The 94,010-nt window shown below is 70.6% G+C and carries 85 protein-coding genes, 1 tRNA gene and 4 pseudogenes (1 of these 90 cut by a window edge); 61 read left to right on the forward strand and 29 right to left on the reverse strand.

Annotation, left to right across the window (positions count from 1 at the left end; translation table 11 throughout):
• Positions 1-226 carry the end of a phage major capsid protein gene (locus tag ACWDVB_RS17000; protein WP_451513139.1) on the forward strand. The gene continues 950 nt to the left of window position 1, outside the view, so only the last 226 of its 1,176 coding nucleotides appear in the window; the start codon falls outside the window, past its left edge; it ends in the stop codon at positions 224-226.
• A 15-nt stretch (positions 227-241) separates the two neighbouring features.
• Positions 242-418 (forward strand): hypothetical protein, encoded by a 177-nt coding sequence (locus ACWDVB_RS17005; protein WP_451513138.1) that lies wholly within the window; start codon positions 242-244, stop codon positions 416-418.
• Between the two features lie 308 nt (positions 419-726).
• Here ACWDVB_RS17005 and ACWDVB_RS17010 read toward each other — a convergent pair whose 3' ends face one another.
• Positions 727-876, reverse strand: coding sequence for a hypothetical protein (locus ACWDVB_RS17010; protein ID WP_451513137.1), 150 nt, complete (start codon positions 874-876; stop codon positions 727-729).
• 278 nt (positions 877-1,154) lie between these two features.
• On the opposite strand from ACWDVB_RS17010, the gene ACWDVB_RS17015 reads away from it, so the two are divergent.
• Entirely contained in the window at positions 1,155-1,406 is a 252-nt protein-coding gene (locus ACWDVB_RS17015; protein WP_451513136.1) for a hypothetical protein, read from the forward strand.
• Positions 1,407-1,656: 250 nt separating this feature from the next.
• Here ACWDVB_RS17015 and ACWDVB_RS17020 read toward each other — a convergent pair whose 3' ends face one another.
• Complete coding sequence (locus ACWDVB_RS17020) at positions 1,657-2,922, reverse strand: helix-turn-helix transcriptional regulator (RefSeq protein WP_451611967.1); 1,266 nt, start codon at positions 2,920-2,922, stop codon at positions 1,657-1,659.
• A gap of 154 nt (positions 2,923-3,076) precedes the next feature.
• Between ACWDVB_RS17020 and ACWDVB_RS17025 the strand changes: the two genes are divergently transcribed.
• From ACWDVB_RS17025 to ACWDVB_RS17035, 3 genes are all read left to right on the forward strand, one after another.
• Positions 3,077-3,271, forward strand: coding sequence for a hypothetical protein (locus tag ACWDVB_RS17025; RefSeq protein ID WP_451513134.1), 195 nt, complete (start codon positions 3,077-3,079; stop codon positions 3,269-3,271).
• Between the two features lie 97 nt (positions 3,272-3,368).
• Complete coding sequence (locus ACWDVB_RS17030) at positions 3,369-3,494, forward strand: hypothetical protein (RefSeq protein WP_451513133.1); 126 nt, start codon at positions 3,369-3,371, stop codon at positions 3,492-3,494.
• Positions 3,491-4,669: a methyltransferase domain-containing protein gene (locus ACWDVB_RS17035; protein ID WP_451513132.1), complete on the forward strand. Its 1,179-nt coding sequence runs from the start codon at positions 3,491-3,493 to the stop codon at positions 4,667-4,669. The genes ACWDVB_RS17030 and ACWDVB_RS17035 overlap by 4 nt, the downstream gene beginning before the upstream one ends.
• A 92-nt stretch (positions 4,670-4,761) precedes the next feature.
• Here the strand turns inward: ACWDVB_RS17035 and ACWDVB_RS17040 are convergent.
• Positions 4,762-5,064 (reverse strand): annotated as a pseudogene (locus tag ACWDVB_RS17040) (hypothetical protein); the annotation flags it as partial.
• A 94-nt stretch (positions 5,065-5,158) separates the two neighbouring features.
• Between ACWDVB_RS17040 and ACWDVB_RS17045 the strand changes: the two are divergent.
• The 3 genes from ACWDVB_RS17045 to ACWDVB_RS17055 all read left to right on the forward strand — a co-directional run bounded on the left by ACWDVB_RS17045 (position 5,159) and on the right by ACWDVB_RS17055 (position 7,115).
• A complete protein-coding gene (locus tag ACWDVB_RS17045; protein ID WP_451513131.1) occupies positions 5,159-6,625 on the forward strand; it encodes an MFS transporter in 1,467 nt (488 codons plus the stop codon).
• A gap of 70 nt (positions 6,626-6,695) precedes the next feature.
• Positions 6,696-6,878 (forward strand): hypothetical protein, encoded by a 183-nt coding sequence (locus ACWDVB_RS17050; RefSeq protein ID WP_451513130.1) that lies wholly within the window; start codon positions 6,696-6,698, stop codon positions 6,876-6,878.
• Positions 6,879-6,881: 3 nt separating this feature from the next.
• Positions 6,882-7,115, forward strand: coding sequence for a hypothetical protein (locus ACWDVB_RS17055; RefSeq protein ID WP_030783413.1), 234 nt, complete (start codon positions 6,882-6,884; stop codon positions 7,113-7,115).
• On the opposite strand, the gene ACWDVB_RS17060 is transcribed toward ACWDVB_RS17055, so the two are convergent.
• Positions 7,084-8,319, reverse strand: coding sequence for a glycosyltransferase 87 family protein (locus ACWDVB_RS17060; protein WP_451513129.1), 1,236 nt, complete (start codon positions 8,317-8,319; stop codon positions 7,084-7,086). The genes ACWDVB_RS17055 and ACWDVB_RS17060 overlap by 32 nt on opposite strands.
• A gap of 122 nt (positions 8,320-8,441) precedes the next feature.
• Between ACWDVB_RS17060 and ACWDVB_RS17065 the strand changes: the two genes are divergently transcribed.
• Positions 8,442-8,514: transfer RNA gene (locus ACWDVB_RS17065), tRNA-Ala, on the forward strand.
• A 74-nt stretch (positions 8,515-8,588) separates the two neighbouring features.
• Here the strand turns inward: ACWDVB_RS17065 and ACWDVB_RS17070 are convergent.
• Together ACWDVB_RS17070 and ACWDVB_RS17075 are read right to left on the reverse strand one after the other, a co-directional pair.
• Complete coding sequence (locus tag ACWDVB_RS17070; RefSeq protein ID WP_451513128.1) at positions 8,589-10,181, reverse strand: NADH-ubiquinone oxidoreductase-F iron-sulfur binding region domain-containing protein; 1,593 nt, start codon at positions 10,179-10,181, stop codon at positions 8,589-8,591.
• Positions 10,178-11,215: a hypothetical protein gene (locus tag ACWDVB_RS17075; protein ID WP_451513127.1), complete on the reverse strand. Its 1,038-nt coding sequence runs from the start codon at positions 11,213-11,215 to the stop codon at positions 10,178-10,180. Before ACWDVB_RS17075 ends, ACWDVB_RS17070 begins: the two co-directional genes overlap by 4 nt.
• A 396-nt stretch (positions 11,216-11,611) precedes the next feature.
• On the opposite strand from ACWDVB_RS17075, the gene leuS reads away from it, so the two are divergent.
• The 6 genes from leuS to ACWDVB_RS17105 all read left to right on the forward strand — a co-directional run bounded on the left by leuS (position 11,612) and on the right by ACWDVB_RS17105 (position 21,487).
• Positions 11,612-14,512 (forward strand): leucine--tRNA ligase, encoded by a 2,901-nt coding sequence (gene leuS / locus ACWDVB_RS17080; protein ID WP_451513126.1) that lies wholly within the window; start codon positions 11,612-11,614, stop codon positions 14,510-14,512.
• A gap of 143 nt (positions 14,513-14,655) precedes the next feature.
• On the forward strand, positions 14,656-15,396 hold the full coding sequence (locus ACWDVB_RS17085) for a hypothetical protein (protein WP_451513125.1): 741 nt from the start codon (positions 14,656-14,658) through the stop codon (positions 15,394-15,396).
• Positions 15,397-15,454: 58 nt separating this feature from the next.
• On the forward strand, positions 15,455-16,300 hold the full coding sequence (locus ACWDVB_RS17090) for a DegV family protein (protein WP_451513124.1): 846 nt from the start codon (positions 15,455-15,457) through the stop codon (positions 16,298-16,300).
• A 106-nt stretch (positions 16,301-16,406) separates the two neighbouring features.
• A complete protein-coding gene (locus tag ACWDVB_RS17095) occupies positions 16,407-17,531 on the forward strand; it encodes a helix-hairpin-helix domain-containing protein (protein ID WP_451513123.1) in 1,125 nt (374 codons plus the stop codon).
• Positions 17,528-20,392, forward strand: a complete 2,865-nt coding sequence (locus ACWDVB_RS17100; RefSeq protein WP_451513122.1) for a ComEC/Rec2 family competence protein — start codon at positions 17,528-17,530, stop codon at positions 20,390-20,392. The genes ACWDVB_RS17095 and ACWDVB_RS17100 overlap by 4 nt, the downstream gene beginning before the upstream one ends.
• Positions 20,393-20,602: 210 nt before the next feature.
• A complete protein-coding gene (locus ACWDVB_RS17105) occupies positions 20,603-21,487 on the forward strand; it encodes a YceI family protein (protein WP_451513121.1) in 885 nt (294 codons plus the stop codon).
• Between the two features lie 39 nt (positions 21,488-21,526).
• Here the strand turns inward: ACWDVB_RS17105 and ACWDVB_RS17110 are convergent, their stop codons facing one another.
• Positions 21,527-21,772 (reverse strand): hypothetical protein, encoded by a 246-nt coding sequence (locus tag ACWDVB_RS17110; protein ID WP_451513120.1) that lies wholly within the window; start codon positions 21,770-21,772, stop codon positions 21,527-21,529.
• A gap of 57 nt (positions 21,773-21,829) precedes the next feature.
• On the opposite strand from ACWDVB_RS17110, the gene holA reads away from it, so the two are divergent.
• Positions 21,830-22,816, forward strand: a complete 987-nt coding sequence (holA, locus tag ACWDVB_RS17115) for a DNA polymerase III subunit delta (protein WP_451513119.1) — start codon at positions 21,830-21,832, stop codon at positions 22,814-22,816.
• A 478-nt stretch (positions 22,817-23,294) separates the two neighbouring features.
• Here holA and rpsT read toward each other — a convergent pair whose 3' ends face one another.
• Positions 23,295-23,561, reverse strand: coding sequence for a 30S ribosomal protein S20 (gene rpsT / locus ACWDVB_RS17120; protein WP_451513118.1), 267 nt, complete (start codon positions 23,559-23,561; stop codon positions 23,295-23,297).
• A gap of 218 nt (positions 23,562-23,779) precedes the next feature.
• Between rpsT and lepA the strand changes: the two genes are divergently transcribed.
• Both lepA and ACWDVB_RS17130 read left to right on the forward strand, forming a co-directional pair.
• A complete protein-coding gene (gene lepA, locus ACWDVB_RS17125; RefSeq protein WP_451513117.1) occupies positions 23,780-25,651 on the forward strand; it encodes a translation elongation factor 4 in 1,872 nt (623 codons plus the stop codon).
• Positions 25,652-25,915: 264 nt separating this feature from the next.
• Positions 25,916-27,805 (forward strand): AMP-dependent synthetase/ligase, encoded by a 1,890-nt coding sequence (locus tag ACWDVB_RS17130; RefSeq protein WP_451513116.1) that lies wholly within the window; start codon positions 25,916-25,918, stop codon positions 27,803-27,805.
• A 37-nt stretch (positions 27,806-27,842) separates the two neighbouring features.
• Here the strand turns inward: ACWDVB_RS17130 and ACWDVB_RS17135 are convergent, their stop codons facing one another.
• Complete coding sequence (locus tag ACWDVB_RS17135; RefSeq protein WP_451513115.1) at positions 27,843-28,427, reverse strand: response regulator; 585 nt, start codon at positions 28,425-28,427, stop codon at positions 27,843-27,845.
• Positions 28,428-28,459: 32 nt separating this feature from the next.
• Positions 28,460-32,503: a HAMP domain-containing protein gene (locus ACWDVB_RS17140; RefSeq protein ID WP_451513114.1), complete on the reverse strand. Its 4,044-nt coding sequence runs from the start codon at positions 32,501-32,503 to the stop codon at positions 28,460-28,462.
• Between the two features lie 1,047 nt (positions 32,504-33,550).
• Here ACWDVB_RS17140 and ACWDVB_RS17145 point away from each other — a divergent pair.
• Together ACWDVB_RS17145 and hemW are read left to right on the forward strand one after the other, a co-directional pair.
• The gene (locus ACWDVB_RS17145; RefSeq protein WP_451513113.1) at positions 33,551-35,485 is read left to right on the forward strand and encodes a SpoIIE family protein phosphatase; all 1,935 of its coding nucleotides are present in this window, start codon (positions 33,551-33,553) and stop codon (positions 35,483-35,485) included.
• A 119-nt stretch (positions 35,486-35,604) separates the two neighbouring features.
• On the forward strand, positions 35,605-36,837 hold the full coding sequence (hemW, locus tag ACWDVB_RS17150; RefSeq protein ID WP_451513112.1) for a radical SAM family heme chaperone HemW: 1,233 nt from the start codon (positions 35,605-35,607) through the stop codon (positions 36,835-36,837).
• A 198-nt stretch (positions 36,838-37,035) separates the two neighbouring features.
• On the opposite strand, the gene ACWDVB_RS17155 is transcribed toward hemW, so the two are convergent.
• Both ACWDVB_RS17155 and ACWDVB_RS17160 read right to left on the reverse strand, forming a co-directional pair.
• A complete protein-coding gene (locus ACWDVB_RS17155) occupies positions 37,036-37,872 on the reverse strand; it encodes a DUF3097 domain-containing protein (RefSeq protein ID WP_451513111.1) in 837 nt (278 codons plus the stop codon).
• A gap of 35 nt (positions 37,873-37,907) precedes the next feature.
• Positions 37,908-38,648, reverse strand: coding sequence for an MBL fold metallo-hydrolase (locus ACWDVB_RS17160; RefSeq protein ID WP_451513225.1), 741 nt, complete (start codon positions 38,646-38,648; stop codon positions 37,908-37,910).
• A gap of 207 nt (positions 38,649-38,855) precedes the next feature.
• On the opposite strand from ACWDVB_RS17160, the gene hrcA reads away from it, so the two are divergent.
• From hrcA to ACWDVB_RS17255, 19 genes and pseudogenes are all read left to right on the forward strand, one after another.
• The gene (hrcA, locus tag ACWDVB_RS17165; RefSeq protein ID WP_451513110.1) at positions 38,856-39,872 is read left to right on the forward strand and encodes a heat-inducible transcriptional repressor HrcA; all 1,017 of its coding nucleotides are present in this window, start codon (positions 38,856-38,858) and stop codon (positions 39,870-39,872) included.
• On the forward strand, positions 39,873-41,012 hold the full coding sequence (gene dnaJ, locus ACWDVB_RS17170) for a molecular chaperone DnaJ (protein WP_451513109.1): 1,140 nt from the start codon (positions 39,873-39,875) through the stop codon (positions 41,010-41,012). It begins immediately after the preceding gene.
• A gap of 182 nt (positions 41,013-41,194) precedes the next feature.
• The gene (locus ACWDVB_RS17175; protein WP_451513108.1) at positions 41,195-42,268 is read left to right on the forward strand and encodes a nitronate monooxygenase; all 1,074 of its coding nucleotides are present in this window, start codon (positions 41,195-41,197) and stop codon (positions 42,266-42,268) included.
• Entirely contained in the window at positions 42,265-43,005 is a 741-nt protein-coding gene (locus tag ACWDVB_RS17180) for a 16S rRNA (uracil(1498)-N(3))-methyltransferase (protein ID WP_451513107.1), read from the forward strand. The genes ACWDVB_RS17175 and ACWDVB_RS17180 overlap by 4 nt, the downstream gene beginning before the upstream one ends.
• Before the next feature lie 111 nt (positions 43,006-43,116).
• Positions 43,117-43,695, forward strand: a complete 579-nt coding sequence (locus ACWDVB_RS17185) for a hypothetical protein (protein WP_451513106.1) — start codon at positions 43,117-43,119, stop codon at positions 43,693-43,695.
• Between the two features lie 82 nt (positions 43,696-43,777).
• Positions 43,778-46,993, forward strand: a complete 3,216-nt coding sequence (locus ACWDVB_RS17190) for a S41 family peptidase (protein WP_451513105.1) — start codon at positions 43,778-43,780, stop codon at positions 46,991-46,993.
• A 77-nt stretch (positions 46,994-47,070) separates the two neighbouring features.
• Entirely contained in the window at positions 47,071-47,424 is a 354-nt protein-coding gene (locus tag ACWDVB_RS17195) for a histidine triad nucleotide-binding protein (protein ID WP_451513104.1), read from the forward strand.
• Positions 47,425-47,439: 15 nt separating this feature from the next.
• The gene (locus tag ACWDVB_RS17200; protein WP_451513103.1) at positions 47,440-48,345 is read left to right on the forward strand and encodes a ribonuclease Z; all 906 of its coding nucleotides are present in this window, start codon (positions 47,440-47,442) and stop codon (positions 48,343-48,345) included.
• 39 nt (positions 48,346-48,384) lie between these two features.
• Entirely contained in the window at positions 48,385-49,386 is a 1,002-nt protein-coding gene (locus tag ACWDVB_RS17205; RefSeq protein ID WP_451513102.1) for an adenosine deaminase, read from the forward strand.
• A 198-nt stretch (positions 49,387-49,584) separates the two neighbouring features.
• Positions 49,585-50,820 (forward strand): macrolide family glycosyltransferase, encoded by a 1,236-nt coding sequence (locus ACWDVB_RS17210; RefSeq protein ID WP_451513101.1) that lies wholly within the window; start codon positions 49,585-49,587, stop codon positions 50,818-50,820.
• Between the two features lie 4 nt (positions 50,821-50,824).
• A pseudogene (locus ACWDVB_RS17215) lies at positions 50,825-51,728 on the forward strand (enolase C-terminal domain-like protein); the annotation flags it as partial.
• Positions 51,729-51,821: 93 nt separating this feature from the next.
• Entirely contained in the window at positions 51,822-52,925 is a 1,104-nt protein-coding gene (locus ACWDVB_RS17220; protein ID WP_451513100.1) for a carbohydrate kinase family protein, read from the forward strand.
• A 139-nt stretch (positions 52,926-53,064) separates the two neighbouring features.
• Entirely contained in the window at positions 53,065-55,083 is a 2,019-nt protein-coding gene (locus ACWDVB_RS17225) for a PhoH family protein (protein ID WP_451513099.1), read from the forward strand.
• A gap of 12 nt (positions 55,084-55,095) precedes the next feature.
• Entirely contained in the window at positions 55,096-55,593 is a 498-nt protein-coding gene (gene ybeY, locus ACWDVB_RS17230) for an rRNA maturation RNase YbeY (RefSeq protein ID WP_451513098.1), read from the forward strand.
• A gap of 4 nt (positions 55,594-55,597) precedes the next feature.
• Entirely contained in the window at positions 55,598-56,902 is a 1,305-nt protein-coding gene (locus ACWDVB_RS17235) for a hemolysin family protein (protein ID WP_451513097.1), read from the forward strand.
• The gene (locus ACWDVB_RS17240) at positions 56,899-57,174 is read left to right on the forward strand and encodes an MmcQ/YjbR family DNA-binding protein (RefSeq protein ID WP_451513096.1); all 276 of its coding nucleotides are present in this window, start codon (positions 56,899-56,901) and stop codon (positions 57,172-57,174) included. The genes ACWDVB_RS17235 and ACWDVB_RS17240 overlap by 4 nt, the downstream gene beginning before the upstream one ends.
• Positions 57,175-57,211: 37 nt before the next feature.
• Positions 57,212-57,583, forward strand: coding sequence for a cytidine deaminase (locus tag ACWDVB_RS17245; RefSeq protein ID WP_451513095.1), 372 nt, complete (start codon positions 57,212-57,214; stop codon positions 57,581-57,583).
• A 73-nt stretch (positions 57,584-57,656) separates the two neighbouring features.
• Entirely contained in the window at positions 57,657-58,619 is a 963-nt protein-coding gene (gene era, locus ACWDVB_RS17250; protein ID WP_451513094.1) for a GTPase Era, read from the forward strand.
• A gap of 245 nt (positions 58,620-58,864) precedes the next feature.
• Positions 58,865-59,512: a TetR/AcrR family transcriptional regulator gene (locus ACWDVB_RS17255; protein ID WP_451513093.1), complete on the forward strand. Its 648-nt coding sequence runs from the start codon at positions 58,865-58,867 to the stop codon at positions 59,510-59,512.
• Here the strand turns inward: ACWDVB_RS17255 and ACWDVB_RS17260 are convergent.
• From ACWDVB_RS17260 to ACWDVB_RS17275, 4 genes are all read right to left on the reverse strand, one after another.
• Positions 59,496-60,734, reverse strand: coding sequence for an MFS transporter (locus ACWDVB_RS17260; RefSeq protein WP_451513092.1), 1,239 nt, complete (start codon positions 60,732-60,734; stop codon positions 59,496-59,498). The two genes, ACWDVB_RS17255 and ACWDVB_RS17260, sit on opposite strands and share 17 nt — an antisense overlap.
• Positions 60,731-62,083 (reverse strand): GH1 family beta-glucosidase, encoded by a 1,353-nt coding sequence (locus ACWDVB_RS17265; RefSeq protein WP_451513091.1) that lies wholly within the window; start codon positions 62,081-62,083, stop codon positions 60,731-60,733. Before ACWDVB_RS17265 ends, ACWDVB_RS17260 begins: the two co-directional genes overlap by 4 nt.
• A gap of 101 nt (positions 62,084-62,184) precedes the next feature.
• Entirely contained in the window at positions 62,185-62,451 is a 267-nt protein-coding gene (locus ACWDVB_RS17270) for a protealysin inhibitor emfourin (RefSeq protein ID WP_451513090.1), read from the reverse strand.
• 43 nt (positions 62,452-62,494) lie between these two features.
• The gene (locus ACWDVB_RS17275; protein WP_451513089.1) at positions 62,495-63,571 is read right to left on the reverse strand and encodes a M4 family metallopeptidase; all 1,077 of its coding nucleotides are present in this window, start codon (positions 63,569-63,571) and stop codon (positions 62,495-62,497) included.
• A gap of 290 nt (positions 63,572-63,861) precedes the next feature.
• Here ACWDVB_RS17275 and leuA point away from each other — a divergent pair, with 290 nt between their 5' ends.
• From leuA to ACWDVB_RS17300, 5 genes are all read left to right on the forward strand, one after another.
• Positions 63,862-65,592, forward strand: a complete 1,731-nt coding sequence (leuA, locus tag ACWDVB_RS17280) for a 2-isopropylmalate synthase (RefSeq protein WP_451513088.1) — start codon at positions 63,862-63,864, stop codon at positions 65,590-65,592.
• 171 nt (positions 65,593-65,763) lie between these two features.
• Positions 65,764-66,495 carry a TerB family tellurite resistance protein gene (locus tag ACWDVB_RS17285; protein WP_451513087.1) on the forward strand — a complete coding sequence of 244 codons (732 nt, stop codon included), beginning with the start codon at positions 65,764-65,766 and terminating at the stop codon, positions 66,493-66,495.
• Between the two features lie 158 nt (positions 66,496-66,653).
• Positions 66,654-68,747 carry an MMPL family transporter gene (locus tag ACWDVB_RS17290; protein WP_451513086.1) on the forward strand — a complete coding sequence of 698 codons (2,094 nt, stop codon included), beginning with the start codon at positions 66,654-66,656 and terminating at the stop codon, positions 68,745-68,747.
• A 62-nt stretch (positions 68,748-68,809) separates the two neighbouring features.
• Positions 68,810-70,012 (forward strand): sensor histidine kinase, encoded by a 1,203-nt coding sequence (locus tag ACWDVB_RS17295; protein WP_451513085.1) that lies wholly within the window; start codon positions 68,810-68,812, stop codon positions 70,010-70,012.
• Positions 70,009-70,677 (forward strand): response regulator transcription factor, encoded by a 669-nt coding sequence (locus ACWDVB_RS17300; RefSeq protein ID WP_451513084.1) that lies wholly within the window; start codon positions 70,009-70,011, stop codon positions 70,675-70,677. The genes ACWDVB_RS17295 and ACWDVB_RS17300 overlap by 4 nt, the downstream gene beginning before the upstream one ends.
• 270 nt (positions 70,678-70,947) lie before the next feature.
• Here ACWDVB_RS17300 and ACWDVB_RS17305 read toward each other — a convergent pair whose 3' ends face one another.
• Positions 70,948-71,667, reverse strand: a complete 720-nt coding sequence (locus ACWDVB_RS17305; RefSeq protein WP_451513083.1) for a hypothetical protein — start codon at positions 71,665-71,667, stop codon at positions 70,948-70,950.
• A gap of 284 nt (positions 71,668-71,951) precedes the next feature.
• Here ACWDVB_RS17305 and ACWDVB_RS17310 point away from each other — a divergent pair, with 284 nt between their 5' ends.
• The 7 genes and pseudogenes from ACWDVB_RS17310 to ACWDVB_RS17340 form a co-directional block, all read left to right on the forward strand.
• On the forward strand, positions 71,952-72,401 hold the full coding sequence (locus ACWDVB_RS17310; RefSeq protein ID WP_451513082.1) for an SRPBCC family protein: 450 nt from the start codon (positions 71,952-71,954) through the stop codon (positions 72,399-72,401).
• Positions 72,402-72,952: 551 nt separating this feature from the next.
• Complete coding sequence (locus tag ACWDVB_RS17315) at positions 72,953-73,342, forward strand: hypothetical protein (protein ID WP_451513081.1); 390 nt, start codon at positions 72,953-72,955, stop codon at positions 73,340-73,342.
• 93 nt (positions 73,343-73,435) lie between these two features.
• Positions 73,436-74,023, forward strand: coding sequence for a TlpA family protein disulfide reductase (locus ACWDVB_RS17320; RefSeq protein ID WP_451513080.1), 588 nt, complete (start codon positions 73,436-73,438; stop codon positions 74,021-74,023).
• A 104-nt stretch (positions 74,024-74,127) separates the two neighbouring features.
• The gene (locus ACWDVB_RS17325; protein WP_451513079.1) at positions 74,128-75,309 is read left to right on the forward strand and encodes a hypothetical protein; all 1,182 of its coding nucleotides are present in this window, start codon (positions 74,128-74,130) and stop codon (positions 75,307-75,309) included.
• Between the two features lie 98 nt (positions 75,310-75,407).
• A complete protein-coding gene (locus ACWDVB_RS17330; protein ID WP_451513078.1) occupies positions 75,408-75,827 on the forward strand; it encodes a hypothetical protein in 420 nt (139 codons plus the stop codon).
• A 45-nt stretch (positions 75,828-75,872) separates the two neighbouring features.
• Positions 75,873-75,971: pseudogene (locus ACWDVB_RS17335) on the forward strand (helix-turn-helix domain-containing protein); the annotation flags it as partial.
• A pseudogene (locus ACWDVB_RS17340) lies at positions 75,952-76,458 on the forward strand (transposase); the annotation flags it as partial. The pseudogenes ACWDVB_RS17335 and ACWDVB_RS17340, both read left to right, overlap by 20 nt.
• A gap of 56 nt (positions 76,459-76,514) precedes the next feature.
• Here ACWDVB_RS17340 and ACWDVB_RS17345 read toward each other — a convergent pair.
• On the reverse strand, positions 76,515-77,330 hold the full coding sequence (locus ACWDVB_RS17345; protein ID WP_451611968.1) for a helix-turn-helix domain-containing protein: 816 nt from the start codon (positions 77,328-77,330) through the stop codon (positions 76,515-76,517).
• 266 nt (positions 77,331-77,596) lie between these two features.
• On the opposite strand from ACWDVB_RS17345, the gene ACWDVB_RS17350 reads away from it, so the two are divergent.
• Together ACWDVB_RS17350 and ACWDVB_RS17355 are read left to right on the forward strand one after the other, a co-directional pair.
• The gene (locus ACWDVB_RS17350) at positions 77,597-78,739 is read left to right on the forward strand and encodes an NAD(P)/FAD-dependent oxidoreductase (RefSeq protein WP_451513077.1); all 1,143 of its coding nucleotides are present in this window, start codon (positions 77,597-77,599) and stop codon (positions 78,737-78,739) included.
• A gap of 184 nt (positions 78,740-78,923) precedes the next feature.
• On the forward strand, positions 78,924-79,175 hold the full coding sequence (locus tag ACWDVB_RS17355; RefSeq protein ID WP_451611969.1) for a helix-turn-helix domain-containing protein: 252 nt from the start codon (positions 78,924-78,926) through the stop codon (positions 79,173-79,175).
• Between the two features lie 37 nt (positions 79,176-79,212).
• Here the strand turns inward: ACWDVB_RS17355 and ACWDVB_RS17360 are convergent, their stop codons facing one another.
• Positions 79,213-79,725: a DUF3515 family protein gene (locus ACWDVB_RS17360; protein WP_451513075.1), complete on the reverse strand. Its 513-nt coding sequence runs from the start codon at positions 79,723-79,725 to the stop codon at positions 79,213-79,215.
• A gap of 124 nt (positions 79,726-79,849) precedes the next feature.
• On the opposite strand from ACWDVB_RS17360, the gene ACWDVB_RS17365 reads away from it, so the two are divergent.
• Both ACWDVB_RS17365 and ACWDVB_RS17370 read left to right on the forward strand, forming a co-directional pair.
• Positions 79,850-80,398 (forward strand): RICIN domain-containing protein, encoded by a 549-nt coding sequence (locus ACWDVB_RS17365; protein ID WP_451513074.1) that lies wholly within the window; start codon positions 79,850-79,852, stop codon positions 80,396-80,398.
• 20 nt (positions 80,399-80,418) lie between these two features.
• The gene (locus ACWDVB_RS17370) at positions 80,419-80,982 is read left to right on the forward strand and encodes a ricin-type beta-trefoil lectin domain protein (protein WP_451513073.1); all 564 of its coding nucleotides are present in this window, start codon (positions 80,419-80,421) and stop codon (positions 80,980-80,982) included.
• 149 nt (positions 80,983-81,131) lie between these two features.
• Here ACWDVB_RS17370 and ACWDVB_RS17375 read toward each other — a convergent pair whose 3' ends face one another.
• The 5 genes from ACWDVB_RS17375 to ACWDVB_RS17395 are packed head-to-tail and all read right to left on the reverse strand — an operon-like array spanning position 81,132 to position 87,720.
• Positions 81,132-82,064, reverse strand: a complete 933-nt coding sequence (locus tag ACWDVB_RS17375) for a dihydrodipicolinate synthase family protein (protein WP_451513072.1) — start codon at positions 82,062-82,064, stop codon at positions 81,132-81,134.
• On the reverse strand, positions 82,061-83,101 hold the full coding sequence (locus ACWDVB_RS17380) for an ABC transporter ATP-binding protein (protein WP_451513071.1): 1,041 nt from the start codon (positions 83,099-83,101) through the stop codon (positions 82,061-82,063). Before ACWDVB_RS17380 ends, ACWDVB_RS17375 begins: the two co-directional genes overlap by 4 nt.
• Positions 83,098-85,113, reverse strand: coding sequence for a dipeptide/oligopeptide/nickel ABC transporter permease/ATP-binding protein (locus tag ACWDVB_RS17385; RefSeq protein ID WP_451513070.1), 2,016 nt, complete (start codon positions 85,111-85,113; stop codon positions 83,098-83,100). The genes ACWDVB_RS17380 and ACWDVB_RS17385 overlap by 4 nt, the downstream gene beginning before the upstream one ends.
• On the reverse strand, positions 85,113-86,072 hold the full coding sequence (locus tag ACWDVB_RS17390) for an ABC transporter permease (RefSeq protein ID WP_451513069.1): 960 nt from the start codon (positions 86,070-86,072) through the stop codon (positions 85,113-85,115). The genes ACWDVB_RS17385 and ACWDVB_RS17390 overlap by 1 nt, the downstream gene beginning before the upstream one ends.
• A gap of 28 nt (positions 86,073-86,100) precedes the next feature.
• A complete protein-coding gene (locus ACWDVB_RS17395) occupies positions 86,101-87,720 on the reverse strand; it encodes an ABC transporter substrate-binding protein (protein ID WP_451513068.1) in 1,620 nt (539 codons plus the stop codon).
• A 260-nt stretch (positions 87,721-87,980) separates the two neighbouring features.
• Between ACWDVB_RS17395 and ACWDVB_RS17400 the strand changes: the two genes are divergently transcribed.
• On the forward strand, positions 87,981-89,276 hold the full coding sequence (locus ACWDVB_RS17400) for an aminotransferase class I/II-fold pyridoxal phosphate-dependent enzyme (protein WP_451513067.1): 1,296 nt from the start codon (positions 87,981-87,983) through the stop codon (positions 89,274-89,276).
• 1 nt (position 89,277) lies between these two features.
• Here ACWDVB_RS17400 and ACWDVB_RS17405 read toward each other — a convergent pair whose 3' ends face one another.
• From ACWDVB_RS17405 to ACWDVB_RS17415, 3 genes are read right to left on the reverse strand one after another with little or no spacing between them, the layout of a single operon-like run.
• Positions 89,278-89,955 (reverse strand): AIM24 family protein, encoded by a 678-nt coding sequence (locus tag ACWDVB_RS17405; RefSeq protein WP_451513066.1) that lies wholly within the window; start codon positions 89,953-89,955, stop codon positions 89,278-89,280.
• A gap of 21 nt (positions 89,956-89,976) precedes the next feature.
• Positions 89,977-90,264, reverse strand: a complete 288-nt coding sequence (locus ACWDVB_RS17410; RefSeq protein WP_451513065.1) for a DUF397 domain-containing protein — start codon at positions 90,262-90,264, stop codon at positions 89,977-89,979.
• Positions 90,246-91,079 carry a helix-turn-helix domain-containing protein gene (locus ACWDVB_RS17415; protein ID WP_451513064.1) on the reverse strand — a complete coding sequence of 278 codons (834 nt, stop codon included), beginning with the start codon at positions 91,077-91,079 and terminating at the stop codon, positions 90,246-90,248. Before ACWDVB_RS17415 ends, ACWDVB_RS17410 begins: the two co-directional genes overlap by 19 nt.
• 116 nt (positions 91,080-91,195) lie before the next feature.
• On the opposite strand from ACWDVB_RS17415, the gene ACWDVB_RS17420 reads away from it, so the two are divergent.
• Both ACWDVB_RS17420 and ACWDVB_RS17425 read left to right on the forward strand, forming a co-directional pair.
• Positions 91,196-91,420, forward strand: a complete 225-nt coding sequence (locus ACWDVB_RS17420) for a hypothetical protein (protein WP_451513063.1) — start codon at positions 91,196-91,198, stop codon at positions 91,418-91,420.
• On the forward strand, positions 91,417-91,647 hold the full coding sequence (locus ACWDVB_RS17425; RefSeq protein WP_451513229.1) for a hypothetical protein: 231 nt from the start codon (positions 91,417-91,419) through the stop codon (positions 91,645-91,647). The genes ACWDVB_RS17420 and ACWDVB_RS17425 overlap by 4 nt, the downstream gene beginning before the upstream one ends.
• Before the next feature lie 3 nt (positions 91,648-91,650).
• Here the strand turns inward: ACWDVB_RS17425 and ACWDVB_RS17430 are convergent, their stop codons facing one another.
• Both ACWDVB_RS17430 and ACWDVB_RS17435 read right to left on the reverse strand, forming a co-directional pair.
• Positions 91,651-91,911, reverse strand: coding sequence for a hypothetical protein (locus ACWDVB_RS17430; RefSeq protein WP_451513062.1), 261 nt, complete (start codon positions 91,909-91,911; stop codon positions 91,651-91,653).
• Positions 91,908-92,255 (reverse strand): hypothetical protein, encoded by a 348-nt coding sequence (locus ACWDVB_RS17435; protein WP_451513061.1) that lies wholly within the window; start codon positions 92,253-92,255, stop codon positions 91,908-91,910. Before ACWDVB_RS17435 ends, ACWDVB_RS17430 begins: the two co-directional genes overlap by 4 nt.
• A 128-nt stretch (positions 92,256-92,383) precedes the next feature.
• On the opposite strand from ACWDVB_RS17435, the gene recO reads away from it, so the two are divergent.
• Both recO and ACWDVB_RS17445 read left to right on the forward strand, forming a co-directional pair.
• Positions 92,384-93,133, forward strand: coding sequence for a DNA repair protein RecO (recO, locus tag ACWDVB_RS17440; protein WP_451513060.1), 750 nt, complete (start codon positions 92,384-92,386; stop codon positions 93,131-93,133).
• Positions 93,134-93,150: 17 nt separating this feature from the next.
• A complete protein-coding gene (locus ACWDVB_RS17445; RefSeq protein WP_451513059.1) occupies positions 93,151-93,972 on the forward strand; it encodes an isoprenyl transferase in 822 nt (273 codons plus the stop codon).
• Positions 93,973-94,010 lie beyond the last annotated feature (38 nt).

Genomic DNA, 94,010 nt, shown 5'->3' on the forward strand with positions numbered 1-94,010 from the left:
GATCCTGGGCGTTCCCGTGTGGATCTCTTCGTTCATGCCGGACACTGATGTTCTCGCCTATGAGGCGGACCAGATCTGGGCCGTGTGGCGCAAGGATGCTGGCTTTCAGGTCTCGGACCAGTTCGGATTCCTGAAGGACGGTACTGCTGTGCGCGCCATTGCCCGCGCCGCTATCGCTGTTCCGAACGCTGCCGCCGTTTGCAAGATCACCGTAACCGCCGCCTAAGAGGAGTTATCCACCATGTCTTTCTTCAACACTGATGAGCCGACCGTGACCCTTCGCATGACGGGGTACATGAGCTTTGGCCCGACCAATGACGGCATCCCTTCTCACGTCCTTCAGAACGGCGAGACGTACGACGTTCCGCAGAGTGAGGCTGATTGGCTTCTCTCCGCTGAGCTTGCCGAAGTGGTTTGACTCGCATGTTCATTGAACTGCTCTCGGGGGTGCGCATTGACCGCGTACCTCTGGGGGCGGGTATGTGCGTTCAGTGCCCCGACGACATAGGGGGGTACCTCACCGCGAAGGGGTGGGCCCGGAAGAGGGCGGCTGCACACAAGCTCAGGGACGGCCGGACACTCCTTGCGTTCAAGGTGCGGGAGATTCCTGGCACGGCTGAGGAGTTGAGCGACTGGCCCTCGTGGATGCGTCCGGCATGGATGCGCCCCGATGGTCGGGCAGTGCCCAGCGGAGATGACAGGCCACGCGTTCCCGTGCGCTGCCGCTCATGCCAGCGGATCGGCTACCGGCTCAAAGAGCGCTTGCCCGAAGATGCGCGGCGGGAAGAGCGCGCGGATTGCTGGGTCATTGAGTGCAAGCGATGCCGCCCGCACTAGCACTGTGCTGAATCGGCACAGTGCCTTCATCTGCGTCATCAACGCGCCCTCCAGTAGGGCGTATGCGGGTCGAAAGTTCACGGCAATACCGCTCAGCGATCCCGGTCCCAGCTCGGGAAACTCACGCTACGTGCATCCCCTTTCTTGGGGCGGAGGAAGGAACCATGACGAAAGAATGTGCCGTCTGCGGAACGGTATTCACAGCAAGCAGGAGCCACGCCGAGTATTGCAGCCGCCCATGCCGTGATAACGCGTACCGGACTCGTAAGGCCGCTGAGTCGTCACGTATACCCCTGGTGGCCACGCCGGGGGCTCCGATGTCGGTCGACGACAGAGAGGCACTCAGGAAGCTCTACCAGGCCGCTATCGCGCGAATTATGGCCGACGGGCTTGTTGTTCCCGGACGGCGTGGAGAATCCGATGTTGCGCACCCGCTATCGCGTTTCGTCGGCCAATGGTTCAGCGCCCTGGGGTACGCCGCGAAGCCCGCCGACAGAGAGGGTGACGACCTTGATGCACTCATTGCGTCACTGCTGAAGAACACGGACGACAAAGGGACGAAGCTGTGATCCTGAAGGCGACGACGGCGGAGCTTGCTAACCGAATCGTGCGCGCTTCGCTCTCTCACGCTGAGGCTGATGCGCACCCGTTCTTCCCGACGTTCCATTTGGCCTTCGCACGTGATACGGGACGGGTGCCGACGGGTGCCGACGTATTCAACGCTGTGAGCGATCCGGACGTCTTCTAGGCGTCCAAGGTGACACGAGACCCCGTAGACGCCTGGAGGTGATCCGGGACGTCTACGGGGCCTCTGTGCGTTCAGGTAGCGTTGTCTGCCAACAGGGAAGCGACTTCCGGCACGTCGGCAAAGGCGCTCAACCGGGTGAGCACCACGCGCATCCGATCCGCTGTGCGCTCCGAAGCAACGTCGGCGGAAATGCTGATCACGCGTTCCGCCACTGCCGCCGCTTCTTCTGGTTCGTTGGCGTCGGCAAGGGCGACGGCGAGCCAAGAAAGGTACAGCGCCATTTCTCGGGTGTGAGTTGCGTCGTACCCGCTGAGCACTTCCCGGAGCAGAGGTACAGCGCGCAACGGCCGGTGAAGTTCCGTGTAAACGCGGGATTCCATGACACGGAGTTCGCCATCGTCCACCCAATACAGGTAGGCAGGTGACTCGGTTCCTTCACCGTCTTCGCTGAGCGCTTCTGAGGCTTTCCCCAGTGCACGCATGGCCCATTGTCCGTTCTCGGTCCCTCCGGCTTTCGTGTGCGCCCATGCCACACGGTCCAGGTATAGGGCGCGCGCTTTCGGGGGGGCTTCTGCCTGTGCGTCGTTGAATGCCGCCTGGGCGAGCGTGAGACCTTCGGATTCCCTCCCTGTGTTGCTCATTTGATAGGCGAGTGATCCGGCGAGATTCCCGGCAAGTGTGTGATCCTCAGCCTGCCGCGCGGCGCTGAGCCCCAGCCGATAAATGCGCTCCGCTTCGTCGTGCTGCCCGGCATCGCTCGCAATCCAAGCCACGATCTGCGCTAACTCGCCGATTTGGCATAGGAGTTGACGCCCGACTTCACCCGTGTACGCGCCTTCCCGGTGCAGCTTCACAGCGGAACGAAGTTCCCGGAGCGCTGGGCGGATTAGGTCGCCACCGGCTAACACGTCGTCGGCAAGCCTGAGCCCGTGAACGCGCTTCTGTAGGTCGGCCACCTGCCCAACACCGATGCGGCGTCCTGTACGGGCGCTGAGCGGTGCTAGCGGGTCATCGTCGGGCAGGAAGTCGGCAAGCGTCGGCAACGGTGGCTCGGCAGGCTTCTTTGGCGCCCTCAGCGCGTCTACGGGAACTCCGAGGGCCCTAGCGAGGAATGGCAGCCATTCGCGCGGCGTGCGCTTCCCTGTCTCCCACCGGCTGACCTCTTGGCGGCCGACCGGGTCACCTTGAACGCCAGCGGCCCGGCAGACCTCCCGCGCTAGGCGCGCTTGGCTCCATCCGAGGCGTTCTCGCTCTCGCTTGATGTTGACCCCAACGCTGCTCCTCATGCGCCAAGTCTGGCCGACAGTTGGCCTACAGGTGGCCGCTAGTCCGGACATGCACAGAGCGGGACGATCTTCCGGACGAGCGAGAGAGGGTGGCGAACTTGTCGGCAACATCAGCGGAAAGCGTCTCGACCCGGCTCCCCGAGATCGGAGCGACCCCCGCCGCCGGTTGCGATGTGTGCGCCGCGCTGGCCAAGGAGTGGTCGTGATGGTCACCACGGAACACATCGGCAAGCGCGTCACGGATGGCCGCCGCGTCGGCATCCTCCAAGAGATCATCCCCGGCTGGTCCGATCCACATGAGGCGCCGGACAACCGCCACCCGAAAACCACGGCGTTCGTCCGTCCCGAGGGCGGGGGCTGCGAGTGGACGGCTGCGCCCGTGGCCCTAACTCCCGAGTGAGCCGGTTCGTGGCCGTTCTCGCGTGGCTCGCATGGGTCGTCGCTGTGGCGCTCATGGTGGCCCGAGGAATGGCCCCCGAGTAGAGAAGGAGACCCCAATGATCACTATTTATGAGGCCAACGGCGGAGACGGATTGCCCGGCGAACCCGCACCCCCGCCACCCCCGCCCACCCCGGACGGTGGCCCCGGCGTCCCCAACCCGCCCAAGGGAATGACCCTGTGACCAACAATGCACACCAGGAGCGCCCCAGCCGTCACAAGCTGGGGCGTGCCCTCATGTCCGGGGGTGTGCTCCCGTCGGAGTGGATTCCCGCCTTCACCGCCGTTCCGCGTAGCTCGTTCCTGCCTGATCTCATGTGGCCTTTCGACATGAAGACGGGACAAGCCTTTCCCGTCTCGCGGTCGCAAGAGCCGGACCGCTGGCACGGGTACACAGAGTCTGACGTTCCCGTTGTGACGCAATGGGATGACGGAAAGCACACCGGTAACGACCCGGGGAAGGTGGCAACATCGTCGGCCTCTATGCCGTCCGTCGTATTCCGGATGCTCATTGACCTTGACGTGAGCCCCGGCAACCGCGTCTTGGAAATCGGCACGGGCACCGGATGGAACGCCGCATTGCTGGCCCACCGATTGGGCCCTGGAAATGTCGTCACGGTAGAGCTTGATCCCGGCGTTGCGGCACAGGCCCGTACGGCGCTCAATCTCTACGGGCTTGCTGTACGGGTCATCAATCGCGACGGAGCTGAGGGTTACCCGGAGGGGGGACCGTACGACCGGATCATTGCAACGTGCGGCTTCCGAAGCATTCCGTTCGCATGGGTTGAGCAATGCCGACCCGGGGCGGTCATCGTGGCCCCCTGGGGGACGCACTACGACCACGATGACGCCGTAGTCCGGCTGATTGTCGCTGACGACAGAGAGAGCGCTACAGGGCAGTTCACGGGGCCGGTGGCGTTCATGAAGGCGCGAGCCCAACGTCTGTCGCAAGTCGTCCACTCCGAGTACGTCAGTGGCAGCGTGGTCGACCGTGACAAGTCGACCACCACGATTACGGAGGAGCAATTCATGGGGGAGCGATTCAGTCCCCAGCGGTTCGCCGTGGGGCTCAAGCTTCCGGACTGCGTCCACGTCGTGGCCGACAAGGACGACGACGGTAAGCGGCCCGTCTGGTTCTACGGACTCACGGACCGGTCATGGGCATGCGTGGTGTTCCGCGACGGCGACGAAGCGCAGGTATGGCAATCCGGTCCCCGCCGACTCTGGGAGGACACCGAAGCGGCATACCGCTGGTGGGTGGAGAAAAGAAAGCCGGGGTTCGAACGCTTCGGGCTCACCGTGACAGCGGAAGGGCAAAGCGCATGGCTCGATGATCCGGCCGACTCTTGGCCGGTCTGACGCCGCTCTCAGGGCCCCGTTCGTGCGCTCATCCCTGGCGCATGGGCGGGGCTCACCGCTGCCCAGACGGCTGTCTGCTACTGCGTGTCCCAAGGGGTGTACCTTTCGAGCCACGTGTACCAGGTCACGCCGACTCCGGAGAGCTGCGCGACCTCCTCGCGACGCAGCCCCGGAGTGCGGCGGCGCAGACCCGGGGCCATGCCCACGTCGGCCGGTGTCACGCGGGCCCTGCGGCTGCGCAGAAAGGCGGCGAGCTCGGGCCGCCGCCGCTGGACGGCGGCCGTCGCGGTCGTTGCAGCAGGCGTCCGCTTCGGGTGCGGCTGTTGGGCCGCGGTCGGCTGCGTCCGCTCCCGTGTCCGTCCTCGGATCCCCGTCATCGTCGTCACGTCCCCCATCGTCCGCGTCCTCCCCGACCGCTGCCAGGTGCTGTCAGTACCAGCATCAGCGGGCTCTCGTTACCCGTACCCGGCCGCCCGCACGCTCGATGGCATGACGACGACCACCTCACCCGCCCCCGCGGGTCCAACTCCCACCACCAGTAAAGCCCCCGGCACTGACAATCGCCGTGGACGGCTGCTCGCGGTCGTGCTGGCCGCCCAGTTCATGGCGCTGCTCGACGTCTTCATCGTCAATGTCGCGGCGCCCACCATCCGCACCGAACTGCACGCGTCGGGCGCCGGGTTGCAGCTGGTCATCGCCGGCTACACCATCACGTACGCCGTGCTCCTGATCACCGGCGCGCGGCTCGGCGACCTCCTCGGGCACCGCCGCGTGTACCTCGCGGGCCTCGCGGTCTTCACGGTGGCCTCGCTCGCCTGTGGACTCGCCCGGGGCACGGGGGAGTTGATCGCCTTCCGGCTGCTGCAGGGCGCGGGGTCCGCCGTCCTCATCCCGCAGGTGCTCAGCCTGATCCAGCGCAACTTCGCGGGCGAGGCGCGGGTGAAGGCGCTCGGCGCGTACTCGGCGGTCCTGGCGACCGGCGCCGCCGCCGGGCAGGTGCTCGGCGGGGTCCTCGTCAGCGCCGATCTGTTCGGCACCGGCTGGCGCCCGGTGTTCCTGGTGAACGTGCCGGTCGGCGTGGCCCTGCTCGTCCTCGCCGTGCGCGTGCTGCCGCGCGACGACGACGCGGGGCGGGCGGCGGCGCGGGCGCGCGGGCTCGACGTGGTGGGGTCCGTGCTGCTTGCCGCCGCTGTGTCCTTGTTCACCGTGCCGCTCGTGCTCGGGCAGCAGGAGGGCTGGCCGCTGTGGTCCTGGCTGTCGCTGGCCGTCGCCGTGTGCCTCTTCACGCTGTTCTGCGTGTACGAGTCCCGGCTCGCCCGGCGGGGCGGCGCGCCGCTGATCGCGCCACGGGTGCTGCGGACGCCGGGCATGGGCCTCGCGGTCCTCCGGGTCACCGCCGTGATGGCCGTCAACGCCGGCTTCCTGTTCGCGCTCACGCTGCACGTCCAGGGCGGCCTCGGCTACAGCGCGCTGCGCGCCGGTCTCACCTTCGCGCCGACGGCCGTGGTCTTCGGCCTGGTCGGCCTCACCTGGCGCGGCTGGCCACAGGCGATGCAACGAGCGCTGATCCCCGGCGGGTTCGCGTTGAGCGCGGTGTCGACGGCCGCCGTGGGGCTGCTGCTGCGCGACGGTGGCGACGGCGGGATCTGGCTGTACGTGGCCTTCGTCGGCGTGGGCGCGGGGCTCTCCCTGGGCTTCAGTCCGACGCTCACGCGGGCGCTCGCCGCGGTGCGCGCCGAGGACGCGGCGGACGCCAGCGGTCTTCTCGCCACGGTCACCCAGATCGGCCAGCTGACCGGAGTCGCCTGCTTCGGGGCGCTCTTCTTGAACCGGCTTGAGTCGGGAGGGGGCTCCGGGGCGTATTCATCCGGGGACGCGCTCCTGGTGTGCTGCTATGCGCTCGCTGCCGTGGCCGCACTCGCCGCCGTGTCCGGACTGGTACGAATGCGTCGCTGACCGGCCCGCTCAGACCGTGGCAGAATCGGACGGCCGGAAGGGGACGCAGCCCGACGGGAGGGAGAGCGTGATGCCTGCGAGCATCCTCGAAGAGGTCGACCGCCTCTTCGACGCGGCGGCGATACGAGAATGTGCCGCGCTCCGCACGCTCCTCAAGTGCCCTTCCTGCGGCTCTGCCCACGTCGCCCAAGTTCTCGGTGACAACGGCGGAGTCAGTTACGTCTGCACCGCCTGCGGCCACAGCTGGAGCTGATCGATGGGTGCACACAGGCGGAAATGCGACTGGTGCGGCAGTGGCACACCGATCGTCCGCGACATGGAGCCGGTCAACAACGAGTACCAGTACTGGTGCGAGGAATGCGCGAGGGCACTGATCATAAAAGGCGACCCCATCGAGACTTATCGCGAGCTCGAAGGGGAGCCGATCTACGGCCGACTGCTCGACGAGCACTGCACCCTCAAGCGGTTCTACTCGTTCGCCACCGCATGACTCCTGCCAGCAGGAAACCGAAAGCGGTCACTACGTAGAGGGCGGACAGCGTCATCTGGCCATAATTCTGGCTGAGTTCCAGCCGTCCCACCCCATGCGGCACCCACCACAGGGCGTACGAGCAGAAGACCAGGGACGCGGCTCCGGTGGCCGCCCACCGGGCCCGGCCGCCCCGGTGAGCCGCCTCGGCCCCCAGGAGCAGCACCATCGGCACGCACCACACCCAGTGGTGCGACCACGACACCGGGCTCACCAGGAGTGCCGTCGCCGCGCAGCACAGCGCGGCCCAGGCCCGGTCCCCGCGCAGCGCGGCGGCCACCGCGACCGCGAGGCCGAGCGCGCAGGACGCCGCCGCTGCCACCGCCCACCAGGCGCCGGGCTCCGCGGTATGCAGGAGGCGGGCGAGGACACCGCGCAGCGACTGGTTCGCGGTGTCCTCCGCCAGGCCGACCCGGCCCGCCTCGAAGACCATCCGGGTCCAGAACCGCCACGAGTCGTAGGGCAGGACGGCGGCGGCGAGGAGCGTCGCACCGGCGAACGAGACGGCCGCCACGCACGCGTGCCGCACGGCGGGCCGCCACACACCGCGTCGCAGGGCCTCGGCGGCCCCGGTCAGCAGCAGGAGGACGGTGAAGAGCGCGGGCGTCAGCTTGATCGCCGCGGCGATGCCGATGCCCAGGCCCGCCCAGCGGTGGCCGGGGCGCCGGGACAGGTCCCACAGGACGAGGACGGCGAGCAGCAGGTTGATCTGCCCGTAGCGCAGCGTCGTCCACACCGGCTCGCACCAGACGGCGAGCGCGGACACCCACAGGGCGCTCTCCGCGCGCGCACTCTTCTCCTCCACGCGCGCGTGCCGGGCCTCGCCGACGAACCGCAGGGAGAGGGCCACGAACACCACCAGGAGGAGCAGGTTCCCCAGCGTCGCGAGGGTGCGCATGTCCGACGTGTCCAGGAGCGTCAGCGGCGTGAACAGGAGAGCGGCGAACGGCGGGTAGGTCGTCGGCAGGTGGGCTTCGGTGGTGCGCAGTGCGTAGAGGTCGCCGCCCGCGCGTACGGTCTCGCCCTCGGCCCGGTAGACCATCAGGTCGATCATCGAGACGTCGGCGGCGCGCTGGGCGAGCCAGAAGGCCGTGAAGGAGAGCAGGCAGGCGCCGGCGGCCAGGGGCGCGTGGCGGCGGGTGGCGGCGGACGCGATCACGGTCACGGAGGCTGACAGTACCGGCCTTATCAGGTGGTATCGGCCCAGAAGGGAATCGATTTGGTGGAGCACGGGTAGGACCGTGTAATGTTGGCGGAGCCGCCGGGGAAACCGGGCGGACACAGCAAGGGGCTATAGCTCAGTTGGTAGAGCGCCTGCATGGCATGCAGGAGGTCAGGAGTTCAATTCTCCTTAGCTCCACAGCAGATGAGAGCGGGCCACCCGGATCGGGTGGCCCGCTCTCTCTTTCTTCTCCCTTCTCCCTGCTCTTCTTGTCACTGCCGCCCGCTGCCCAGGGCTCTGCGGCGTCGGCCCGGCGGCAGCGCGGCGGGCAGCGCCGGACGGGCCGGGGCCGCCGCCTTCGGGTCCTCCTCGATGCGCAGGGCAAGCGCCGGGCAGCGGCGCACAGCGCGGGAGGCGCGCGCTTCGGAGTAGCGCGGTACGGACGCCTCCGCCACCGAGGGGAAGCCGTCCGGGCCCAGCTGGATCAGCTCGGGAACGATGTCCGCGCACAGGCCGTGGCCCTGACACAGGGTCCAGTCGACGGCCAGCTTGCGGCCGGTAGGGGCCTCCGCCGGGGGAGCGTCCGTCTGGAGGGGCAGGACGCCCTCGACGGGGCGGCCGCAGCCACCGCCAAGGACGTGTGCCGCGAGGTCGTCCGTGAACGCCGTGATCGCCGACTCCAGGAAGGCCGCGGAGCCGTCCGGATGCTTGCAGGCGCCGCGCCGCTTCACGGCCCGGGTCACCTCGCGCAGCGCTTCCAGGGCGGTCGGGCCGCCCCCTTGCAGGACGTCAGCGAGGCCGCGGGCCGCCGCGGGCAGACCGAGGTAGCAGGGGCCGCACTGCCCGGCGCTCTCCGCCGCCAGCCAGTGCGCGACGCGCAGCGACTCGCCGAGCGGGCAGGTGCCCTCGCCGATCGGCAGGATCGCGCCCGCGCCGAGCGTGCCCCCGCAGGCCTCCAGGGCCGCGCGGGAGACGACCGCGTCGTGCGCGGTGACACTGTCGAGCCACTTGCCGTGGTAGCCGCCCGTCAGCACGCCCTGGGGGAGCGGTGGGGCGCCGGCGAGCTGAAGGACGTACCGCAAGGGCACTCCGGTGGGGGCCTCCACGACCATCGGCCGGGCGACCGCTCCGGAGAGGGTCAGCAGGACCGTGCCGGGTTCGTCGCGCAGCCCGGTGCGGCAGTACCGGTCGGCGCCGATCCGCGCGGCGACGGCGAGCTGGGCGAACGTCTCCGCGTTGGAGAGCAGCGTCGGGGCGCCGCCCACTCCGGAGTCGGACGTACGCGTCTTGCGGCCCGGCGGCAGCGGGGGGCCGCCGTCGGCCGAGCGGACCAGGGCGGAGGACTCCCCGGTGACCATGCGCACCGGATTGCGCTGCACGCGCGCGCGGAGGGCCGGTCCGCGCCGGTCGCCGAGGCCGCGCTCGGCGAGGGCGGTGCGCATCGAGGCCTCGGTGGAGTCGCGGGTCACGCCGATGACCAGGGTGCGGGCGCCGAGGGCCTCCGCGGCGAGCAGGGCGCCGTCCAGGATGAGGTGCGGCGCGCGGTTGATCAGGACGGTGTCCTTGCGGCAGGCCGGTTCGTCCTCGCTGCCGTTGACGACCACCACGGGGCGCACCCCGCGACGTATCGCCGCGTCCGCGACGGCCCGCAGCTTCTGCGCGAACGGGAAGCCCGCGCCGCCCCGGCCGCGCAGCACGATGTGCTCGGCGAGGCGGGCGAGCGGCTCGCCCGCCATGGGTTCCAGGGGGCCGTGCACCTTCAGGTGCATGGTCAGATCGAGGCGTTCGACCAGGTCGAAGCCCGACGTGAGCAAGGGGAGGCCGACGACGCGGACTTCGGGTACGTCGGGCAGTGACGCGTTCACGGGTGGCCTCCGGTGGCGGCGTTCCAGGGCTCGCCCGAGCTGGGGGCCTGGAAGGGCCGGGGCAGCGGCTCGGTGGCGGGGCCGATGTCGTACGCGGGGTCGTAGGCGGGGTCGTAGGTGGGCTCGTAGGTCGGCTGGGGCGCCACGTAAGGGGACTCGGCGGGCGGGGGCGGACAGGGGGTGGGCCAGCGGTTCACGGGTGCGGCGTGGGGCATGGGGGGAAGCGGCTCGGTCAGGGCGCGGTAGGCCGCCGAGATGCCGACGACGGGGTCCTGGATGGAGGTGACGTCGGCGGCCGTGCCGGGGAGCGGGGCGGACGCGATGTCCCGCGCGGGCGGGCGTTCGCGGGGTGGGGCGCCGCGCTCCGGTTCGAGCAGCGCCAGGATGTGGGCGGCGACCTTCCGCTTGACCGGGGGCGGCGCCGCGCGCAGCGTGACGGCCCCGGCGACCGCGACGAGGCACAGGCAGTACAGGGCGATCACCCAGGGCTTCGGCGGGCGGCCCGCGTACAGACCGTGGATCAGCGCCGCGCACCAGGCCGGGTAGGCGAGCATGTGCAGTGCCCGCCAGCGCGAGGCGATCCGCGCGGGAGAGGCGAAGGCGCTGCGCAGGGCTCCGGTGACGCCCGTGGCCACGATGAGGAGGCCGGCGAGCGAGCCGAGGCCGATGAGTCCGGCGCTGCCGGTGACGCCGAGCCCGAAGGGCACCAGGGCGCCGAGGAGCGACACGTGGTCGAGGGCGACCTTGACGGTGCCGTGGAGCAGCAGGAAGCCGACGGAGGCGACCGCTGTGGCCCGGTGCACGGCCTGGGCGAGCAGTCGCTGACGCGAGCGCAGGAAGAGGCGGTCGGTGGCGACCAGGCCCCAGATCACGGAGGCGGTGAGGGAGACCAGGCACAGGACGCCGGTGGTGAAGTCCAGGGCGGCCCGGAAGCCGTCGCTGCTCGCGAAGACGAACAGAGGTATGAGGAGCAGGGCGCCGGTGCCGAGCAGTCGGCTCCGGCGATGGGGGTGCAGACGGTGCAGAGGGTTCATGGGGGCGGCTCCGAAATGGTTCGGTCCCGCCGCATGCTAAGTCGCTCCATACCGGTGGGTACGGGGTTTCAGTTATTGCGTTGTTATCAAAGTGCGACACGATCTTGGTGTTGCCCCGATAGTGGGCGGTACGCGGAGTAACCCTTGGCCAAAGCTGAGGAAGTGGGGCCCCGGGCGCCCGGCGCACAAGCTCGTCGCGGGTCGCGGGAGGGCTGCGGTACCCTGACGCCATGCGTGCCGTACGCCTTCTGCTTAGCGGGCCGCGCTGATCAGTCCCGACCGCCGGTGAATCGCGGTCGGAATCGGCGCGGCGTCCCCTCCTGTGCGAGGGGCATTTTTATTTGGCCAGCACGGTCAATTCCGTAGGCAGAGACGATCGATGGAGCTTTGAGGATCATGAGCGAGACGAATTCTGCTGCCGCCTCCGAGGTGGCCGCGCCGCACCGCTATACGGCCGCTCTGGCCGCTGAGATCGAGGCACGCTGGCAGGACTTCTGGGACGCCCGGGGCACCTACGAGGCACCGAACCCGAGCGGCGACATGGCCGCGCGGGACGAGGCCGAGACCACGCTGGTCGCCAAGCCCAAGAAGTTCATCATGGACATGTTCCCGTACCCCTCCGGAGCGGGCCTGCACGTCGGCCACCCGCTGGGGTACATCGCCACGGACGTCTTCGCGCGCTTCCAGCGCATGACCGGCCACAACGTCCTGCACACCCTGGGCTTCGACGCCTTCGGCCTGCCCGCCGAGCAGTACGCCGTGCAGACGGGCACCCACCCGCGGGTCTCCACCGAGGCCAACATCGCGAACATGAAGGCCCAGCTGCGCGCCCTGGGTCTGGGCCACGACAAGCGGCGTTCGTTCGCGACGATCGACCCCGAGTACTACAAGTGGACCCAGTGGATCTTCGTCCAGATCTTCAACTCCTGGTACGACGCCGACGCCAAGAAGGCCCGCCCGATCGCCGACCTGGTCGCGCAGTTCGCCGGCGGTGAGCGCGCCGTACCGGGCACCACGCGCGCGTGGAGCGAGCTGGACGCCTCCGAGCGCGCGGACGTGCTGAGCCAGTACCGCCTGGCCTACGCCTCCGACGCGCCCGTCAACTGGTGCCCCGGCCTGGGCACCGTCCTGGCCAACGAGGAGGTCACCGCCGACGGCCGCTCCGAGCGCGGCAACTTCCCCGTCTTCAAGGCCAAGCTGCGCCAGTGGAACATGCGCATCACCGCGTACGCCGACCGCCTGCTGGACGACCTGGACGCGCTGGACTGGCCCGAGGCCATCAAGCTGCAGCAGCGCAACTGGATCGGCCGCTCCGAAGGCGCGCGCGTCGCCTTCCCCGTGGGCACCGAAGGCGATGCGATCACCGTCTTCACCACCCGCCAGGACACCCTGTTCGGCGCGACCTACATGGTCCTGGCGCCCGAGCACGAGCTGGTCGACAAGGTCGTGCCCGCGGCCTGGCCCGAGGGCACCCACGAGGTGTGGACCGGCGGCCACGCCACCCCCACCGAGGCCGTTTCCAAGTACCGCGCCTTCGCCGCCTCGAAGTCCGACGTCGAGCGGCAGGCCGACGCCAAGGAGAAGACCGGCGTCTTCACCGGCGTCTACGCCACCAACCCGGTCAGCGGCGAGCAGGTCCCGGTCTTCATCGCCGACTACGTACTGATGGGCTACGGCACCGGCGCCATCATGGCCGTCCCGGCGCACGACAGCCGCGACTTCGCCTTCGCGCGCGCCTTCCACCTGCCGATGCGCTGCGTGGTGGAGCCGTCGGACGACCGCGGCACCGACACCACGACGTGGGACGACGCCTTCTCCTCGTACGAGGCGAAGCTGATCAACTCCTCGAACGAGGAGATCACCCTCAACGGCCTGGGCGTCGTCGACGCCAAGGCGCGCATCACCGGCTGGCTGGCCACGCGCGGCATCGGCGAGGGCACTGTCAACTTCCGGCTGCGCGACTGGCTGTTCAGCCGCCAGCGCTACTGGGGCGAGCCCTTCCCGATCGTCTACGGCGAGGACGGCATCGCCCACTCGCTGCCCGAGTCGATGCTGCCCCTGGAGCTGCCGGAGGTCGACGACTACTCCCCGCGCACCTTCGACCCGGACGACGCGGACACCTCCCCGGAGACGCCGCTGTCCCGCAACGAGGACTGGGTCAACGTCACGCTGGACCTGGGCGACGGACCCAAGAAGTACCGCCGCGAGACCAACACCATGCCCAACTGGGCCGGCTCCTGCTGGTACGAGCTGCGCTACCTGGACCCGCGCAACGACCAGCAGCTGGTCGACCCCGCCGTCGAGCAGTACTGGATGGGCCCGCGCGCGGGACAGCCCACCGGCGGTGTCGACCTGTACGTGGGCGGCGCCGAGCACGCGGTGCTGCACCTGCTGTACGCGCGCTTCTGGTCGAAGGTCCTGTTCGACCTGGGCCACATCTCGTCCTCCGAGCCGTTCCACAAGCTGTACAACCAGGGCATGATCCAGGCCTACGTCTACCGGGACAGCCGCGGCTTCCCGGTGCCGGCGGCCGAGGTCGAGGAGCGCGACGGCACGTTCTTCTTCGAGGGCGAGCCGGTCAAGCGCGAGCTGGGCAAGATGGGCAAGTCCCTGAAGAACGCCGTCACGCCGGACGAGATCTGTGACGAGTACGGTGCGGACACGCTGCGGCTGTACGAGATGGCGATGGGCCCCCTGGACGTGTCGCGCCCCTGGGACACCCGCGCGGTCGTCGGCCAGTACCGCCTGCTGCAGCGGCTGTGGCGCCTGATCGTCGACGAGTCGACCGGTGAGGTCACCGTCGCGGACGTCGCCGAGGCCGACATCGACGAGGCCACCCTGCGTGCCCTGCACAAGGGGATCGACGGCGTCCGCCAGGACCTGGACGGCATGCGGTTCAACACCGCCATCGCCAAGATCACCGAGCTGAACAACCACCTGACGAAGGCCGCCGGGCCGGTGCCGCGGTCGGTCGCCGAGCGCCTGGTGCTGCTGATCGCGCCGCTGGCCCCGCACGTCGCCGAGGAGCTGTGGCGCAAGCTGGGTCACACCGACTCGGTCGTCCACCAGGACTTCCCGGTCGCCGACCCGGCGTACGCCGTGGACGAGTCCGTGACCTGCGTCGTGCAGATCAAGGGCAAGGTCAAGGCGCGCCTGGAGGTCTCCCCGTCGATTTCCGACGAGGAGCTGGAGAAGGTGGCCCTGGCCGACGAGAAGGTCGTGGCCGCGCTGGACGGCGTGGGCATCCGCAAGGTGATCGTGCGGGCGCCGAAGCTGGTGAACATCGTTCCGGCGTAGCGGTATAGGGGTCTTCCCTTACGGGCAGGTTGGGGGTTCCGATGGAACCTCCGGCCTGCCTTCTCCGTTTACGGTGGAAGAGCCGTCGCTGGAGCGGACGGACTTGGTGTGGTCGAAGAGTCGAAAAGTCGGAGAGGAGCGTCATGGAAGCCGTGGGCGCAATCGTGGCGCTGCTCGTGGTGCTGGTGCTGTTCCTGGTGCTGGGGGTGTACGCCACGGTGAAGGTCGTCAAAGCGGCCAAGCGGGGCGTGGACCGCACCATCACGGAAGCCCGCCGCACGGTGGAGGACACCACCCTTCGCGCGAGGAGCTTCGCCCAGGTCGGCGCCGCTGGCGAACTGGCCCAGCTGCGGTTGTCCTTGCGGACGTCGATGCGGTCCACACAGGACGTGCTGCAGGCGGGCGCCGTCGAGGACGCCTCCCTGAAGGAGTCCCTCGGACTGTTCGACCGACTCAGCGCCCATGGGCACGAGCTGGACGACGAGCTGCGCCGTCTGGAGCGTGACCCGAACAAGGCGGCCCTGGCCGAGCGGCTCCCCGAGCTGCGGGAACGCACGGAGCAGATCACCAAGGCGGCGGACGCGCTGCGGTGGTCGGCGCGCGACCGGGCCCGCCGGTTCGCGGGCGACGACCTGGACTCGCTGAGCACGCAGATCGACATGGAGGCGGGCGCCCTGCGGCACTGGACGACGGAGCCGGCGCCCGCGCAGGCCCCCGCCGCCTGGCCCGAGCCCGCCGCGCAGCCCGCCAAGGACGCCGAGCAGACCTGGTCCGAGCCCACCGCGCAGACATCCCAGGAGCCCACGCGGCCCGCGATCACGCCGCCCGCGGCGACGCCCACGTATCCGTGGGAGAAGAAGGCCAAGCCCGAGAGCACGACCTGAGCCGTACGAGCAGGGGCCGGGCTGCCGTCCTGCGGCCCGGGCGGGTAATCTCCAGCCCATGTCCCGCCATGTCGCGATCGTCACGGATTCAACGGCCTATCTGCCGCAGCGGACGATGGAGCAGCACGGCATCACCGCGGTGCCCCTGACCGTGGTCCTGGGAGACCAGGCGCTGGAGGAAGGCACCGAGATCTCGGCGCGCTCCCTCGCCCTGGCGCTGCAGAAGCGGAAGCCGGTGACCACGTCCCGGCCCAGTCCCGAGCTCTTCGCGGAGACATACCGGAGGGTCGCCGAGGCCGGCGCCACGGCCATCGTCTCGCTGCATCTGTCCGCCGAGTTCTCCGGTACGTACGACGCCGCGGTCCTCGCGGCGAAGGACGCGCCGGTGCCGGTGCGGGTGGTGGACACCGGCATGGTCGCGATGGCCCTCGGCTTCTGCGCCCTCGCGGCGGCGGAGGCCGTGGAGGCGGGGGACGCGGTGGAGGAGGCGGTGGCGGCCGCCGAGAAACGCGCCGCTGGCATGTCCGCGTACTTCTACGTCGACACCCTCGACTATCTGCGCAGGGGCGGCCGTATCGGCGCCGCGCAGGCCCTGCTGGGCTCCGCGCTCGCCGTGAAGCCGCTCCTGAAGCTGGACGGCGGCCGCATCGACATGCTGGAGAAGGTGCGGACGGCGTCGAAGGCGATCGCCCGGCTGGAGGAGATCGTCGTCGAACGGGCCGGGACGGGCCGGGTCGACATCGCGGTGCACCATCTGGCGGCGCCGGACCGGGCGTCGGCTCTCGCGGACCGCCTCCGCGAGCGGCTGCCGGGCCTCGGGGAGCTGCACGTCAGCGAGGTGGGCGCGGTGATCGGGGCGCACACGGGGCCTGGGCTGCTGGGGGCCGTGGTCTCGCCGCGGTGAGGTCTTTTCGCTCGTGCGGGTGATGGAGTTATCCAGAACTGCCGGGTAATCCACGGGAATTGACCAAGATCAACACCATGTCGCCGCGATGTCTACCGTCGTCGGCATGACCTCACTTCGATCACCTTCTCGGACAGCTTCCGCGACAAGCGGTCCCGGCCGGGGCCCCGCATCCGACGGCCGTGCGCGGCGCCGTCAGGCCCGCAGCCGGATCCGGCACGGCCATGCCTCGTCGGAGGCGGTGCGACGGCGAGCGGAGAGACTCTTCGCCGAGCCGCAACCACCGCCTTCTTCGCCTCGGTTGGACGTCGCGGCTGCTGATGTGGAGCTTCTGCCGAAGAGCGAGGCCGGGAGCGGGAGTGGGGTGCCTGTGCCGCCTGGGTGGGCACGGCAGGGGGAGACCAGGGAAGAGGCTGCGGAGGCGGAGGAGCCTGCCCCGGATCGGAAAGCACAGTCCTGTCCCTCGCGGCGGGAACGGATGGGGCTGGCTCTGCGGGAGCGGCTGCCGGTGTGGCTCCAGTCGCGATGTGGGCTGGAGCGGCGGGGCGTCGTCGCGCTCGTCGTGGTCCTCGCCATCGCCTCGGTCTTCGCCGCGCAGCACTTCTGGGAGGGACGGACCCGGCCGGTGCAGGCGCCGGACGTGGTGCGTGAGGCGGCCGCGCCCGCTGAGCGAGGCGCGGAAGCGGCTCCCTCGCAGGGGCCTCCGGCCGAGGCGGGTCGGGCGTCGGCGGGCGGGAGCGGTGCGACGGGCCCGGCGGCCGGTGCGGGTGGTGGCGGGATCGTCGTGGACGTCAGCGGGAAGGTCCGCCGTCCCGGTGTCCACCGGTTGCCCGCGGGATCCCGGGTGGCCGACGCGCTGCGGGCCGCGGGCGGGGCGCGGCCCGGTGCCGACATGGGCGGTCTCAACCGTGCGCGGTTCCTGATGGACGGTGAGCAGGTGGTGGTCGGAGAGCCGGCTGCGGCTGCCGGGCCTGGCGGTGCCGGTGCCGGTGTCGCGGCGGGCGGCGCGGGGACGGCTGGGGCCGGATCGACCGCCACGGGCCCGGTCGGCCTGAACACGGCGACCGCCGAGCAGCTCGACGAACTGCCGGGCGTCGGCCCCGTGTTGGCGCAGCACATCATCGACTACCGCACCGAGCACGGAGGTTTCCGCTCCGTCGAAGAGCTCCGCGAGGTCAACGGCATCGGTGATCGGCGCTTCGCCGATCTCCAGGATCTCGTACGGCCATGACGCCGGGGTCTCGGAGCAGGGCGGGGACGGCGCGTGCGGCGGTTCACGCCTCGTCGGGAAACCCGCTCGGCGCTTCCCATCCCCGGCAGGAGGGGCCGGTCGACCTCCGGCTGGTTCCTCCCGCGCTGGCGGCGTGGGCGGCGGCCGCGCTGATGCTGGACGCCCCGCCTCGGTGGGCGGTCGCCACGGTGGCGGTGTGTGTGGCGGTGGCCGGTGTGCTGCTGGTGACGTGGACGGCTCGGGGGTGGCGGGCGAGGGGCTCGGCTGCGGTTGGCGCTGGGGATCGGAGTGGCGTCGGCGCTGCTGGTGCCGCTGCCGCTGCCGGTGCCGCTGCCGGTGCCGCTGCCGGTGCTGGCCGTGCTGGCCGTGCTGGCCGTGCTGGCGGTGCTGGCGGTGCTGGTGGTGCCGCTGGGCCTAGCGGCAGTGCCGGGGATGGCTCTGGGGGCCGGGCTCGGCGGGCCGCCCGGCCAGGACAGTTGCCGCAGGGGCGGTTGCGGGGACGGCGACCCCCGTGGGGGCGGTTGTCCGTGGCTGCGACGCTGCTCTGCGCCGCCGCCTCGGCAGGCTCCGCCGCGCTGCACGGGGCGGATCTGCACCGTGGCCCGGTTCCGGCGCTGGCCGGCGAGTACGCGGAGGTGGAGGCGGAGTTGGAGGTCACGTCCGATCCCCGGCGCACTCGACCCCGGGTCGCGAGCGCGCATGCGATGCCGCCCGCGGTCGTGCTGGACGCCGACGTCGTCCGCGTGACGCAGGCGGACGGCACGGCGAGCGTGACGCGGACCCCGGTTCTGGTCGTCGTGCGCGGGGAGGATTCGGGCTCCGCGAAGTCTCTGGGCGCTCCCGGAAGCCGCGGTGAGGAGCCAGCGGAAGCAGGGTCAAGGGGGCGGTCGGCCGACTCCACCGGCTCCGCCGACGCCTGGCTCGCCCTGCTGCCGTCCACTCGGCTGCGGGTGCAGGCACGGATGGCGCCACCGTTGCCGGAGGGGGGCAAGGTCGCGGCGGTGCTCCGGGTGTCGGGGGAGCGGGCGCCGCGCGTGGTCGGGGCGCCGACCGGGGCGCAGCGGCTCGCCGGGGAGTTGCGGGGCGGGTTGCGGGAGGCCACGGACGGGCTGTCGGCCGATGCCCGTGCGCTGCTGCCGGGGCTGGTGGTCGGGGACACCTCGCGGGTGCCCGCCGAGCTGGAGCAGGCGTTCCGGGCGACCGACCTGACGCACCTGCTCGCCGTCAGCGGGGCGAACCTCACGATTGTCCTGATCCTGCTCATCGGCCCACCGGGCACCGCCCAGCGTGCCGAGCGGCGGGGACTCGCGCCGAAGCTGGGCATTCCGTTGCGCACGACCGCGCTGCTCGGCGGGCTGCTCACGTTGGGCTTCGTCATCGTCTGCCGGCCGGACCCGAGCGTGCTGCGGGCCGCCGCGTGCGGGCTCATCGCGCTCCTCGCCATCGCCACCGGGCGGCGCAGGTCGCTGATCCCGGCGCTCGCCGCCGCCGTGCTGCTGCTCGTCCTGTACGACCCGTGGCTGGCCCGTAGCTACGGCTTCCTGCTCTCCGTCCTCGCCACCGGCGCCCTGCTCACCCTCGCGCCGCGCTGGAGTGCGGCGTTGCGGCGGCGTGGGATGTCACCGCGGTTCGCCGACGCGCTGGCCGCCGCGGCCGCGGCGCAGGCGGTGTGCGCGCCCGTCGTCGCTGTCCTCGCCGCCCGGGTGAGCCTGGTGGCGGTGCCGTGCAATCTCCTCGCGGAGTTCGCCGTCGCGCCCGCCACCGTGCTCGGCTTCGCCGCGCTGGCGTCGGCGCCGGTGGCGATGCCGGTCGCCGAGGGGCTGGCGTGGTGTGCGGGGTGGCCCACCGAGTGGATCGCGGAGACCGCCCGCACCGGTGCGGCGCTGCCCGGCAGCGGGGTCGACTGGCCGGGCGGGTGGCGTGGCGGGCTGCTGCTCGCGCTCGCCACGGTGGCGTTCGTCCTGGCGGGCCGCAGACTTGCGCGGCATCCGTGGCTCGCCGCGGCCTGTGCCCTGCTGCTCCTCCTGGTGGTCGTCCAGCCACCGCCCCTCACGAGGGTGATCGCGGGATGGCCGCCGCCGGGGTGGCGCATGGTGGTGTGCGACGTGGGGCAGGGCGACGCCACGGTGCTGGCGGCGGGCGACGGCGCCGGGGTGGTCGTCGACGCGGGGCCCGACCCGGTGGCGGCCGACCGGTGTCTGCGTTCGCTCGGGATCACCCGGGTGCCCCTGGTGCTGCTCACCCACTTCCACGCCGACCATGTCGCGGGGCTGCCGGGGGTGTTGCGGGGACGTGACGTGGGAGTGATCCAGACGACGGGATTCGAGGAGCCGCCGGAGCAGGTGGAGTTCGTGCGGGAGCAGGCGGCGGCCGAGCGCGTTCCGGTGGCCCGGGCCGTGGCGGGGGAGCGGCGGCGCGCGGGGCCACTGGAGTGGCAGGTGCTCTGGCCCCCGCCAGGTCCGACGCCGCGACCCGAGGGGCCGAACGACGCGAGCGTCACGCTGCTCGTGCGGACCGGAGGGCTGACCCTGCTGCTCCTCGGGGACCTCGAACCGCCGGGCCAGCGAGCCCTGCTGCGCACTCCGGCAGCCGCGTCGCTCGCCTCCGTGGACGTGCTGAAGGTGGCCCATCACGGCTCGGCCCATCAGGATCCCGAGCTCCTGCGCAGGGCGGCGCCGAGGCTGGCGTTGATCTCTTGCGGTGCGGACAACTCGTATGGCCACCCGTCTCCCGTCACGGTCGCGGCACTGCGGGCCGAAGGGGCCAAGGTGCTGCGTACGGACGTGGATGGCTCGATCGCGGTGATGGGTTCCGGGCCGAAGTCGGCGCCCCGGCTCGAAGCCGCCACCCGGCCGCCTTAGCGGTGCCGTGTGCCTTGTGCCTTGTGCCTTGTGCCGTGTGCCGTGCCGACCCAAAGGGGGCGATCAATTCGGGCTACTCGCGACAGTTCCAGCGCATCGTCAGCATTCCCGCGATGTATGGCCGTGTTGCATCGAATGCCGCAACAGTGATCGAATGCCTATTCGTCGCAGTTCGCAGGTGGTGTCAAGTGTCGCGGGGGTGGGTCGCAGGTGTTCGGCCGTTGGCTGGGAAACCGTACGAATCGGGTGGGACGGACGGGGCCCATGTCGGCGTTCAGGGTTCCGCCGGACGCGGGGATGCTCAGCTGTCGGGTGCTCGACCCCGTCAACGAGCCCGTGCGGAACGCGGAGTTCGCCGTCAGTGACGCCATGGGCCGCAAGGTGGTCGGCGGTGGCACGGACCCCTACGGGTCGTTCGTCACGACGGTTCCGGCGGGGGAGTACCGCCTGGTGGTCTCGGCGGAAGGGTTCACTCCGTACCGGGGGAGTGCCACCGTCGGCCAGGACACGCATGCCTCGCTCGGTGATGTCACGCTCCAGGTCGCCCAGCCCCCGGCGCTTCCCGAGCCCGGTGACTGGGAGGTCGACCCCCTGCACTCCTCCGTCGGCTTCACCGCGCGGCACATCGGGCTTGCCCGCATCCGCGGCCGGTTCAACAGCTTCGCGGGTGCCATACGGGTGGGCGAGCGGATGGAGGAGTCCGCGATGCACGTCGTCATCGACGCGGCCTCCATCGACACCGGGGTCCAGATGCGCGACGACCATCTGCGCTCCGGCGACTTCCTCGACGTGGGGCGCTTCCCGACGATGGAGTTCTACGGCGACCGCTTCGTGCACAAGGGCGGCAGCCGCTGGGCCATCTCGGGCGGCCTGACGCTGCACGGCGTGACGCGCACGGTCACGCTGGACACCGAGTACCTCGGGATCGGTCAGGGGCTGGAGGGCGAGACCCGTGTGGCCTGCCGCGCCACGACCGAGCTGCACCGCGACGACTTCACGATCACCTGGCAGACGATGCTGGCGCGCGGGATCGCGGCCGTCGGGCACAGCATCACGATCGACCTCGACATCCAGGTCGTCCCCAAGAGCGGCTGACCTCGCCGCCGGGTCGGTCTCGCGATCGGCCGGTGTCCGCTACGGGGCTTCCAGCCAGCCCTCGTGTTCGGCGGCCAGTTCGTCGAGCGCCGCCCGGTCCAGGCGGGACTCCGGGTCCTCGACCACCACCAGCCACTGGGCGTCCTCGGCGTCGTCCTCACCGGCGAGGGCGTCGCGGACGAGCTGAGGTTCCTCGGCCACGCCGAAACGGTCGGGGAGCTCTTCGGACACTGCCTCCGCGGCATCGCGGTCGGGCAGCACCAGGACATGTCGTACGTCGGTCACCTGCCTATTCTCCGACAGGGGACGGGCTGTCAGTGCCGCGTGGGATGCTTGACCGCGATGGCCAGGAAGACAGCTAACGACGATCCGCTCGCCCCCCTCACGCTCGCCGTGGGGCAGGAGGACCTGCTCCTCGACCGCGCCGTGCAGCAGGTGGTGGCGGCCGCCCGCGCCGCCGACGCGGACACGGATGTGCGCGACCTCACCTCCGACCAGTTGCAGCCCGGCACACTCGCGGAGCTGACCAGCCCCTCGCTCTTCGCCGAGCGCAAGGTCGTGGTCGTGCGGAACGCGCAGGATCTGTCGGCGGACACGGTCAAGGACGTGAAGGCGTATCTCGGGGCGCCCGCCGAGGAGATCACGCTCGTCCTGCTGCACGCGGGCGGCGCCAAGGGCAAGGGCCTGCTCGACGCGGCCCGTAAGGCGGGGGCGCGCGAGGTCGCCTGCCCCAAGATGACCAAGCCCGCGGACCGGCTGTCGTTCGTACGGAGCGAGTTCCGCGCCCTCGGACGTTCGGCGACCCCCGAGGCGTGCCAGGCCCTGGTCGACTCCATCAGCAGTGATCTGCGTGAGCTCGCCTCCGCGGTGTCCCAGCTGGCGGCGGACGTCGCGGGCACGATCGACGAGGCGATCGTCGGGCGGTACTACACGGGCCGGGCGGAGGCCTCCAGCTTCACGGTCGCCGACCGGGCCGTGGAGGGGCGGGCCGCCGAGGCGCTCGAAGCGTTGCGGTGGTCCCTGTCGACCGGAGTCGCTCCCGTCATGATCACCAGCGCCCTCGCGCAGGGCGTCCGCGCCATCGGCAAGCTCTCCTCCGCGCGAGGTGGGCGTCCCGCCGACCTCGCCCGTGAGCTGGGCATGCCGCCCTGGAAGATCGACCGGGTGCGCCAGCAGATGCGGGGGTGGACCCCTGACGGGGTGGCTGCCGCGATTGCCGCTGTCGCGGCGGCCGATGCGGGGGTCAAGGGCGGGGGGGACGACCCTGAGTACGCGTTGGAGAAGGCCGTGGTCGCTGTTGCCCGCGCCGCGCGCTCTGGCCGCCGCTGAGCGCTCCGCTGGGGTGGGCGGCCTTTGTATCTGCGGGTAGTTTTCTTGGCCGGCCGTGCAGTTTGTCGCTGCGGATAGCTAGTGGCTGGTCGCGCAGTTCCCCGCGCCCCCTTTACAGGCCGTACCGCCCGGGCAGTCGCCGACCTTGTATCTGCGGGTAGCCCGTGGCTGGTCGCGCAGTTCCCCGCGCCCTCTTTACAGGCCGTACCGCCCGGGCAGTCGCCGACCTTGTATCTGCGGGTAGCCCGTGGCTGGTCGCGCAGTTCCCCGCGCCCCTGGGAACGCCCCTGCGGGGCACCGTGCCGGGCGCCGTCGGGGATACAGCAATGCCCCCGGAGTGGGTCCGGAGGCATTGTCGCAGCGTGGCGTACTGCGTGGTCTGTCCGCGATTCGAGGTAGAGGGCTCGAATTACCCTCGCGGGAGGATTGATCAGCGCCCCGGCGGACTGGGACTGGCCAGTTGGCCGGGGTAAGGGCTTCAGCCCTTGAGGGTCGCGGCCTTCGTCGCAAGCGCCGACTTCTTGTTGGCGGCCTGGTTCTTGTGGATGACGCCCTTGGAGACGGCCTTGTCCAGCTGGCGCGTGGCCTCACGCGTGAGCTCGGCGGCCTTCTGGGTGTCACCGGCGGCAACGGCCTCGCGGGCCTTGCGGATCGCGGTCTTCAGAGAAGACTTGACCGCCTTGTTGCGCTGACGCGCCTTCTCGTTGGTCTTGATCCGCTTGATCTGGGACTTGATGTTCGCCACGAAAGAGCCTTTTCAGGTTCAGGTACTGCAGAGGATCTGCAGATGAGTGTTATGACACGCGCCTCGATGCTTGAGAGGGCATACGAGACACAGCCGCCCACGTTACCAGCCGCCGTCCCACCGGCCCAAACCGGGCGCAGTGCCCCACCCGTGGGACCATGGAAGCTACGTATAGATCCGACCCGAGGCTACAGGCGCCTCAAGAGACAGGACCCTGCGTGCCCGCGACCCCTAACAATGTGCCCGAGCCGAGCCGTACCGACTCGGCTCTGATCCGCAATTTCTGCATCATCGCGCACATCGACCACGGCAAGTCCACGCTCGCCGACCGCATGCTCCAGCTCACCGGGGTGGTGGAGCAGCGGCAGATGCGTGCTCAGTACCTCGACCGGATGGACATCGAGCGCGAGCGCGGCATCACGATCAAGTCCCAGGCGGTGCGTCTGCCCTGGGCCCCGAGCAAGGGCCCGGACCAGGGCAGCACCCACATCCTCAACATGATCGACACCCCGGGCCACGTGGACTTCACGTACGAAGTCTCACGTTCGCTCGCGGCCTGCGAGGGCACGGTCCTCCTGGTCGACGCGGCCCAGGGCATCGAGGCGCAGACTCTCGCCAACCTCTACCTGGCGATGGAGAACGACCTCAAGATCATCCCCGTACTGAACAAGATCGACCTGCCGGCCGCGCAGCCGGAGAAGTTCTCCGAGGAGCTCGCCAACCTCATCGGCTGCGAGCCCGAGGACGTCCTGAAGGTCTCCGCGAAGACCGGCGTGGGTGTGGAGGCGCTGCTCGACAAGGTCGTCGCCGAGATCCCGGCCCCGATCGGCGTCGCGGACGCGCCCGCCCGCGCGATGATCTTCGACTCGGTGTACGACTCGTACCGCGGCGTCGTGACGTACGTACGAGTGGTCGACGGCCAGCTGAACAAGCGCGAGCGGATCCGGATGATGTCCACCGGCGCCACGCACGAGCTGCTTGAGATCGGTGTCTCGTCGCCGGAGATGACCCCGGCCGACGGCATCGGCGTCGGTGAGGTGGGTTACATCATCACCGGCGTGAAGGACGTGCGTCAGTCCAAGGTCGGTGACACGATCACCTCCCTGCACAAGGGCGCGACCGAGGCGCTGGGCGGCTACAAGGATCCCAAGCCGATGGTGTTCTCGGGTCTGTATCCGCTGGACGGCTCGGAGTACCCGGACCTGCGCGAGGCCCTCGACAAGCTGCAGCTCAACGACGCCGCGCTCGTGTACGAGCCGGAGACGTCGGCCGCGCTCGGCTTCGGCTTCCGCGTCGGCTTCCTCGGGCTGCTGCACCTCGACGTGATCCGCGAGCGCCTTGAGCGCGAGTTCGGGCTCGACCTGATCGCCACCGCCCCCAACGTGGTCTACCGCGTGGTCATGGAGGACGGCAGTGAGCACACGGTCACCAACCCGAGTGAATTCCCCGAGGGCAAGATCGACGAGGTCTTCGAGCCCGTCGTGCGCGCCACGCTCCTCGCGCCCAGCGAGTTCATCGGCTCCATCATGGAGCTGTGCCAGAACCGGCGCGGCACCATGCTCGGCATGGACTACCTCTCCGAGGACCGCGTCGAGATCCGCTACACGCTGCCCCTCGCCGAGATCGTCTTCGACTTCTTCGACCAGCTGAAGTCAAAGACGCGTGGTTACGCCTCACTGGACTACGAGCCCACGGGCGAGCAGTCCGCGCAGCTCGTCAAGGTCGACATCCTGCTGCACGGCGACAAGGTCGACGCCTTCTCCGCCGTCACGCACAAGGACGCGGCGTACGCGTACGGCGTGCGGCTCGTCGCCAAGCTGCGCGAGCTCATCCCGCGGCAGGCCTTCGAGATCCCCGTGCAGGCGGCGATCGGCTCCCGGGTCATCGCGCGCGAGACGATCCGCGCCATCCGCAAGGACGTCCTCGCCAAGTGCTACGGCGGTGACATCTCCCGTAAGCGGAAGCTCCTGGAGAAGCAGAAGGAGGGCAAGAAGCGGATGAAGATGGTCGGCTCCGTCGAGGTGCCGCAGGAAGCCTTCATCGCGGTGCTCTCCAGCGACGACAGCGGGCCCGGCAAGGCCAAGAAGTAGCTTTTCCGGTCGCGGCTCGGCCGCTGCCACGCGGGCTCCGTGCGCATACGCACGGGGCCCGCGGCGCGTTCGGCGCGCGGGCGCGTTCCGTTTGGGTGTCTGTAGGAAGTGACAGGCAGATGCCCCTTACGCACCGGGCGTCGGCGCTCTACTCTGATCACCACTCGTAGGTTACTCGCAAGTTAAACAAGTAGCCGCAGGGATGTAAGAAGCAGAAGCAGCCGCCAGCCAGTTCGCCGCACCGTCGTGGGCCCGGAGGATGTCGTGAGCGACACACAGACCTTGATCGAGAACCGTCCGCCTTCCGTGGCGCACCTCCTGCTGGAGCGCGTGGCGGCCACGCCGGACGCCGAGGCCTACCGCTACCCCGTCCCGGCGGCCTCGGGCGAAGGGCCCGACGACTGGAAGGCGCTCAGCTGGTCGCAGGCCGGCGACCGCGTCCACGCCATCGCGGCGGGGCTGATCGAGCTCGGCCTCAAGCCCGAGGACCGGGTCGCCCTGTCCTCCTCCACGCGGGTCGAGTGGATCCTTTCCGACCTCGGCATCATGTGCGCCGGCGCGGCCACCACGACCGTCTATCCGCAGACCAACGCCGAGGAGTCCGCGTACATCGTCGCCGACTCCGGCAGCCGGGTGCTGATCGCCGAGGACGCGGCCCAGCTCGCCAAGGCGCGCGAGAAGCGGGCCGACCTGCCCGAGCTGCGGCACGTCGTGGTGATCGACGCCGAGGGCGCGAGCGCCGTCGAGGGCGACCCCGAGGGCTGGGTGCTCACGCTCGCCGACCTGGAGGCCCGGGGCGCCGCGCACCTGGAGAAGAACCCGGGGCTCGTCAAGGACCGGATCGCGGCGATCACCGCCGACCAGCTCGCGACGCTGATCTACACCTCCGGCACCACCGGCAGGCCCAAGGGCGTGCGCCTGCCGCACGACAACTGGTCGTACATGGCCAAGGCCATCGCGGCGACCGGCCTGCTCGGCCCCGACGACGTGCAGTACCTGTGGCTGCCGCTCGCACACGTCTTCGGCAAGGTGCTGACCTCCGGGCAGATCGAGCTGGGGCACCTCACCGCCGTCGACGGCCGCGTCGACAAGATCATCGAGAATCTGCCGGTGGTGCAGCCGACGTACATGGCCGCCGTGCCCCGCATCTTCGAGAAGGTCTACAACGGCGTCGCGGCCAAGGCGCGGGCCGGGGGCGGCGCCAAGTACAAGATCTTCCAGTGGGCCGCCGAGATCTCCCGCGAGTACGCGAAGGTCAGCCAGGACAACTTCCGCAGGACCGGCAACGCCTCGGTGCCCTTCGGTCTGCGCGCCAAGCACAAGGCCGCCGACGCGCTCGTCTACTCCAAGCTCCGCGAGGCCTTCGGCGGGCGGCTGCGCGCCGCCGTCTCCGGTTCGGCCGCCCTCGCGCCCGACATCGGGTACTTCTTCGCGGGCGCCGGCATCCACATCCTGGAGGGCTACGGCCTGACCGAGTCCTCCGCCGCCTCCTTCGTGAACCCCGGCGAGGCCTACCGCACCGGCACCGTCGGCAAGCCGCTGCCCGGCACCGAGGTGCGTATCGCGGACGACGGCGAGATCCTGCTGCGCGGCCCCGGCATCATGGAGGGATACCACGGCCTGCCGGAGAAGACGGCCGAGGTGCTTGAGTCCGACGGGTGGTTCCACACCGGGGACATCGGCGAGCTGTCCGTCGACGGCTATCTGCGGATCACCGACCGCAAGAAGGACCTCATCAAGACGTCCGGCGGCAAGTACATCGCGCCCGCCGAGGTCGAGGGCCAGTTCAAGGCCGTGTGTCCGTACGTCTCCAACATCCTGGTGCACGGCGCCGACCGGAACTTCTGCACCGCGCTGATCTCCCTCGACGAGCCCGCGATCCTCGGCTGGGCCGAGGAGAACGGCCAGGGCGGCAAGTCCTACGCCGAGGTCTGCGCCGACCCCGCCACGGTCCAGCTCATCGACGGCTATGTGCGCGAGCTGAACGAGGGGCTGCAGCGCTGGCAGACCATCAAGAAGTTCCGCCTCCTGCCGCGCGACCTCGATGTCGAACACGGCGAACTGACGCCCAGCCTGAAGCTGAAGCGCCCGGTCGTCGAGCGGGAGTACAAGCACCTGATCGACGAGATGTACGCGGGCTCACGCGAGGCCTGAGCCGCCGGACGGGCGGGACTCCGCGGACATGACCTGGCTAGCGGTCCCGCCCGTGACGCATCTCCCGCACCAGTTCCTCCATGTGCGTCACATGGTGGCGCAGCTCCAGGACGTCCTTGAGGCTGCTCGCCGCCATGTGGGTCTCGATCGCGGAGAGGCGGGCGGCCAGCTCGTCGAACTGGAGCTGCTCGCGGGCCAGGATCCGCTCCAGCTGCCGGTTCTTGCGGTGCAGTTCGAGGAAGACGGTGACCTTGGCGCGCAGCACCCACGGGTCGAACGGCTTGGTGAGGAAGTCCGCGGCGCCCGTCGCGTAGCCCCGGAAGGCGTAGCCGGCGTCGTTGTCGGTGCCCGTCAGGAAGATGATGGGCACGTCCTTGGTCTGGTCGAGACGTTTGATGTTCGACGCGGTCTCGAAGCCGTCCATGCCCGGCATCCGTACGTCCAGCAGGATCACGGCGAACCGCTGCCGCAGGATGGCCTTCATCGCCTCCTCGCCCGAACGGGCGCGCACCAACGGCTCGTTCAGGGAACCCAGGACTGCTTCGAGTGCCATCAGGTTGTCCTCCATGTCGTCGACGAGGAGGATGCTCGCTCGGTGGTCGGTAACGGGCTCTGCGCTCATGTCAAAATGCCTCAATCAGGGGCGAAAGTGCCTCAATCAGTGGTCGGCGGGACAGTGTTCTCTGCTGAGCTGCCGACATGTTCGCTGTCGGGGTCGAGGAGGGAACAGACGACACCGAGGAGCTGATCCACGTCCACGGGCTTGGGTACGTAGTCGGTCGCGCCCTGTGAGATGGCCTTCTCGCGGTCCCCCGGCATGGCCTTCGCGGTGAGGGCGACGATGGGCAGACCCCGCCACCGGGGGCTGCGGCGGATGGCGGCCATGGTTTCGTAGCCGTCCATCTCCGGCATCATGATGTCCATCAGGACGATGTCGACGTCCGGGTTGCGCTCCAGGGTCTCGATGCCCTCGCGGCCGTTCTCCGCGTACAGGACGGGCATGCCGACGCGGCTGAGCACATGGGTCAGCGCGAAGACGTTACGGATGTCGTCGTCGACGATGAGCACCTTGCGGCCCGGCAGTAAGCGGCCCGCGCGGCCCTCCTTCCACTCCTCCAGCTTGGTGGGCGTGGGCCAGCTGTCGTCGGGTTCGAGGGAGGTGTGCGGCCGCAGCACGGCGTGCTCCTGCGGCACCGGCAGATGCTGGGTGTGGGACGCGGCGTACGCGACGGCGGCCGCGCCGTGACCCGGGTGCACCACGGGGACGTACAACGAGAACGTGGAACCCTCGCCGGGGAGGCTCTCGGCGGTGATGCGGCCGCCGAGCAGGCCCGCGATCTCCCGGCTGATGGAGAGGCCGAGGCCGGTGCCGCCGTACTTGCGGTTGGTGGTTCCGTCGGCCTGCTGGAACGCCTCGAAGATCACCGGGAGCTGCTCGGCCGGGATGCCGATGCCGGTGTCGCTGACGGCGAAGCAGAGCAGGTCGTCGTTGTCGTGCGTCAGCCGGTCGCCCGCGGTGTCCGTGACGCGGCTGACCCGCAGCTCGACCTTGCCCGCCGAGGTGAACTTGACCGCGTTCGACAGCAGATTGCGCAGGATCTGCTGGAGGCGCTGCTCGTCGGAGAACATCTCGCGCGGTACGTCCTCGCCGACCGACACGTCGAAGGCGAGCCCCCGGTCGAGGGTGAGCGGGCGGAACGTCGCGTGGACGTAGTCGAGGACCTTGATCAGCGGGAGCTTCTTGGGACGTACGTCCATCCGGCCCGCCTCGATCTTCGACAGGTCCAGGATGTCGTTGATGAGCTGGAGCAGGTCGGACCCCGAGCGGTGGATCGTCGTCGCGAACTGCACCTCCTGGTCGGAGAGGTGGTCGTCGGGGTTGTCGGAGAGCAGCCGGGCGAGGATGAGGAGGGAGTTGAGCGGCGTACGCAGCTCGTGCGACATGTTCGCCAGGAACTCCGACTTGTACTGGGAGCTGGTGGCGAGCAGCGCCGCCTTCTCCTCCAGCTCGGCGTTGGAGCGGCGCAACTCCGCCTGCTGGCGCTGGAGTTCGTCCGAGCGCTCCTGGAGCTGGGTGGCCAGCCGCTGGGACTCGCCGAGCAGCGACTCCGTACGCGAGTTGGCGATGATGGTGTTGATCGCGACGCCGATGGTGTTCACGAACTGGTCGAAGAAGGCCAGATGGACATCGGAGAAGCGGGAGAACGTGGCCAGCTCGATCACACCGAGCAGCTTGTCCTCGAAGAGGATCGGGATGATCACGACGGTGGCGGGAGCCGCGTCGCCGAGCCCCGAGTGGATCTTGATGTAGTCCGGCGGAACCTCCTCGACGAGGATGCGCTTCTTCTCCAGCGCCGCCTGGCGCACCAGGCCCTGCGCGGGCATCCCGCCGGTGTCGACGACCGAGCCCTGCGCCGCGCCGTACCCCGCGATGAAGGCGAGCCCCTTCGCCGTGACCTGCGTGGGCGCCGGGCTCTCCGCGGTGTCCGGGTCGGCCAGGAAGAAGGCGCCGTACTGCGCGTTCACCAGCGGGGTCAGCTCGCGCAGGATCAGGTCGGCGACCTCCATCAGATCGCGGTGGCCCTGCATCAGACCTGCCAGCCGGGCGAGGTTGGACTCCAGCCAGTCCTTGGCACGGGTGGTCTCACGGAGGTTGGAGACCATGAGGTTGATGTTGTCCTTGAGGTCGGTGACCTCGCCGCGCGTCTCGACCGTGATGGCGCGGGTCATGTCACCCTGGGCCACGGCGGAGGCGACCTCGGCGATGGCGCGGACCTGGGTGGTGAGGTTCAGCGCCAGCTCGTTCACGTTCGTCGTCAGGCGCTTCCACGTGCCGTACACGCCCTCGACGCGCGCCTGACCGCCCAACTGCCCCTCGGAGCCGACCTCGCGGGCCACGCGCGTGACCTCGGAGGAGAACGACGACAGCGTGTCGACCATGGTGTTGATGGTGGTCTTCAGCTCAAGGATCTCGCCGCGCGCGTCCACGTCGATCTTCTTGGAGAGGTCGCCCTGGGCCACGGCGGTCGCGACCTGCGCGATGTTGCGGACCTGACCCGTGAGGTTGTCCGCCATGTAGTTGACGTTGTCGGTGAGGTCCTTCCACACACCCGATACACCGAGGACCTGCGCGCGGCCGCCGAGCCGGCCGTCCGTGCCGACCTCGCGCGCCACCCGGGTCACCTCGTCGGCGAAGGCGCGCAGCTGCTCCACCATCGTGTTGACGGTGTCCTTCAGCTCCAGGATCTCGCCGCGCGCGGTCACCGTGATCATCTTGGAGAGGTCGCCGTTGGCGACGGCGGTGGTGACCTGGGCGATGTTGCGGACCTGTGAGGTGAGGTTCGACGCCATGAAGTTGACGTTGTCGGTGAGGTCCTTCCATACGCCGGACACGCCGCGCACCTGGGCCTGTCCGCCGAGATTGCCTTCCGTGCCGACTTCGCGGGCGACGCGGGTGACCTCGTCGGCGAAGGCGGAGAGCTGGTCGACCATCGTGTTGATCGTCGACTTCAGCTCCAGGATCTCGCCCTTCGCCTCCACGGTGATCTTCTTGCCGAGGTCGCCCTGGGCGACGGCCGTCGACACGAGCGCGATGTTCCGCACCTGGGAGGTGAGGTTGTCCGCCATGAAGTTGACGTTGTCGGTGAGGTCCTTCCATACGCCGGACACGCCGCGCACCTGGGCCCGCCCGCCGAGATTGCCTTCCGTGCCGACTTCGCGGGCGACGCGGGTGACCTCGTCGGCGAAGGCGGAGAGCTGGTCGACCATCGTGTTCACCGTCGACTTCAGCTCCAGGATCTCGCCCCGGGCGTCGACGGTGATCTTCTGGCTCAGGTCGCCGTTGGCGACGGCGGTGGTGACCTGGGCGATGTTGCGGACCTGTGAGGTGAGGTTCGACGCCATGAAGTTGACGTTGTCGGTGAGGTCCTTCCACACGCCCGAGACGCCGCGTGCCTGGGCGCGGCCGCCCAACTGGCCCTCGGTGCCGACTTCGCGGGCGACGCGTGTCACCTCGGCGGCGAACGCGGAGAGCTGCTCCACCATGGTGTTCACGGTGAGCTTCAGTTCCAGCAGCTCACCGGTCGCCTCGACGGTGACCGTGCGGGTCAGGTCGCCCTGCGCGACCGCCGTGGTCACCAGAGCGATGTCCCGCACCTGGGCGGTGAGCCGCGACGCCATCGTGTTGACGGCCTCCGTCACGTCACGCCAACTCCCGGACAGCCCACGCACCTTGGCGCGCCCGCCGAGCCGCCCCTCGGTGCCGACCTCGCGGGCGACGCGCGTCACCTCGCCCGTGAAGAGGGACAGCTGGTCGACCATCGTGTTGACGGCGCGGCCCAGCCGACGCAGATCGCCCCTCAGCTCGCGGGTGCCGTCGTGCAGGTCGACGCGCTGAGTGAGGTCACCGCCCGCCACCGCGTTGAGCACCCGGGTGGCGTTGGCGGCCGGGGCGACCAGGGAGTCGAGGAGGGTGTTGACCTCCTGCACGCGGTCGGCCCACCTGCCCTGCCCCGGACTGGCCGCGAACCGCTCGTCCAGCCGGCCGTGCCGGATGATCTCCCGGCGTACGCGGACCAGTTCGCTGTCGAAATGGAGCGAACGGTCGAGCAGCTCGTTGTAGACCGCGTACAGCTCAGCGGTGATCCCCTCACCGACCGGCACGACCTTCGTGAAGTCCCCGTCCCGCGCGGCCCGCATGGCGGCGAGCAGGGGACGCAGCTCGGGGGTGGCGGCGGTCGGGGGGGTGGGGGGTGCGGGGGTGGCGGACGTGGGGGTGAGGTGTGCGGGGGTGGTGGCGTGCGAGGGGGTGAGGTGTGCGGGGGTGGCGTGCGAGGGAACGGTGGGCGTGGTGGCGATGGTCGCGGTGGCGGCCTTCGGGGTGGGGGCCGGGGTGGCCCCTGGGGCGGGCTCTGGGTTGGTCGCCGGGGTGGCTCCTGGGGCGGATTCCAGGCTGGCCTCTGGGTCGGGATCCGGGATGGCCTCTGGGTCGGGATCCGGGATGGCTCCTGGGACGTGCCCGAGGTCGCGTGCGGGGGAGGTGGCCTCCGAGAGGGTCGCCCGGGCGGCTTCAGGGACGCGCTCTGGGTCGGGCTCCGGGGCGGCCCCTGGGACATGCTCCAGGTCAGGTGCTGGGGCGGTGGTCTCCGCAGCGGCCTCTGGGACGGTCTCCAGGGCGGCGGCCCCTGGGACGGACTCTGGCCCAGCCTCTGGGCCAGAGGAGGCTGGGCCAGTCCCTGCGACGTGCTTCGGGGCGCGCCCTGAGACGGTCTCTGGGGCAGGTGCGGGGACGGTCCCTGGGGCGTGCTCCGGCGCGGGCTCCGGGGTGGCCCCCGACATGGGTTCCGGGGCAGGCGTCGGGACAGCCTCTGGGGCGGCCCCCGAGACGGGCTCTGGGACAGCCCCCGAGACGGGCTCTGGGACAGCCCCCGAGACGGGCGCCGGGACAGCCCCCGAGACGGGCTCCGGGACAGCCCCCGAGACGGGCTCCGGGGCGGCCCCCGAGGCGGACTCCTGGGCGGGCGGCGCGGTGGTCCCTGGGGTGGGGTTCGGCGCCGCGGTCGTGGGGGAGTGCGTCGGGGCCGGGATCCGGCCGGATCCGAGCGCGGGCACAGCACGGTCATCACTCATAGCGGCCCACTTCGGTAACTCGGTGCTTATGGGCGCGGCCAGTCTGTCACTCTGTCGGTGTCGCCTGAGGCGTATTCACCCGAACTGCTCACGAGCCGAACCGTGGGGTCGATTCCGATGCAACGGGAGACCGAATTCCGTGGCTCCGCCAAGGACCGGGGCCGCCCCGGGCCACCGGCGGTGGTGCGCACATCCCTGCCCGGAAACCCGCTCGCCCCCGCCGCCGCGCGCCGATTCGTGCGTGCGGCGCTCGACGACTGGACCCGGCTCTCCGTGCCCGCGGCGGCCGGCATCACCGACCGCCTCGCCGACGACTCGGTGCTGCTGGTGAGCGAGTTGGTCACGAACGCAGTCGTGCACGCGGGCACGGCCGTCGAACTGCTGTGCCGCCTCGACGAGGGCGGACCGGGCGAGGACACCGAGACCCTCGTCATCGAGGTCTCCGACCACCACCCCTCCCGCGCCGTCCGCGGCGAGCAGGGCCCACCGCCCGTCGGCACCCCCGAGTACGGGCGAGGGCTGCAACTCGTCGCGACCCTCTCCGAGTCCTGGGGCATCACCTACCGCACGGGCACCAAGACCGTCTGGGCCCGGCTCCCCGTCGAGGAAGTCAAGGCCGACCAGGAGATCGAGTCGTACGCGAGCGAACAGGCGATGCAGCGCGGCCTCAGCGCCGCCGCGATCCTCGCGCCCCTGCCCAAGCGCGTCACACACGACACGGAGTGGGTCAACCGCGGCGCGCTCAGCTTCCTCGCCGAGGCGTCCGACCTGCTGGCCGGGCAGTTCGACGAGGACCTCGTGGCCGCCCTCGCCGGACAGCTCCTCGTGCCGCGGCTCGCCGACTGGTGCGCGGTCTGGCTCGACGACGCGTCGGAGGGCCCATCCCGCGCGGCCCCCGGCGCACCGGGCGCGAGGCTCGCCCGCGTCTGGCACACCAGCGAGCACCGGATAGAGGAGCTGCGCCGCGTCCTGGAGAAGGACCCTCCCCAGCTGCCCGACGCGGCGGGCACGGGCGCCATCCCCGTCCGCTGGCCCGGCGAGGCGCTGGCGGGTGAGACGTCCGGCACGGCACTCGCGTACCGCCTGGTCGCGGGCGGGCGCGCGCTCGGCACGCTGGTGATCGGCCGGGCGGGCTTCGTCCACCCCCTCGCCGGCGGCCGGGCCGGGGAGACCCCCTTCCCCGACGAGGTCACCGGCCTCATCGAGGACTTCAGCCGCCGCGTCGCGCTCGCCGTCAGCACGGCCCGCCGCTATCAGCGCCAGGCCAACATCAGCCGGATCCTCCAGCGCGGACTGCTGCCCAGCCAGGTCGCCCAGATCCCCGGCGTGCAGAGCGGCCTGGTGTACGAGCCGCGGGACAAGGGCGGGCCCGGCGGCGACTTCTACGACGTGTTCCAGGCGGGCGAGGGACGCTGGTGCTTCGCGCTCGGCGACGTCCAGGGCAAGGGGCCCGAGGCCGCCGTCGTCATCGGCCTCGCCCGCCCCTGGCTGCGGCTGCTCGCCCGCGAGGGCTACCAGGTCGCGGAGGTCCTCGACCGCCTCAACCAACTGCTCCTCGACGACGCGACGGAGGCGGCGGACGCGGCGGCCGCGGTCGTCGCCGTCGCGGGCGGCCAGGGCGTCTCCCCCGACGGACCCACCTCGCGCTTCCTCTCCCTCCTCTACGGCGAGCTGATCCCGTATGAAGGAGGCGTGCGCTGCACCCTCGCGTGCGCCGGGCATCCGCTGCCGCTCCTGCTCTCCCCCGAGGGGGAGGTACGGGCGGCGGCGACCCCGCAGATGCTGCTCGGGGTCGTCGACGACGAGACGTACACGAGTGAGAGCTTCAACCTGCGCACCGGCGACACCCTCCTGTGCGTCACGGACGGCGTGACCGAGCGGCGCTCGGGACAACTCCAGTTCGACGACGGCGACGGCCTCGCCCAGGCCCTCACCGGCTGCGCGGGCCTCGACGCGGCCCTGGTGGCGGAGCGGATCCGCAGGCTCGTACACGAATTCTCGGAACGGCCACCGGACGACGACCTGGCGCTGCTGGTGCTGCAGGCCCGGTGAGGGCGCCGGGCGTCGCCGTGATGCGTCTGGCGTCGCCGTGATGCGTCTGGCGTCGCCGTGATGCGTCTGGCGTCGCCGTGATGCGTCTGGCGTCGCCCTGGTGCGGGACAATGGAAGGCATGCCTTCCGCACTGCCCGATGGTGAGCCCATGCCCGAGGACGGGGCGCTGCCCGCGTCCGCCCTGGACGGCGCGGCCTCCCGCCCCCTCGGCTTCTACCTGCACGTCCCGTACTGCGCCACGCGCTGCGGCTACTGCGACTTCAACACCTACACCGCGACCGAGCTGCGCGGCTCCGGCGGCGTGCTCGCCTCCCGCGACAACTACGCGGACACCCTCGTCGACGAGGTGCGGCTCGCCAGGAAGGTCCTCGGGGACGACCCGCGGCCCGTGCGGACCGTCTTCGTCGGGGGCGGTACGCCGACGCTGCTCGCCGCGGGGGACCTCGTGCGGATGCTGGCGGCCGTGCGGGACGAGTTCGGGCTCGCGGACGACGCGGAGATCACGACCGAGGCGAACCCGGAGTCGGTCGATGCCGCTTACCTGGCTGAGCTGCGGGAGGGCGGATTCAACCGGGTCTCCTTCGGAATGCAGAGCGCGAAGCAGCACGTACTGAAGGTCCTCGACCGTACGCATACGCCCGGGCGGCCCGAGGCGTGCGTCGCCGAGGCGCGGGCGGCCGGGTTCGACCACGTGAACCTCGACCTCATCTACGGCACGCCCGGGGAGACGGACGAGGACTGGCGGGCCACGCTGGACGCGGCGCTCGGGGCCGGGCCCGATCACATCAGTGCGTACGCGCTGATCGTCGAGGAGGGCACGCAGCTGGCGCGGCGGATCCGGCGCGGGGAGGTCCCGATGACGGACGACGACGTCCACGCGGACCGGTACCTGATCGCCGACGAGGTGCTGGGCGGCGCGGGCTTCGAGTGGTACGAGGTGTCCAACTGGGCCACGTCCGAGGCGGGCCGGTGCCTGCACAACGAGCTGTACTGGCGGGGCGCCGACTGGTGGGGCGCCGGGCCCGGGGCGCACAGCCATGCCGGGGGCGTGCGGTGGTGGAACGTGAAGCATCCCGGGGCGTACGCGGCCGCGCTTTCCTCCGGCAGGTCGCCAGGAGCCGGGCGGGAGATCCTCTCCGCGGAGGACCGACGGGTCGAGCGGATCCTGCTTGAGCTGCGGCTCCGTGAGGGCTGCCCGTTGTCTCTCCTACGGGAGGCCGGGCTGGCGTCCGCCCGCAAGGCGCTGGGGGACGGCCTGCTGGAGGCCGGCCCTTACGGGGCCGGGCGGGCGGTTCTCACGCTGCGTGGGCGATTGCTGGCGGACGCGGTGGTACGGGGCTTGGTCGACTGACGTGGCTGCCGGACCAGCGAAGGTTGGCGGGGCGGGGGAGCGCGGGGTCGGGGCTGCGTCGCTGGATGGTGCCGGGTAAACGGGTGGGTGGGTGGGGGAGCCGCCGCGGAGCGGCGGGGTGCGGTGAGCGAGGTCGGCGGGGCGGGGGAGTGCAGGGAGCCGCCGCGGAGCGGGGAGCGGCGGGGCCGGTCGTGATGGTCAAGGCCCAGGGGCCAGCGGAAGCGTGACGAAGTCGATCAGCTCCTCCACCCTCCCCAGCAGCGCCGGCTCCAGGTCCCTGTAGCTGCGCACCGAGCCCAGGATCCGCTGCCACGCCGCCCCCGTGTTCACCGGCCACCCCAGCGCCTCGCACACCCCCGTCTTCCAGTCCCGCCCCCGCGGCACCCGGGGCCACGCCTCGATGCCCACCGAGGCCGGCTTCACCGCCTCCCACACGTCGATGTAGGGGTGGCCGACCACCAGGGCGTGCGCGCCGGTGACCTGCGCCGCGATGCGGGACTCCTTGGAGCCGGGGACGAGGTGGTCCACCAGGACGCCGAGCCGCGCGTCGGGGCCGGGGGAGAACTCCGCGACGATCGCGGGCAGGTCGTCGATGCCCTCCAGGTACTCGACGACGACGCCTTCGATGCGCAGGTCGTCGCCCCAGACCCGCTCGACCAGCTCCGCGTCGTGGCGTCCCTCGACGTAGATGCGTCCGGCGCGGGCGACCCTGGCCCGCGCTCCGGGGACGGCCACCGAGCCGGACGCGGTGCGGGAAGGACGTACAGGAGGAGCCGAGTCGGCGGCCGGGCGTACGAGAGTGACCGTCCTGCCTTCCAGCAGGAAACCCCGCGGCTCCATAGGAAAGACACGGTGCTTGCCGAAGCGGTCCTCCAGCGTCACCGTCGGGCCCTGCGCCGTCTTCTCGCAGCGGATCACCGCCCCGCAGAAACCGGTGCCCAGCTCCTCGACCACGAGGCCGGCGTCGGCCGCCACCTCCGGTACGGGCTTCGGCTTCTTCCAGGGCGGGGTGAGATCGGCGGAGTACTGGCGCATCCTGCCAACGATAGGAAGAAGACGCGGGGCGTCCGTCACGACACGCCGAAACGGGCCGCCAACGCAGCCCGCTGCGCACGGACAAAAGCCGCATCGACCACCGCACCGTGCCCCGGCACGTACAGCGCGTCCTCGCCGCCGAGGCCGAGGAGCCGGTCAAGCGCCGCCGGCCACTGCCCGGGCACGGCGTCCGGACCGGCCTGCGGTTCGCCCGACTCCTCGACCAGGTCGCCGCAGAAGACGATCTCCCGCCCGTCACCGGCGGCGGCGGGCACCAGGACCGCCAGGTCGTGGCCCGAGTGGCCCGGGCCGACGTTCGCGAGGAGCACCTGGACACCGCCGCCGAGGTCCAGCGTCCACTCCCCGCACACCAGGTGGTGCGGGCGCACCAGCAGGTCGGCCGCTTCCGCGGCGGCCGCCGGGTCCGCGCCGTGCCGCACCGCGTCCGCGCGCAGCTCGTCGCCGCCCTTGGCGAAGACCGTGTCGATGCCGACCGCGCCGTACACCTCCACGCCCGCGAAGGCCGCCGCTCCCAGTACGTGGTCGAAGTGCGGATGCGTCAGAGCGAGATGCGTCACGCGGCGGCCCCCGCCGAGAAGGTCCCTCGCCCGCGTCCGCAGCGCCGCGCCCTCCGCCAGGCCCGACCCGGCCTCGATCATCAGGGCCGCGTCGTCCCCGACGACGAGCCCCGCGGTGCAGTCCCACACCGGCAGGCGGCACCGCCCCACACGCGGCGCGAGTCGCTCCCAGCCGGCCGCTTCCCATGTCGGCTCCACATCCATACGGTGACGCTAGCCGCTGCGATACCCCTCAGCAGAACGAGAGCGGACCGAGAGCACACCGAGAGCAGACCGAGAGCGGACCGGCCTTGCCGGGTCCGTACCTCACGGCCGTACACTGACTTTTTGACAGGCTGGCACTCGCCCACGTTGAGTGCCAGGCAGGGGACTCACCGCGACGGATGACGGCTGGAGGTGTGCGCGATGCTCAGTGAACGCAGGCTCGAAGTGCTGCGCGCCATCGTCCACGACTATGTCGGGACGGAGGAGCCCGTCGGCTCCAAGGCGCTCACGGAGCGGCACAGCCTCGGCGTCTCCCCGGCCACGGTGCGCAACGACATGGCGGCGCTGGAGGAGGAAGGGTTCATCGCCCAGCCTCACACCAGCGCGGGGCGCATCCCGACGGACAAGGGTTATCGGCTGTTCGTCGACAAGCTCGCGGGCGTCAAGCCGATGACCGCCCCCGAGCGCCGCGCCATCCAGAATTTCCTCGACGGCGCCGTCGACCTCGACGACGTGGTGGGGCGTACGGTGCGGCTGCTCGCGCAGCTGACCCGGCAGGTCGCCGTCGTGCAGTACCCCTCGCTGACGCGTTCGACCGTGCGTCATGTGGAGTTGCTGTCCCTCGCTCCGGCGCGCTTGATGCTCGTACTGATCACCGACACCGGCCGGGTCGAGCAGCGCATGATCGACTGTCCGGCGCCCTTCGGGGAGACGTCGCTCGCCGATCTGCGGGCGCGGCTCAACAGCAGGGTCGCGGGCCGCCGCTTCGCGGACGTGCCGCAGCTGGTGCAGGACCTGACCGAGGCCTTCGAGGCCGAGGACCGCGGCACTGTCGCGACGGTCCTGTCCACCCTCCTCGAAACACTTGTCGAGGAGACCGAGGAGCGGCTGATGATCGGCGGAACCGCCAATCTCACCCGCTTCGGACATGACTTTCCCCTCACGATCCGCCCCGTGCTGGAAGCCCTTGAGGAGCAGGTCGTGCTCCTCAAGCTGCTCGGCGAGGTGCAGGATTCGGGCATGGCCGTACGGATCGGTCATGAGAACGCCCATGAGGGCCTCAGCTCCACTTCCGTGGTCTCGGTCGGCTACGGTTCGGGCAGCGAGGCAGTCGCGAAACTAGGCGTGGTCGGACCGACCCGCATGGACTATCCGGGAACGATGGGAGCAGTACGCGCAGTGGCACGTTACGTCGGACAGATCCTGGCGGAGTCGTAAGTGGCCACGGACTACTACGCCGTACTCGGCGTGCGCCGCGACGCTTCCCAGGACGAGATCAAGAAGGCCTTCCGCAGGCTGGCCCGTGAGCTTCACCCGGACGTGAATCCGGATCCGAAGACTCAGGAGCGCTTCAAGGAGATCAACGCCGCCTACGAGGTGTTGTCGGACCCGCAGAAGAAGCAGGTCTACGACCTCGGCGGCGACCCGCTGTCCCAGGCGGGCGGCGGCGGAGGCGCGGGTGGCTTCGGCGCCGGTGGCTTCGGCAACTTCTCCGACATCATGGACGCGTTCTTCGGGACGGCGTCGCAGCGTGGCCCCCGGTCGCGCACGCGCCGTGGCCAGGACGCCATGATCCGGCTGGAGATCGACCTCGACGAGGCCGCCTTCGGGACCACCAAGGACATCCAGGTCGACACCGCCGTGGTGTGTACGACCTGTAGCGGTGAGGGTGCCGCGCCGGGGACCTCGGCCCAGACGTGTGACATGTGCCGCGGTCGCGGTGAGGTGTCGCAGGTCACGCGGTCCTTCCTCGGCCAGGTCATGACCTCGCGGCCGTGCCCGCAGTGTCAGGGGTTCGGGACCGTCGTCCCGACGCCCTGCCCCGAGTGCGCGGGCGACGGACGGATCCGGTCGCGCCGGACCCTGACCGTGAAGATCCCCGCAGGTGTCGACAACGGGACCAGGATCCAGCTCGCCGGTGAAGGCGAGGTCGGCCCCGGTGGCGGCCCCGCCGGTGACCTGTATGTGGAGATCCATGAGTTGCCGCACGCCGTCTTCCAGCGGCGCGGCGACGATCTGCACTGCACCGTCACCATTCCGATGACGGCGGCGGCCCTCGGCACGAAGGTGCCGCTGGAGACGCTGGACGGCCTGGAGGAGATCGACATCCGGCCGGGCACGCAGTCCGGTCAGTCGGTGCCGCTGCACGGCCGCGGCATCACGCATCTGCGGGGCGGCGGGCGCGGTGACCTCATCGTGCACGTCGAGGTCCTCACGCCGACGAAGCTCGACGCCGAGCAGGAGCGGGTGCTGCGGGAGCTTTCGGCGCTGCGCGGGGAGGAGCGGCCCACGGGGCAGTTCCAGCCGGGGCAGCAGGGGTTGTTCTCTCGCCTCAAGGACGCGTTCAACGGGCGGTAGCGCCTTGGGCAGTGGCTCTGTGCCCCCGGTAGCGGGTTACCCCGTGCCGGGGGCGCTTTGTTGTCTGTCCCTGCGGGTTGTCTTGGGTTGCTCGCGCCGTTCCCCGCGCCCCTTACGGGGCTTCCCCGAGCCTCCGTGGGGTGCGATTCGGTTGCCCGAGCCGGGCGTGGCACGATGCCGTTATGTCCTCCGTGCTGACCGATCTCTGCCGCCATCCGATCGTGCAGGCCCCCATGGCGGGCGGTGCCTCCTGTCCGCAGTTGGCCGCGGCCGTCTCCGACGCCGGTGGTCTGGGATTTCTCGCCGCCGGGTACAAGACCGCCGACGGGATGTACCAGGAGATCAAGCAGGTGCGGGGACTGACCTCGCGGCCCTTCGGCGTCAATCTGTTCATGCCGCAGCCCGACACCGCGGACGCCGCCGCCGTCGAGGTGTACCGCAGCCAGCTCGCCGGTGAGGCGGCCTGGTACGAGACTCAGCTCGGCGACCCGGACAGTGGGCGCGACGACGGATACGACGCCAAGCTGGCGATCCTGGTCGACGACCCGGTGCCGGTCGTCTCCTTCACCTTCGGGTGCCCCACCCGCGAGGTCCTGGACTCCTTCGCGCGCGTCGGCACCCTCACCGTCGTCACCGTCACCACGCCGGAGGAGGCGCAGACCGCCCAGTGGTCAGGCGCCGACGCCGTGTGCGTACAGGGCGTCGAGGCGGGCGGACACCAGGGCACCCACCGCGACAACCCCGAGGCAGACGGCGCCGGGATCGGGCTGCTCTCCCTCGTCACGCAGGTCCGCGAGGCCGTGCGGATCCCCCTCCTCGCCACGGGCGGCCTGATGCGCGGCGCGCAGATCGCCGCGGTGCTCGCGGCGGGCGCGGACGCCGCGCAGCTCGGCACGGCGTTCCTGGTCGCCCCGGAGTCGGGCGCCAACGCCCTGCACAAGCAGGCCATGACCAATCCGCTGTTCGTGCGGACCGAGCTGACCCGGGCGTTCTCCGGGCGGCCCGCGCGCGGCCTCGTCAACCGCTTCATGCGCGAGCACGGCCCGTACGCGCCCGCCGCCTACCCCCAGGTGCACCACCTGACCAGCGGTCTGCGCAAGGCCGCCGCTAAGGCCGGTGACGCGCAGGGCATGGCGCTCTGGGCCGGGCAGGGCCACCGGCTCGCAAGGGAGCTGCCCGCCGGGCAGCTCGTGGAGGTCCTCGCGTCCGAACTCGCCGAGGCCAAGGGCGCGTTGACGCAGAGGGGCGCCGCGTGACCGCCCCCGTCTTCGTCGTCGAGCACTTCGACGCGGGTGCCGGCGGACGCTACGTACTCGACGGCCCCGAAGGGCGGCACGCCGTCTCCGTGAAGCGGCTGCACGCCGGTGAGGACGTCGTCCTGACCGACGGCGCCGGGCGGTGGGCGGAGTGCGTGGTCGTGGACACCGAGGGCAAGGACCGGCTCGTCGTGCACATGGACTCCGTGGCCGAGGAGCCCGAGGAGGAGCCGCGGATCACCGTCGTCCAGGCGCTGCCCAAGGGTGACCGCGGTGAACTCGCCGTCGAGACCATGACGGAGACCGGCGTCGACGCGGTCGTGCCGTGGGCCGCCTCGCGCTGCATCACGCAGTGGAAGGGCGAGCGCGGCCTCAAGGCGCTGGCCAAGTGGCGGGCCACCGCGCGCGAGGCGGGCAAGCAGTCGCGCCGGGTGCGCTTCCCCGAGGTGGCCGACGCGGCGTCGACCAAGCAGGTCGCGGCCCTGCTCGCGGGCGCCGACTTCGCGGCCGTCCTGCACGAGGAGGGCAGCGAGCCGCTGGCCACGGCGGACCTTCCCGCCGCCGGGCACATCGTGCTGGTGGTCGGGCCCGAAGGGGGCGTCTCCCCGGACGAGTCGGCGGCCTTCGCCGAAGCCGGCGCGAAGCCGTACCGCCTCGGGCGCAGCGTGCTGCGCACGTCGACCGCGGGGACGGCGGCGACCGCGCTGCTCCTGGGGCGCACGGGCCGCTGGTCCTGACAGCGTCCGCGCGCGCCGGTCGACAGATGGCCGCAAGCGGTCTACCGCACCGGCGCACGGGGTGGCACCCTGCCGCCTATGGGGGCATTGAGGCGGTTACAGCAGCGGAACGTGTGGAAACGGCGTACGCCGATCCTGTGCGCCGTCGGGCTCGCCGGCGCCGCGGCGCTCGGCGTCACCGCGTGCGACCCCGTGAACGGTGATCTGAACACCTCCGCGGTCGCGCTCACCACCGACGAGATGGGCACCAAGGAGCTGGAGCGGCAGCGCCTCGACGTGGCGTGGCTCAGCTGCACGGCCCGTTACCAGGACCGGGTGACTCCCAAGAGCGGCGCTCCGACGCCCGAGGCCGTCGTCGAGGTGGACTGCCAGGGCGATTCCGGCGACGGCCAGGACATCACCATCAAGGGCAAGGTGCACGCCGTCGTCGACGGCCGGTGCGTACGCGGAAACCTCACCGCGAAGGTCGACGGCAAGGAGTGGTTCCAGGTCGACGTCCTCGGCAACTGCGGGGCGGATGACGGCAACGGCGACGGTGACGGTGGCGGCACGCCTTCCCCGCCGCCCGACTCCCACCGGCCGCCGCCCTCCCACGAAGAGCCCGGACCCGGCCCCACCACGACCGTCACCGTGACCGTCACTCCGGACCCGCCGCCACCCGCGACCTGCGACTGCGCCCCCGGCAAGTGACCCGGCGGCACGGGCGGACGGCTCCGGACGAAGTGATCCGAACCGCTGCCGGGCCGCCCGGCGCCTGCCTAGGCTGGGTGGCGTGACTCAGACTGCGTACCTCCGGTATCCGCACCTCCACGGCGAGTTGGCCACCTTCACGGCCGAGGACGACGTCTGGGTCGCCCCCCTCGACGGGGGCCGCGCCTGGCGGGTCAGCGCCGACAACATGCCCGTGAACCACCCCCGCGTCTCCCCGGACGGCACCACCGTCGCCTGGACGTCCACCCGCGACGGGGCGCCCGAGGTGCACATCGCACCCATCGACGGCGGCCCCTCCAGAAGGCTGACCTACTGGGGCACTTGGAAGACCGGCGTACGCGGCTGGACCCCCGATGGGCAGGTCCTCGCCGTCAGCGCGGCGGGCCAGGCATCCCTGCGCCGCACCTGGGCGCGGGCCGTGCCGCTGGACGGCGGACCCGCGACCACGCTCCCCTACGGTCTGGTCGGCGACGTCGCCCACGGCCCCGACGGGCAGATCCTGCTGCTCTCCGCCCCCATGGGACGCGAGGCCGCCTGGTGGAAGCGGTACCGCGGCGGCACCGCGGGCAAGCTGTGGATCCGCACGGAACAGGCGCGGGGCGACCGTCCCTTCGTACGCCTGCACGAAGAGCTCGACGGGAACATCGAGTACCCGCTGTGGGTGGGGGAGCGCGTCGCCTTCCTCTGCGACCACGAAGGCGTCGGCGCGCTCTACTCCTCACTCCCCGACGGCTCCGACCTGCGCCGCCACACCCCCACCGACGGCTTCTACGCCCGGCACGCCGCCACCGACGGCACCCGCGTCGTCTACGCGTCCGCCGGTGAGCTCTGGCTCCTGGACGATCTGACCGGCGCCGAGCCGCGCCGCCTCGACATCCGCCTCGGCGGGCAGCGCACCGACCTCCAGCCGCACCCCGTGACCGCCGCCCGCTGGTTCGGGGCCGCCGCGCCCGACCACACCGGGCGCGGCAGCGCCGTCTCCGTGCGCGGCTCCGTGCACTGGATCACGCACCGCGAGGGCCCGGCCCGCGCGCTCGCCGCCACGCACGGGGTGCGCGCCCGGCTGCCCCGCACCTTCCGCGTGGCCGGTGAGGAGCACGTGGTGTGGGTGACCGACGCCGAGGGCGACGAGGCGCTGGAGTTCGCCCCCGCCACCGGCCCCGCGCCCGGTGCGACGCCCCGCAGGCTCGCCGTCGGACAGCTCGGCCGGGTCCTCGCGCTCGCCATGTCGCCGGACGGCAGCCGCGCCGCCGTCGCCTCGCACGACGGCCGCGTCCTGCTCGTCGAACGCGAGAGCGGCGAGGTCCGCCAGGTCGACCGCAGCCAGGACGGCGAGGCCACCGGGCTCGTCTTCTCGCCCGACTCCGCCTGGCTCGCCTGGTCGCACCCCGGCCCGCGCCCGCTGCGCCAGCTCAGGCTCGCCAACACCGCCGACCTGTCGGTGTCCGAGGCGACCCCGCTCCGCTTCCGCGACTACGCGCCCGCGTTCACCCTCGACGGCAAGCACCTCGCCTTCCTGTCCGCGCGCGCCTTCGACCCGGTTTACGACGAGCACGTCTTCGACCTCGCCTTCGTCGGCGGCTCACGGCCGTACCTGATCACGCTCGCCGCGACCACGCCGTCCCCGTTCGGGCCGCAGCGGCACGGCAGGCCCTTCGAGGGGCAGGACAGCCCCGGCGCCGAGACGCCCGAAAGCGAGGGCGCGCCCGTCACCCGCATCGACTTCGACGGGCTCGCCGACCGCATCGTGCCGTTCCCCGTCGAGGCCGCCCGCTACACCACGCTGCGCGCCGCCAAGGACGGCCTGCTCTGGCTGCGCCACCCGGTGCGCGGCGTGCTCGGCGCCTCCCGCGCCACCCCGTCCGACTCGGAGCCGCCCACGGAACTGGAGCGGTACGACCTCGTCCAGCGCCGCGTCGAGGAGCTCGCCGCCGACGCCGACCACTTCGCGGTCACCGGCGACGGCAAGCGGGTCCTGCTGTGGACCGACGGCAAGTTGAAGGTGGTGCCCAGCGACCGGCGCGCCTCCGGCGACGACGACAGCGACTCGAACATCACCGTCGACCTCTCCCGCATCCGCCACACCGTCGACCCGGCCGCCGAGTGGCGCCAGATGTACGACGAGACGGGCCGCCTCATGCGGGACAACTTCTGGCGGCCCGACATGGGCGGCGTCGACTGGGACGCCGTACTGGACCGCTACCGCCCCGTCCTGGACCGCGTCGCCACCCACGACGACCTCGTCGACCTGCTCTGGGAGGTGCAGGGCGAACTGGGCACCTCGCACGCGTACGTCATCCCGGGCGGCGCGGGCGGCACGCACCGCCAGGGACTCCTAGGCGCCGACCTCTCGCGCGGCGAGGACGGCCAGTGGCGCATCGACCGCGTCCTGCCCTCCGAGACCTCCGACCCCTCAGCGCAGTCCCCGCTGGCGGCGCCCGGCGTCGCGGTCCGTCCCGGCGACGCGGTGATCGAGGTCAACGGCCGGGCCGTCGACCCCGTCACCGGCCCCGGACCACTGCTCGTCGGCACCGCGGGCAAGCCCGTCGAGCTGACCGTCTCGCCCTCGGGCGGCGGCGACCCGCGGCACGCCGTGGTCGTCCCCGTCGCCGACGAGGAGCCGCTGCGCTACCACGCCTGGGTCGCCGACCGGCGCGCCTACGTCCACGAGCGCTCCGGCGGCCGCCTCGGCTACCTCCACGTCCCCGACATGCAGGCGCCCGGCTGGGCGCAGATCCACCGTGACCTGCGCGTCGAGGTCGCCCGCGAGGGCCTGGTCGTGGACGTCCGCGAGAACCGCGGCGGGCACACCTCCCAGCTCGTCGTGGAGAAGCTGGCGCGCCGCGTCGTCGGCTGGGACCTGCCACGCGGCTCGCGCCCCCTCAGCTACCCCTTGGACGCACCGCTCGGACCCGTCGTCGCCGTCGCCAACGAGTTCTCCGGATCCGACGGCGACATCGTCAACGCCGCGATCAGGGTGCTCGGCATCGGCCCCGTGGTGGGCACACGCACCTGGGGCGGCGTCGTCGGCGTCGACAACCGCTACCACCTGGTCGACGGGACGCTGGTCACGCAGCCGAAGTACGCGTTCTGGATGGAGGGCCAGGAGTGGGGCGTCGAGAACTACGGAGTCGCCCCCGACGTCGAGGTCGTGACCACCCCGGACGACTACGCGGCGGGCCGCGACCCGCAGTTGGACGAGGCGGTACGGATCGCGCTCGCCGCGCTGGAGGAGAGCCCGGCGAAGAGCGCGCCGCGGCTGCCCGGGACGCCGTAGGCCCGCCGCCGCCCCCGCGCGGCGCGGAGGGATAGCATTCCGGGCAGACCGATCACTGCGAACGAGGAGGCCGGCCCATGGCGGGCGAACCGCAAAGCGACTGCCTGTTCTGCAAGATCGTCGCGAAGGAGATCCCCGCGACCATCGTCCGGGAGACCGGGACGACCCTCGCCTTCCGCGACATCAACCCGCAGGCGCCGACGCACGTCCTGGTGATCCCCAAGGCGCACCACCCCGACGCCGCGTCACTCGCCGCCGCCGAGCCGCAGATCGCCGCCGACGTGCTGCGCGAGGCGGGCGAGGTGGCCGCCGAGGAGAAGTCGGAGAGCTACCGCATCGTCTTCAACACCGGCGCAGGCGCCGGACAGACGGTCTTCCACGCCCACGCACACGTCCTGGGCGGCCGCGGCCTCCAGTGGCCTCCCGGATAGCGGGGCCACCACCCCTTGTCCGTACGTGAACTGGTGGTGCTCGGCACCGCCAGCCAGGTCCCCACCCGGCACCGCAACCACAACGGCTACGTCCTGCTCTGGGACGGCCAGGGCATCCTCTTCGACCCCGGCGAGGGCACGCAGCGGCAGATGCTGCGCGCCGGGGTCGCCGCCCACGACCTGCACCGGCTCTGTGTCACGCACTTCCACGGCGACCACAGCCTGGGCCTCGCCGGGGTGATCCAGCGCATCAACCTCGACCGGGTCCCGCACCCCGTCACCGCCCACTACCCGGCCTCCGGGCAGCGCTTCTTCGACCGGCTGCGGTACGCGACGGCCTACCGCGAGACCGTCCGGCTCACCGAGGCCCCGGTCGCCGCCGACGGGCCGCTGGCCGCCACGCCCTCGTACACCCTCGACGCGGTGAAGCTCTCCCACCCCGTCGAGTCGTACGGCTACCGCCTCACCGAACCCGACGGGCGCCGCATGCTGCCCCGCCTGCTCGCCGAGCGCGGCATCAAGGGGCCCGACGTCGGGCGGCTCCAGAAGGAGGGCGGCCTCGGCGGCGTCACGCTGGACGAGGTCAGCGAGGTGCGGCGCGGACAGCGGTTCGCCTTCGTGATGGACACCCGGCTCTGCGACGGCGTGCACGCGCTCGCCGAGGGCTGCGACATGCTGGTCATCGAGTCGACGTTCCTCGACGAGGACGAACAACTGGCCGCCGACCACGGGCACCTGACCGCCGGGCAGGCCGCCCGGGTCGCCATCGACGCGGGCGTGCGGCACCTCGTACTGACACATTTCAGTCAGCGCTACCCCGACCCGACGGTCTACGAACAGCAGGCCCGCGCCGCCGGATTCGACGGCGAACTCACCATCGCCCGCGACCTGCTGCGCGTCCCGCTGCCCAAGCGGACCTGAACCCCCCACCCACCGGAACAACCCGAGCGAGACCGCACCATGCCGATCCCCAAGGCCGAACTCCACCTCCACATCGAAGGCACCCTCGAACCCGAGCTGGCGTTCGAGCTCGCCGCGCGCAACGGCGTCGACCTGCCCTACGCCGACACCGAAGAGCTGCGCAAGGCCTACCTCTTCGACGACCTCCAGTCCTTCCTGGACCTCTACTACGGCCTGATGGCCGTGCTGCGCACCGAGGGCGACTTCGAGGAACTCGCGGACGCCTACCTCACACGCGCCGCCGCCCAGGGCGTACGGCACGCGGAGATCTTCTTCGACCCGCAGGCGCACATGGCGCGCGGCGTCCCCATCGGCACCGTCATCGAGGGCCTGACCCGCGCGCTGGACCGCGGCGAGGAGCGGCACGGCGTCTCCACCCGGCTCATCATGTGCTTCCTGCGCGACGAGTCCGCCGAATCCGCGATGGAGACGCTGAGGGCCGCCGAACCGCACCTCGACCGGATCATCGGCGTCGGCCTCGACTCGGCGGAGGTCGGCCACCCGCCATCCAAGTTCAAGGAGGTGTACGAGGCCGCCGCCGCCCTGGGTCTGCGGCTCGTCGCCCACGCGGGCGAGGAGGGGCCGCCCGCCTACATCACCGAGGCCCTGGACGTACTGCGCGTCGAGCGCGTCGACCACGGCCTGCGCTGCATGGAGGACCCGGAGCTGGTCGAGCGCCTGGTCCGCGACCGCGTACCGCTCACGCTCTGCCCGCTCTCGAACGTCCGGCTGCGCGCCATCGACCTCCTCGAAGAGCACCCGCTGGCGCGGATGCTGGACGCCGGGCTGATGTGCACGGTCAACTCCGACGACCCGGCCTACTTCGGCGGATACGTCGACGACACCTTCCACGCCGTGCGCGAGGCGCTCGGCATCGACCAGGAGCGGCTGCGGACCCTGGCGCGGAACTCCTTCGAGGCGTCCTTCCTGGACCGGGACGCGGCGGACGAGGCGCTGCGGGCGAAGTATCTCGCCGAGGTCGAGGCCTATTCGTTCGACTGACGGCGGGTGCCGGGTTACGGTCCCGGTATGGACTCCATCGCGCAGATCTACGGCTGACACGGCCCCTGTGGCCCCCGCCCGCCCCTCGCCGGGACCGAGGCGGCGGCCCGCCGTGCCGTCATCCGTAGCTGTCAGCTCTCGTAGCTTTCAGCTCCCGTAGCTCTCAGCTCCTAGCTTTCTGCATGCGAAGGAACTCTCATGTCACCCCGTCGACTCTCCCGCCGCCGTGCCCACATCGCCATGATCGGCGTCCCGATGGTCAGCCACGTGCTGCCCAGCCTGGAGATCATCCGTGAGCTGGCCGCGCGCGGCCACCGCGTGACGTACGCCAACGACCCGGCCGCCGCCGGGCTGATCGAGCCCACCGGCGCCGAACTCGTCCCGTACGACTCGACGCTCCCGCACCGCGACAACCTCTGGCCCGACGACCCCATCGAGGCCAGCTCGCTCTTCCTCGACGACGCGATGGCGGTGCTTCCGCAGCTCCACGCGGCGTACGACGACGACCCCGCGGACCTGTACCTGTACGACATCGGCGCGTACGTCGCCCGGGCGCTCGCCGAGGCGCAGGGGCGGCCGCTCGTGCAGCTGTCGCCGACCTATGTGGCCTGGGGCGGCTACCAGGAGGACGTCGGCGCGCAGCTCGCGCGGCTGCCGGGCGCCGATGTCCTGGAGGCCCGCTTCAGGGACTGGCTCGCCGGGTGCGGGGCCACCACGCTCGACGTCGGGGAGTTCTCCGGCGTCCCGCCGCGGGCCCTCGCCACGATCCCCCGGGCCATGCAGCCGCACGCAGACACCGTCGACGCCGATCGGATCGCCTTCGTCGGGCCCTGCTTCGGGGACCGTGGCTTCGGGGACCGTGCCAAGCAGGGGAGCTGGACGCGTCCGGAGGGTGCCGAGCAGGTGCTTCTGGTCTCGCTCGGCTCGGCGTACACCAAGCAGCCCGAGTTCTACCGGCAGTGCGTGGGTGCCTTCGGCGATCTGGCGGGGTGGCATGTCGTCCTTCAGATCGGCAAGCACGTCGACCCCGCGGAGCTGGGGAGCCTCCCCGCCAATATCGAGGTCCGCTCCTGGGTGCCGCAGTTGGCCATCCTGGAGCAGGCCGACGCGTTCGTCACCCACGCGGGCATGGGGAGCAGCTCTGAGGGCCTCTTCTGCGGGGTGCCGATGATCGTCGTGCCGCAGGGGGCGGAGCAGCCGATGAACGCGGATCGGCTGGTGGAGCTGGGCGTCGCGCGTCGGCTGGACACGGCGGACGCCGACGCGGGGGCGCTGCGAGCGGCGTTGCTGGGGCTGACCTCCGACCCTGCCGTTGCCCGTCGGTGTGCGGAGCTGAAGGCGGAGGTCCGGGGTGAGGGCGGCACCTCGCGTGCGGCGGATCTGATCGAGGCGGAGCTTTGGCCGACGGGGCGCGGGCGCTGTACGGGGCATTGACCGCGTCCATCAGCCCTACACGCCCCGGCTGATCCGGCTGATCATCGAGGTGGTCACGGCCGGGGGCGTCGCCTCCGATCTGAACCGGCTGTTCTCACTGGCGGACGAGATGGCCGTGGACGCCGCGCGGGTCGACGACGCCGTGGACGTCGGCGGGCTGCGCGGCGTGCAGAGCGCCGGCAAGCTGCGGCTCTCCGTCGTCTCCGGGTTCGAGGTGGCGTGCCTCGACGCGCTCGGCGGGCCGCGCCTGCGAGCCGGATCAGGGCTGGGGCGCCGCCCTCGACCCGGCCGGGGGCGTCGCCCAGGCCCGCCTCTTCGTCGAGCGCCACGGCTTCGGGTCCTTCAAGCTCAAGGGCGGTGTCTTCCCGCCGGACGAGGAGATCGCCGCGATCCGCGCCCTCGCGGAGGCGTTCCCGGGCAGGCCGCTGCGGCTCGACCCCAACGGGGCCTGGTCCGTGGTCACTCGCTGAAGGTCGCGGCCGAACTCGGCGACGTACTGGAGTATCTGGAGGACCCGGCGCTCGGCACGCCCGCCATGGCGGAGGTCGCGGCGGGCACCTCGGTGCCGCTCGCCACGAACATGTGCGTGACGACCTTCGAGGAGATACCGGCGCGCGAACCGGCCGCGGTCTGCCGGACGTTCGGCGTGGCGGTGTCCATGCACTCCAACACGCATCTGGGCATCAGCCTCGCCGCGATGACACACGTGGCGGCGACCGTGCCCGGACTCGACCACGCCTGCGACGCGCACTACCCCTGGCAGGCCGAGGACGTACTGACCTCACGGCTCCGCTTCGTGGACGGGAAGATCGCCGTCACCGACGCCCCCGGGCTCGGCGTCGAGCTCGACCGGGAGAGGTTCGCCGCCCTACCCGGAGTGGGTGACTCCGGCGGTGCCGCGCTGGTAGCGCCCTGTGACCAGCACGTCACGACCAGCACCTCGCGACGTGCCGAACCGGGAACCCCGGGCCCGCGCGCGCCTCGTCCGTTACGTTGCCTGCATGGTCGTACCCGTACAGCCCATCGTCGACCCGCTGAAGGCGGCCCGCAGAGCCGGTGATCCGGACTGCGACGTCTACCTCACCGGCACGGTCTTCCTCGACATCATCTTCACCGGCCTCGACTCGGCGCCGGTGCGCGGCACCGAGTCCTGGGCGCGCGGCATGGGGTCGAGCCCCGGCGGCGTCGCCAACATGGCGACCGCGCTCGCCCGGCTCGGCCTGCACACCTCGCTCGCCGCCGCCTTCGGGGACGACCACTACGGAGAGTACTGCTGGGACGCCCTCGAAGGCGGCGAGGGCATCGACCTCACGTCGTCCCGGACCGTGCCCGGCTGGCACACCCCGGTGACGGTCTCCATGGCGTACGAGGGCGAGCGGACCATGGTCAGCCACGGCCACGAGCCGCCGCCGGACGCCGGCGCGCCGGACGGCGGCGCCCCCTCCTGCCCGCCACGCGCGCGTGCCGCCATCGCCTCGCTGACGCCCGGTACGCGCGCCCCCTGGATCGCCCAGGCCGCGCGCAGCGGCACCCGCATCTTCGCCGACGTGGGCTGGGACGACACCGGACAGTGGGACCTCGCCGCCCTCCCCGACCTGCGGCACTGCGAGGCGTTCCTGCCGAACGCGGAAGAGGCGATGCGGTACACGCGTACGTCGTGCCCAAGGGCCGCGGCGCGGGCACTGACCGAGCATGTCCCGCTGGCCGTGGTGACCCTCGGCGCGGAGGGCGCGTACGCGGTGGACAGGCGGACCGGGGAGACCGCGGAGGTGCCCGCGATCGAGGTGGAGGCGCTCGATCCGACGGGGGCGGGCGACGTCTTCGTGGCGGGCTTCGTCACCGGGACGCTGGCGGGCTGGCCCCTGGCGGACCGGCTGGCGTTCGCCGGGCTCACCGCGGCGCTCTCCGTGCAGGAGTTCGGCGGGTCCCTGTCCGCGCCCGGGTGGGCGGAGGTCGGGGGCTGGTGGCGGCGCGTGCGGGAGTTCGACGAACAGGACCCGACGGCGCTGCGGCGCTACAGCTTCCTGGAGGCTTTGCTCCCGGCCGCGAGCCGCCCGTGGCCCTTGAGACGGGCGGTACCGACGATCGGCTTCAGGTCGGCGTAGCGCGCCGCGGGGCAACGGCTGTGACCCAGGCGGAAAAGCCCTACGGCACAGCGGCACCGCCGTCGTACCCTGGAAGCGCAAGCCTTCGCGGCCACCAAGCCCCGCATGAGGAGGATGAGCAGGCCTTCAGAGCCGGCCCATGACTCAGACACCCACAACTCACACCGCCGCACAGGACCAGGCGCGAGCGCACTTCACGGTCCCGGCGAAGCACCCGATGGTGACCGTCCTCGGGTCGGGCGACGCCCTGCTGCGCGTGATCGAGAAGGCCTTCCCGGCGGCCGACATCCACGTCCGGGGCAATGAGATCAGCGCCGTGGGCGCGGCCCACGAAGTCGCCCTCATCCAACGCCTGTTCGACCAGATGATGCTGGTGCTCCGCACCGGTCAGCCGATGACGGAGGACGCAGTGGAACGCTCGATCGCCATGCTCAGGGCGGACGAGAACGGCGGCGGCGGGCAGGAGACCCCCGCCGAGGTCCTCACGCAGAACATCCTCTCGTCCCGCGGCCGCACCATCCGCCCCAAGACCCTGAACCAGAAGCGGTACGTCGACGCGATCGACCAGCACACCATCGTCTTCGGGATCGGCCCGGCCGGCACGGGCAAGACGTACCTGGCCATGGCCAAGGCCGTCCAGGCGCTCCAGTCCAAGCAGGTCAACCGCATCATCCTGACCCGGCCCGCGGTCGAGGCGGGCGAACGGCTCGGCTTCCTGCCGGGCACCCTGTACGAGAAGATCGACCCGTACCTGCGCCCGCTGTACGACGCGCTGCACGACATGCTCGACCCCGACTCGATCCCGCGCCTCATGGCGGCGGGCACCATCGAGGTCGCCCCGCTCGCGTACATGCGCGGCCGTGCGCAGCCTCGCTTCACGAAGGTCCTGACACCGGATGGCTGGCGCCCCATCGGCGACCTCCAGGTCGGCGACCTCGTCATCGGTTCCAACGGTGAGCCGACCCCCGTCCTCGGCGTCTACCCGCAGGGCGAGAAGGACATCTACCGTGTGTCCGCCCAGGACGGCTCCTGGACCCTGTGCTGCGGCGAGCACCTGTGGACGGTCCGTACGGCGTCGGACAAGCGCCGGGACAAGCCGTGGCGGGTCCTTGAGACGAAGGACATGATCGGCAACCTCCGCGCGGGGCACGCTCGCCGGTACGAGCTGCCGATGCTCACCGCACCCGTCGAGTTCCCGGAGCGTGAGGTCCCCATGGACCCGTACGCGCTCGGTCTGCTTCTCGGCGACGGCTGTCTGACCAACGTCACCGTCCGTCACAAGAGCGGCCCGGACTATGTGCTGAACCGGGTGAAGTCACCTGGTGACGTGGTCACTCTGGAGAACCCGGTCACCCGCATGCTGCGTGGACTGGACCTGGTCGGCAGCCGTTCGTACTCCAAGTTCGTGCCGGACGACTACCTGTTCAACACCGCGGAGGTCCGCCTCGCTGTGCTCCAGGGTCTGCTCGACTCGGATGGCGGCCCGGTCATCCAGGCCGACCGCACCTGCCGTGTCCAGTACTCGACGGCATCGATCGTCCTGCGGGACGACGTGATCGCACTCGTCCAGTCCCTCGGCGGTGTCGCCTACACCCGACGCCGCCCGGCCGAGGGCCGCAAGCAAGGCTCCGCGCCGGCAGCTCACCGGCGGGATGCGCACGTGGTCGACATCCGCCTCCCGGAAGGCATCGAGCCCTTCCGCCTCGCCCGGAAACGCGACAAGTACCACGCAGCCGGTGGCGGCGGTCGCCCGATGCGCTTCATCGACTCCATCGAGCCCGCGGGCCGCGAGGAGGCCGTCTGTATCCAGGTGGCCGCCGAGGACTCGCTGTACGTCACGCAGGACTACCTGCTGACGCACAACACCCTCAACGACGCGTTCATCATCCTCGACGAGGCGCAGAACACCAGCGCCGAGCAGATGAAGATGTTCCTCACCCGCCTCGGCTTCGACTCGAAGATCGTCATCACCGGTGACGTCACCCAGGTCGACCTGCCCGGCGGCACCAAGAGCGGTCTGCGGGAGGTGCAGAAGATCCTGGAGGGCGTCGACGACATCCACTTCTCGCGGCTCACCTCCCACGATGTCGTACGGCACAAGCTGGTCGGCCGTATCGTCGACGCGTACGAGCAGCACGACAGCCGCGACGGGAAGTAGACCAGCACCACCATGTCGATCGACGTCAACAACGAATCCGGAACCGAGGTCGACGAGCAGGCGATCCTCGACATCGCCCGCCACGCCCTCGCGCGGATGCGCATCCACCCGCTCTCCGAGCTGTCGGTGATCGTCGTGGACGCCGACGCCATGGAGCAGCTGCACATCCAGTGGATGGACCTGCCGGGGCCCACGGACGTCATGTCCTTCCCGATGGACGAGCTGAGGCCGCCCATGAAGGACGACGAGGAGCCCCCGCAGGGCCTCCTCGGTGACATCGTGCTCTGCCCGGAGGTCGCCTCCCAGCAGGGCAAGGACGCGCCGACGCAGCACTCCATGGACGAGGAGCTCCAGCTCCTGACCGTCCACGGGGTGCTGCACCTGCTCGGGTACGACCACGAGGAGCCCGACGAGAAGGCCGAGATGTTCGGCCTCCAGGCGGCCATCGTCGACGGCTGGCGCGCCGAGAAGGGCCTGACCGGCCCCTCTCCCGCGCCGACCGTCTCGTAGCGCCGTGAGCCTCCAGCTGATCGCGGGCGCCGTCGCCCTCGTCGTCGTGGCCTGGCTCGCGGCCTGCGCCGAGGCGGGCATCGCCCGCGTCTCCAGCTTCCGCGCGGAGGAGGCCGTCCGCTCGGGGCGGCGCGGCAGCGCGAAGCTCGCGCAGGTCGCCGCCGACCCGACCCGCTATCTCAACGTGGCGCTGCTCGTGCGGGTGGCGTGCGAGATGGCCGCCTCGGCCCTCGTGACGTACGCCTGCCTGCAGGAGTTCGACAAGACGTGGGAGGCCCTCGCCCTCGCCATCGGCGTGATGGTCCTCGTCAGCTATGTCGCCGTCGGCGTCTCACCGCGCACCATCGGCCGCCAGCACCCGCTGAACACCGCGACCGCGGCGGCGTACGTCCTGCTCCCGCTGGCCCGCGTCATGGGCCCGATCCCGCCCCTGCTGATCCTCATCGGCAACGCGCTCACGCCGGGCAAGGGCTTCCGGCGCGGCCCGTTCGCCTCCGAGGCGGAGCTGCGCGCGATGGTCGACCTCGCCGAGAAGGAGTCCCTGATTGAGGACGACGAGCGCCGCATGGTGCACTCCGTCTTCGAGCTGGGCGACACGCTGGTGCGTGAGGTGATGGTGCCCCGCACCGACCTGGTCGCCATCGAGCGGTTCAAGACGATCCGCCAGGCCCTCACCCTCGCGCTGCGCTCCGGCTTCTCGCGCATACCCGTGACGGGGGAGAGCGAGGACGACATCGTGGGCATGGTCTATCTGAAGGACCTGGCCCGCAAGACGCACATCAACCGCGACAGCGAGTCCGAACTGGTCTCGACCGCGATGCGCCCGGCGACGTTCGTGCCGGACACGAAGAACGCGGGCGATCTGCTGCGCGAGATGCAGCAGGAGCGCAATCACGTGGCCGTGGTCATCGACGAGTACGGCGGCACGGCCGGCATCGTGACCATCGAGGACATCCTGGAGGAGATCGTCGGTGAGATCACCGACGAGTACGACCGTGAGCTGCCGCCCGTGGAGGAGCTGGCGGACGGCTGCTACCGCGTGACGGCGCGGCTGGACATCGGTGACCTGGGGGAGCTGTTCGGGTTCGACGAGTTCGACGACGAGGACGTCGAGACGGTCGGCGGCCTGCTCGCCAAGGAGCTGGGCCGGGTCCCGATCGCGGGGGCCTCGGCGGTCGTGCCGCTGCCGGACGGCCGCGGGCTGACGCTCACCGCGGAGTCCGCCGCCGGCCGCCGGAACAAGATCGTGACGGTGCTCGTGGAGCCGGCCGCGTCCGAGGACGCGCACAAGGAGGGGGAGCCCCGGTGACGCCCGAGGAGCTGCGTACGTTCTGTCTCTCCTTCAACGACGTGGTGGAGGACTTCCCCTTCACACCGGAGACCTCGGTCTTCAAGGTGGCCGGGAAGATGTTCGCGCTCTCGCACATGAACAAGCGCCACTGGAACACGGTCACTGCTGACGGTGACCTCCCCGATGAGCAGCTCAGGGAGCTCATCGAGGACTCGTACGACCTGGTGGTCGCGGGGCTCCCGCGGGCGCAGCGGCTGCGGCGCGAGGCGATCCGTTCCGTCGCGGGGTGACTCCGGGCGCGGGTGCGGTGCTCTTTATGCTCGTGCCATGACTCAGAGCACCGGCAGCGCCGACAGCACCGACCTCGGTCCCGAGGACCGCAAGATCGTCACCCTCGCCCGTTCGGCCCGGGCCCGTAACGGAGTGCCCGAGGGGGCGGCCGTGCGGGACGAGACGGGGCGTACGTATGTGGCGGGGACGGTGGAGCTCGAGTCGCTGAAGCTGTCCGCGCTGCGGACCGCCGTGGCGATGGCCGTCGCCTCGGGGGCCGAGTCGCTCGAGGCCGCGGCCGTCGTCTCCGGTGCGGAGGCGCTGCCCGCGGAGGATCTCGCCGCCGTGCGGGATCTGGGCGGGGCCGGTACGCCGGTCTTCCTGGCGGGGTCCGACGGGGAGGTACGGGAGCGGCTCGCGGCGGGCTGAGAGTGACGGGCCGAGAGCGGTTTCGGCGGCCCCGGGGGCAGCGCGGTGCGGCGGGGGCGCGGGATCAGGGACAATGGGCGCCATGAGCGTTCGTACCCCGTCATCAGCCGAGCCGTCCGAGGCCGCCCACCGCGCCGGCTTCGCGTGCTTCGTCGGCCGCCCCAACGCGGGCAAGTCCACCCTCACGAACGCTCTGGTCGGCAAGAAGGTGGCGATCACCGCCGACCAGCCGCAGACCACGCGGCACACCGTGCGCGGCATCGTGCACCGCCCCGACGCGCAGCTGATCCTGGTGGACACCCCGGGGCTCCACAAGCCGCGCACGCTGCTCGGCGAGCGTCTGAACGACATCGTGCGCACCACGTGGGCCGAGGTCGACGTCATCGGCTTCTGCCTGCCCGCGAACGAGAAGCTCGGCCCCGGCGACCGGTTCATCGCCAAGGAACTGGCGTCCATCAAGAAGACGCCGAAGATCGCGATCGTCACGAAGACCGACCTCGTCGACAGCAAGACCCTCGCGGAGCAGCTCATCGCGATCGACCAGCTCGGCAAGGAGCTGGGCTTCGAGTGGGCCGAGATCATCCCGGTCTCGGCGGTCGGGGACCAGCAGGTCGGCCTGCTCGCCGATCTGATCGTCCCCCTCCTGCCCGAGAGCCCCCCGCTCTACCCCGAGGGCGACCTCACGGACGAGCCCGAGCAGGTCATGGTCGCCGAGCTGATCCGTGAGGCCGCGCTCGAAGGCGTACGGGACGAGCTGCCGCACTCCATCGCCGTCGTGGTCGAGGAGATGCTGCCGCGCGAGGACCGGCCCGCGGACAAGCCGCTGCTGGACATCCACGCGTTCGTCTACATCGAGCGGCCCAGCCAGAAGGGCATCATCATCGGCCCCAAGGGCAAGCGGCTCAAGGACGTCGGCATCAGGTCGCGCAAGCAGATCGAGGCGCTTCTCGGTACGCCCGTCTTCCTGGACCTGCACGTCAAGGTCGCCAAGGACTGGCAGCGCGACCCGAGGCAGCTGCGCAAGCTCGGCTTCTAGACCGAACCCAGCCCCGGCTTGGCCCGGTCTGACCCGGCCCGGCCCCTGCGGTGTCGCCGAGGGCGGCGGATCGCAGCGGTGGACCCCCGTCCCGTCGCTGCGTCCCGCCGTCCCCGGACCCCGGGACCCCGGTCCCGCTGCCTTCGCAACCGCACCGGACGCCCTCGCATTCCCGTTCGGGCATGGCGAGTCCGTACGAGAGCAGCATAACGCCGTTATGGCCATAACGGCGTTATGCTGCCCTGGTGTCCACCGGCAAACGAGAACCGGCCGATGTCCGCCGCCGTCTCCTCGACGAGGCCGCACGCGTCCTCGCGGAGCAGGGTCCCGCCGCGCTGAGCGCCCGGCGCCTGGTCAGAGAGGTCGGGGCGTCGACGATGGCCGTCTACACCCACTTCGGTTCGATGCCCGGGCTCGTGCGCGAGGTGAGGCGCGAGGGCTTCGAACGCCTCAGTGCGCGGGTCCGCGACGTGGAGCGCGCCACCGACCCCGTCGCCGAACTCGCCGGACTGTGCCGCGTCTACCAGGAGTTCGCACGCGCCGAGTCCGATGTGTACGCCGTGATGTTCGGCGGCTCCGTACTCGCCGGGTTCGAACTGTCCGACGAGGACCGGCGGATCGGTACGTTCATGCTGCGCTTCCCGCGCGACGCGATCCGCCGCTGCGTCGAGGCGGGCCGCTTCCGGGCCGACGCCGACCCGGATCTGCTGGTGCGTCAGCTCTTCGGTTCCATGCACGGGCTGGCCCAACTGGCGCGCGCGGGCTACCTCATGGGCGAGCACACGCCGGACGACGTGCTCGCCGGAACGCTGCGGGACTTCGCCGTGGCGGCCGGGGACGCGCCGTCCGATGCCGCCGCGTCCGTCGCCGCGGGGCTCACTCCACGCCCTTGATCCGCCGCACGAGGAACGCTCCAGCGAGGCCGATCACCGCCGCCGCCAGATAGAGCACGCGGTAGCCGCCGAGGTGCGTGACGACGGGCGCCGCGAGCGCCGGGGCGGCCACCTGGGGCAGGGAGTTGGCGATGTTGATGACGCCGAGGTCCTTGCCGCGGTCCATGGCCTTCGGCAGGACGTCCGTCATCAGCGCGAAGTCCACCGACGTGAAGACGCCGAAGCCGACGCCGAGCACCGCCGCCGCGACGATCGCGCCCGGCCAGGTCTGCCAGAGGGCGAGCAGCCCCGTCGCCACCGCCATCAGCGTGCCCGCCCACATCACGAAGGGCTTGCGGCGGCCCACCCGGTCCGACCAGGCGCCGCCCACCACGACGGTGGCGAGCATCGTCGCGCCGTTCACCGCGGTCAGGATCAGCACGCCGCCCTCCGGGTCCGTGTGGTGCAGGCGGTCCCGGAGGAAGTAGAGGAGATAGAGCAGCACCACGGAGTTGCTGACGTTGATGAGGAAGCGGGTCAGCCAGGCCCACCCCAGGTCGGGGTGGCGGCGCGGGCTGAGCCAGAAGCCGGTCAGGAAGGCCCGCCGGTTCCACGGCGGGCGGTCGGCGGCCGCCAGGCGCAGATCCCGATGGCGTACGACATGAGGCAGCACGCCCGCGACCGTGAAGACGGCGCACGCCGCGTACCCCGCGACCGTGCCGCCCGCCACCGTCGCGAGCCCCGTCCCGACGACCACGCCGAGCAGCTGCGCCGCCCCGAGCCAGCCGCCGACCGAGCCCCGTTGGAGGCGCGGCACCCGGTCCGGCACGGCGGCGGTGACCGCGGCGAACGCGGCGTTCAGGGTGAGCTGGACCAGGCACCAGCCCGCCGCCATCCCCCACACGGAGTCCGCCGCCGAGAGGAGCAGGAGCGCGGCGGCGCCCGTCGCCGTGCCCGCCACGATCCACGGGGTGCGCCGGCCCCAGCGGGACGTCGTGCGGTCCGACACCGCGCCGAACAGGGGGTTCGCGACGAGCGAGACGACCGCGCCCGCGCCCGTGACCCAGGCGAGCACCGTCTCCTTCGACGTGCCCGCCGGGGCGAGATCCTCGGCCTGGAGGGCGAGCAGGATCTGAAGGGGGCCGTACCAGCCGACCCAGATCGCGCCGTTGGCCACCGACAGCGAGCCGACCCAGCCCCGGCCGACCCGCTCGGTGGGCTCCCGCAGCGCGGTGGCGGTCATGCGCGCCGCGCCCGCAGGGCTCCGCGCAGCCAGTGGTAGGACGCCTTCGGGGTGCGTTCGAGCGTGGCGTGGTCGACGTGGACGAGGCCGAAGCGCTGCCGGTAGCCCTCCGCCCACTCGAAGTTGTCCATCAGCGACCAGACGAAGTAGCCGCGTACGTCCACACCCGCCTCCAACGCCCGCAGCAGGGCCCGCAGATGGCCGTCCAGGTAGGTGATCCGCTCCTGGTCGTCGAGGCCCTCGTACGAGCAGCCGTTCTCGGTGACGACGAGCGGCGGGAGGCGGTCGCCGTAGCGGTCGCGGAAGGAGGTCAGCAGCTCGGTGAGGGCGTCGGGGACGACCGGCCAGCCGAAGTCCGTGACCGGATATCCCTCGATCTCCCGGGGCGCGAAGGGGAGTTCGGGCGGGAGCGTGAGGCCCGAGAACTCGGTGGTGTGCGGGAGCGGGGCGCCCACCTTCGTCGGCTGGTAGAAGTTGATCCCGTACCAGTCCAGGGGCTCGGAGATGACCTTCAGGTCCGCGTCGAGGTCGTCCGTCGGCATCGACTCCCCGAAGCCTTCGGGGTACTGGCCGAGGAGCAGCGGGTCGGCGAAGAGGCGGTTGAGGAGTACGTCGTAGAAGCCGGCCGCCACCGTGTCCTCCTCGGCGGCCGACGCGGGCCAGGTCGGGCCGTGCGAGTTGGCGATGCCGATGTCCCGCGCCCCGGCCGCACGCAGCGCCCGTACCGCGAGGCCGTGCGCGAGGAGCTGGTGGTGGGCGACCGGCAGCGCGTCGAAGAGGAGCCGCTGTCCGGGTGCGTGCCGGCCGAGCGCGTGGCCGAGCAGGGTGTGTTCCGCGGGCTCGTTGAGGGTGATCCACTTCGGGACGCGGTCGCCTATGCGGGCCGCGACCACGGCCGCGTACTCGGCGAAGCGCTCGGCGGTGTCGCGGCTCAGCCAGCCGCCCGCCTCCTGCACGGCGAGCGGGGTGTCCCAGTGGAAGAGGGTGGGGACGGGGCGCACGTCCGCCGCGCACAGCTCGTCCACGAGACGGTCGTAGAAGTCGAGGCCCGCCGCGCTCACCGGGCCCGCGCCGGTGGGCAGCACGCGCGGCCACGAGAGGGAGAAGCGGTAGGCGCCCACGCCCAGCTCACGGATGAGCGCCACGTCCTCGCGGTAGCGGTGGTAGTGGTCGCAGGCGACGGCGGCCGTCGTGCCGTCCTTCACGTTCCCCGGCACGGCCGTGAACGCGTCCCACACCGAGGCGCCGCGCTCGTCGGCGGCGCCCTCGATCTGGTGGGCCGATGTGGAGACGCCCCACAGGAAGTCGCGGGGGAACTGGGATACCGGGCTCGCCGCAGTCGCTGCCATGGGCGGGATCTTCCGTACCGCCGAGTACGGAAGTCAATGGGCGTGCGCGGAAAACGTGAACAACGCTCAGGTTCTGTTCTCCCGGCTGAGCCGGTCGAGGTCTACGTGCCCTCCTTCAGGACCCGCGAGATCAGCTTCCGCTGCGCCTCGGTCAGCCGCGGGTCCGAGCAGTACACCGTGCGCCCGTCGACGGTCAGCTGGTAGTTGAAGCCGTCCGGCACCCCGATGGGTGGCGTGCCGCGGCCCTCGGCCAAGGCCTGTTCGGCCAGCGCGTGCCATTCGGGGGCATCGGCCAGCCGCGAGGTGTCCACCTCGGCGTGCCGGTCGATGCCCGCGAAACCTCCCGTGCGCTTCACCTGGATACGCATGGGTCCTGTCTACTCCACCGCGTGGGCGGCCGGTAGCGCGCCGTCAGCCGTTGGCGGGCACCTTGACCGTCGACCACGCGTCGACGACGGCCTTCAGCTCGTCGCCGTCGCCGTACTTCTGGCGCGCGGCGGCCACCGTCAGCTTCGCGAAGTCCTCGAACGACGCGTCCTGCGCCAGCTCGCCGCCGGTCAGGACGGTGTACCAGATCTGCCCCGCCCGCTCCCACGCATGGCCGCCGAGCGCGTCGGCGACCAGATGGAACGCGCGGTTGGGGATGCCGGAGTTGATGTGCACGCCGCCGTTGTCGCGGCCCGTCTTCACGAAGTGGTCCATGTCGGCGGGCTGCGGGTCCTTGCCGAGCACGTCGTCGTCGTACGCGGTGCCGGGCTCCTTCATGGAGCGCAGCGCCTTGCCGGTGACACGCGGGGCGAGCAGGCCGGCGCCGATCAGCCAGTCGGCCTCGTGCGCGGTCTGGCCCAGCGTGTACTGCTTGATCAGCGAGCCGAAGACGTCCGCCATCGACTCGTTCAGGGCGCCGGGCTGGCCGAAGTACGTGAGGTTCGCCGTGTACTGCACGACGCCGTGGGTCAGCTCGTGGCCGATGACGTCCACGGGGATGGTGAAGTCCAGGAAGATCTCCTGGTCGCCGTCGCCGAAGACCATCTGCTCGCCGTTCCAGAACGCGTTGCCGTAGTCCTCGCCGTAGTGCACGGTCGCGTCCAGCGGCAGTCCGTTGCCGTCGATGGAGTTGCGCTCGTACGACTTCAGGAACAGTTCGAAGGTCGCGCCGAGCCCCGCGTACGCGCGGTTGACGGTGGCGTCCTTGCCGGGCTTGTCTCCCTCGGCGCGCACCTTGCGGCCCGGGAGCTGCGTACGCTGCTTGGCGTCGTAGACGGTGCGGTGCGGCTTGTCCGCCACGGCCCCCTTGGGCGGGGCCACGCCGGGCGCGCCGATGACGGTCGTCAGCCGGCGGTGGGTGCGCTCGACGGCGTCCCGCTCCAGGGTGCGGCGGGCGGGCACGGCGAGCGCGGGGTCCTGGCTCTGGGCGAGGGTGTCCAGGACGTGGGGCGGCACGATGGTGCAGAAGACGGGCTCGAAGCCCGTCGGGTTGGCGGTCATGGCGGCAATGTGGCACTGGGTCATGCCGCTGTCACTAGCTGCCACCATGATTGCTGAAATAGAGGGATTGATCACCGCTGGGCGTTTAGTTCGGCGCGGTCCCGCATAGTGATACGGGCCCGCGCACAGAGCGCGGCTCGGCTAGGCTGCGGCGCATCATGCGATGCGGGCTGCTTCTCCTTAGCTGCCGCGGCGAGGGCCTGTAGTCGAGGCCGACCCCCTCCCCGCGGAGTTCGGCGTTGCGCCAAGACCGTCGGCCGTCCTTCAGGACACTTCCGAGGAGCCCGCAGATGCCGAACTTCCAGCGCCCGACGTCCCTGCCGGTCCACAAGTACAGGCCGTACGAGCAGGTCGGCATTCCCGACCGCACGTGGCCCGACAACCGGATCACGGTCGCTCCCCGCTGGCTCTCCACGGACCTGCGCGACGGCAACCAAGCGCTGATCGACCCGATGTCCCTGGCCCGCAAGCGCGCGATGTTCGACCTGCTGGTGCGCATGGGCTACAAGGAGATCGAGGTCGGCTTCCCCTCCTCGGGCCAGACCGACTTCGACTTCGTACGCTCGATCGTCGAGGACGAGGACGCGATCCCCGAGGACGTGACGATCTCCGTCCTGACCCAGGCGCGCGAAGAGCTGATCGAGCGCACGGTGGAGTCCCTCAAGGGCGCCCGGCGCGCGACCGTCCACCTGTACAACGCGACCGCGCCCGTCTGGCGCGACGTCGTCTTCCGCGGCTCGCGCGACGCCGTCAAGCAGATCGCCGTCGACGGCACCCGTCTGGTCATGGAGTACGCCGACAAGCTGCTGGACGACCGTACGACGTTCGGATACCAGTACAGCCCCGAGATCTTCACCGACACCGAGCTGGACTTCGCCCTGGAGGTCTGCGAGGGCGTCATGGACGTCTGGCAGCCCGACGCCGAGCGCGAGATCATCCTCAACCTGCCCGCCACGGTCGAGCGCTCCACGCCCTCCACCCACGCGGACCGCTTCGAGTGGATGTCCCGCAACCTGTCCCGGCGCGCGTACGTGTGCCTGTCCATCCACCCGCACAACGACCGCGGCACCGCCGTCGCCGCCGCCGAGCTGGCCGTCATGGCCGGCGGCGACCGCGTCGAGGGCTGCCTGTTCGGGCAGGGCGAGCGCACCGGCAACGTCGACCTGGTCACGCTGGGCATGAACCTCTTCAGCCAGGGTGTCGACCCGCAGATCGACTTCTCGGACATCGACGAGGTCCGCCGGGTGTACGAGTACTGCACCCAGATGGAGGTCCACCCCCGCCACCCCTACGCGGGCGACCTCGTCTACACCGCCTTCTCCGGCTCCCACCAGGACGCCATCAAGAAGGGCTTCGACGCGATGCAGACCCGGGCCGCGGACCAGGGCAGGACCGTCGACGACATCGAGTGGGCCGTGCCGTACCTGCCCATCGACCCCAAGGACGTCGGCCGCTCCTACGAGGCCGTCATCCGCGTCAACTCGCAGTCCGGCAAGGGCGGCATCGCGTACGTCCTGAAGAACGACCACAAGCTGGACCTGCCGCGCCGTATGCAGATCGAGTTCTCCAGGATCATCCAGGCGAAGACCGACGCCGAGGGCGGCGAGGTCACCCCGGCCGCGATCTGGAGCGTCTTCCAGGACGAGTACCTGCCCAACCCCGGTAACACCGCGGCCCAGTGGGGTCGGATTCAGGTCAAGAACGGCCAGACGACGACCGACACCGACGGCGTCGACACCCTCACCGTCGAGGCCACGCTGGACGGCGCGGACACCGTGCTGACCGGTTGTGGCAACGGCCCGATCTCCGCGTTCTTCGACGCGCTGCAGGGCATCGGCATCGACGTACGCCTCCTGGACTACCAGGAGCACACGATGAGCGAGGGCGCGTCCGCGCAGGCCGCCTCGTACATCGAGTGCGCGATCGGCGACAAGGTGCTGTGGGGCATCGGCATCGACGCGAACACCACACGTGCCTCGCTGAAGGCCGTCGTGTCGGCCGTCAACCGCGCGGCGCGCTAGTCCGTCCCCTGGTGCCGCACCGGCCCCGCCCGTCCTCTTGGCGGGCGGGGCCGCGTCGTCTCCCGGCCATGTCCGGCTCGCTCTCCTGTGCGAGGTGCTGACGCCGCATCACCGATGTGGCTAACATCACGCCAACGCGGCAATGCAGCCGGGGAGTTACGGAGGTGCGTGGTGCTGCCAGAACGGGGACAAGACGGCCGACAAGCCCGCATCTCCGCACGGCCCGTCTCACGCGGACGGGCCCTGAGCAGGCGGGTGATCGGTATGCACACCGCCTGGGACGCCGTCGGCGACGGCGAGTTCTTCTGCCCCGCCTGCGGCGGCGACCGCAACTACCAGCGGCTCACCGGTCGGCGCCGCTTCGTCCTGCTCGGCCTGCCCCTCGTGCCGCGCGGCGCGGCGGGGCCCGTCATCCGGTGCGCCGCCTGCCAGGACCTGTTCGACCCCGACGTCCTGGACCACCCCACCACCACCCGGCTCTCCGCGATGCTCCGCGACGCCGTCCACACCGTCGTCCTCGCCGTCCTGTCCACCGGCGGCGCCGGCTCGCGCCCCACCCTCGACACGGCCGTCGGCACACTGCGCGCCGCGGGCTACGACGACTGCACCGAGGAGCAGCTCCTCGCCCTCGTCGACGCGCTCGCCGCCGACACCGGCCGCGCCACCGAGCCCGACTGCGGCCCCGGCCTCGCCATCGAACTCCACGAGGCGCTCGGCCCCCTCGCCCCGCACCTCGCCCCCGCGGGCCGCGAGGCGCTGCTCCTCCAGGGCGCCAGGATCGCCCTGGCCGACGGGCCCTACACCCCCGCCGAGCGCGACGTGCTCGCCACGGCGGGCTGCGCGCTCACGATCTGCGCGGAGGACGTGTCCCGGCTGCTCGTGGCGGCGCGGACGCCGTCCTGAGGGACCCGGGCCCCACGCGCGTACTCCGCCGGGAGTAATCCCCGCTCCCGGCCTCCCCGCGGTGTAACCGCCAACTCCGTCCCGCGCCCGACGGATCGGCGGCCTCCTCCCGGAAGGGTTGACCCCGAACATGTCACCCCTGCCGAAGGAGGCCCGTCATGGGCGCCGCACCGACCACCACCGCGCCACGACGGCGACGACGCACCGTGCCCTGGGTCTTCCTGGGGCTGTGGATCGCCGTCCTGGCATTCGCCTCGCCCTTCGCGGCCAAGCTCTCCGACGTCCAGAAGGACCGGCCCGTCGACTACCTCCCGGCGAGCGCCGACTCGACCGAGGTCACCGAGATCCAGGACCAGTTGCCGGGCGGCGAGGCCACCGAGCTGGTGCTCGTCTACCACCGCGACAGCGGGCTGACCGCCGCCGACCGGCAGACCGCCGGTGAGCAGGTCGCCGAGATAGCGGGCGCCCACAAGCTCGTCGCCGAGCCCCGGGGTGTGCCCTCCAAGGACGGCACCACCCTGATGTACCCCGTCGCCACCACCGAGCCCGGCCAGGACGAGGAGAAGCGGGACGCCCTCGTCGGGGACGTGCGGGAAGTCGCCCGGGGCGAGGGCGGGCTGAGCGTCGACGTCGGCGGAGGCGGGGCGTTCGACACCGACGCGGGCGAGGTCTACAACTCGCTGGGCGGGCCCCTGCTCTACACCACCGCCGGCGTCGTCGCGCTGCTCCTCATCCTCATCTACCGCAGCCCGTTCCTGTGGCTCGTGCCGCTCGCCGTCGCGGGCATCGCGGACTACTTCGCCATGGCCGCCGCGTACGGACTCCACCAGGCCTTCGGGACCTCCATCACCGGACAGAGCTCCGGCATCATGACGATCCTCGTCTTCGGAGCGGGCACCGACTACGCCCTGCTGCTCGTCGCCCGCTACCGCGAGGAGCTACGCAGGATCGAACAGCCCTACGACGCCATGGTCGCCGCCCTGCGCGGCTGCGGGCCCGCCGTGCTCGCCTCCTCCGGGACCGTCGCCGCCGGACTGTTCTGCCTGCTCGCCGCCGACCTCAACAGCAGCCGCGGCATGGGGCCGCTCGGCGCCCTCGGCGTGCTGTGCGCGCTCCTGGCCATGCTGACGCTGCTGCCCGCCGTCCTGGTGCTCCTCGGGCGGCGCGTGTTCTGGCCGCTCGTCCCCGCCTTCGGCAGCACGCCCAAGCAGCGGCGCTCCCTCTTCGCCGCGATGGGCAGCTCGGCCGGGCGCAGGCCGTTCGCCGTCCTCGCCTCGGGGGCCGTGCTGCTCGGGGCGCTCGCGCTCGGCGTGTTCAACCTGCCCGGCTCCCTCAAGCAGGAGGACTCCTTCACCAAGACCCCCGACTCGGTCGCGGCCATGAAGACCCTCGCCGCCGCCTACCCCGAACGGGGCGCCCAGCCGATCACCGTCATGACCCCGGCCGGCGGCGCCACCGACGCCCTCACCGAGATCCGCGGCACCAAGGGCGTCGACAGCGCGGAGAAGGGACGTACCGCCAAGGGATGGACCGAGATCTCCGTGATCGCCTCGTCCCCGCCCGAGTCCGCGGGGGAGAGCGCCACCATCGAGGCGCTGCGCGACGGACTCGACGAGTCGTACGTCGGTGGCGCCGGCGCCCAGCAACTCGACCTGAAGGACACCAACGCCCGCGACCGGATGATCGTCGTGCCGCTCGTGCTTGCGGCCGTGCTGCTGGTCCTCGTCGTCCTGCTGCGCAGCCTCGTCGCGCCCCTGCTGCTGCTCGGCGCGGTCGTCGCCGTCTGGGGCGCCTCGCTGGGCATCGCGGGGCTCGTCTTCGAACCGCTCTTCGGGTTCGAGGGCACCGACCCGGGGCTCGGGCTGCTCTCCTTCGTCTTCCTCGTCGCGCTCGGCGTCGACTACGGCATCTTCCTCATGCACCGCATGCGCGAGGAGTGCCTCAACGGGGCCGAACCGGGGGCGGGCGCGCTCACCGCGCTGCGCACCACCGGCGGCGTCATCGCCTCGGCCGGCCTCGTCCTCGCCGCGACGTTCGCCGTGCTGACCAACATGCCGCTCGTCCAACTCGTCGAACTGGGCTTCGTCATCGCGGTCGGCGTGCTCCTGGACACCTTCCTCGTACGTACGTACCTGGTGACGAGCGCGAGTGTGGCGCTCGGCCGCAAGGTGTGGTGGCCGGGCCCGCTCTCCAGGCCCCGCGCGGCGGCCCCCGCCCCCGAGGCGGAACGCGTCCGGGTGCCCTCGCCTTGATCCCGTCCTTCCCGGCGCCCCTCCTCTCCCGGAGGGGCGCCCGCGTACCGGAAGATGAACCGGTGGAACGCCGCAACCTCATCGAGCGGGTCCTCGGACCCGCCGCCCCCGGCGAACGGCTGCGCACCGACGCCCTGTTCGCCCTCGCCATGGCGGCGAGCGCCGTCGTGATCGTGCAGGTCGTACGGGACAACGGCGACCCGCCCGGCGTCCTCGGCTGGGCGCTGCTGCTCGCCGCGCACGTCACGATCGTGTGGCGGCGGCGCGCCCCGATGCGGGTCATGGCCGTCCTGATCGCGATCGTGCTGACCTACCACTCCCTCGACTTCAACCACACCGCGCCCATGGCCGTGTCCATGGTCGGCCTGTTCACGGTCGCCTCCCGGACCCGGCCGCGCTACGCCGTCCTCTTCGGCGCCGGGGTCATCGGCGTCATGCTGGGCGTCAAGTTCTCCGAGGGCATGGCCGAGGGCGCCGAGTCGCTGCGCATCTCCGGCTGGATCGTTTCCTTCCTGCTGCTCGGCGTGTACGTGCGCATCCACCGCCAGTACGTCGCCTCCGTCGTCGAGCGCGCCGAACGGGCCGAGCGCACCCGCGAGGAGGAGGCGCGCCGCCGGGTCGCCGAGGAGCGGCTGCGGGTCGCCCGCGACCTGCACGACCTCCTCGCGCACAGCATCACCCTCGTCGGCGTTCAGACGTCCGTCGCCGCGCACGTCCTGGCCGCCGACCCCGACCGCCTCGACCGGGCCGCCGTCGCCAAGGCCCTCGACGACGTCGCCGAGACGTGCCGCACCGCCCGCGGTGAACTGCGCGCCACGCTTGAGGTGCTGCGGTCCGGTACGGAGGACGAGGCCAGGGGCCCGCTGCCCGGCCTCGGCTCACTGCCCGACCTCGCCGACGCGGCCCGCACGGCCGGAGCCCGCGTCGAGCTGAGCGTGGCCCGGTGCGACGCGCCGCCCGCCGTGGACGTCGCCGCCTACCGCATCGTGCAGGAGGCGCTCACCAACGCCGTGCGGCACGCGGGCCCCGGCCCCACCGTCCGAGTGGACATACGTACCGCCGACGCCGCGCTGAACGTGACGGTCACCGACGACGGCGTCGGCGCGCGGGGGAACGCGGGCACTCCCGGGTACGGCCTCGTCGGGATGCGGGAGCGGGCCCGTACCGTCGGCGGGACCCTGGAGGCGGGGCCCCGATCCGAGGGGGGTTTCATGGTGTGCGCGGTGCTGCCCCTCGCGCCCGCGTCCCTGGGAGGCCTTGCATGACGATCCGTGTACTGCTCGCCGACGACCAGACGCTGGTGCGCGCGGCGTTCGCGATGCTCGTCGACTCGGCGCCCGACATGGAGGTCGTGGCGCAGGCGGGCACGGGCCGCTCGGCGGTCGACCTGGCCCGCTCCGAGCGGGCCGACCTCGTCGTCATGGACATCCGGATGCCCGACCTCGACGGCATCGAGGCGACGCGGCTGCTCGCGGCGGACGAGGACCTGGCGGGCGTGAAGGTGCTGATGCTGACGACGTACGACACGGACGAGCACGTCGTCGACGCGTTGCGCGCGGGGGCGTCCGGTTTCCTGGTCAAGGACACCAAGCCCGCCGAACTCCTGGACGCCATCCGCACGGTCGCCGCCGGCGAATCCCTGCTCTCGCCGGGCCCCACGTCGCGGCTGATCGCCCGGGTACTGCGGGCACCGGACACCACCGGCCTGACGACGACCGCCGGCCCCACCGGCCTCTCGGACCGCGAGCGACAGGTCCTGGCACTGGTCGCACGCGGCCTGAACAACACGGAGATCGCCGAGACGCTGGGCCTGAGCCCGCTCACGTCGAAGACGCACGTGAGCCGCATCATGGGCAAGCTGGGCGCCCGCGACCGGGCGCAGCTGGTCATCGTGGCGTACGAGACGGGGTTGGTGGCGCCGGGGGTGTGAGGGGGGCAGGTGAGGGGGCGTGCGTACTTCCAGTCGATCCACGTACGGGCCGCGTCCGCTGCCGCACGTGGGCGGACAGATTCTCCGCGAAAGCAGCACCGACACCGGAGCGAGCTGCCCCGGGAACAGTCCCGGCCTGCCCCGCGCTCTTCTTCCAGCACACGGCCTCCCGGCGTTGCTCGGTCGGATTCGCATCCCCGGGCTACCGAGAGGCGTGCCTTGCTGCGCGTCCGGCCGGAAGATCACCTACTCATACGGCAGGAGAGCCCGTTATCGGGTGGCGATGGAGGCACTGTACGAGCTGAGGCCGATGCGGCTGTTGGCCTTCTTGGTGACATTGCCCTTGCCGAACGACTTGACGGTTCCGGTGGCCTTGATCGTGGAGCGGCCGAAGACGTTGGTGCCCTTGACGCGGACGGGGGTGGTCTTGGGCACCTTGATGGCGATGGCCTTGTTGGTGTTGGTGATCTTGGTGGAAGCCGACGGGTTGACGATCTTCTTCTTGCCCTTGAGGGTGTACCTGACGGAGATCCGCTCGCTGGTCACGGGGATGTCGTAGATGCGCTCGGTCACGGTGAAGGTGACGGCACGCTGGCCGGACTTGCCGTTCTTGGTCACCACGGTGCTGCGGGTGATCTTGACAGGGGAGTTGAGCTGCTTGGTGCGGGTGCGGGTGCCATTCTTGAGGGCGCCCTTCGACCCGCCGGCAAGGGCCTCGTAGACGTCGCGGCTCTGGAGCAGCTTGACGAAGGCGTACTGCTTCTTGCCGTCGTCGAGCTTCTTGAACGCCTTGAGGGTCTTGGCGGCGGCCGGGGTCTTGTCGGCCTTGAGAGCCTTGATGTAACTCTTGACGGTGAGCTGCGCGGGCTTCTTGGCCGCGGCGGAGGCGGCGGGGGAACCGCTGGTGGGGGTGTCGGCAAAGGCGGTGCCGACGGGGGCCGCGACGGCGAGGGCGGTGACAGTGGCTACGGCTGCGGTGCGGATGCGCACGGTTGCTCCTTGCTGGTGTGATCTTGGACGTCAACCACCGTAGGAATCCGTTCGGTTGTGCGGTATTGGATGTTCGGGTGATGCCCTGGGGGGCATGGTCCGGGTGGGCAGTGTCCGAAGGTGCGTGGCATGTTCGGGCGGTTGGGGCGGGAATCAGGTGTCGCGATTCTGATCACCACGTGTTCACGCCCATACCGCGGTTCGGTTGGCTACTGGCGTCGCTGCACCCAGGTCACGGAAATGACGCGGACCCACCACTCATCCCGCCCCTCTAGGATGGCCCGGTGCCGCACTTCGAAATCGTCACAGCCGTCGCCGCGCCCCCGGGCCGGGTGTTCGAGGCATGCCTTGACGTGGAGGCGCACACACAGTCGATGGCCGATTCGTCGGAGCGGGCGGTCGGCGGCAGGACCCGAGGCGGCCTCTCGCTCGGCGACACGGTGACCTTCGAAGCCCGCCACTTCGGCCTGACCTGGCGACTCACCGCCCGCATTACGTCGTATGACCCGCCCCGGTGCTTCGTGGACGAACAGGAGACCGGTCCCTTCAAGCGATGGCATCACAGTCATCACTTCGAGCCGGACGGCAGCGGCGGCACCGTGATGAGGGACGTCATCGAATTTGCCTCGCCGTTCGGACTTCTCGGACGCATCGCCGACCGCGCAGTCCTGAGCTGGTACATGCCCCGCCTCATCAGAACCCGCAACGCCTATCTCGCCGGCGCCTTGCGCTGAGCCCAGATTGACGATCACCATGCTTTGCTCGGCCTGGTCGGCGCCTCCAATGGCTTGCCCAGGCGGTCCTTGACCCCGATCGTGCGCTGGGCGTGGTCGCCGACTCTCATCCGGTCCAGCACGGTGATGCAGGTGGCCGCAGGTCTGTCGGGTCCAGGCGGTGAGCTCGGCGTCCGCCCGCTGCAGGGCCTGTGGGGTGTTCAGCCGATCCCTGTCCAGCCGGTAGTGGCGGACCCGGTTGATCTCGTGGCACTCGCCTACCCGCTCGGCTACTTCAACGATTTCCAGTTGGTTCGGTCGCCTGCCGACTGTTCCTCCGCAGCCGCAGCCGCAGCCGCAGCCGCAGCCGCAATCCGATCACGTCGAGCATGGCGCGTCGGCGATGCGGGGCGGTAGGCGAGTCCAGCGCGGCGTTCACCGCCTCCAGCAGCCGCCGGATCTGCCAACGGTCCCCCTACATGCCCCTTCGGGCAGCGCCCAACTAGACACTGATGCGGCCTCGTTCACCCGTCCTAAGGTCATGTGATTCGAGCCAATGAACGGGAGAAGTCATGCGCAACCGCCGCATAGCCCAGAGTCTCATCGCTGTCGCCTGTGCGACAGGCGTAACCCTCGGCGTCGCAGGCCCGTCCTACGCCGCCGGAACCTGGCACAAGCAGTGGACTACCAACGGCAAGAAGTCCCAGCACTCCAAGGCGTACCACGTCTCCAAGGGCAAGCACTTCTTGCACTTCGGCATCAAGGGCAACGGAAGGACCAAGTTCACCGCGACCCTCTACAAGAAGGTCAAGGGCAAGGACCCGGTCATCCAGAGGCTGAAGAACAAGACGGCCAAGAACGTCGAGTGGATGGCCGACTGGAAGAAGATGAGCGCAGGGGACTACTACATCGCCTGGAAGTACCCGAAGAAGGGCCACAAGGCCTTCGGCGGCGTCGGATAGCCGGACTCCTGGGGGCACCCCCGCGCGGGTGCCCCCGGGCCGCTGAGATCATGGGGCGGCCAACCACCTCTTGCACTTGAGGACTTGCCCCCGATGAAAACCCCCCGCCGCTCCCTTGCACTCCTTCTCGGCACGGTCGCGCTCGTTGCCGCCGGCGTCACAGCCGTCACCGTGATCGACAGCCCCGATACGCAGCCCGGACGGCACCTCAATAAAAAAGACGGCACGATGACCATTGATGCCGCCCACCGGCCGCCCGCGCCGCGTATCACTGGGACCACCATCGATGGCAAGCCGTTCGACCTTGCCGACTACAAAGGCGAGATTGTTGTCCTGAACGCCTGGGCTTCCTGGTGCGGGCCCTGCCGTATCGAAACGCCAATGCTGGTCGACTACCACAACAAGCACAAGGGCAACGGCGTCGCGGTGGTGGGCCTTGACGAAGACAACTCGGCCCACGCGGGCCGAACCTTCGCCAAGGAGTACAACATCACCTACCCCAACCTCCACGACGGCACCGGCCGCGCCACTCTGGCCTTCCCCAAGGGGATCCTGCGCGCCCCGGGCGTTCCCTTCACTGTCGTGATCGATGCGAAGCACCGCGTTGCCGCCTCCTCGTCCGGTGAGATCGACCAGAGGATGCTCGACACCATGGTCGCCACCGCCCGCAAAACCGCCTGATCCCGGGGGTGCCCTGCGGGGCAGCGCCCAACTGGACAATGTCGCAGCCCCGTTCGAGGCGGGTACGTTCGCAAGATCATCCACTCGAACAGGAAGACAGCTGTATGCGCCCGATCAAAACAGCGCGGTACGCGGTCACCGCGGCGCTGCCCCTGACGATCCTCGCCGGAGCCGCCCAAGGAGCCCCGGCCGCCGCCTCCCCGGCCGCTGCCTCCCCGGCCGCGCAGATCACCCTCGACGCGGACACAGGGCAGTTCACCGCCGCCACTGAGGGCGGCAGCGCCCTGGCCGGAGTGCGGACCCTGTCCACGCTCAACGGTGCCGCCTCCACCAGCCGCATCCTGTCCGTGCCGGGCATCGACCCGGTCCTGGCCGATGCGACCCTGGCCGACTCACCGGAGAAGAACGCACGCGCCGGGTGGGCGGCCACCACCGAGTTCGTCGACCTGTCCTGGCCCGACCTCGGCGGCACCTACACCATTTACAAGGACGACCGGCCGATAGCCGTCGCCAGCGACAACAGTTTCCGCGACACCGACGTGACCCCCGGAAGCGAGCCGTTCTACCGGATCACCGCCGATGGAGAGAAGGGCGGGGCCTGGGGACTGAACACCACCATCCCGGCTGCCCAGGACGCCGCCGGCCTGGCCGCCACCGCCAAGTCCATCGAGGCCAAGGCGAAGAAGTACACCCACACCAAGATCACCTGGCGTTCCTTCATCCGCCAGACGTGGGCGTACGTCCCGAGCTGGGCCAAGAGGGTCTCCGGATGCAAGTACGCCGGCGGCTACAAGTACGCGGGCGACAGCCGGGGCTTCAGCAAGAAGGTCTCCGGTCCCACCTACCGTGCCGGGATGTTCGCGAACGTCTCCTGGAAGCACAAGGACGTCACTCACAAGGCCAAGACCGGCAAAACCCGCGTCTACAAGAAGAGCAACTCCCGCCTGGTCGACACCCGTAAGGCCAGCACCAAGAAGATCAAGTTCAAGACCATGACCAAGTTCAACGGCAAGACCCGCTCCGTGCGCTTCAGCGTCGAAGCCAAGGACCCGTTCTGCAAGCGCGGAGGCATCGGCGTCAACGCCAACCTCCGTCTGTCCCGCTCCGGCAGCTACTACGCCGAAGGCAACTACAAGCGAGCCCCCGACCACGAGCTGTACGTCTACGGCTACAAGGGCAGGAAGCACTCCAGCCGCGCCGTGCACAAATCGAAGATGGGCGACATCAAGTGCCTGTTCAAGGCGGCCTGCGAGACCTCCCGGATAGGCAGCAACGGCGGCTACTGACACAACTGGCCCCCGGCCCGCTCACGTTGACCGGCCCGGTGACACACTGATCACGAAAGGCCGGTGGCCCCCCGGCCCTGTACAGAAGGAGGAGGCCCATGACCATCTCATGGCTCCGCTCCACCGCCTACGCGGTAAAGGTCGTAGCCGTCTCGCTCCTCGTCCAGGCCGTCATGGGCCTCCTCCTGCTCACCGCCTCGGGGAACAAGGCATCCGACCTCGGCGACTTCGCCGGCACCCGCCTGTGGGGTTTCGCTCTCCTGACCACCGTCGCCCTCACCTTCGCCCGGCGCATGACCCCCACCGCGCCCCGCTGGAAGGCCGTCACCGTCGATTCCAGCCTCTACACGGCCTGCCTGCTGCTGTGCACCATCGCCTGGTACATCTCCGCCTCCGGCGCAATCGCCGACGCCGTCGACATGGGCTTCATCTTCCTCATCGCGGGCCTGTTCACCCTCCAGATCCCTGCCGCGATGCTCACCGCCGCCCTCGCCCATCCTCGCCTGACCACCCCGTAGTCCCCCCTCCGCAACGCGAGTAGGGCCCCACCATGCTTCAGTCCGCTCATGGAGCGGGGCTACAGCACCCGGGAAGCAGCGCGGATCGTCGGTATCGACCGCCGTACGGGCAAGAAGTGGCGTAATGGCCACCACGCACCCGGCAGCGGGTAGTGCGATGCCGTCGGCCGCGTCGGACGAACAGCTCGTCGCGATGCTGGTCGACCGGGCTCGAAGCGAGGGCTTGCAGCTGACCGGCGAGGGCGGGCTGTTGCAGATGCTGACCAAGCGTGTGCTGGAATCCGCTCTGGAAGGCGGGACCACCGATCACCTCGGTTACGAGAAGCGCGATCCGGCCGGGAAGAACAACGGCAACAGCCGCAACGGCACACGGTCCAAGACCGTGCTGACCGATGTCGGGCCGGTCGAGGTGAGGGTGCCCCACGACACTGCCGGCAGCTTCGAGCCGCAGATCGTCAAGGAGCGGCAGCGGCGCCTGACCGGGGTGGACGAGATGGTGTTGTCGCTGTCCGCGAAAGGACTCACGCACGGCGAGATCTCGGCTCATCTCGCCGAGGTGTACGGCGCCGAAGTGTCCAAGCGGACCATCTCCGCCATCACCGAAAAGGTCATGGACGGCATGGCCGAATGGCTCACCGGCAGCACCGGCAGCACCGGCAGCACAGCCCCGGGCCGGCAAGGGCCGCCCTACGCTTCGGCGCGCCGCAGAGAGGCAGGCGTACGCCCGGTGAAGTCCCGCGCAGTACGCGTGAGATGGGCCTGGTCGGCGAAGCCTGCGGTGGCTGCGGCCAGGGTGGCCGTCGAATCCGGCAGGTCAGCGATCGCGGCGCGGAGCCGGCCCCATCGGCGCAAGTGGGCAAGCGCAATCCCCACGTCCTGCCGGACCAGGGCGCGCAGCCGCGGGGCCGACAGGCCGACCTCACCGGCGACGGAGGTGATGGGCATGTCCGGATCGCGCGATGTGCACAGGTGGACGGCGTGAGCGACTCTCGGATCGAGCGGAGTCGGGCCCCCGGCCAGTGCCCGCAACTCGGTGTATCCGGCAGCCAGGTCCACACCGGTGCCGGGGCCGTCGGAATCGGTGGTGCCGAGCGCGGCGAGCAGGCGGCGGATCTCGCCGGCATCGAGCCGTATCGGTCCCGGGCCGGAGGGCAGCAGCCAGGAGTCGATGAACAGGGCGATGTAGGCAGAGGTCGCTGCACAGCGGTGGGCCAGCTGGGGCGGAACGATCAGCCCGGGCGCCGCCACCATGGGCCGTCCCGGCTGGAGGAGTTCGGCGTGGCCGCCGATCGGCAGGACGGCCTTCCACGCGGGCAGCCGGTGTTGGGCGACACGGAACGGGCGGGACTCGGCGAACATCGTCGCCTCGGGGCCGCAGGCGAAAACAGTGCGGCGATCGTTTTGTTCAAGTGCCCAGGCGCGAGGTGAACGGATCATGGTGCCATGCACGCTATCGCTACCGCCGCCCTGGCGGTGTTCCTGGCTGTCACGGGGGTCGTGCATTTTCTGATTCCCGGCTGCTTCCGCCCGCTGGCCCGCACGGCTGCGCCGGAAGAGGCGTCTCGTGGCCGTCACGGGGGCGGCGGAGGCCGTGGTGGGTGCGCTGGTGCGTTGCGGGCCCCGGTCGGCCGGGGCCTGGACCGCCGCCGTCCTGATCACCTGCTGTCCGGTGCCCCCCGTGGACGCGCTGCGCCGCGCGCGGCACCGATGTGCGGCCGATCGTCCGCGGTGGCACCGAAGCTGCCCCTACTCCCCAAGGAAGTCATGCCATGAACCATCGCCTCGTCGTCGTCGGCGCCGGTTACGCCGGTCTGCTGGCGGCCAAGCGCCTCGCCCGCCAGCTGCGCCGCAGCGATGTCACCATCACTCTGGTCAATGCCTCGGACCGGTTCATCGAACGGGTCCGGCTCCATCAGCTGGCCGCCGGGCAGCGATGGGCGGCACCGTCGTTGCGGCAGCAGCTCAGCGGCACATCGGTCCAGCTGGTCGTCGGACGTGTGACCTCGATCGACCCCACTGGCCGGACGGTGTGTGTGGACGTCGCACCCAAAGCGATCGGCTACGACACCCTGGTGTACGCGGTGGGCAGCCAGGCGCGGCTCGACGATGTCCCGGGGGCAGCCGAGCACGCGTATGCCGTCGCCGGCCCCGAGCAGGCCACGCGGTTGCGGCACAGGGTTGCCCAGATGGCGTCAGGCGGCACTGTCGCCGTGGTCGGCGCAGGACTGACCGGCCTGGAAACCGCCTCCGAGCTGGCCGAAAGCCATCCCGGGCTGCGAGTCCAGCTGCTGACCGGTGCCGATGACGTGGGGTCCTGGCTCGCGCCGCGCGCCCGAACCCACTTGCGGCGCGCCCTCGAGCGGCTGGGCGTCACGGTTCACCCCCAGACCAGTGTTACAGCGGTGCGGGAGGACGGCTTGGACACCCGCGACGGCGTGCCTTTCACCGCTGACGCCGTTGTGTGGACCACCGGGTTCCGCGCGCCGGAGCTGGCGCGCGCGGCAGGATTCGCCACGGATGACAGCGGCCGGATGCTCGTCGACGCCACCCTGCGCTCGGTCTCACACCCCGAGGTGTACGCCATCGGCGACGCGGCTGCCGGGGTGTCGGTGAGCGGGGCACCGAGCCGCATGTCCTGCCAGACGGCCCTGCCCATGGGCCGAGGTGTGGCCGATGTCGTCGCGGCACGGCTGGCAGGCCGCAAACCCGGGCCCGTCCGGATCGGTTACGCCTTCACCAACATCAGCCTTGGCCGGCGTGACGGCGTCGTGCAGTTCACCCATGCCGACGACCGCCCGCGCAGGCTCGTCCTGACAGGACGCGCCGCGGCGGCTTTCAAGGAGGCTGTCGTACGAAGCACGGTACGTTCCGATCGGCGCCGCGCATCAGACAGCGACGAGCCCGACTCCTGAGCCAACCCACCCCGACTTCGACCCAGCCAGGCGGTGGCACCCGTACCGATCTGACCAGGAGGTCACCTTGTCCCACCGGACAAGTCGCCATTCTCATGGGGGATATGTGGTAGAGGTCAACTCCAAGCAATACACCGCCAGTTGCCCGTACCGGGTACCGGGGCGTGATCCGATCGCCGAGACGGTGGAGCTCGGACGGCTCACGCGCAGAGAGCGTCAAGTCCTACTGCTCCTCGGTACGGGCATGAACAATCGTGAACTCGCCCAGGAACTTCGAATCGCTGAGCGTACGGTCAAAGCACACACGGCGAGAGTCTTGGACAAGCTGTCGGTGCCCTCCCGGCTTGATGCCGCGGTGCTATCTGTGCTGCTGCACCACGTGTTGTGCGAGGACCCCTCTTGCACACGCAGAGACGTGACGGGGGAGGCAGGATGACGCACGAAGACTGCACCGTCAGAAACAAAGGTCCGGTCTACCTGGTTGCTTCTGAGGAGGCGGCGGTGGGGACGGATGTGGTCGCGTCAATGCACCGGCGGTCGTTCTTCGGGAGGTTCTTCATTGCAGCGGACAGCTCGACCAGGGCGACATCGGTGGGGACGTCCGGGCTGAGGACGGCTTCGGCGGCCGGGGATCGGCCGTAGGTGACGATCGTCTTTTCCCGGGAGCCCTCGCCTTCGTTCTTCAGGACCCAGTCGACGCCTCCGGTGCTCACGCACATCTCCTCGGTAGGCAGCATCGCGGGCAGCCCACAGCGCAAGGTGAGGGCTCCTTCGCCGTAGACGGCTGCCGCGGCGGCGGTGTCGATGGAGGTGCGCCGGAAGGTGCCGATGCTCTCGGGGTAGGCGGCGGCGATGCTACGGCAGGATGCGCTACCGGCGTGGGGGGCCGGTTCAGGGACGTCGCTTGCCAGGGCTTGGAAGGCCAGGATCGAGGCACCGGCGCAGGCACCAAGGGCGAGAGTGATCGCCAGGGCACGTTTGGACATGGCGGTCACTGTACGGGGCGGAGGTCCATTGCCCTCAAGTGCGCTGCCCCGCAAGCCAATACCGCCAGGTGATCTCTCTGCGTAGTGTCCTCGGCCGTTGGGTCGTTCGACTTGGAGGTGCTTGGTGCGGCCGGTGGTGCGTGGTGTGGCGTGGGCGGTGGTTTCGGCCGGGTTGGTGGCCGGGTGCACAGGCGGCACTCAGGAGCCGGACACGGCCACAGCCACGGTCGGGACGGAGAAGAACCCGTATGCGTCGATCCAGTTGGAAAGGGTGCTGGGCAAGCCGGGTCTGTGCTGGTCGTTGAGCTCCGACGAGGGGCGTGCGGCACTGCTGGAGCTTGCCCGATGCGAACAGCCTGGCCAGCAGAGCCAGACGTTCACGCTTACTCGCGTTGAGACCGGTGCGGACGAGCGGAACTGGTACCGGATCCGCAACGACCGTACGGGCCAGTGCCTACGAGCCTTCGACGGCAAGCCCGGGACCCGGGTGGTTCAGGACCGGTGCGCCGAGGACAAGGCGGGGCAGTGGTCGATCCGTGGCAGCCGGTTCGGCAACCGGGAATCCGGGCTGGTGATCACAGCGGTCGGTGAGAAGCCGGGCAGCCCTTTGACGACCGCGAAGCTGTCGACGGGCGCCGGTGAGGATCAGAAGTTCGACATACGCGGCCTGTAGAGGCCGCTGAGGGAGGGGCCATGATGAAGAAGACGATGAAGGCTGTGGTGGTGTCCGGAGCCGCGGTAGTGGCGCTGGGAGGCACGGCGGCGCCTTCGGGGGCCGCTGCGGCGGCTGGCGACCCGTACAAGAATACGGGGCTGACGAAGGTGTACGGCAAGGTCGGTCTGTGCTTCTCGCTGGACAACTCGAAGAAGAACAAGGCCACGCTGAAGCTGCGCAAGTGCAACAAGAAGTCCAAGGGGCAGCGGTGGAACGTCCTGTGGCTCAACAGTGGCTCCCCGGCGCAGCAGCCCCGCTATGCCATCCAGAACCGGAAGTCCGGCAAGTGCCTGTATCCGAAGACGAAGAAGTCGGGTGCGGCGGTGCGCCAGTACACGTGCAACAAGAAGTCGAAGTCGCAGTGGTGGCTTCTGAATGACCGGCGGATCTACTCCTACGGTTCCGGGGGCCGAGTGATGTCGGCGCAGTCCGACACATCGGGTACGACGATCACGCTGATGAAGCAGTCGAACAAGACGAAGAACCTGAAGAAGCAGGCCTTCGCATTGATCTGGAAGAAGAACGACCCTACGGCTTGGTAGCCGTCGGGATACAAGAAGGGTTTCCCCGCCGAGCGTTCTGCGCGGGCGGCTGTCGCGACAGTCGCCGGGATGCTGCTGGCTGGCGGTGACCAGCGCTGCTCTGACCCTGGGCTTCGTCGATCGGCCTGTGCAAAACCGAGAGCAGGCCCTCACAGCAGCCCCGCCGCCGCCAGTCGCTTGCCCACCGCCTCCGTCTCCTGCCGCGACAGCGGAATCTGTGGTTCCGCCGTTGCCGGGCAGGCGATCACGCCGCGTAGGTACAGCGCCGTCTTGAAGGCGCCGAGCGCCGACGAACTGCCGCCCATCCGGGCCGGGTCGCCCGCCGTCACCATGGCGAACAGGCCGCACAGCCGCTCCTGTTCCGTCCGCGCCCCATGCCAGTCGCCCTCGCGGCAGGCGGCGTAGAGGCGTACGTACCCCTCGGGGTCGACGTTGCCGAGGCCCGGCACGACCCCGTCCGCGCCCATCGCGAGTGCCGAGTCGACCGTCGTCTCCGAACCGGTCAGCACGCTGAAGCCGCCCGCCGACAGCGACCGCCTGCCGAGGAGCACGCTCCGGAAGGCGCCCTCGGCGCCGCTGGAATCCTTCAGGCCGGCCAGAACGCCCTCCTCGGCCAAAGCCAGGACCAGCTCCGCGCCCAGCTTCGTGTGGACGGACATCGGCAGGTCGTACGCGACGACCGGTACCGCCGAGCCGCGCGCGACCAGCCGGAAGTGGCGGGCGATCTCGGCCGGGTGGGTGCGCGTGTAGAAGGGCGCCGTGACGACGGCGGCGTCCGCGCCCGCCTCGGTGAGCGTCCGCACGTGGTCCAGGACGCGGGGCGTCGTCATGTCGATCGCCCCGGCGAGGACAGGGAGTTGGCCGCCGACGTGGCGGACCACCGTGTCGAGGACCAGGGCTCGCTGCCGGTCCGTCAGGTAGGCGACTTCCGAGGTCGAGCCGAGTACGAACAGGCCGTCGACGCCGCCCCCGACCAGATGGTCGACGAGCCGGACGAGGGAGGCGGTGTCCACCTCGCGGTCCGGTGTCAGCGGGGTGCAGACGGGCGGTACGACACCGGTCAGCGGGGCGGGCAGGGTCATGGGCGCTCCCTAAGGGGTGGGGGTGGGGCCGTGGCGGCGGCCTGGAGGGTCAGTTCGTGGGTCGACTGTCCCTCGTCCACGGGGTGGTGGCAGCGGAACCGGTGCCCGGGGCCCGCCGACTCGGCGTCCGGCATCACCTCGGCGCACACGTCGTCCGCCTTCCAGCAGCGCGTGCGGAACGGACAGCCGCTCGGCGGCCGGGTCGCCGACGGTACGGGGCCGACCAGCGGGATCGGGTCGATGGGGTCGAGCAGGCCCGGCGTGGCGGAGAACAGCGCGCGCGTGTACGGGTGTCGGGCGCGGTCCAGGATCTCGGCGGCCGGGGACTCCTCCACGATCCGCCCGAGGTACATGGTGATGACGCGGTCGCTCATCCTGCGCACGGTCTGGATGTCGTGCGAGACGAAGACGAGGGCGAGGCCGAGACGTTCCTTCAGGTCCAGGAGGAGGTTGAGGATCTGGGCGCGGACCGATACGTCCAGCGCGCTCGTCGGCTCGTCGGCGATCACCAGCTCCGGTTCGAGCGCCAGCGCGCGGGCGATCGCGACGCGTTGGCGTTGCCCGCCGGACAGTTGGCCGGGCAGCCCGTCCGCGAGGGCCTTGGGCAGGCCGACCAGGGACATCAGCTCCCTCACCCGGTCCTCCCGTTCTTTCGGGGTGCCGCGTCTGTGTACGTCCAGGGGGTCCCGGAGGATCTGCCTGACCGACAGTCTGCGGTTCAGCGCGGTCGACGGGTCCTGGAAGATCATGCCGGTGCGGGTGCCGATCGCCGTCCGCCGCGCGGCGGGGGACATCGTCCACAGGTCGCTGCCCCTGAACGACACTGTTCCGGTGGTGGGCCGCTGTACGCCTACGAGGACCTTCGCGAGGGTCGACTTGCCGCAGCCCGACTCGCCGACCACGCCGAGGGTCTCGCCGGGGGCGAGGGAGAGGTCCGCCCCTGTCAGGGCGTGGACGCGGTCGCGGGAGAGGAGGCCGCCGGAGCGGGCCCGGTGCGTGACGTGTACGTCGCTCAGCTCGATGAGAGGGGTGGTCATCTCGGTTCTCCGTGTGCGCCGTGTGCGGGCTCGTTCGGGCTGGTCGCGCCGTTCCCCGCGCCCCTAAGGGGCGCCGGGTGGTGGCATGCCGTCTCGTGGGGCGCGGGGCCCACCAGCGCCGGGGGCACGTCCCGGCAGACGGTCGAGGCCATCGGGCAGCGGTCCGTGAAGCGGCAGCCCGGAGGGAAGTCGGCGGGGGAAGGGACCACGCCCTTGATCTGCGTGAGTCGTTGCGCCGACGACTCCAGGGAGAGCACCGAGCCGAGCAGACCGCGCGTGTAGTGGTGGGCGGGGGCGTCCACCAGGTCGGCCGTGACGCCCGTCTCGACGATCTGACCGCCGTACATCACCGCCACCCGGTCGGTGACGTCGGCCACGAGGGCCAAGTCGTGGGAGACGAGGATCAGGGCGAAGCCCAGCTCCTCGCGGAGTCGCAGCAGGAGTTGGATGATCTGCGCCTGCACGGTGACGTCGAGGGCCGTCGTCGGCTCGTCGGCGATGATCAGCTTCGGGTCGCGGGAGAGGGCCATGGCGATCAGTACGCGTTGACGCTGGCCGCCGGAGAGTTCGTGCGGGTAGCTGCGCAGCGTCCGCTCCGGGTCCAGGCCCACGAGTTCGAGGAGTTCTACGGAGGTGCGGCGGCCTCCCCTTCGTACGACCTGCTTGAGCTGGGAGCGGACCGTCATCGCCGGGTTGAGGGAGGAGAGGGCGTCCTGGTAGATCATCGCCATGTCGTGGCCGAGCAGTCGGCGCCGGGAGCGCATCGGCAGGCCGACCAGCTCCTGCCCGTCGAGGACGACGCTGCCCCGGACGCGGGCGCCCTTCGGTTCCAGGCCCATCACCGTCAGCGCCGTCAGTGATTTGCCGCAGCCCGACTCGCCGACCAGGCCCAGTACTTCGGCGGGGCGCAGGCAGAAGGAGATGCCGTCCACGATGTCCACGCCGTCGTGCCGCCCGGGGAAGGCGATCCGCAGGTCGCGTACGTCCAGGACCGGCGCGCCGGACGGCAGGGGCCGGGCCCGCGCCCGCAGCCGTTCCGAGGCCTCGGCGAGGCCGGGCAGCTCCAGGACCTCGCCGGTGCCCGGCTCGGGGGCTTCGAGGCGGTCCTCGTCGCGGGCCGTGCCCGGCACGTCGCGCGTGGAGGGCGCGGCCCACGCGTCGGAGACGCCCTCGGAGAGGATGTTCAGGGCGAGGACCGTGATCAGCATGAGCAGCCCGGGGAAGACCGTCGCCCACCAGCCGCCGATCAGGACCATGTTCTTGCCGTCGGCGATGACGCTGCCCCACGACGGGTCGGGCGGCCGGACGCCCGCGCCGATGAAGGAGAGCGACGCCTCGAAGACGATGGCCTCGGCGACCTGCACGGTGCAGAAGACCAGGATGGGCGCCGCGCAGTTCACGGCGACGTGCCGGATGAGGATGTGCGGGGTGCGCGCCCCGACGACGCGTTCGGCGACGACGTAGTCCTCGCCGTACTGGTCCAGGACGTTGGCCCGTACGACACGGGCGATCGGCGGGGTGAACAGGAACGCGATGGCGCAGATCAGTACGGTGATGCCGCCGCCGAAGACCGCGACGAGGACGGCGGCGAGCGCGATGCCGGGGAACGCCATGACGACGTCCAGGCAGCGCATCAGCGTCTCGTCGACGGCCTTGCGGGAGGTCGCGGCGACCGCGCCGATGAGCGCGCCGACGACCAGGGCGAGCAGGGTGGCGCCGAGGCCGATGGCGAGGGACCAGCGCGCCCCGTACATCAGCCGGCTGAGGATGTCGCGGCCGAGGCTGTCCTGGCCCATCCAGTGGCGGGCGGAGGGGTGCCCGGTGCCGTCGGTCTGGCTCTGCTGGTCGAGCGGGTCGTGCGGGGCGATGAGCGGGGCGAGGGCAGCCACCAGGACGACCAGGGCGATGACGCCGACCGCGATCCGGGACGGTACGGGCAGCTTGCGGAAGGAGCGGATCCGCAGGCCCGGCACGGACAGGCGCTCGGTCAGCGCCTTGCGTGACGTGAACATCAACTCGTCCCCCTCAGACGTGGATTGACCAGCAGGTGGAGGATGTCGATGACGAGGTTGACGACCACGAAGCCGACGGCGGTCGTGATGACGACGCCCTGCACGACGGCCGGGTCGCCGTTCTTCACGGCGTCGATCATCAGCTTGCCCATGCCCGGCAGCGAGAAGATCGTCTCGATGACGACGGCGCCGCCCAGCAGATAGCCGACGCGCAGGCCGAGCACGGTGAGTGGGTTGATGAGGGCGTTGCGCAGGACGTTGCGGCCGACGACCACGACCGGGGGCAGGCCGCTGCCGACGGCCGTACGGACGTAGTCCTTGTCGAGCTCCTCGACCACGGCGGTGCGGATGATGCGGGTGAGTCCGGCCGCCACCGGCAGGGAGAGCGCGAGGGCGGGCAGGGTCATGGTCTTGAGCCAGCCGGTGAGGGAGTCGGCGGGGTTGATGTAGCCGCCGGTCGGGAACCAGCCGAGGTCCACCGCCAGGTACTGGATCATCAGCAGCGCCAGCCAGAAGCCGGGCGCGGCCACGCCGGTCAGGGAGATGACGCGGATGAGCTGGTCCGGCAGCCGGTCGCGGTGGATGGCGGCGGTCACGCCGAGGGTGAGCGAGACGACGACCGCGATGCCGAGCCCGAGGAAGGTCAGCTGCATGGTGAGCGGCAGCGCGGTGGTGACCTGGTCGAGGACGGGGGAGCGGTTGAGGACGCTGATGCCCATGTCGCCCTGGAGGAGGTCCCCTACGAACGCGATGTAGCGCACGGGCAGCGGGTCGAGGAGCCCGTTCTCCTCGCGGAACCGGTGCAGCTGCTCGGGGGTCGGGTTGGCGCCCTGGAAGAACGCGGAGGCCGGGTCGACGTCGGAGAACCGCATCACGAGGAAGACGAAGAGCACGATGCCGAGCAGCAGCGGCACGAGCAGGGCGAGGCGGCGGGCGAGGATCCTGAGGACTGCGGTCACGGCGTACGACTCCTCGGCTCGCCCCGGATCAGGCCCACTTGGCCTGGAGGAGGTTGATCCCGGGATAGGGCTGGGCCCGGACCGCGGTGATCTTCTTCGGGTCCCAGGCCGTCATGAGTTCGTTGTGCACGACCGGGTACAGCACCGCCTGCTCGGCGATCACGTCGATGTACTCCTGGATCATGGCCTTCTTGCGGCTCGCCTCCGGCTCGCGGGTCGCCTGCTCCATGTCCTTGAAGAGCTTCTTGGCGGTAGGGTGCCCGGCCCAGCGGGCGTACCCCATCCACAGGTTCTCGGCGCCGTAGTTGTAGTGCATGATCAGGTCGGCGTCGAGCCCGAACTGGTTCGGGTTGGAGGCGGCGGCGACGATCTGGAAGTCCTTCTTCTGGTCGAGCTTGGTGAAGACGGCGGTGGTCTCCTGCGGGTCCAGGGTGACCTCGACGCCGAGCTTCTCCCAGCCGTCCTGGATGGTCGGCAGACAGTCCACGATCCAGCTCACGTTGACCGCCATGAGGTTGACCGTCAGCTTGCCGACCCCCGCCTCCTTCAGGAGCTTGCGCGCCTTCGCCAGGTCGTACGCGTAGACGGTCCTGGCGGGCCGGTAGGAGGGGTTCGCCTCGTTCAGGAACGACGTCGACGCCTTGCCGTGGCCCTTGAGGGCGGCCTCGATCATCTTGTCGCGGTCGATGGCGTAGTGCAGCGCCTGGCGTACGCGTACGTCGTCGAACGGCTTGTGCGCGGTGTTGAAGAGCAGGAAGAGGTTGTTCATCCCGGCGCCGCCCTCGACGGTCATGCCGCTCTTCTTGAGCTGCTCGATGTTGGCGTACGGGATGTTGTCGGCGATCTCCGCGTCCGCGCTGCCGCCGGAGATCTTCGCGACGCGCGGCGCGGCGTCCACGATCGTCAGCCAGTTCATCTTCTTGAAGGCGGCCTTGCGCGGGCCGTTGTAGTCCTCGAACGCCTCGAAGGTGGTGTTCGACTTCGCGTGGTGCGCGGTCTGCCGGTACGGTCCCGAGCCCACCGCCTTGCCCTTGGTCGCGTCCTCCCACGCGCCGGGCTTGGAGAACACGTGCTTCGGCATGATCTTCGCGAGGGAGAGCCGTGCGGCGCCGTCGGGGAAGGGGAACTTCAGGATCAGCTCCACGTTCGTCGCGTCGACCTTCCTGACCTCCTTCAGCCAGCTCGCGAAGAATCCCTTGGCCAGGGTCTGCGTCTTGGGGTCGAGAATCCGGTCGAATACGAACACCACGTCGTCGGCGGTGACGGGCTTCCCGTCGTGCCACTTGGCGCCCGGCCGCAGGGCGAACTTCCACGTGGTCGCCTTGAGGTCGTTCGGGATCTCGGTGGCGAGCGCGGCGTACGGCTCACGGGTGATCGGGTCGGTCCCGAGCAGCCCCTCGTAGATGTGCTCGTTCCCCGCCATGGCGAAGGCCGACGCGGTCTGCGTCGGATCCCAGCTGCCGTCGTTGCCGTAGCCGATGACGGCCGTGAGCGTGGAGTCGCCGCCCTGCCCGCCGCCACCGGTCTCGTTGGTGGACTCCGGTCCCGAGGAGCAGGCGGAGAGCGTGGAGGTGACGGCGGCGGCGGCGCCCAGCGCGCCGGTGTACCTGAGGAAGGATCGGCGGTCGCTCACTGTGTGGTCGCTCACTGTGTCTCCCTTGTTCCTTGAGGAGATCCCACGTCCTACGTCATGGGTGGCGTGGCGACGATAGGAGGGGCACGGGGACCGGTCAAGGGCCCCCGCAGGGGCGCCCCGTCAGGGGCGCGGGGAACTGCGCGACCAGCCACGACGACCCGCGGCCGACGAGGGACGGTCTCGCAGGCCGGGCGACCACGCCACACAAGCACCCCGGTTTGTATTCTCGGCAGGCGCCACCCACCGAAGCGCCCCCTGCGAGAGGCAACACCATGACCACCGAGCCGACCCCCGACGCCCAGGCCGACCCGGCCGCCCTGGCCGAACTGCTCAAGGGGGCCCGCGAGGACTACGCCGACCTGGCGGGACGCGGCCTCTCCCTCGATCTCACCCGGGGCAAGCCCGCGCCGGAGCAGCTGGACCTCGGCGAGGACCTGCTCAGCCTGCCCGGCGGCCGCCACACCGCCGCCGACGGCACCGACGTACGCAACTACGGCGGCCTCCAGGGCCTGCCCGAGCTGCGTGAGATCTTCGCCGGGCTGCTCCAGGTGCCCGCGGGACAGCTGCTCGCGCTCGGCAACTCCAGCCTGGAGCTGATGCACGACTGCCTGGTGCACGCCCTCCTCGGCGAGGTGCCCGGTGCCGAGTCGCGCTGGGTGGACCAGGGACGTATCGCGTTCCTGTGCCCGGTGCCCGGCTACGACCGGCACTTCTCGCTCTGCCAGCGGTTCGGCATCGACATGATCCCCGTGCCGATGACCGCCGAAGGGCCGGACATGGACGAGGTCGAGCGGCTCGCCGCCGAGAACCCGGCCGTCAAGGGCATCTGGTGCGTGCCGAAGTACAGCAACCCGGACGGCGTCTCCTACAGCGACGAGACCGTGGCCCGCCTCGCCCGCATGGAGACCGCCGCCCCCGACTTCCGGATCTTCTGGGACAACGCCTACGCCGTTCACCACCTCACCGACGAGCCCACCCCCCTCGCCGACCTGCTCGGCGCCTGCGCCGAGGCCGGGAACCCGGACCGGGCGTTCGTCTTCGGCTCCACCTCGAAGATCACCGTCGCGGGCGCCGGCGTCGCCTTCTTCGGCTCCTCGCCCGCCAACGTGAAGTGGCTCCTCGCCAACAACTCCAAGCGGTCGATCGGCCCCGACAAGGTCAACCAGCTGCGGCACGTCCTGTTCCTGCGGGACGCCGACGGCGTGCGCGCCCACATGGAGCGCCAGCGCGCCCTGCTCCAGCCCAAGTTCGAGGCGGTCGCGCGGATCCTCGACGCAGAGCTGGGCGGCACCGGCCTCGCCACCTGGACCTCACCCAAGGGCGGCTACTTCGTGACCCTTGAGGTCCCCGACGGCTGCGCCAAGGACGTCGTGCGCCGCGCCGCCGAGGCGGGCATCGTGCTGACCCCGGCCGGCGCCACGCACCCCTACGGAGACGACCCGCGCGACGCCGTCATCCGCATCGCCCCCAGCTACCCGGGCCTCGCGGAACTGGAGCAGGCCATCCACGGCCTGACCGTCTGCGTCCGCCTCGCCGGCTACGAGCAGCGGGCCCGCCAGGCCGCCTGACTCAGTGCTGCTGCGCCTTCTGCGGCGTCACCTCGCTGGGCCGCACGATGACGTGCCCCTCACCCCGCAGCATCAGCTGCACCGCCTCGCCCGAGCCGCCGCGGATCATCGAGCCGATGGACTGCGAGCGGTGCAGGGACGTGGCGAGGTCGGCGGTCCAGCCGACCACCGCGTCCGTGTCGACGTACACGGGCTGCTGCGGGGAGACGGGAATCACCAGCGGGTTCCCGTCGCAGACCAGGCCGAGGCGGCCCGAGCCGGTGAACACGCTGTTGAACAGCCCGCCCCCGGTCACGCCCGCGCCCTTCACGGTCCTGATCTCGTACGAGAGGGTCGCGTCGAAGCACAGGACGTTGCGGCCGTTGACCGTGAGGACGTCGCCCGGCTCGATGTCGACGATGAAGCAGTTCTGCGCCTCGTGCGCGAACCACGCCTCGCCCTGGCCGCGCACGGCCATCAGCGGCAGCCCCTCACCGGTCATGGCGCGCTTGAGCATGCCGCCCACGCCCTGCCCCTTGCGCTCGAACTGGAGCTCGCCCCGGTAGGCGATCATCGCGCCCTGCCGGGCGTGCATCTCGCCGTTCACCGCGTACTTGATCGACTTGGCGTTCTGCAGGGTCATCCCGGGGGCGAGGGCCGGCTGCGCCATGTGGTCACTGGAGAACAGGTCACTCTTCATGTCCGTATCTTGGGCCCAGGCCTACCGCGCGCGGAAGCGTATGCCCTCACCGGTGACGAATGCCTGCCAGGCGGGGGCGCCGAACACCAGGGCGGGGCCCTGGGGGACCTTGCTGTCCCGTACGGGGACCACGCCGGGGACTCCGTCGGCTATCTCGACGCAGTTGCCGCCCTGGCCGTTGCTGTAGCTGCTCTTACGCCAGCGGGCGGCGCCTATGAAGTCGTAGGCGACTTCAATGCATTCACCGCTGTCGCCGCCGCTGTAGGTGCTCTTGCGCCACCGAGCAGCGCTCAGGTCGTACTCGCGCATTGTCTGTAGTCCTCCGCCGCCGATTCGATCAGGGCCAGGGACGCCTTCGGTGACAGCGCGGCGGCCCTGAGCTGATCGTATGCCGCCTGCATCTGCTTCACCAATGCCGGATCGTCCAGCAAGTTCCCCGAAAGCACGCCCTCTGTATAGGCGGTTGGCGGGGCGTCTGCGAACTCCAGGAGTTTCAGCATCTTGCCCATGCTGGGGTAGGCCCCGACAGAGAACGGCAGCACCTGAACCATCACCCGGCGCTCGTGCACCATGGCGGCGATGTGTTCCAACTGCTGGGCCATGGTCGCTGGGTCGCCCACAGGGGTGCGCAGCACGGCTTCGTGGAGGATCGTCCAATACACCGGCTGTGTAGCGCCCTTGAGGGTGTGAGCACGATCCATGCGGGCCTTGACTCTCTCCTCGATGTAGTCCTCCGTGGCGAACGGATGGCTCGCCAGGAACACCCCGCGGGCGTACTCCCGCGTCTGGAGAAGCCCCGGAACAACCGCCGGAGCGAAGTCGCAGATCTCCGTGGCAAGCCGCTCCAGTTCCGCCACGTGAGCAAAATACTCCGCATAGCGGGTCTCTTTGATCAGCTTCCGGCACATCCGCTCGAAAAAGCCATCGGTTTGCAGGACCTCGTCGATCCGCTGCGCCACATCCAACTGTGGCTTACGAATAGCCTGTTCGAACTGGCCGATGTAACCACCGGAGACGAAAACCCGAGTCCCCAGTGCTGACTGGGTGAACCCCGCTTCCTCACGGCGCCGCTTCAGCTCCGCGCCGAAGAACTCCCACGCCGCCTGTCGTGAACCATTGGCCATGGCCAACCGCCTTTCACTGCCCCGAAGTTGTAGAGGACAGACTCCTGCCGAGTCTAGGTGCAGTGCGTCACCGTAGGTGTGCGAAGAGTGAAATCAGGAAGCGAAGGGGAGTCACCGTGAAGGCGGAGTCAAAGCGCCACGCAGTGGTATGCGTCGAACAGGCGGAGGAAACATTGAGGGAATTGCACGCCGCACTCGCGCGAGCGGGAATTGCCTTGCCGTCCTTGCGGATCGATCCGGCGACGATCGCCAGGGAGGCGCCGTGTCCGCGCATCGAATTGGGTGGTTGTTCCGTCGACGTGGCGGCACGGCTGGCCGCCGCACTGAGGGGCGCGTCGTGAACCTTCCCCTGCACGACCTCCCCGTCGGCTCGTACGTCATCGACACGCGCAACGGGCGCCTCGGTCAGGTGATGGGGTACGAGGGGCCCTACGTCCAGCTGCGCCCCTACGGGGGCGGACGCGAGTGGGACTGCACCCTGGAGGCGATCCGCGCGGCGACCACGGCGGAGCGGCTGCGCGCGGCGACGGCGTACGCGAACGCGCGGAGTCGGGGGGAGGTGCCTTGACGCTCAGCCGTACCAGGTGATGTTGCAGACGTAGACACACTCGTGGCGGGGCACGGGCAGGAAGCTGATGAAGCCGCGTCCGCCCAGGAGGTCGAACTCTCGTAGGCCGCCTTCGCGATCGACCGGCCTGCCGACTCTGACGGAGTCCGGTCCGAGCGCTGCGAGCTCGGTGGTCAGCCGCTCGACCTCGGCGACGACGCCTGGCGGGACTCCGGCGGTGAGGTACTCCTCACTCGGGTTCCAGTCCCAGGACCAGTCGGTCACAGGCCGGCCTCCGCTTCCGCCTCGTCCCGGATGCGGCGGATCTCGGCGATGGCGTCCGTCGGGTCCTGCTCCGCCGCGTTCACCAGCTGTTCCAGTTCGTGCAGGCGGGCCGCGCGCTGGGGGCGCCGTTCAATCGCGACGAAGACGGCCCATGAGTGGATGAAGGCACGCAGGGGAGCAAGGCTCTGCGCCTGCTGCGCGTTCGTCGTCGCCTCGAAGAGGTGCTGGGTGAGCGCGGGGATCCGGCTGGGCGCGATCCGGGCCACCGCGGCCCGTAGCGCGTCGGGTGTCAGCTCGGGCATCGGGATCAGGGGCTCGTACGGGCCGTCGGGCTGGACGCTCACGGGGGCCTCCGGTGCGGGTGGGGCTGACCCTCGTACGGTATCCGGTTCCTACCCGGGTGGCGTCGGCTTTACGGCCCCGGCCCGGCCCCTCGGCCCGCGCACGCGGTGCCGTACGCGAGAATGGCCCCATGAGCCTGTTCCGCGACGACGGCATCGTGCTGCGCACCCAGAAGCTGGGTGAGGCGGACCGGATCATCACGCTGCTCACGCGCGGTCACGGGCGGGTACGCGCGGTGGCGCGCGGGGTGCGGCGGACGAAGTCGAAGTTCGGGGCGCGCCTTGAGCCCTTCTCCCACGTCGACGTGCAGTTCTTCGCGCGCGGCAGCGAACTGGTCGGGCGCGGGCTGCCCTTGTGTACGCAGAGTGAGACCATCGCCCCGTACGGTGGCTCGATCGTGACGGACTACGCCCGTTACACCGCCGGGACGGCCATGCTGGAGACGGCGGAACGGTTCACCGACAACGAGGGCGAGCTCGCCGTACAGCAGTATCTGCTGCTGGTGGGCGGGCTGCGCGTCCTCGCCCGCGGTGAGCACGCGCCGCACCTCGTCCTCGACGCCTTCCTGCTGCGCTCCCTGGCAGTGAACGGCTACGCGCCCAGCTTCACCGACTGCGCCAAGTGCGGCCTGCCGGGACCCAACCGCTTCTTCTCCGTCGCGGCGGGCGGCTCCGTCTGCGTCGACTGCCGGGTGCCCGGCAGCGTCGTACCGTCGGCGGAGACCCTCACCCTGCTCGGCGCGCTGCTCACCGGCGACTGGGCGACGGCGGACGCGTGCGAGGCGCGGCACGCACGGGAGGGCAGCGGGCTGGTTTCGGCCTATCTGCACTGGCACCTGGAGCGCGGCCTGCGCTCTCTGCGGTACGTAGAGAAAAGCTGAGTAGGAGAGAGAGCCCCATGGCACGACGCGGAATCCTCGGACGGTCCCGCCGTGAGTACAAGACCCCGGAGCCGCACCCCACGGGCGCCCGGCCGCCGAAGATCCCCGGCGAGCTGGTGCCGAAGCACGTCGCCATCGTCATGGACGGGAACGGACGGTGGGCCAAGGAGCGCGGGCTGCCGCGTACCGAGGGGCACAAGGTCGGCGCGGAGCGCGTCCTCGACGTGTTGCAGGGCGGCATCGAGATGGGCGTCGGGGCGATCTCCCTCTACGCCTTCTCCACCGAGAACTGGAAGCGGTCCCCGGACGAGGTGAAGTTCCTGATGAACTTCAACCGCGACTTCATCCGCAAGACCCGCGACCAGCTCGACGAGCTGGGCATCCGGGTGCGCTGGGTGGGCCGCATGCCCAAGCTGTGGCGGTCGGTCGCCAAGGAGCTGGAGATCTCCCAGGAGCAGACCAAGGGCAACGACAAGCTGACCCTGTACTTCTGCATGAACTACGGCGGCCGCGCCGAGATCGCGGACGCCGCCCAGGCCCTCGCCGAGGACGTGAAGGCGGGCCGGCTCGACCCGTCCAAGGTCAGCGAGAAGACCTTCGCGAAGTACCTGTACTACCCGGACATGCCGGACGTGGACCTCTTCCTCCGCCCGAGCGGCGAGCAGCGCACCTCCAACTACCTGCTCTGGCAGAGCGCGTACGCCGAGATGGTCTTCCAGGACGTGCTGTGGCCGGACTTCGACCGCCGCGACCTGTGGCGGGCCTGCCTCGAATACGCCTCGCGCGACCGGCGCTTCGGCGGGGCCATCCCCAATGAGCAGCAGATCGCCGAGAGCTAGGCATACGTGAGTGAGGGGGCCCGCGCCGACATGGCGCG

Source organism: Streptomyces sp. NPDC003379, assembly GCF_053589195.1.

What these genes read in the sequence shown, in the direction of transcription:
- leuS (WP_451513126.1), top strand. Translation starts at nt 11,612, where the DNA reads ATGAGCGAGACGAATTCTGCTGCCGCCTCCGAGGTGGCCGCGCCGCAC.
- ACWDVB_RS17375 (WP_451513072.1), bottom strand. Translation starts at nt 82,064, where the DNA reads ATGACCCTGCCCGCCCCGCTGACCGGTGTCGTACCGCCCGTCTGCACC.
- ACWDVB_RS17445 (WP_451513059.1), top strand. Translation starts at nt 93,151, where the DNA reads ATGGCACGACGCGGAATCCTCGGACGGTCCCGCCGTGAGTACAAGACC.
- ACWDVB_RS17135 (WP_451513115.1), bottom strand. Translation starts at nt 28,427, where the DNA reads ATGAGCGCAGAGCCCGTTACCGACCACCGAGCGAGCATCCTCCTCGTC.
- ACWDVB_RS17055 (WP_030783413.1), top strand. Translation starts at nt 6,882, where the DNA reads ATGGGTGCACACAGGCGGAAATGCGACTGGTGCGGCAGTGGCACACCG.
- ACWDVB_RS17010 (WP_451513137.1), bottom strand. Translation starts at nt 876, where the DNA reads ATGACGCAGATGAAGGCACTGTGCCGATTCAGCACAGTGCTAGTGCGG.
- ACWDVB_RS17050 (WP_451513130.1), top strand. Translation starts at nt 6,696, where the DNA reads ATGCCTGCGAGCATCCTCGAAGAGGTCGACCGCCTCTTCGACGCGGCG.
- ACWDVB_RS17400 (WP_451513067.1), top strand. Translation starts at nt 87,981, where the DNA reads ATGACCACCGAGCCGACCCCCGACGCCCAGGCCGACCCGGCCGCCCTG.
- ACWDVB_RS17175 (WP_451513108.1), top strand. Translation starts at nt 41,195, where the DNA reads ATGTCCTCCGTGCTGACCGATCTCTGCCGCCATCCGATCGTGCAGGCC.
- ACWDVB_RS17195 (WP_451513104.1), top strand. Translation starts at nt 47,071, where the DNA reads ATGGCGGGCGAACCGCAAAGCGACTGCCTGTTCTGCAAGATCGTCGCG.
- hemW (WP_451513112.1), top strand. Translation starts at nt 35,605, where the DNA reads ATGCCTTCCGCACTGCCCGATGGTGAGCCCATGCCCGAGGACGGGGCG.
- ACWDVB_RS17330 (WP_451513078.1), top strand. Translation starts at nt 75,408, where the DNA reads ATGACCATCTCATGGCTCCGCTCCACCGCCTACGCGGTAAAGGTCGTA.
- ACWDVB_RS17090 (WP_451513124.1), top strand. Translation starts at nt 15,455, where the DNA reads ATGTCCCGCCATGTCGCGATCGTCACGGATTCAACGGCCTATCTGCCG.
- era (WP_451513094.1), top strand. Translation starts at nt 57,657, where the DNA reads ATGGGCGCCATGAGCGTTCGTACCCCGTCATCAGCCGAGCCGTCCGAG.
- ACWDVB_RS17380 (WP_451513071.1), bottom strand. Translation starts at nt 83,101, where the DNA reads ATGACCACCCCTCTCATCGAGCTGAGCGACGTACACGTCACGCACCGG.
- ACWDVB_RS17345 (WP_451611968.1), bottom strand. Translation starts at nt 77,330, where the DNA reads ATGCACGACCCCCGTGACAGCCAGGAACACCGCCAGGGCGGCGGTAGC.
- ACWDVB_RS17325 (WP_451513079.1), top strand. Translation starts at nt 74,128, where the DNA reads ATGCGCCCGATCAAAACAGCGCGGTACGCGGTCACCGCGGCGCTGCCC.
- ACWDVB_RS17045 (WP_451513131.1), top strand. Translation starts at nt 5,159, where the DNA reads ATGACGACGACCACCTCACCCGCCCCCGCGGGTCCAACTCCCACCACC.
- ACWDVB_RS17370 (WP_451513073.1), top strand. Translation starts at nt 80,419, where the DNA reads ATGATGAAGAAGACGATGAAGGCTGTGGTGGTGTCCGGAGCCGCGGTA.
- ACWDVB_RS17155 (WP_451513111.1), bottom strand. Translation starts at nt 37,872, where the DNA reads ATGCGCCAGTACTCCGCCGATCTCACCCCGCCCTGGAAGAAGCCGAAG.
- hrcA (WP_451513110.1), top strand. Translation starts at nt 38,856, where the DNA reads ATGCTCAGTGAACGCAGGCTCGAAGTGCTGCGCGCCATCGTCCACGAC.
- ACWDVB_RS17290 (WP_451513086.1), top strand. Translation starts at nt 66,654, where the DNA reads ATGGGCGCCGCACCGACCACCACCGCGCCACGACGGCGACGACGCACC.
- ACWDVB_RS17265 (WP_451513091.1), bottom strand. Translation starts at nt 62,083, where the DNA reads ATGGCAGCGACTGCGGCGAGCCCGGTATCCCAGTTCCCCCGCGACTTC.
- ACWDVB_RS17405 (WP_451513066.1), bottom strand. Translation starts at nt 89,955, where the DNA reads ATGAAGAGTGACCTGTTCTCCAGTGACCACATGGCGCAGCCGGCCCTC.
- ybeY (WP_451513098.1), top strand. Translation starts at nt 55,096, where the DNA reads ATGTCGATCGACGTCAACAACGAATCCGGAACCGAGGTCGACGAGCAG.
- ACWDVB_RS17015 (WP_451513136.1), top strand. Translation starts at nt 1,155, where the DNA reads ATGTCGGTCGACGACAGAGAGGCACTCAGGAAGCTCTACCAGGCCGCT.
- ACWDVB_RS17210 (WP_451513101.1), top strand. Translation starts at nt 49,585, where the DNA reads ATGTCACCCCGTCGACTCTCCCGCCGCCGTGCCCACATCGCCATGATC.
- ACWDVB_RS17320 (WP_451513080.1), top strand. Translation starts at nt 73,436, where the DNA reads ATGAAAACCCCCCGCCGCTCCCTTGCACTCCTTCTCGGCACGGTCGCG.
- ACWDVB_RS17270 (WP_451513090.1), bottom strand. Translation starts at nt 62,451, where the DNA reads ATGCGTATCCAGGTGAAGCGCACGGGAGGTTTCGCGGGCATCGACCGG.
- ACWDVB_RS17385 (WP_451513070.1), bottom strand. Translation starts at nt 85,113, where the DNA reads ATGTTCACGTCACGCAAGGCGCTGACCGAGCGCCTGTCCGTGCCGGGC.
- ACWDVB_RS17205 (WP_451513102.1), top strand. Translation starts at nt 48,385, where the DNA reads ATGCCGATCCCCAAGGCCGAACTCCACCTCCACATCGAAGGCACCCTC.
- holA (WP_451513119.1), top strand. Translation starts at nt 21,830, where the DNA reads ATGGCCAGGAAGACAGCTAACGACGATCCGCTCGCCCCCCTCACGCTC.
- ACWDVB_RS17275 (WP_451513089.1), bottom strand. Translation starts at nt 63,571, where the DNA reads ATGACCGCCAACCCGACGGGCTTCGAGCCCGTCTTCTGCACCATCGTG.
- ACWDVB_RS17300 (WP_451513084.1), top strand. Translation starts at nt 70,009, where the DNA reads ATGACGATCCGTGTACTGCTCGCCGACGACCAGACGCTGGTGCGCGCG.
- ACWDVB_RS17410 (WP_451513065.1), bottom strand. Translation starts at nt 90,264, where the DNA reads ATGCGCGAGTACGACCTGAGCGCTGCTCGGTGGCGCAAGAGCACCTAC.
- ACWDVB_RS17100 (WP_451513122.1), top strand. Translation starts at nt 17,528, where the DNA reads ATGACGCCGGGGTCTCGGAGCAGGGCGGGGACGGCGCGTGCGGCGGTT.
- ACWDVB_RS17145 (WP_451513113.1), top strand. Translation starts at nt 33,551, where the DNA reads ATGCAACGGGAGACCGAATTCCGTGGCTCCGCCAAGGACCGGGGCCGC.
- ACWDVB_RS17085 (WP_451513125.1), top strand. Translation starts at nt 14,656, where the DNA reads ATGGAAGCCGTGGGCGCAATCGTGGCGCTGCTCGTGGTGCTGGTGCTG.
- ACWDVB_RS17360 (WP_451513075.1), bottom strand. Translation starts at nt 79,725, where the DNA reads ATGTCCAAACGTGCCCTGGCGATCACTCTCGCCCTTGGTGCCTGCGCC.
- ACWDVB_RS17005 (WP_451513138.1), top strand. Translation starts at nt 242, where the DNA reads ATGTCTTTCTTCAACACTGATGAGCCGACCGTGACCCTTCGCATGACG.
- ACWDVB_RS17225 (WP_451513099.1), top strand. Translation starts at nt 53,065, where the DNA reads ATGACTCAGACACCCACAACTCACACCGCCGCACAGGACCAGGCGCGA.
- ACWDVB_RS17415 (WP_451513064.1), bottom strand. Translation starts at nt 91,079, where the DNA reads ATGGCCAATGGTTCACGACAGGCGGCGTGGGAGTTCTTCGGCGCGGAG.
- ACWDVB_RS17095 (WP_451513123.1), top strand. Translation starts at nt 16,407, where the DNA reads ATGACCTCACTTCGATCACCTTCTCGGACAGCTTCCGCGACAAGCGGT.
- ACWDVB_RS17245 (WP_451513095.1), top strand. Translation starts at nt 57,212, where the DNA reads ATGACTCAGAGCACCGGCAGCGCCGACAGCACCGACCTCGGTCCCGAG.
- ACWDVB_RS17260 (WP_451513092.1), bottom strand. Translation starts at nt 60,734, where the DNA reads ATGACCGCCACCGCGCTGCGGGAGCCCACCGAGCGGGTCGGCCGGGGC.
- recO (WP_451513060.1), top strand. Translation starts at nt 92,384, where the DNA reads ATGAGCCTGTTCCGCGACGACGGCATCGTGCTGCGCACCCAGAAGCTG.
- ACWDVB_RS17140 (WP_451513114.1), bottom strand. Translation starts at nt 32,503, where the DNA reads ATGCGGGCCGCGCGGGACGGGGACTTCACGAAGGTCGTGCCGGTCGGT.
- ACWDVB_RS17025 (WP_451513134.1), top strand. Translation starts at nt 3,077, where the DNA reads ATGGTCACCACGGAACACATCGGCAAGCGCGTCACGGATGGCCGCCGC.
- ACWDVB_RS17315 (WP_451513081.1), top strand. Translation starts at nt 72,953, where the DNA reads ATGCGCAACCGCCGCATAGCCCAGAGTCTCATCGCTGTCGCCTGTGCG.
- leuA (WP_451513088.1), top strand. Translation starts at nt 63,862, where the DNA reads ATGCCGAACTTCCAGCGCCCGACGTCCCTGCCGGTCCACAAGTACAGG.
- ACWDVB_RS17075 (WP_451513127.1), bottom strand. Translation starts at nt 11,215, where the DNA reads ATGAACCCTCTGCACCGTCTGCACCCCCATCGCCGGAGCCGACTGCTC.
- ACWDVB_RS17220 (WP_451513100.1), top strand. Translation starts at nt 51,822, where the DNA reads ATGGTCGTACCCGTACAGCCCATCGTCGACCCGCTGAAGGCGGCCCGC.
- ACWDVB_RS17020 (WP_451611967.1), bottom strand. Translation starts at nt 2,922, where the DNA reads ATGTCCGGACTAGCGGCCACCTGTAGGCCAACTGTCGGCCAGACTTGG.
- ACWDVB_RS17030 (WP_451513133.1), top strand. Translation starts at nt 3,369, where the DNA reads ATGATCACTATTTATGAGGCCAACGGCGGAGACGGATTGCCCGGCGAA.
- ACWDVB_RS17350 (WP_451513077.1), top strand. Translation starts at nt 77,597, where the DNA reads ATGAACCATCGCCTCGTCGTCGTCGGCGCCGGTTACGCCGGTCTGCTG.